60 protein-coding genes and 3 pseudogenes (2 of these 63 cut by a window edge) are annotated in these 115,343 nt (G+C 45.1%); 22 read left to right on the top strand and 41 right to left on the bottom strand.

Annotated elements, in window-relative coordinates; all coding sequences use genetic code 11:
- The 3 genes in view from KIK04_RS21675 to KIK04_RS21665 are tightly spaced (at most 19 nt apart) and all read right to left on the bottom strand, a layout consistent with a single transcriptional unit that may run on beyond the window.
- A protein-coding gene (locus KIK04_RS21675) for an ABC transporter permease (protein WP_232275723.1) crosses the window boundary here: on the bottom strand, positions 1–233 show its 5' portion. It extends 898 nt beyond the left edge of the window; only the first 233 of its 1,131 coding nucleotides appear in the window; it begins with the start codon at positions 231–233; the stop codon falls past the left edge of the window.
- Entirely contained in the window at positions 230–1,378 is a 1,149-nt protein-coding gene (locus KIK04_RS21670; protein WP_232275721.1) for an ABC transporter permease, read from the bottom strand. The genes KIK04_RS21675 and KIK04_RS21670 overlap by 4 nt, the downstream gene beginning before the upstream one ends.
- Positions 1,379–1,397: 19 nt before the next feature.
- On the bottom strand, positions 1,398–2,360 hold the full coding sequence (locus KIK04_RS21665) for an ABC transporter ATP-binding protein (RefSeq protein ID WP_232275719.1): 963 nt from the start codon (positions 2,358–2,360) through the stop codon (positions 1,398–1,400).
- Between the two features lie 937 nt (positions 2,361–3,297).
- Between KIK04_RS21665 and KIK04_RS21660 the strand changes: the two genes are divergently transcribed.
- On the top strand, positions 3,298–4,698 hold the full coding sequence (locus KIK04_RS21660) for an APC family permease (protein ID WP_232275718.1): 1,401 nt from the start codon (positions 3,298–3,300) through the stop codon (positions 4,696–4,698).
- 94 nt (positions 4,699–4,792) lie between these two features.
- On the opposite strand, the pseudogene KIK04_RS21655 reads toward KIK04_RS21660, so the two are convergent.
- The 12 genes and pseudogenes from KIK04_RS21655 to KIK04_RS21595 all read right to left on the bottom strand — a co-directional run.
- Positions 4,793–5,056: pseudogene (locus KIK04_RS21655) on the bottom strand (peptide chain release factor-like protein); the annotation flags it as partial.
- Positions 5,057–5,696: 640 nt separating this feature from the next.
- Complete coding sequence (locus tag KIK04_RS21650; RefSeq protein WP_232275717.1) at positions 5,697–5,843, bottom strand: hypothetical protein; 147 nt, start codon at positions 5,841–5,843, stop codon at positions 5,697–5,699.
- Complete coding sequence (locus tag KIK04_RS21645) at positions 5,844–6,167, bottom strand: TreTu family toxin (RefSeq protein ID WP_442951190.1); 324 nt, start codon at positions 6,165–6,167, stop codon at positions 5,844–5,846.
- Between the two features lie 239 nt (positions 6,168–6,406).
- A complete protein-coding gene (locus tag KIK04_RS21640) occupies positions 6,407–7,237 on the bottom strand; it encodes a hypothetical protein (protein WP_232275714.1) in 831 nt (276 codons plus the stop codon).
- Between the two features lie 863 nt (positions 7,238–8,100).
- Positions 8,101–8,823, bottom strand: coding sequence for an RHS repeat domain-containing protein (locus KIK04_RS24270; protein ID WP_269670971.1), 723 nt, complete (start codon positions 8,821–8,823; stop codon positions 8,101–8,103).
- 452 nt (positions 8,824–9,275) lie between these two features.
- The gene (locus KIK04_RS21625) at positions 9,276–9,710 is read right to left on the bottom strand and encodes a hypothetical protein (protein ID WP_232275712.1); all 435 of its coding nucleotides are present in this window, start codon (positions 9,708–9,710) and stop codon (positions 9,276–9,278) included.
- A 16-nt stretch (positions 9,711–9,726) separates the two neighbouring features.
- A complete protein-coding gene (locus tag KIK04_RS21620) occupies positions 9,727–15,513 on the bottom strand; it encodes a DUF6531 domain-containing protein (protein WP_232275711.1) in 5,787 nt (1,928 codons plus the stop codon).
- Between the two features lie 76 nt (positions 15,514–15,589).
- Positions 15,590–15,934 (bottom strand): DUF4280 domain-containing protein, encoded by a 345-nt coding sequence (locus KIK04_RS21615; protein WP_232275710.1) that lies wholly within the window; start codon positions 15,932–15,934, stop codon positions 15,590–15,592.
- A 109-nt stretch (positions 15,935–16,043) separates the two neighbouring features.
- A complete protein-coding gene (locus KIK04_RS21610) occupies positions 16,044–16,523 on the bottom strand; it encodes an imm11 family protein (protein ID WP_232275708.1) in 480 nt (159 codons plus the stop codon).
- Positions 16,524–16,808: 285 nt separating this feature from the next.
- Positions 16,809–17,972, bottom strand: a complete 1,164-nt coding sequence (locus KIK04_RS21605; RefSeq protein WP_232275707.1) for a pentapeptide repeat-containing protein — start codon at positions 17,970–17,972, stop codon at positions 16,809–16,811.
- 39 nt (positions 17,973–18,011) lie between these two features.
- Positions 18,012–19,514 (bottom strand): hypothetical protein, encoded by a 1,503-nt coding sequence (locus tag KIK04_RS21600; protein WP_232275705.1) that lies wholly within the window; start codon positions 19,512–19,514, stop codon positions 18,012–18,014.
- Positions 19,515–19,517: 3 nt separating this feature from the next.
- Complete coding sequence (locus KIK04_RS21595) at positions 19,518–20,219, bottom strand: hypothetical protein (RefSeq protein WP_232275704.1); 702 nt, start codon at positions 20,217–20,219, stop codon at positions 19,518–19,520.
- Between the two features lie 364 nt (positions 20,220–20,583).
- Here KIK04_RS21595 and KIK04_RS21590 point away from each other — a divergent pair, with 364 nt between their 5' ends.
- A complete protein-coding gene (locus KIK04_RS21590; RefSeq protein WP_232275702.1) occupies positions 20,584–21,657 on the top strand; it encodes a glycosyltransferase family 4 protein in 1,074 nt (357 codons plus the stop codon).
- Positions 21,658–21,748: 91 nt separating this feature from the next.
- On the opposite strand, the gene KIK04_RS21585 is transcribed toward KIK04_RS21590, so the two are convergent.
- The 3 genes from KIK04_RS21585 to KIK04_RS21575 form a co-directional block, all read right to left on the bottom strand.
- Positions 21,749–22,534, bottom strand: a complete 786-nt coding sequence (locus KIK04_RS21585; RefSeq protein WP_232275700.1) for a YheC/YheD family protein — start codon at positions 22,532–22,534, stop codon at positions 21,749–21,751.
- A 303-nt stretch (positions 22,535–22,837) separates the two neighbouring features.
- Positions 22,838–23,140, bottom strand: coding sequence for a hypothetical protein (locus KIK04_RS21580; protein ID WP_232275699.1), 303 nt, complete (start codon positions 23,138–23,140; stop codon positions 22,838–22,840).
- A gap of 165 nt (positions 23,141–23,305) precedes the next feature.
- On the bottom strand, positions 23,306–24,517 hold the full coding sequence (locus KIK04_RS21575) for a chromate transporter (protein ID WP_232275697.1): 1,212 nt from the start codon (positions 24,515–24,517) through the stop codon (positions 23,306–23,308).
- Positions 24,518–25,000: 483 nt separating this feature from the next.
- Between KIK04_RS21575 and KIK04_RS21570 the strand changes: the two genes are divergently transcribed.
- The 5 genes from KIK04_RS21570 to KIK04_RS21550 all read left to right on the top strand — a co-directional run bounded on the left by KIK04_RS21570 (position 25,001) and on the right by KIK04_RS21550 (position 32,772).
- Entirely contained in the window at positions 25,001–26,413 is a 1,413-nt protein-coding gene (locus tag KIK04_RS21570; protein WP_442951117.1) for a cytochrome ubiquinol oxidase subunit I, read from the top strand.
- Positions 26,397–27,413: a cytochrome d ubiquinol oxidase subunit II gene (gene cydB / locus KIK04_RS21565; protein ID WP_232275695.1), complete on the top strand. Its 1,017-nt coding sequence runs from the start codon at positions 26,397–26,399 to the stop codon at positions 27,411–27,413. The genes KIK04_RS21570 and cydB overlap by 17 nt, the downstream gene beginning before the upstream one ends.
- On the top strand, positions 27,413–29,140 hold the full coding sequence (gene cydD, locus KIK04_RS21560; RefSeq protein ID WP_232275693.1) for a thiol reductant ABC exporter subunit CydD: 1,728 nt from the start codon (positions 27,413–27,415) through the stop codon (positions 29,138–29,140). Before cydB ends, cydD begins: the two co-directional genes overlap by 1 nt.
- Entirely contained in the window at positions 29,137–31,032 is a 1,896-nt protein-coding gene (gene cydC / locus KIK04_RS21555) for a thiol reductant ABC exporter subunit CydC (RefSeq protein ID WP_232275691.1), read from the top strand. The genes cydD and cydC overlap by 4 nt, the downstream gene beginning before the upstream one ends.
- Before the next feature lie 684 nt (positions 31,033–31,716).
- Positions 31,717–32,772, top strand: a complete 1,056-nt coding sequence (locus KIK04_RS21550) for a lytic polysaccharide monooxygenase (RefSeq protein WP_232275689.1) — start codon at positions 31,717–31,719, stop codon at positions 32,770–32,772.
- A gap of 136 nt (positions 32,773–32,908) precedes the next feature.
- Here KIK04_RS21550 and KIK04_RS21545 read toward each other — a convergent pair whose 3' ends face one another.
- The 3 genes from KIK04_RS21545 to KIK04_RS21535 form a co-directional block, all read right to left on the bottom strand.
- Positions 32,909–34,762 (bottom strand): ABC transporter ATP-binding protein, encoded by a 1,854-nt coding sequence (locus KIK04_RS21545; protein WP_232275688.1) that lies wholly within the window; start codon positions 34,760–34,762, stop codon positions 32,909–32,911.
- The gene (locus KIK04_RS21540; protein WP_232275687.1) at positions 34,759–36,492 is read right to left on the bottom strand and encodes an ABC transporter ATP-binding protein; all 1,734 of its coding nucleotides are present in this window, start codon (positions 36,490–36,492) and stop codon (positions 34,759–34,761) included. The genes KIK04_RS21545 and KIK04_RS21540 overlap by 4 nt, the downstream gene beginning before the upstream one ends.
- A gap of 187 nt (positions 36,493–36,679) precedes the next feature.
- Positions 36,680–37,951: a lytic polysaccharide monooxygenase gene (locus KIK04_RS21535; protein ID WP_232275686.1), complete on the bottom strand. Its 1,272-nt coding sequence runs from the start codon at positions 37,949–37,951 to the stop codon at positions 36,680–36,682.
- 554 nt (positions 37,952–38,505) lie between these two features.
- Between KIK04_RS21535 and KIK04_RS24265 the strand changes: the two genes are divergently transcribed.
- Positions 38,506–43,134, top strand: coding sequence for a S8 family serine peptidase (locus KIK04_RS24265; RefSeq protein WP_269670970.1), 4,629 nt, complete (start codon positions 38,506–38,508; stop codon positions 43,132–43,134).
- A gap of 155 nt (positions 43,135–43,289) precedes the next feature.
- On the opposite strand, the gene KIK04_RS21515 is transcribed toward KIK04_RS24265, so the two are convergent.
- The 4 genes from KIK04_RS21515 to KIK04_RS21500 all read right to left on the bottom strand — a co-directional run bounded on the left by KIK04_RS21515 (position 43,290) and on the right by KIK04_RS21500 (position 47,762).
- Positions 43,290–43,514, bottom strand: coding sequence for a cold-inducible protein YdjO-related protein (locus KIK04_RS21515; protein WP_232275684.1), 225 nt, complete (start codon positions 43,512–43,514; stop codon positions 43,290–43,292).
- A 125-nt stretch (positions 43,515–43,639) separates the two neighbouring features.
- Positions 43,640–45,361: an alkaline phosphatase family protein gene (locus tag KIK04_RS21510; protein WP_232275683.1), complete on the bottom strand. Its 1,722-nt coding sequence runs from the start codon at positions 45,359–45,361 to the stop codon at positions 43,640–43,642.
- A gap of 163 nt (positions 45,362–45,524) precedes the next feature.
- Entirely contained in the window at positions 45,525–46,775 is a 1,251-nt protein-coding gene (locus tag KIK04_RS21505) for a glycosyltransferase family 2 protein (protein ID WP_232275681.1), read from the bottom strand.
- Positions 46,776–46,820: 45 nt separating this feature from the next.
- Positions 46,821–47,762: a GDP-L-fucose synthase family protein gene (locus KIK04_RS21500; protein ID WP_232275679.1), complete on the bottom strand. Its 942-nt coding sequence runs from the start codon at positions 47,760–47,762 to the stop codon at positions 46,821–46,823.
- 294 nt (positions 47,763–48,056) lie between these two features.
- Between KIK04_RS21500 and KIK04_RS24490 the strand changes: the two are divergent.
- From KIK04_RS24490 to KIK04_RS21485, 4 genes and pseudogenes are all read left to right on the top strand, one after another.
- Positions 48,057–50,900, top strand: a pseudogene (locus KIK04_RS24490) (DUF7507 domain-containing protein); the annotation flags it as partial.
- 69 nt (positions 50,901–50,969) lie between these two features.
- Complete coding sequence (locus KIK04_RS24485; protein ID WP_442951189.1) at positions 50,970–53,210, top strand: DUF7507 domain-containing protein; 2,241 nt, start codon at positions 50,970–50,972, stop codon at positions 53,208–53,210.
- Between the two features lie 381 nt (positions 53,211–53,591).
- Positions 53,592–54,257, top strand: a complete 666-nt coding sequence (locus KIK04_RS21490; protein ID WP_232275676.1) for an FkbM family methyltransferase — start codon at positions 53,592–53,594, stop codon at positions 54,255–54,257.
- Between the two features lie 15 nt (positions 54,258–54,272).
- On the top strand, positions 54,273–54,752 hold the full coding sequence (locus tag KIK04_RS21485) for a hypothetical protein (protein WP_232275675.1): 480 nt from the start codon (positions 54,273–54,275) through the stop codon (positions 54,750–54,752).
- Positions 54,753–54,870: 118 nt separating this feature from the next.
- Here the strand turns inward: KIK04_RS21485 and KIK04_RS21480 are convergent, their stop codons facing one another.
- Positions 54,871–55,689 (bottom strand): stalk domain-containing protein, encoded by an 819-nt coding sequence (locus KIK04_RS21480; protein ID WP_232275673.1) that lies wholly within the window; start codon positions 55,687–55,689, stop codon positions 54,871–54,873.
- Positions 55,690–56,280: 591 nt separating this feature from the next.
- On the opposite strand from KIK04_RS21480, the gene KIK04_RS21475 reads away from it, so the two are divergent.
- A complete protein-coding gene (locus tag KIK04_RS21475; RefSeq protein WP_232275672.1) occupies positions 56,281–57,282 on the top strand; it encodes a hypothetical protein in 1,002 nt (333 codons plus the stop codon).
- Positions 57,283–57,367: 85 nt separating this feature from the next.
- Here the strand turns inward: KIK04_RS21475 and KIK04_RS21470 are convergent, their stop codons facing one another.
- Genes KIK04_RS21470 through KIK04_RS21460 form a run of 3 tightly spaced genes read right to left on the bottom strand, consistent with a single transcriptional unit; the run spans position 57,368 to position 60,810 of the window.
- On the bottom strand, positions 57,368–58,303 hold the full coding sequence (locus KIK04_RS21470) for a bile acid:sodium symporter family protein (protein ID WP_232275670.1): 936 nt from the start codon (positions 58,301–58,303) through the stop codon (positions 57,368–57,370).
- Between the two features lie 24 nt (positions 58,304–58,327).
- Positions 58,328–60,133, bottom strand: coding sequence for a sensor histidine kinase (locus tag KIK04_RS21465; RefSeq protein ID WP_232275669.1), 1,806 nt, complete (start codon positions 60,131–60,133; stop codon positions 58,328–58,330).
- The gene (locus tag KIK04_RS21460; RefSeq protein WP_232275667.1) at positions 60,130–60,810 is read right to left on the bottom strand and encodes a response regulator transcription factor; all 681 of its coding nucleotides are present in this window, start codon (positions 60,808–60,810) and stop codon (positions 60,130–60,132) included. Before KIK04_RS21460 ends, KIK04_RS21465 begins: the two co-directional genes overlap by 4 nt.
- Before the next feature lie 111 nt (positions 60,811–60,921).
- Between KIK04_RS21460 and KIK04_RS21455 the strand changes: the two genes are divergently transcribed.
- Positions 60,922–62,118: a DUF418 domain-containing protein gene (locus KIK04_RS21455; protein WP_232275666.1), complete on the top strand. Its 1,197-nt coding sequence runs from the start codon at positions 60,922–60,924 to the stop codon at positions 62,116–62,118.
- 462 nt (positions 62,119–62,580) lie between these two features.
- Here KIK04_RS21455 and infC read toward each other — a convergent pair whose 3' ends face one another.
- On the bottom strand, positions 62,581–63,054 hold the full coding sequence (infC, locus tag KIK04_RS21450; protein ID WP_232275664.1) for a translation initiation factor IF-3: 474 nt from the start codon (positions 63,052–63,054) through the stop codon (positions 62,581–62,583).
- A gap of 63 nt (positions 63,055–63,117) precedes the next feature.
- Here infC and KIK04_RS21445 point away from each other — a divergent pair, with 63 nt between their 5' ends.
- Positions 63,118–63,438 (top strand): hypothetical protein, encoded by a 321-nt coding sequence (locus KIK04_RS21445; protein ID WP_232275663.1) that lies wholly within the window; start codon positions 63,118–63,120, stop codon positions 63,436–63,438.
- Between the two features lie 365 nt (positions 63,439–63,803).
- Here KIK04_RS21445 and KIK04_RS21440 read toward each other — a convergent pair whose 3' ends face one another.
- Positions 63,804–65,105: an isochorismatase family protein gene (locus KIK04_RS21440; protein WP_232275662.1), complete on the bottom strand. Its 1,302-nt coding sequence runs from the start codon at positions 65,103–65,105 to the stop codon at positions 63,804–63,806.
- A gap of 402 nt (positions 65,106–65,507) precedes the next feature.
- Here KIK04_RS21440 and KIK04_RS21435 point away from each other — a divergent pair, with 402 nt between their 5' ends.
- The 3 genes from KIK04_RS21435 to KIK04_RS21425 all read left to right on the top strand — a co-directional run bounded on the left by KIK04_RS21435 (position 65,508) and on the right by KIK04_RS21425 (position 72,657).
- Positions 65,508–70,178 (top strand): S8 family serine peptidase, encoded by a 4,671-nt coding sequence (locus tag KIK04_RS21435; RefSeq protein ID WP_232275660.1) that lies wholly within the window; start codon positions 65,508–65,510, stop codon positions 70,176–70,178.
- Positions 70,179–70,568: 390 nt separating this feature from the next.
- Positions 70,569–71,033 (top strand): hypothetical protein, encoded by a 465-nt coding sequence (locus KIK04_RS21430; protein ID WP_232275658.1) that lies wholly within the window; start codon positions 70,569–70,571, stop codon positions 71,031–71,033.
- 217 nt (positions 71,034–71,250) lie between these two features.
- Positions 71,251–72,657, top strand: a complete 1,407-nt coding sequence (locus tag KIK04_RS21425; RefSeq protein ID WP_232275656.1) for an amino acid permease — start codon at positions 71,251–71,253, stop codon at positions 72,655–72,657.
- Positions 72,658–72,839: 182 nt separating this feature from the next.
- Here the strand turns inward: KIK04_RS21425 and KIK04_RS21420 are convergent, their stop codons facing one another.
- From KIK04_RS21420 to hppD, 6 genes and pseudogenes are all read right to left on the bottom strand, one after another.
- Positions 72,840–74,021: an acetyl-CoA C-acetyltransferase gene (locus KIK04_RS21420; RefSeq protein WP_232275654.1), complete on the bottom strand. Its 1,182-nt coding sequence runs from the start codon at positions 74,019–74,021 to the stop codon at positions 72,840–72,842.
- Positions 74,022–74,463: 442 nt separating this feature from the next.
- On the bottom strand, positions 74,464–75,570 hold the full coding sequence (gene hisC, locus KIK04_RS21415) for a histidinol-phosphate transaminase (RefSeq protein WP_232275653.1): 1,107 nt from the start codon (positions 75,568–75,570) through the stop codon (positions 74,464–74,466).
- 75 nt (positions 75,571–75,645) lie between these two features.
- Positions 75,646–76,308: a 3-oxoacid CoA-transferase subunit B gene (locus KIK04_RS21410; protein ID WP_232275651.1), complete on the bottom strand. Its 663-nt coding sequence runs from the start codon at positions 76,306–76,308 to the stop codon at positions 75,646–75,648.
- A 220-nt stretch (positions 76,309–76,528) separates the two neighbouring features.
- Positions 76,529–77,215 (bottom strand): annotated as a pseudogene (locus KIK04_RS21405) (CoA transferase subunit A); the annotation flags it as partial.
- Between the two features lie 29 nt (positions 77,216–77,244).
- Complete coding sequence (locus KIK04_RS21400; protein ID WP_232275649.1) at positions 77,245–78,426, bottom strand: homogentisate 1,2-dioxygenase; 1,182 nt, start codon at positions 78,424–78,426, stop codon at positions 77,245–77,247.
- 93 nt (positions 78,427–78,519) lie between these two features.
- On the bottom strand, positions 78,520–79,632 hold the full coding sequence (hppD, locus tag KIK04_RS21395; RefSeq protein WP_232275648.1) for a 4-hydroxyphenylpyruvate dioxygenase: 1,113 nt from the start codon (positions 79,630–79,632) through the stop codon (positions 78,520–78,522).
- A gap of 324 nt (positions 79,633–79,956) precedes the next feature.
- On the opposite strand from hppD, the gene KIK04_RS21390 reads away from it, so the two are divergent.
- Positions 79,957–80,259 carry a YerC/YecD family TrpR-related protein gene (locus KIK04_RS21390; protein WP_232275647.1) on the top strand — a complete coding sequence of 101 codons (303 nt, stop codon included), beginning with the start codon at positions 79,957–79,959 and terminating at the stop codon, positions 80,257–80,259.
- 112 nt (positions 80,260–80,371) lie between these two features.
- On the opposite strand, the gene KIK04_RS21385 is transcribed toward KIK04_RS21390, so the two are convergent.
- Positions 80,372–81,577, bottom strand: a complete 1,206-nt coding sequence (locus KIK04_RS21385; protein WP_232275645.1) for a bacillibactin exporter BcbE — start codon at positions 81,575–81,577, stop codon at positions 80,372–80,374.
- Between the two features lie 211 nt (positions 81,578–81,788).
- On the opposite strand from KIK04_RS21385, the gene KIK04_RS21380 reads away from it, so the two are divergent.
- From KIK04_RS21380 to KIK04_RS21370, 3 genes are all read left to right on the top strand, one after another.
- A complete protein-coding gene (locus KIK04_RS21380; protein ID WP_232275643.1) occupies positions 81,789–82,439 on the top strand; it encodes a metal-dependent hydrolase in 651 nt (216 codons plus the stop codon).
- Between the two features lie 228 nt (positions 82,440–82,667).
- Positions 82,668–83,000, top strand: a complete 333-nt coding sequence (locus tag KIK04_RS21375) for a BLB8/JUQZ-1 family protein (protein WP_232275642.1) — start codon at positions 82,668–82,670, stop codon at positions 82,998–83,000.
- A 483-nt stretch (positions 83,001–83,483) separates the two neighbouring features.
- On the top strand, positions 83,484–83,813 hold the full coding sequence (locus KIK04_RS21370; protein WP_232275641.1) for a BLB8/JUQZ-1 family protein: 330 nt from the start codon (positions 83,484–83,486) through the stop codon (positions 83,811–83,813).
- Positions 83,814–83,870: 57 nt separating this feature from the next.
- On the opposite strand, the gene KIK04_RS21365 is transcribed toward KIK04_RS21370, so the two are convergent.
- The 3 genes from KIK04_RS21365 to KIK04_RS21355 all read right to left on the bottom strand — a co-directional run.
- Positions 83,871–86,243: a type IA DNA topoisomerase gene (locus KIK04_RS21365; RefSeq protein WP_232275639.1), complete on the bottom strand. Its 2,373-nt coding sequence runs from the start codon at positions 86,241–86,243 to the stop codon at positions 83,871–83,873.
- Between the two features lie 249 nt (positions 86,244–86,492).
- Positions 86,493–102,134: a non-ribosomal peptide synthetase gene (locus KIK04_RS21360; protein ID WP_269671037.1), complete on the bottom strand. Its 15,642-nt coding sequence runs from the start codon at positions 102,132–102,134 to the stop codon at positions 86,493–86,495.
- Positions 102,135–102,235: 101 nt separating this feature from the next.
- Positions 102,236–115,343 carry the 3' portion of a non-ribosomal peptide synthetase gene (locus KIK04_RS21355; RefSeq protein ID WP_232275635.1) on the bottom strand. Its footprint extends 2,222 nt past the window's final position, so 13,108 of the gene's 15,330 nt are visible here — the last part of the coding sequence; its start codon lies beyond the right edge, outside the window; it ends in the stop codon at positions 102,236–102,238.

Below are 115,343 nucleotides of genomic sequence, written 5' to 3'. Positions count from 1 at the left end.
TTGACATCATCATTGCTCGTCAAATTAATAACCTTGTACTGCCCCTTCAACTGTTCTATAAAATCTTGAGTGAACATGGTCTTGTCTTCATCTATGATCCCAATTTTATATTGAACTTCCTGAGATGTTGCTACAATCAAAAAAACAGTCAATAAAATCGGTATCACAAAAATAAACAACAAACTCCAACCCTTCTGGAAAACACGTCTAATACAATTAAAAAATATTGTCATTCTACCGTCCTCCTCGAAGCAGCCAGGCTTACAAACACAAGTCCGACACAAATTAATATCATTAATCCAATATGAATAAGTGCCTGTTCCACTTGATTCCCATATATGATATTGAAAAGAGCAGTCTTAGCGTAATAGCTTGGTGATAGATAGGCAACTGATCCAAAGTCCACGATTACAAAGCCGCCAACAATGAAAGTCCCCCCCAGCGTTATAAAACTGGATATTGATTGTGCCTTTTGAATGTCACGTGTAATAATAACCAGCATCAACCCAAGTAGTGTAACGAGTATGGAAAATATAAACAGAGTAAGAAGTACAACTATAATATGGTTTCCCCAATCCACACCATATACGTACTTTGTAAACAAGAATAAGATGACCCCTTGGAAAAAGGTCACCAATGATAAACCAAGTACTTTGCCAATATACTGTTCGTACGGTTTCACAGCAGACAAGCGCATTCGCTTACCTAAAGTGCCCAAATAGTCTTGAGACGCCATAAAAATACCGTATTCTTGCCCGTATAATAATAGCATCAGTATCATCGCTATGCTGTAATACCCCATCGCAGTCGTCGCTTGCAAACTTGAACTTGCTAAGGATTGTTCTTTGACATTCTCTTCATTATTCTTCTGCGGCTCGGAACTCATCGCATCGACTTCCGTTTGTCCTGTTATGTTGTAGATAACGCTAGACGTATTCATCAAATTGGTTAGACTACTTACAATGTTCTTAACAACCAGCGTAGGAACACCGTAATCTGTTGATAAGTAGACATTGACGACATGGGGGAGAACTCTATCGTCAGAGAAATTATCAGGAATATAAATAAAGGCATCTGCTTCATCCTTATTAATAAGAGCTTTGCCATCATCTAATGACGTAACCGGCTTTAGTTCCGCAAGCTGAGTAACATCATTTGAATGTAAAGCAGCATCAAAAATAGCGCCATACCTGCCTGAATCAAGGTTTGCATAAGCTATTGTGACCTTTCCCAAAGACTTTTGTATATCATATGTACTACCGAATACCGAACCCAAAATGAAAATGATGATAGCATAAGTAAGCAAATTAATTAAAATTTCTTTTGGATTCATGATCATCCGTTTAACCGCATAGAACATCTCGAACAAAATATTCATTGCATATCCTCTTTTCCGATTAATCACGCAACTTTTTACCTGTTAATTGGAGGAAAACAGTTTCCAAATTCGGTTTGTATACTTCCATATATTTCATATTAAAGTGTTGCTTGATTAATTGTTCTAATATAAGAGGAATACATCTGTCATCTTTGTCTAGTTTAATTTCTAATATCTCTTCGTTAACACTAAAGGACAACACTCCATCAAAGGACTCGATTACTTTGACAGCTTCCGCTGCATTAGCAGTGAATTCCAATCTTAGGCACTGTTCGTGGATATGGTCTGCGATTAATTCGTCAATTGTCCCAAGTGCAATTAACTGGCCAAAATCCATGATAGCGACGCGGTCACAGATTGCTTCAATCTCTTCCATATAGTGAGTCGTGTAAATGACTGTCGTGCCTTCTTTATTCATTTCACGGATAGATTCCAAGATATGATTGCGTGATTGCGGATCAACCCCAACCGTTGGTTCGTCCATAAATAGAACACGTGGTTTATGCACAATCGCACAAGCAATATTGAGCCTTCGCTTCATGCCGCCTGAAAAGGTGTTTACTATCGATTTCCTTCTGTCCCACAGTCCCGTAAACTCCAATGCCTGCTTAACCATCTGTCCTAACTCATTTCCTCGCAGACCATACAATCTGCCCCAATAAGTGACATTATCTATCGCATTTAACGTTTCAAATAGAGCAATTTCCTGAGGAACGTAACCAATGTTACGTTTAATTTCTGTTGCATGTGTTGAAAAGTCTTTGCCGAGTATCTTCACTGAGCCACTGTTTAAACGTAAAAGTCCTAATATCGTATTCATCAACGTAGACTTCCCAGCCCCATTAGGGCCTAGTAACCCAAATATCTCACCTTCACGTATGCTCAGATTAACCCCTTTCAACGCATCAAAATCGTTGTATTTTTTGACCACGTCTGAAACTTCGATTATCGTACGCACATCCTCCATAATACAGGTCGTCATGTTCTACCCCCACATTAATAAATAGTAAATGCTAGAAGATTCGAATGAATTCCATCATTAATGATCGACTTAATCAAGCTCCACATTGTGTAACTCAATCTACAAAAAAAATAGCGACCTATATCCATTTATATATAGGTCGCTTGCTCTTATTTATTTGTGCCTAATTACTCATGTATAATTTTCGACATTTTTCACAAAAACATAGCTTCGCCCTCTCGTCCAGCCATATTTCTCACCGCACTACTCAAGCTACTTGTTATGTCTCCTTATGACCAATAACGTGCCGAAACAGCGATTATTGCCAGTCAGGTTTTGTTATATTCATCTTCATCTTTATCAATACCATTGATAGCATTAATACGTCATAAAACGACATATATCACGATCAAATGATACTCCCGTTAATAAACTTTGTCAATAGTTGTCATAATATAGGACAGTGTCAAGTTGTTCGGGTTTTTCCATGCTAGATATTGTTTAGATATTAGAATGATTGAATTTGTTTCTTACTGTAGTCTTTAACACACTTCATGCATACGCGATAATACATCTATGGTTACTTTAGTCCTAGATGGACGAAATCCCTACCTTACTTGTCTTACTTGCCTTACGATCCAACCATCCCCAGTCTTTTACGCCACTCGGTATTTATTCCTGTTGCTTAATACATCATGACTCATAACGCTCGAGACGTGCCTTTACTGTACTTCTTTCTTTCAGCCCTCGTTTATCTACCCGATTTCTCCCTTCACTGAGCGGCCCTCTCTATATGTTATATTTTACAAAAATTAAAACTTTCATAACTATTTTACAGCATCTGAATAATAGTTTGAAACTGTAAATATAATATGCTACAGTTCTTTTAGTTACTGACAAATATTCTCGATGTTAATGTAATTAATTTCTAAAATCTTTCCTAAAAGGAGGAAACAGCATGAATTCCAGCAATGGGGAATTAAAACGAACATTGAATTTCTTTAGTGTATTTATACTAGGACTCGGATTACTGGTACCTACTTCCGCTTTTTTTGTTTTTGGAATAGCTTCCCAAATTACCAATGGCCATGTTCCGGCGGTATATGTATTTGCTACAGTAGCCATTTTATTCACGGTGCTAAGCTATGCCAAGATGAGCAAAGTGTATCCTAAGGCAGGTTCAGCCTACACCTATGTTCAGCAAACGTTCCATCCGAATATAGGATTTTTGGTCGGATGGGGCGCCTTAATGGATTATTTATTTCTTCCCCTTACATACGTACTGTCCGTCACCATTTATTTAGCGCCTTTATTTCCTTCTGTACCGTTATGGATATGGGTTGTTACCATTATGACGATCATAACCCTCTCGAATTTATTTAATGTGAAAATTGCCGTTTCTTTTACGACTCTGCTGATCATCATTCAGCTCATCACAATAGTGCTGTTCGTTATACTATTGATTCATTATCAGAGCGTTCAAGGACAGGAGCAGCTAATTTCCTTGCATTCTTTTTACTCCTCATCGCTCAATGCCCCAATGCTACTGTCCGGAGCTGTCATTGTGGCTTACACCTTCATCGGTTTTGATGCCGTAAGCACACTTGCTGAGGAGACGCATAACCCGACGAAAACCATTCCAAAAGTCATGCTGTCCTTGGCGCTTTTTATCGGAATTACGTACGTGATACTCACTTACTTTATGCAAACGGCATTTCCTGACGTCACCATATTCTCCAATCCTGACGGAGTAGCCTTCGAGATTGCCCAAACGATTGGCGGAATGTTGTTCTCTTCGTTCTTTCTTGGCGTCGTCATTGCCAGCTGTTTAGTCGGCGGTGTCTCCGCCCAAATGGGCATTTCACGCTTGCTATTTGCGATGGGGAGAGACCGGGTGCTACCGAACAAGGTTTTCGGTTATCTGCATCCGAAAACGGGTATCCCTGTCTTCAATATTGTGCTTACCGGAGTGTTCGGGGGTCTACTCTCACTGTACTTGACACTGGATCAAGTGGCCTCGATCATCAGTTTCGGAGCATACATTGCATTTACATTTGTAAATTTATGTGTAATAAGACATTACTATTTCAAACAAAGGAACCATTCCGTTAAAGGAGTCCTTCAATATGTCCTTCTGCCGTTGCTCGGTATTATCTTCATTGCGCTTATGTGGTACAACATCAGTCATATCGCTTTAGTTCTGGGAGCCGTATGGAACAGTCTCGGCTTTGTCATACTGCTGTTTTTGACCAAAGGTTTTCGTAAGCCTGCGCCTTCTCTTGCAATGAATGATACCGATAACTCGGGCAAGGTCATTGTTCCGCTTCCGCTCGAAGAAAGGATAGGACGCAACTTCTAGAAACAATATATTTTACATAATAAAGGAACGGGAAAACTACGTCCCCGCTCCTCATATGCTCTTTTACAATTCATCACATTACCTATTCAAGCCATTAATCATTATTGCTAGCAATAACAATGCGCAAATATTTATGGATAAATGCATCCAAATCGCCGTCCATTACGGCACCGACGTTACCTGTCTCTACTGAAGTACGATGATCCTTGACCATGCTGTATGGATGGAACGTATAGGAACGAATCTAACTGCCCCAGGCGATATCCGATTGTTCACCACGAATCGATGCTAACTGGCGCTGCTGCTCTTCTAATTTACGCTCATAAAGTTTAGAACACAATCTCGTCATAGCTTGTTCCAAAAAGCGCGAAGTATTATCCTCTTTAGGTTTAAATAAATGGAAAATAAGGTTAACCAGAGTAATCTGGCTAACCTTAAAAAATTTAATAATTTATAAAATGGAATTATTTATAACCCAATTATTAATTAAATCAAAAAAGAGTTACCACTCTATCTCTTTCCACTCAAAAGAATAAGCTAACACATCAATACATGAATCATGAGCGCACAATATCTAGAATTTCCAAGTTATTCGGTCCAACAGTTAACGGAATAACTCTTCTAGGCATATTAAATATCTCACCACGTTGCTTCAACGGTTATAGCTAAAAAGTTAAATCTTCATCTATATTGAACTCGAGTTGAAATCGAAAAAAAAAGAGTGTCAAAAAGCTCACTGACTTTTTCGACACTCTCAATGAGGAATTACTTTTCTTATTTAACAACACTCCAGTTTAGCTGATTTTTAATCAGCTAATTAAGCACTTTCTCTAATCTCTGTACAGTCTTACTTACTTCATTCTTTCTATGGCATCCCACAGAAAGATATTAAAGTCAGTCATTAACTCTAAATAATCATCAAAAATATAATTCGTCTCCGTTGTTTCTATATCCAATATTTCAATATAGATTCTACCAGATCGAAAAACTGTTATTCTTTACAATTTATTGCTGCTCAAAAAATCCGTTCTTGTTGATGCTTCTGAATACTCATCCTCACCACTTACTAATTCATCAATTTTAATACCCATGCTCTCTATTTTTTCTTTATTTTCTACTATCCAATTTAAGAAGTACTTTTCCATTTAATCTTTAACTCCTATCATTTTAACATTTTCTTCCTTAGGGAAACTTTGTATAGGAGGTAATCCTTTTTTCTCTAGCAGTTTAGAATAAAGTGAGTTAGGTCCAGGTATAGTAGCCCACTCATCTTTCGTTTGTCGTAATGATGAACTTGGTACATCAAACTCTACATAAACGGAGCCTTTTGACGCTTGTTTATAAAATGCATCATACGAAGCTGAATGTGCAACATATGTTCGAGCGGCTGTAAATGGCTTTTGTACGTATCCTGTTTCTATAGTCTTATCATACTCGCCTGGTGACATCCATCTTCCTACACGACTAATTTCTGACTTATCCTTACCATTAGAAGGCCCACATGAATCCTTACTAAGTTCAAATGGATCGATCCATGTTATCGTGCAGCTCGAGCTGATGTATCTGCCCTAAAAATAGAAAAAGGTAGAGAAATTTTCTTCTCTACCTCGAACATAGTTACATAAAATCATATAAATAAGCTGTCGCATTTCATATAACAATCCGTCATATCTTCCATTTAACTTATTCAAAAATGTAAACAGTGATTTTATTCAGGCAACATATAAATGACATCTAGCGGATCTTTGCCTTCAAAAAATTCATCATATAGCTTTCTTACTTCCATTGAATCTAGATCCGCTTTCCCTAAGACCTGATCCAACTTTTCCAAAATGCTTACTTCTTTTAATGATAACATTTTTTCTGCAACAAGAGTATCCTTTGTGTTAAGTAAGCCCCTAGGCCAGCAGTCCTCATATACTCCTCTATAGTCATCATACAAAAAAGTGATTTCACTTATTCCTGCATATTTCCTAACTAGTGGATGTACTAGCAGTAAAAATTGTGCTATTATTCCGGTCCTCCACCTTATAGAGTACGCTTTTCGCGCTTCGATCAGCAACCCCGATAATTCCTCTGGAATATTCCCCAAATCATTCAAATTGATTTGGGCAAGTATCAAAATTGCATATTCCCGCTGTAAATTTTCCGCTAACTTTGTAAACACCTCATTTTTACTTATTCCTGTACGAATAAAACCTACTAAACAAATCGAAATGTTTTCAACGCTAGAAGCGTTTTCACGCACACACCAAATATATTGTTCAAAAATTCCCTGCCAATAATGTTCATCAAATGTGTAATCAATATAACAACACTCAACAATAGTTTCTATTAACGTGGCTTTGTCGTACTTATCCTCAATACGAGGCAATATTCCTCTAAGAAGTTCAACAAATTCTTCTCCATAGTAGTCTGATAAATTAGAATTATTCCGTAGCATTTTTAATAGAGCAAAAAAAGTCTGATTTTCTTCCGTACCGTTTTCTTGTGTTAAATATTTAAAGAACTCATTCATATACTCGATTTTTTTATCCATGGAACACTACTTCCCTTTTATCATTTATTCTCATTTATTTACATATTGTCTCTCGCATAAAGCTTCTTTTCATCATTCATCAAGAGTACCTCGCCTGTTAATGGATATCTTAAATATTATATCTAAACGAACAAAAAGGTCTGCTTTAAAACCTCTAGTAGTCAATTATTCATATCTACTTCCAGTGAATATAATATCGGTCATAAACTCCATGTCTATACACTTCTAAAGAGTAACTATATCTAATAGATTTGGATCACTAGATCTCATTACATCTATCCTCAAATTATTTTAATTAAGTGCATTTATGTTAATTCATTAATCCCCTTTTGATGTAATTCTTATTAAATGGTTATATTTCAAATTAAAAAGACTGTATCGTAGATTTTCAAGGACATCTAACATCCTCTTATACTGCTTGTATAGCGTATGGCGTATGCTTAGTTCTGACTACTACACTATTTCGCTTCTGGTAGCTCCCCGAATAAACCCAAAACACATTGGGTATATATCATAGCTTCCACGCTATTTATAAGTCTCTTATTTACAGCAAGGGCATGCAAACAACTTCTCAAGCTACACCAGTGCGTGCCATTTGGCTCTATTTTATCATTGAAGCTACCTTCTAATAGGGTCGTATTAATTGTCATATTGATTCAAAACAGCACCAGTAAAAATTACAAAAATAGCTCCACTTAATAAAAAATGTAACTTTTTGCTATCGCACATGGTTTTAAGTTACATTTGACTGGATATGTTGCCTCAGCGTGCATAATCTATAAAAATCATAACCTAACAAAATTAGCATGCCCACCACTCATTTCGGTGTAACAATTCTACATTCGTTTTCTCGATTTCCCCGTTTATTGCCCCCATTTTGGAAATGCAGTTGTAGGCTGATTATTTCGATTGAAAAAGACCTGACCAGAACGCGATACTCCATGATCTAAAGTACCACGTTGAATCATATTTAGCTGATTTCTGTGACTATGGAACTTTGTCGCTGCAGGAGGTAATCGAGGTGCTCCACTCCTATCGGTAGCAGCAACACCAGTAGTAGGATCAATCCCATGTGTTGCTCGATCATATTGGGATTGCATTGTTGCTTGAGTTCCATGTATTCCCAATAAATGTGCGCCCGGAATTGAATTTGCCATGTCTTGCAGTATACGATGAGCATTTCCCTCTGCTAAATTTTGTAATCTATTAGCACGTTCATTTGATGAGAGATGTGAATATGTTTGCCTTAAAGCAGATGCTCTAGAACCACATTCTCTGCTAAGCCCAAATGGATCAACCCATATTAATGCATCATTTACATACCCGTATAGGCACATTCCTCCTGCTAACCTTATCGGGTCTTGCTGAGTATAAACTCCTTCGTGAGGTGGATAGTAGCGGAATCGGTTATAATATAGACCTGTTTCCTCATCCTCGTACTGCCCCTCATACTGAAACGGACATGCGCTTCGCTTGCCTTTCAGCTCTAAACTACGCACATTCCCGTAAATATCCAGCTCACATGACCATACATGGTTCCCTAATTCATCAGTCATTCCAACGGGAGTACCTATATGATCCGTCAAAATGCTGTAGTTTCCGTCTGCTATAATCTTAGCCGCTGGATGGAACGTCCCATCCTCAATTATCTATGTTGTCAGAAAAGTCTACTAGTCCCGGTGCCACTTTGCTCCGTAGCACTTTTAAACAGTGGATTCGTAGCCTTCCACTCATACAGGACAATTAAAATACTATTCAAACGCTCTAATACTTTCAACTAGTTTGGGGCTCACATTAAACTTTTGTTTAACATTCTACGTCTATATTCTTAAATATAGTCTTTGCTAATGTAAGTGAAAAATTGTTAAAACAAAATAGGCTTACTCTCCTCAAATTACAAGTTAGAATAAGCCCATAGTGATTAATTCTCAAACTATTAAATTTGGGATGGATATTTTCTAAATGTGTAGTAGACTTAGAGCAATTGATTTAGCTGATAAACCGTCATTAATAAGTTATTAAAAACTTATTTAGTTAATTAAAACTCATATAAAAATTCATACTTGTTTATTGCTTTATTAAAAGTAACAGTAATTTTAGGCATTTCAAAATCAAATGACTTAGAAGCCCATTCAATTATAGCAACAACTAGACCTTCTTCCTGAAAATCACATGGTGCTATATTTATAGAATGTATTACTATCATTGTATCTTCCTTATATTTTGACTTTTCAATAATTTCCCTACTGACTTTTTTCAATCCTTCAATCAAATAAACAATATCTCCCTCAAAAATGGCATCTTCACTCTGTTCTCGCTGCTTTTTAAAAACCAATTTCAATCCATCGCACACTTCTAATAATTCATCTTCCTGTACATTAGAGTTAGTTACTGATGTATACTCTGCAATTATTTTTATGTAGATACCCCATGTAGACTTAAATACCCTGTAAGTATGTTCGACAACATTCAAAAATCATCATCCTTCTCTACTTAAATTTTAGATACTTCATTACGGACTTGTCAAAGAAGTTCTCTTTACCGAAGTTTGTTCCCCTAGTGATATAATCATATCCGTGGTCAGGAGCCCCATCCGTTAATTTACTGTATCGATTCAACCAATCATTAACTGCATCATCTGAGCCTAATCCGTCCACATCGAAGAATTTAAATTTAGCAAGATCTTTTTCTGCAATTGAAAATTCAATCATTTTTAAACCTGCATCGGGAGCTCTCTTAGTCTTTATCTCTAAATAATTATGAGCACTAGTTTTATTATCCCAAGCATAGACACCTTCACCAAGATGAGCCTTATGTGGTTCTGTTGGCCAAGGTTCTCCACCATTTCTAAACCTAGCCTCATCGATAGAGTTTTGTATTGTATAAAATGATCGACTACCATCTTGCCCAGTTCCACAACTATTTTTATTTAGTCCGAACGGATCAACCCATACATTTGGATCATTAACATACCCATACAGACGCATTCCACCAGACAACCTTATCGGGTCCTGTTGAGTGTACATGCCCTCTTTTGGTGAATAGTATCGAAATCTGTTGTAGTAAAGTCCTGTTTCTTCATCCTCATATTGCCCCTGATAGCGGAACGGACATGCACAGCGCTTACTTTTAATCTCAAAACTCTGTGACTTCCCGTAAATATCCAGCTCATTAGACCATACAATATTTCCTTGTTCATCAAACATCTCTACAGGGGTACCAAGATAATCCGTCAAGATGCTGAACGTACCATCTGCTGTCATCTTAGCGACCGGCTGGAATGTTCCAGCCTTAAATACCCATGTAATCAAATTATCAAGATAATCTGCAAGACTTTGCTGGCGCCGTTCTAGATCATCTATTATTATAGTATCAATCTTGTCTTCACTACTATGCTCCATTAAACTATCGGCTGGCTGATCCGTGACTTTCCACTCATGCAGGACATTATTCCCATCCCACATATAACAGTTTATCACACCCGCAAAATGCTTCTCAATTCGTCTACCAATACTATCATACTTAAACGTAACCTCTTGGCCATCCGGACGCACAACCTTACTCATCATGCCGTTACCAAAATACTCATAACGCCAGTACGTACCGTTAGGCTCTACTTTTTCTATCAGATTGCCTTCTCCATCGTAGTCGTAGCTCGATCCTTCAAATTTAAGAAGGCGACCGCCTGCCCCATATTCTCGATCTGTGCGATGACCGCTGCTGTACAGATTTCCGACCTCGTCAGCCATCCGGAATACGCGGCTGAAATGATCAGATGCTCCGATCAAATTTCCGAAGTCATCGTGCAAGTACTGTGTCTTTTTGCCCGTTAACTCGTTCAACACCGACTTTAAGCGTTTGTTCACATCCCACTCATATCGTCTCTTACGAGTTTCACGTCCACCTGCTGACACACGATGCTGCTCTGGACGCCCTGCCGTATCATATTGCCATTCACTAATAACACCACCAGGAAGCAATCTTTCGATTTCCTGCCCTAGTGCATTGTACTTCATCTGCGCAGTCCAAGGTGTCATAGCTCTAGCTGATGATTCAGCTCCTACTTCTGAGGAAGAGCCTTTTCCGCCAAGCTGCTCCGCCTGCATAAGACTAACTTGTCCCATCAAGTCGCGCTCCATGGTAAGATAAGCGCCTAAGCTACTCTGCATCTCCGTCCGGTTGCCCAGCTTGTCATAGCTGTTAGCTATCCAGTAATTATCACGCCACTCTTTCACAACACGTCCAGATTGGTCGTACTCAAACTTTAACATTGCAAATGGATTCGCCGTTTCGATCAGTTCTCCAATTGGGCTATACCCAAACGTCTCCACCAAACCATCGCTGTATTCCGTCTTCGTGACACGACCCATTACATCGTAGGTATAGTCCGTCCATCTTCCATCCGGACGTTCCACCTTATTTACCAAGCCACTTGGACTCCGCAAATAGTTCCGCTCGATGCCATCAAACCCTATTTCCCGCACCACTCGCCCATGAGCATCGCGATCCAGCTTATAACGCTCACCGCGTTCATTGACCACTTCGGTTAATTCTTCCTCGTTATTGTAAACAAGCTCAACACGTCTACCTTTTCGCTCGCTCCACAATAGTTTCCCGAGTGGAGAGTAGCCAAATGTCGCACGGTTCTGTTTATCCTCAGCCAAGACCACATCGTCATACGCATCATATCGCAGCTTCAGCACATTGCCGTCTGGCATTTTAGCCCGCACGACGCGACCCAAAGCATCGTAGACAAAACTTTGCTTCGCTCCAAGCGGATTTGTCGCCTGTAAGCATTCTCCGCGATGGTTGTACGACCACTTGCCGCTTGTCCCATCAGGTAGCGTCACCTGAATCAGGTTGTATTGCTCATCATATTCAAGCTTCGTCATCGCTCCGAGCGGATTACGTACTTCACTGATGCGATGCCGCTCATCGTAGGCAAAGTACGTCGCCGTCTGATCTGCTCCGATCGAACCCTTCATCCGGCCCAGTTTGTCATACTGCCACTTCCGGCTACCGCCCATTGGGTCTGTGACTTGCATCAAACGTCCGTCTTCACTGTAAACAAAATGCCAAGCATTGCCGTCCGGCTGGATTTCACTTACCAGATGTCCCTGCTCATCGTAACCAAACTGCGTCACGCGACCTTCCTCATCAGTCGTTGCCAACAGATCAGACGTATCACTGTATACGCTAGTTACGCTGTGCCCTTCAGGATTCGTAACCTTTGTACATAAGAAGTCAGGATTATAATAGTACACCGATGTGTGACCTAAGCTATTCGTCACTTCGTTATAACTGTCAAAATAAGCGATGCGCCCTTCGAGCAGCCCATCATCCCCCCACGTGTGCACACAACGCGCACCCGTAGTTGGACCATCATACCGCCAATGGAAGCTGTAGCCGTTCCGATCCGTCTTCTTCGTCATAAGATGACGGTCATACTCCATAGTCGATGTCTGCCCAAGCGCATCCGTCACCGCGCTCAAATCGCCAGCCTCATTGTAAGCATACGAAACCAGTACCTCACGCTGCTCGCTTAACGCATTACTAGGATTCATACGATATACAAATGTAACTACCGTGATCCGTCCAGCCTGATCTGTGCTTACTTCAAATACACGACCCACACTGTCCGTAACCTGCTGCAAAAATCCACTGCGATCATAGCTCAGTTCGATTCGATGCTCAAGTTCCGTCTCTATACGTACAAGAAGATACCATTTATCAGCTACATGTACTGTAGGCAGCTCATCTTCATTCGCCAGAGATTGGAATTGTGGCTGAACCTGATTTTTCTCTTGAATAGAACCCTTGTGTTGAGCGCCAACTGCCGATTGGCTTCTTGCCAAGTCAGCTTTATTGTCCGCTTCCGCACGCTCCTTCTCTGACCCCGACACAGCCTCAAAATGATACGTCAACCGACTCTCCTGATCGTACAACGAATAACTCCCCGCCATACGACGCAGCGTCAACCGCTCCGCGCGGTTAAACGTCTCCACCTTCCCACGGTGCAGCAGCTCGAACGCAACCGAACGCCCGTCACCAAGCAGCACCCCGATGCCGTCCTCCATCACCACAAGACGCATATCAAAGCTGTGATGCACGCCATGCCCCAGCCATCCGCGATGTCCACTATCGCTAATCCATCTGCGACTCCACGCCAGAGGCAGCGGGCCTGGAAACTCAAAATCAGTCGCCTCACTCATCATACGCCCTGTAATAAGGTCAACCGGCTCGAATCCCCACTTACAGAACTTATCGCTCAGCCCTTTTGTCCCTTTCGTCTTCTTCAAGACACGATGGTTAAGAGCTTTCATTGAGCGCTGCACACCTTTATTCTTAGCAGCTGCCGTAAGCAACGCCTGCGTCTTCGCCGCCATCTGCTCCTGCATCTTGCCCAGCTTCTCTGCAACCTGCTTCTGGATGTCAACAGCAGGGCCGTCCGCCTTCTTGGCAGCGGTCAACACCTTGTCCATTTGGCTTTTACCCAATTGGATCACTTTGTCGCCGCCCTGCTTCATGACCGCCTTACCAATTTTATTCGCGGCCTTTCCAGCCAGCTTCGCAGCACCAAACGCGTCGCCCACACCAGGCACCATACTAATCAACGACATTCCCGCGCCTACCAAATCACCACGCGCCACACTAATACCTGCGTTCACAACGTCAAACACCGCGCCAACAACAGGGATCATCCCGAGTATATCAAGGCCCGTTTGGATTTTATCCCAGAAGCCCTCATTTTCCTTATCAATCTTCGCTTGCTCCGCTTCCGGATTCGACATCTGTGGAAACGACTGCCGCTCACTACCTTCAGCTATAATTTGCTTGCCGACCGCATCCGTATTGTCATTTAAAATAATGCTGCCGCCCTTGCCGATCACGATGATCTCCTGTTCAGCCTCAACCTGGAACTTCTTCAACTCACTAAACTCTAGCAACTCCTGATTCATCCACACAATATCTTTATCACTGTGCATTTCAATTCCAGTATCATCATTAATGGACAAATAAAGTGTCCCTTCCGCAGCCGTAAACGAAATATCCTGCGTGCCTAACGTGAAATCCTTACCATAACTGGTCGTAAACGACTTCACCGTCGAATCCGCCATCTTCTTATCCGCTTTTTGCGCGGCTTCCCCACTACTCGACATCGGCGTGCGCACCGAATTGATCAGCATCGCATCGTCTTCCTCATGACTCGGAAAAAACAACTTAATACGCGATCCGACCTGCGGCATCGTGTGCAGCAAGTGACTAAACGGTGCTGAGTACGGGAACCACACCGCTTCGCCAACATCCTGCTCGGCATCGATATCCAGATGCACCTTTGCTCGATTTGGCATGACACCAATTACTTTACCTTCAACAGCCAATCCGACTAAATACGGATTAAACTTCTGATTTTGCCGAACCCCCTCAGGAATGGCGCATAAATATTCAAACTCGAACAGCCCTCTCACCAATTCACCTTGCAGCCCCATAACCGTATACGACTGCCCTTGAATCTCCACTTGATCGCCTAAATCCAACAGTTGATCAAGCGAAACGACACAGCGCGTAAAGGCTTGCTCATCCCAACTTTCACGCGGTGTCTGAATTCCCGTTAAAAAAGACTCCAGCTTGCGCCCGATCTGATACGCCTTTCCTTCCGGCAGCTTGATTCGACGATGGCCAGACGGTGCACCTATCCACACACACAGCTTATGCTGCGACACATCCGGTGTAAGCATCGCACCCGCATGTGAGGCGACACGTTGCAAAAACTCCCAATCCGTCTCCTCATATTGCAACAGTAGCCTGCCAAGTGATACCGAAACATCAAACGCATCTGCTCGATACAATTGCTTGGGATAAGCTCCCAGCACCTCGTCAATGACTTCATGGTACGACATGCTAATTTGCTGGAATGATCGACACTTTTGCTCGCTATCCATCTGATACGTGTGCGAAATGACCGTCATTTCCACTATGTCATTCCCTTGCACCTCATGCAGCTCAAGCTGATGCATTTGCCCTAAAAATAAAGGATAGTCGGCGTCGCCATTGCTGCCATGTATCCAGAGCCCGATTTCGTCCTTATGGCTTGCCCGATGGATAACATTCCTACCGTCTTTTTCCGTCAAGATACCACGAATAAATAGCTTTGCATGCTCACCCGGATGGCGGGCAATCTTGATACGCTCTATACGTAAACGGCCATACGGCCACTTCAAGAACAAATCTTGCAGCGTTAGACCGCTAATCGTCCTTTTCCTATCATTCGACATCGAAGTCCCTCCTCACCAGACTTACTCATCAGACTTCATTCACTCGCCTTCACTCATAAGTCTCACAATCAAGACCTTACTTCTGTCCGTCGTCTTCGACATAAATAATGCCGTTTGCATGATGCACACACGTTACATAAGAACAGCTCAACAGAGCAGGCTTGCCGTCAACGAGCAGATCTGGCTTTCCGTTCACCCACTCCATATGTACTTCTGGCTCACAAGGCTCACCACGCGCATCACATACGCCAAACGTTAAAATGTTTTCACCCGCTTTGCTGTCCCCAACATTCATCAGCGGCTGCTCTTTTACATACATGCCGTGACATGTTGGCAAATTCAACATATTCGGATGACTTCCACATGCGCAGCGCAGCATCGCCCCACGCACCACATAGCTAAATTCCGGTGCTCCACTCATATCGATTCCCTCCCAAGTTGAAGACACAGTCATTTGAATTGTCAGCATTTAATTAGAAATAGTCCTAGCTCTTCCACGAGAAATCCCCAATGGATAGTTATGAGCCGATCTAGTCGGTGTCAACGTCTACCGGAATGAAATGCATTCCCGTGAAAGACCGCCGCAAACAGCTCTCAGCTACATCCAAATGGACGATGCATTGCTCCCCTGCGCAGAACAACCGCTCACGCCGAAGCTTGCCAGCACGAAGGACGATATGACTCCACTTACCCATCGGATCACGCTGACTTTTTTCAGATAGCACATCTCGCTCTGGCGGCACCACATACCAGTACAACTCTTGCCGCTTCGCCTGCCTCGCTGTCAAGACGACTGATTTCCATTGCAGTTCGGCATCATGCAGTTCTAACAACTTCTTTAACCGATCCGACACGAGTCGATAAGGCTTGTCAATCCAGTCGAGATAGACAGGCTCCTGATCTTCCCTGACATACAAATTGAATTGCTCCTGCAAGTTTGTATCACTTGACTCCTGCAAAATAAGGGCATCTAACGTTCGCTTGTCCTGCTGCAATATAAAATACGACACGCTTATCCCTCCTTTGAGGCTTTCACGCAGCTTTGCTTCATACCTCACACTTCCCACACTCATACTCTTAGCACTCTTCACTCTGCACATTTCACACTTCCCGCACTTCATACTCTTAGCACTCTGCACACTTCACACTTCATACTCTTAGCACTCTGCACACTTCACGCTTCATACTCCCAGCACTCTACACATTTCACTCTTCATACCCTCAGCGCTCTTCATACTTTTCGCATTCTTTACGATCATCTTTGTTTCACAAAAGGACCTTTTCCAAAGGTCCTCTTACCGTTCGATTTCCACAGGAATTCCATTCCCACCCTCTTCCATCCAAATCACCCTGCGTTGTTGCTCCTCACTTAGCGTCCACTTGTGCGCATCCTGCTTCATCAGCTTCGCACCAGTCAGATTTGCCCCCCGGAAGTCAGCTCCTTGGAAATCAGCGTACAGCAAGCTTGCACCTTGTAAATTCGCACCTGTAAAATCAACCCGTTGAAAACCGAGTACCATACCCTCGTGAAAAAAAGGCTCCCCGCCAATAGCTTCATTGAACTGTGCCCCACTTAGATCCGAACCACTAAAATTCGCATCGTACAGCAAACTTTGACTAAAATTCACACCACCCAGCCTGCCGTGGCTAAAGTCCGTACCGATGCATACGCTTCCACGCAAATTCGAACCACTTAAACGACTCCCGACACAATGGCTGTACCGCAAGTCAATCCCTTCATACTGGCCCTCACTCAAATCTAATCCGCGCAAATCACTGCACATATAGGCAGCAGGCAGCTTCTGTTCTAGCCAGCTTTTACATGCAGCCACATCTTTTTCAAGACGATCTTCCATCCACACCTGCTCACTATAATCTTTGTACTCTCCTGTGCGAATACGCAGCACATCTGCTCGCTTCACCGCCTGAAACTCTGGCAGTGCAATAAGCTGTGGCACAGCGACACGTATCCATTCCTGTACATACTGATGAATGATCGCTACGTGCTGAATCACAATGCTATCCCGTTCTGTTTCCGATAACGTTCTAAGCAACGGCGTCTGTGTCAGCTCTTGTTTAAAGGATTGTACGAACGGATACAGCCATGGCATTTCATACATATGCATACATTCCGCAGCATCTAAGTACCATCTATCATCATAAGCTTCGATGCTATACATGAATTTCTCTTGCAGCAGCCATGAACGCAAGAATGAAACATGAATATACGCAATCGGCGCTTTGTGACCAAGCGCTTGCTGTTCCATGACGCGCTTACAGAAGATGCGAAACGCGCCAACCAATTCCTCCGTATGGCTCATCATCCGACTGCGCCAATAAGCATCCACTTGCTGCAACAACGCAGCTCGAAGTGATGCCATATGCAGCTCCCGCTCATTGTCCTCGCCTTCTGGAGCAGCTGGAACTTCTTTCAGCTCTGATAATTCTGACTCTTGCATAAGCCGTCTCCCCTCCAGACCACTCACCGTAGCTTCTCACTAGTTGTTCCGAACTTGCTTTCCTTTCAAGCTCACATCTTCCTCGATAAGCAGCGAGCTGCCTTTGCACGTCATCTCGATTTTTTCACTTGCGGTGATCACAATATTTTTCGATTGAATCATCACATTTTCCGTCGCTTTGACCTTAATGTCCTTGCTGCTCGATATCATAATGCCATCGGCATCACTAAGCACGATCGACACGCCATTTCCGGAAATCGTAATTTGATCCGGTGCGAGCACGATCATTTTCCCGTTCTTCGTTTTGAGCGTCTTAATTTCGGGGTCCTGCATCGGATCACTGCCTCCACCGCCAGATCCCCCGGAACCTCCCGATCCACCTGAACCGCCACTCCCACTACTGCTCCCAGCTCCACCGCCAGAACTACCACTTGCTGCGCCACCACCCGCAGCCTTCGGCACGGAACTCGTCGCAAACGCATCCTTTTCCTTATGCGTCGGGAAATAAATGCGCACATCATCGCCCTGCTCCGGCATGAAATACCAGCCCGCATTATCAGCCGACGCGTAGATCGTTGAAAATGGGAACCAACAAGCTGTTCCCGCGTCTTGTTCGGGGTCCATTTCTAAATGGGCTTTAATCTGATCCTTGCTGACCCCAATGACTTTACCCTGAATCGAAGCACCAACAATAATCTTGTTGTATTGTTTCGATTTAGCTAACCCTGATTTCGATGCAAGCGTGTAGCGCCGTTTTAACAACGCCTTTTCTATAAAGATGTGGACTTCACTTACAACGAGTGTCCGCCCGTTGAATTCCACCTCATGCCCGACATCAAGCACTTGCGGCGATTCCACTTCATAACACACAAAATCATGCTCAGCCACATTCGGAATGCGGCTCCGTACCGCCTGCTGGTACAAGTCCATTCGTTTATGAACGCGATAATTATGAGCAACAAGCTTGCCTTTGCTACCGAGCTGCGGTACTCCGACATAACAAAGCAACCGCTCATCGATCGCGGCAGGGACGATTCCCGTATGAAAATGGGACGCCAAGCGCTTGAGCAGCTGCCAGTCTGTTTCTTGATACTGTAAAATGACATGCGGGAGCGTTGCGCCATTTGAAGCGTAGTCAATCAAATCCGAGCTTGGGTACCCGCCTACGATTTGTTTCATCAAATCTTGATAGGCTAAGCCGATCTGCTGGAATGACCGCTCCTTAGGCTGCGTATCCCATTTATACGTATGAGATACCGCTTCTGCTGTAATCGCATATACACCGTTGACCATTTGGACTTGTACGTCCAACACCATTCCGTGGAACAACGTCACTTGCTCCCCGTCTGCATTCGTTTCCATGACACAAATCGACGTCTGGGCATGCGCCATATGCACGTAACTGTCTTTGCGACTCTCCGGCACAATGCCTGAGAAGGTTAGCCTAACATGTTCATTCATTCGCTTCGTGATGGATAGGCTGTGCAGCCGCTCTAGCTCGAACGGTGTAATCTGAATATGCATAATCGTTACTTGTTCCATCGTCTACCTCACCTCTCCATCCTCATGGTTGAGCATACGTAGTGATGCCATAATTCCGTGCGCAATCGGACGCCAACGTTTCATGTGCTTTTCCATACAATTGACACTAAAAAATAACCCCTTCTCTTCCCATTCCATAAAAAAAGTGAGGTTATAAATGTTTCCATCCATGGCAGGAGTCACAAATTCGTAATATCCGACTTGCTTGCTCTCAGCTTCATTGTGTTGTTGCTGCTCTTTTGCCTCTCTTTCAGAAGCCTCTATGTGCGACTCTCCGATTGGAAATACGCCATCCGTTAGCCAAGTCGCATTCGGCTGCATCCGTTTTAGCATGTTGAGCATCTCTGTGTGAAACAATTGCATTTCATCGTTAAACATCTTATGTTCAGTCGGATTTACGTTCACATTGATCGACAACGTATCATCTGTATAAATCATTGAAGGTCGTTGCTCAGCAGGATATTTAATCGCTACAAACGACTCTGGCATCTCTTCAAAAGTCGAAGGTACACGAATGCTTAATTGACCAGGGATGACTTCTAATGCTGTAAAATCAATCACTTCATCTAAAAGAGTTAGTTGACCTGCTTGAACAGCTGCCACCACTTGAGGAATGGACAGCATTTCTTCCAATCGCTGTTCCTTTTCCTGCTGATCCTGCTCACGAATCATTCGCAAAAACTGTTCATCTACGTTGTTTACCATGTCTCCACCTCTCCACTTTTTAACTTCCAATAAACAGTAGAACCCTTAATTTGCCAACCTCATACTAATGTATCGGGTGCATTGTACACAAAATGAAGATTTACCAACCTAATTGATGGAAAATATTTTGGGTGATTCAACCAGAATATACCGAGGTGTGAGATGCGATTTCGATGAGAGGGCATAATCAATATGAAGCAATAAGGGGAGATGTGCAGTAGCTAAAAATAGCTTGGGAACAACGAGCGGACCATGATCAAATACATAAAAGATGTGCGCGAAACCTATCACAATTTTCGTACACTCTTAAGACTGGTGCATATAGTAGAAAGAGAGATAGGATGCGATTTGGGAGGGAAGATAGATGCACATACTCATGGTAGCACCAGAGCAAATCCCCGTTCCGGGAAACGGATCTGTCGAAATATGTATGCTATCCATCGCCAAGCAACTTGCACTAGCGCATAAAGTTACGATTGTCAGCCGGCAAAAGGTAGGTTTGCCGAAAATAAGTAAGCAAGGAAACTTAACAATCGTTCGCGTGCCTTCAGGAAGCTCGCAAACGTATATTGCTGCTGTGCTGCGATATTTAAAAGGCAAAAGCTTTGACTTTATACAAGTGGACAATCGTCCCCACTATATGGCGAAAATCAAAAATGCTTTCCCCCGCACTCCGGTTTCGTTATTTCTACATTCTCTTACGTTTGTACCACTTACCAAAACAGTGGCAGCTAGTATTGCGAAAGCGAATCTCATTATTGCAAATAGCGACTCCTTGAAAAGAAATTTGTCACGTCGATTTTCAAATCAAGCTACCAAAATAAGAAGAGTTCATTTAGGCGTAGACACACATCGATTTAATCCAACAACTCGCGATGCTAACAATCCGGTATTCAACGTTCTGTTCGCTGGCCGCGTCATCCCTCGCAAAGGTGTTGATGTGCTCATTAAAGCGATCGGTATCGTGAGTCGGCACGTGCCAAATGTGAAGCTGACTGTCGCTGGCGGCGGAAAAGCACCTTATATAAACCAACTTAAAGCACTAGCAAAAACCAACAATGTAAACATTTCTTTCACCGGAAGAATTGCTCATGCCAAGATGGATCAGATTTATCGCACGGCAGATTGTTTCGTTTGTCCTTCGCAGCTGCACGAGGCATTTGGACTTGTTAATGTGGAAGCGATGGCTTCCGGATTACCTGTCGTTGCTTCCAATATTGGCGGTATCGGTGAAATCGTGAAGCACGCTTCTAATGGCTATCTCGTTGATGATTACAGCAACCCTGAAGCACACGCAACGTTCATTGTAAACATCGCTCAGAACAAACAGTTCGCTGCAAGCTTCGCCAAACAGGCAAGACACGATGCAGTCTCACGCTTCAGCTGGAACCAAACAGCAACCAAGCTTATGGAGATATATAAATCCCAACGTGCTTGATGATTCTCCTACTTACAAGCTTCTCACTTGCATCTTTCATCAGATACGAAAGAAGAAGCCCTCATATAGAAGTGGGCTTCTTCTTTCGTATCTATCCTTTTTTCTTTACATATCTTCCATTTTCACGCGCATATCGGATGACAGTTCGATACATACTTTTATCTGCCAATTGGTTGAATATAAATGGATCAGGTGCTGTATTCACTTCCAGTACCCATGGATGCAACTCGGAATCAAGGCCAACATCAATTCCAATCTCGCGGAACCCAGGGTAGGTCTGCTGGTAATGCTTGGCGATATTCACACCGAACTGCCGAAGAAACTCCACATACTGCTCTTGCCTTGTCCCCTGAATATAAGGCTCTAGCAATACCTCTATCGGCAAAGGCTTCCCCTCACTATGAAAGTTGGTCACAATCTTCTTTGGATGGCCTAATCTGCCGATAATACCTGTCGTTTGCCAGTCAGGGTGTTGCGGTGTCCGCTGTACCATAATTCTTAGATCAAAGGAACGCCCGTGCAGCTTCAATAATTTAATTCCTTTCTGCACGATATATTCCCGCTTCAATTTCGATGCCGTTAACGCATTAAAAAAGTCATCATAGCTAGCAAACGAGCGTGGACTTTTGCCTATCTGAAAATGGAAAGTGTTCTTACCCGCGTCTTGTTTAATATGCGCGCGGATTACACCATTCCCTGCTGTGCCATGAACCGGTTTCACATACACCATATTGTACTTGTTTAACATGGCCAGAAGTGAAGAATAGCTAAACAATTGCGTTTCTGGAACAAAAATACGAAGCTCTTTGCTTTTCACTAGCACCTTCGTCTTTGTCCACTTGCTCCGAATGGCACGAACCCCTTTGCTCGCTATCATTTTTACATTCCCGCCTCCTGCCTCGTTATATGAACATTTACATTCCTGATAATGTATTCACATGATGAGGTGGACAGCAACGGTAGTCGACTACTTCGCTATTTTAAGGCGAATCACCGCCGTCCAAGCTTCGTTTATGGTTGCACCTCACGCCCTCAAACCCTATAAATCATATGGCTTTATGCCAATCCATGTACCGCATTACTATAAATATAGGGAGCAGCCTCGCCAAGCTACTCTCGCTCTCAATCCAAAAAAAGAAACACCTTAAATGACGCTTCAAGGTGTTTCTAACTGTTTGTACTAGCAACCAGCGGCTACAAATGAAAAGTCTCGATCTTGTGCGGTTCCATCACTTGCTCCTGTTTTGACCCGGAAACGATCGTTCTGTATAAATACGAGTACGGCATTATCTCTCGTATCTCCACCTAGCCCTCCCAAGAAAAACACTTGTGTTGCCGATACGCCTGGCGGAGAACCGAATGGAGGAGTAAAAAACACGTCATAAAGTCCTGTCCCTACTTTTGAAACTCTGAAACCTTTTCCTGAAACAACGGAGCCATTAGCTGATACAGACCCAGCAACTACACGAACTTGGTAACCCATACTTACAATCCCCTCCTCATAATAGAAGCAACTAGATGAGCTGCACACCGTGTGCGCAACTTACTTCCATATCATATGCACCGCAATCAAGAAGGGGACGGGCTAAGTAAGAGGAACAAATGCATAAAACTTCAAAACCTATTTCCTATCAATGACTCGCTGTCTTTAAAAGAGAAGCACTCCGGCACCGGCACCTACAAGCACCACGATCCACGCAGGAATGTTCCAATACATGAGCAGTACGAACAACAACATACCGAGTACAAAATGTTCAGGAGACACAATTGCCGTTGTCCAGAGTGGATCATAGAATGCGGCTATCAAGATTCCGACAACAGCAGCATTTATACCCCTCAGTGCGCCTTGCAAATGACGATTGCTACGCCATGCTCCCCAAAAAGGAAGGGCCCCTACTATGAGTAAAAAAGAAGGTAAAAAAATAGCAATAATCAAAATAAGCGCACCTAGTACCCCTTTCATCATCGCACCTAGATAGGCAGCAAACGTAAATAAGGGCCCTGGCACAGCTTGAGTGATCCCGTAGCCAGCCAAGAAGTGCTCTTTACTTATTAACCCCGTCGGCACGACGGCTTGTTCAAGCAACGGAAGTACGACATGGCCTCCCCCAAATACGAGCGAACCCGCCCGATAAAAATGATCGAACAATGATATCCAATCGTTTTCTACACCCTGACTCCACAGCGGCAAGCCAAGCAATAGTCCAAAAAAGAGAACCAAACAACATCCTGCCAACCTACGATTAATGGGCACCACCATTTGTGGCACCTGCTGAATGTCTTCATGGCGATACATCCACCATCCAACAATACCCGCAACAACGATTAGCAGCACTTGGGTAACCATGGATGGCCATAGCAAGGCGGCAGATGCAGCTGCTACTGCGATTGTGATTCGATTTCGATCAGGGGTCAATTTGTGCCCCATACTTATAATCGCTTGCGCAACGATAGCGACGGCCACAATTTTAAGGCCGCTAATCCAACCAACATGGCTCACATCCATTTCTTTCATGAAAAAAGCAAACACGATGAGCGCAATAACAGATGGCAGCGTGAATCCAAGCCAAGCAACTAATCCGCCAAGCAGCCCCGCGCGCATGATCCCGATCCCGATCCCGACTTGGCTGCTCGCCGGACCAGGTAGAAACTGACACAGCGCAATTAAATCTGCATAGCTTTGCTCATCCATCCATTTTCGGCGCCGAATATATTCGTTATGAAAATACCCCAGATGGGCAATTGGGCCGCCAAATGAGGTTAGCCCCAGCTTCGTGGAAACGGCTAGTACCTCAAACAAGCGGCGGAATCGATTTTTTGGTACGGATTGCTTTAACGTGTTGCTCATTTCTACACTCATTCCATTCACCTCTATGTATTCAGTTCTATACACCTATAGATTTCGATCATTATACCCTTTATTTGTTATCGGAGGATAAAATACACCATCTTTTTCAAGTGTAAACGGATACATGCACTACCATTTTATTCATTTCAAACTTTCGACAATGTTACGTCATAAAATGTTCAATTAACCCCCCCATTTGAGCCATTGAATTATGATTATTGTCATGTACAATGTGGGTATAAGGAGGATATAAGGGTTGAAACTTACATGTGAATGTGAATTCATGAACAAATTATGTCATTCTCCACATTTGAATGTGAATTGTTTATCAATCTTTTCCTAAGTTTCATTACACATGGTTTGCTCCAGCCGTCTAACTACGGTTGTGAAATTCATAACAAACATTACCATTGTCAGCAATCAACAAGAAAAAAAGACTTATGCATCATTCCGTTTGCTGTGATCAGAGAGTCTAAACCGGATGGAGGTATTTTTATGGAGTTGGATCCGATTTTGCTAGCACGCATTCAATTTGCGTCTACGACAATTTTTCACTATCTGTTTGTACCGATGACGATTGGCTTGGCCTTTCTACTTGCGATTTTAGAAACATTGTACGTTGTCAAAAAACAGGAAGTGTATAAAAAGGCCGTTAAATTTTGGAGCAAACTGTTCCTCATTAACTTTGCGGTCGGTGTTGTAACCGGTATTTTGCAAGAGTTCCAGTTCGGGATGAACTGGTCCAATTATTCCCGCTTTGTCGGTGATGTATTCGGTCCCTCACTCGCACTTGAAGGTCTATTAGCCTTCTTTATGGAATCTACGTTTATCGGATTATGGGTATTTGGTTGGGATCGCTTATCTAAGCGTGCTCACCTTGTGTGTATTTGGCTCGTCTCACTCGGAACCGTTCTATCGAGCTTCTGGATTTTGACAGCTAACGCCTTTATGCACGCACCAGTCGGTTACGTGTTCCAAAATGGACGCGCTGAAATGAACGACTTCTTTGCTATTATTTCGAACCCGCAGCTGTGGCTGCAATTCCCACATACGCTGTTCGCTGCTTTTGCAACTGGCGCGTTCTTTATGGCTGGGGTAAGTGCATGGAAAATTTTAAGACGTCATCAAGTCGATGTGTTCAAAAAATCGTTCCAAGTTTCGATTTCAGTAGCGATGGTTGCAGCGATGCTCGTAGCCTTGGTTGGACACTCGCAAGCGCAACATTTACTTAATTCACAGCCGATGAAAATGGCTGCTGCTGAAGCACTCTGGAATACGAGTGAAGACCCAGCTCCGTTTACGGTGTTTGCGAACATAGATACAGAGAAAAAAGAAAATTCCCATGAAATTAAAATTCCTTACATGCTGAGCTTCTTGTCTTATAGCAAATTTAGTGGCAGCGTGGAAGGTATGAATCAAATTCAGGAAAAATACGAAAAAATATATGGACCAGGCGATTATATCCCTTCGGTTAAGACAACATTTTGGAGTTTCCGAATTATGGTCATCAGCGGAAGCATACTATGCTTACTCGGAATGGTCGGCTTCTATCTTTCCCGTAAACGGAAGCTAGAGCAAAGCCCTTGGTTCCTGAAGCTAATGGTTCCTGCTATCGCTCTCCCCTTCCTTGCGAATTCATTTGGTTGGATGATGACGGAAATGGGACGCCAGCCTTGGGTCGTCTTCGGTGTTATGCGTACCGAGGATGCGATTTCACCAACGGTTACTTCAATGGAGTTATTGATATCACTTATCTTATTTGTCAGTCTGTATGCCGTGCTCGCGGTCGTTGACGCTTACCTATTTATGAAGGTTATTCGTAAAGATGATGATCTCGACAACCACGTAGAGCCGTATATGTCCGATCCGTTTGATAAGGAGGAACACCAACATGCTATCGTTAAATGAGATATGGTTCATCGCAATAGCCGTTCTGTTTATCGGCTTCTTCATACTCGAAGGCTTTGATTTCGGCGTTGGCATCGTCTCCCGTTCGCTTGGGCGCACGGATAAAGAACGCCGCGTGTTAATTAATACAATTGGCCCATTTTGGCATGCTAACCAAGTATGGTTGATTACGGCAGGTGGCGCGATGTTCGCTGCCTTCCCAGATTGGTACGCCACTATGTTTAGTGGCTTCTACCTACCTTTCGTACTCTTGCTGCTGGCGCTGATCGCCAGAGGCGTAGCTTTTGAGTTTCGTTCCCAAGTCGAGAACGGCACGTGGAAAAAAGTGTGGGATGCTGCAATCTTTTGGGGCAGCATCCTCCCGCCTTTCTTGCTCGGCGTCACATTCGCGAATTCGATTCGCGGAGTGCAGATCGATAGTCAGAAAGAACTTATCGGCAGCGTGTTCGAACTGTTGAACGTTTACTCGCTGTTAGGCGGAGTTGTCGTTGTACTCCTCTGCATCTTACATGGTCTCGTCTTTATTACGATCCGTACAAGAGGCGGTATACAAGATCGGGCTAGAGATGTCGCACGCAAGATCGTACCGGCCGTTGCCGCTGTTCTGATTCTGTTCGTAGTGCTAACGTATATGAACACTGATATTTATGTGGTACATGGGAAGCAATGGCTTGCCCTGCCATTGTTAACGGGGGCAGCACTCGTATTCGGATGGTTGCTTATTCGTAAGCAACGTGATATTTGGACATTTGTGATGACGACTAGTATGATTACGTTAACCTTTGCGAGCATATTTATTGGTTTGTTCCCGCGCTTGATGGTAAGTTCCATCGACCCCGCGTACAGCTTAACGATATTTAATGCAGCATCCGGTGCGTATTCTTTACGCTTGATGACATATATGTCATTCACGATAATTCCGTTTATTATTGGCTATCAAATTTGGTGTTACTTTGTATTCCGCAAACCAATTAATGAAAATGACCATTTGGAGCACTGATGAAAAAAAACAATCGAATGCCTAATTACAATGGAATACGACCGCTCTTTCTTACGTTAGGCTGCATCTCTGTGCTGCAAAGTATTTGTATTTTGCTGCAAGCGACGCTGTTGGCTTATTTGATCGCTGACTTGTTTCAAGGTGTGCCTGTCGAGCAGCTTTATCCGAACATGGCTTATTTTTTCCTTGCTTTTGTTGGACGTAGCAGCCTGACTCTTTTGCGGCAAAAAGTGGCTTATCGCTTTGCTGAACGAACAGGTTCAGCGACGAGAAAGCAGCTGCTGGATAAATTGTTTGCACTCGGACCGAGATTTGCTCGGTCCGAAGGCACAGGCAAGCTCGTCACGCTGGCACTGGAAGGCATTTCACAGCTGCGTACGTTTTTGGAGCTGTACTTACCTAAGATGGTTAGCACCATGATTTTACCGTTGGTCATCTTGGTATACGTGTTTGTGCAAGATATCCCTTCAGGCATTACCTTGATGCTTACGGTTCCAATCATCATCGTATTTATGATTTTGTTAGGACTTGCTGCGAAGAAGCAGATGGATAACCAATGGAGCTCGTATCGCATTTTGTCCAATCATTTTGTCGATACTTTGCGTGGGTTGGAAACGTTAAAATTCCTCGGACAAAGCCGCCGTCATGAGGCGTCAATTGCGCACGTCAGTGATCAGTATCGCACGGCTACCGTCCGTACCTTGCGAGTGGCGTTTCTGTCCAGTTTTGCACTCGATTTTTTCACCAGTCTCGCGGTTGCCTTTGTGGCTGTAGGACTTGGTATCCGTCTTGTTGACGGAACCTTGTCCTTCCATACCGCTCTAACCGTGCTCATTCTTGCACCGGAATATTTCCTGCCTATTCGAGAGGTCGGTTCCGACTACCATGCAACTTTGAACGGAAAGACAGCCGGCGAACATATTCAATCCATTATTGATTACGATTCAAATAACAATTCGACACATGTAAAGCCTCAGTCTTGGGGTGCAGACAGCACGTTGACCCTGACTGACATCGACGTTCGCCATGGCACAGATGCCAAGCCGTCGTTAGACCGAATTTCGCTTAATGTGCATGGCACGATGAAAATCGGCATTGTCGGAGCTAGTGGCGCCGGGAAATCGACGCTGATCGATATTTTAGGCGGTTTCTTGCATCCGTCGAGTGGTCACATCCGTTGGAATGATACAGACATGAACTCGCTTATTACAGAGAGCTGGCATAAGCAAACAACGTATATCCCGCAACAGCCGTATCTGTTCACGGATACATTGGCGGCCAACATTCGCTTCTATGAACCGAATGCCAGTATGGAAGAAGTCGAACAAGCAGCAGCGGCAGCTGGGCTGAAAGCGGTCGCCGACGCCCTCCCCAACCGTTATGAAGAAACGATTGGCAATGGTGGTCGTATGCTAAGTGGTGGTCAAGAGCAGCGTGTTGCGCTTGCTCGTGCTTTTTTAGGAAACCGCCCTATTCTACTGTTAGATGAGCCGACTGCTCATTTAGATATCGAAACGGAATATGAGTTAAAAGAGCCGATGGCGCGACTGTTTGCAGGAAAGCTTGTCTTTTTCGCTACTCATCGCTTGCATTGGATGCAGGATATGGACCAAATTATAGTCCTTGACCAAGGGCAGATCGCTGAAGTCGGCACCCATCGAGAGCTTGTTCTCCGCAAAGGGGTTTATTACGAACTCATTCGATCGCAGATGGAGGGGATTCGATGAAGAAGGAAACATACGCTGGTAGCGAAGGCTGGGTGCGGCCCTACTTGCGTAAACATAAGTGGCGCTTGGCACTGGCCGTCTTTCTCGGTATTCTCGGTGTAATGGCGGCTGTTATGCTGATGTTTATTTCTGGCTACCTGATTTCAAAAGCAGCCCTACGCCCGCAAAACATCATGCTACTCATGCTTCCGATCGTAACGGTGAGAGCGCTTAGTCTTGGACAGGCGCTATTTCGTTACTTGGAGCGCCTAGTCGGCCATGACATCGTCCTGCGCATTTTGTCTACGATGCGTGTTCGCCTGTACAACATTTTAGAACCACAAGCGTTGTTCGTACGCTCTCGCTTTCGGACTGGCGACATGCTCGGCATGCTGTCCGATGATATTGAGCATTTACAGGATGTGTACTTGCGTACCGTATTTCCTGCTATCGTCTCGCTAACGGTTTACGGACTGTTTATTGTCGTGTTGGGCATGTTTGACTGGACATTCGCCCTATTGATGGCGTTGTACGTAGCGGTAATCATATTCGCTTTGCCGCTTATCTCTTTACGCATTAATCATCAGAAGCATTTGCGGCTCAAGCGTGGGCGCAACCGCTTGTATCAGAAGCTTACGGATGCCGTGCTTGGCATTAACGACTGGCTCGTAAGCGGTAGGAAAGCTGAATTTATTGAGAGCTATGAGGCAAGCGAACAAGAACTTACTCGTACGGAGCGTGAGGTGCATCAGTGGGCACGCTGGCGGGAGTGGATCATTCAATGTGTAATCGGTGTCGTCATCGTGTCGATGATTGTATGGGCGGGACATCAATCCGCATCAGGCCAGATTGCTGCAACGCTGATTGCGGCCTTCGTCCTAATGATTTTACCGATTATGAATGCATTCATCCCGATGTCCGATGCGATTGAGCGAATTCCTAAGTACCAAGATTCATTGGCACGAATTCGAGATGTTGAGCACCATTTGGACATTATGGTCCCTGCTGAGACTCAATCTCAAGTCGCTGCTTCCGATAGGCAGCCCGTTAAGCGGGTCAAACAAGCACATCTTAAGATTGAACACGTGCGCTATCGCTATGCTACAACTGCTACAGATACAGCTGCTGCAGCTGCTGCAACTTCTGCTGCTGTTGAAACCGTTGAAACCGTATTAGCTAGCTCAACTGAATCAACAGCAACCGCTGAAGCTGAAGTTAGCGACTGGGTGTTGGACGACATATCCTTGGATATTCCCCAAGGTAAAAAAATCGCCATTATCGGGCGCAGTGGCGCTGGAAAATCAACGCTACTCAAGCTGATTCAAGGCGCGCTCCAGCCCGATCATGGCGCTGTTACTGTAAACGGAACAGCCGTTCATTTATTAGGCGACGACGTATCTGACGTGGTGTCCGTGCTCAATCAGAGCCCTCACCTGTTCGATACGACTGTTGCCAACAACATTCGTCTAAGTAAAAAGCATGCTTCTGACGAAGAAGTACGCGAAGCTGCTCGCAAAGCACAGCTGCATACGCTAATTGAGTCATTGCCGCAAGGCTATAACACTTCAACCCATGAAATGGGGCAGCGATTTTCTGGCGGCGAGCGACAGCGAATTGCGTTGGCACGCATTCTGCTGCAAGACGCCCCGATCGTCATTCTCGATGAGCCGACGATTGGACTTGATTCGCGAACCGAAAATGCGCTGCTAGCAACGGTATTTGAGGCGCTTGAACATAAAACGCTTCTGTGGATCACTCACCACCTAGCGGGTGTCGAGCATATGGACGAAGTTATTTTTATCGAGCATGGGCAAATTGCGATGTCAGGCAGCCACGCGCATTTGCTGCAACATTCGGAACGATATCGCCAATTGTATGCCCTCGACATGCCTGCTTCGTTACTAGAAGCTTAATATTTAATATCGTGTCGAACTAACAAGCCACCGCATAAACGCCGGTGGCTTGTTTTGTTAGGTCTGACCTATGCTCTGAGTTTAGGTTCTGACCTACGCTTAAATCGTCTGGCCCGCCCCAGCTTGTGTTTCCTACTTAGTTCTGATCTTAGCTCTGATCACTGCTCCGACGAATGCTCTTACCTCAGCTCTGATCTCTACTTTGACCAATACGATTACCTCAACTCTGATCTCCACTTCTCTTCGGCTTGCTGAATTAATTTTAGCGACACCGTGACAACTCCCCAATCTTTTCGTAAACACCTAGAATATATTGTGGTGAAATGACATAAAGGAGGTCAAACAAAATGAGCCAATGTTATCCACAGGTAAGCCCTTACGGTGGTGGTTGTTCCAAAGGTATAGGTTTCATTCTCGTTCTATTTATACTTCTGGTTATCATCATTTGTGGGTGTCGCGCTTACTAATATCAGAACCCGTTAACTTTCATCTCGCATAGCCACACCCCGCATCACTATTCGTAGTGGTGCCGGGTGTTTTTTTCGGTCGCTAACGAAGCTGTAAATTTGGTTCGATTGTACTAATCTCAAATACATAAGCGATAAATATGAATAAGAAGTGAAGGAGGTGATCGTACACGCTTGGCTTGATTCATCATAACGAACATAACAAGGAGGAATAATAATGGAATCGCAACGGATGTGGAACACATTCTCGATCAACGTTTCATCGTTGCTTGCCGCATGCTTCATGACATTGCTTACGCTTACCTGTTGGGCGATGTTTACTGAAAGCGCTTCAGCTCATGGCTATATTGAATCCCCAGCAAGCCGCTCGCTACAATGCAAGCAAGGCAGCAATACGAACTGTGGTCGCGTCGTATTTGATCCGCATAGTGTAGAGGGGCGTGGATCGTTCCCGCAATCTGGGCCAGCCGACGGTAAAATTGCCGGCGGTGGCGTATTTTCGGAGCTTGATGAGCAGTCCCTTGATCGCTGGTCCAAAGTCACGATTAACGGCGGCACAAATACGTTTAAGTGGCACCTAACTGCTGCACACGCCACACGTGAATGGAAATATTATATTACAAAAGCAGGATGGGACCCAAATCAACCTCTCACCCGCGCAACTCTTGATCTCGAGCCGTTCTGCTACATTAATGATGGTGGCAAAAGGCCTTCCAATTCGGTGTCCCATTCATGCAACGTGCCTACAGATCGCAGCGGTTATCACCTCATCCTAGGCGTGTGGGAAATCGCGGACACCGCCAATGCGTTCTACCAAGTCATTGACGTGAACCTTGTCAATGGATCAGGCGGGCAAGCGCCGACCATTCCTCAACAACTCGTGTCCAGATCACAAACGACAACAAGCATCGGACTCGCTTGGGCTGCCTCTACATCGTCTATTGGCTTAAAAGGCTATGAAATCTATCGAGATGGTCGGGTTGTTGGCACAACAAACCAAACTTCATATTCAGATACCATGCTAACTCCGAATACAGCTTATACGTACACCGTTCGTGCGATTGATGGAGCAGGAAATAAATCATCTTCCTCCGCGCCGATTACCGTGAAGACAATAGCTGGTGAGGGCGGTGGCAATGTCCCAGCCTGGAATGCCAATACCACCTATGTTCAAGGCAAACGGGTTCAATATAACGGTCTTGTGTACGAAGCGCGCTGGTGGACGCGTGGAGACACCCCTGGACGTTCCGATGTATGGAAAGTCGTAAGATAATGCAATGTGTGCAGGCGATCCTTGTGTCATGCTTAAATGACGCTGTGCTCGCCTGTTCTTCATTTGTCCCACTTCACATCTATCGCAAAAATAAATGAAGAGACCCTCAACAATAACTCGAGGGTCCCCTTGTGTACTAACTGCTCATTTTACTTGCCTCTGCAAATTGACTGTTATACAGGTCGGCATACATGCCACCTTTCGCTAACAACTGCTCATGACTTCCCTGCTCAACCACATTACCACTGTTCATCACCACAATAAGGTCGGCATCACGAATGGTAGACAAACGATGAGCAATAATAAAGCTCGTTCTTCCCTTCATCAATTCCTTCATCGCCCGTTGAATATGAATTTCGGTCCGCGTATCAATATTACTTGTCGCTTCATCTAATACCAAAATGGACGGATCCGTCAAAATCGCGCGAGCTATCGTTAATAGCTGCTTCTGCCCTTGCGACAAATTGGTTACATTCTCATTCAAGATCGTGTCGTATCCATCTGGAAGCTTCCTTATAAAAGGATCAGCATATGCCTGCTTAGCTGCTTGGAAAATATCTGCATCCGTAGCATCTGTACGCCCATAAGCGATGTTTTCCCGAATCGTCCCATTAAACAGCCACGTATCTTGCAATACCATGCCGAACATACGCCGCAGATCTACCCGATTCATTTTCGAAATATCTCGGCCATCTATCGTAATCTGCCCACCGTTAACTTCATAAAAACGCATCAGCAAATTGATTAATGTTGTCTTTCCTGAACCCGTAGGTCCAACGATAGCTACTTTTTGCCCTTCTTTGACATCAATACTCATATCGGTCATTAACAACTTATCTTCCGTATAGCCGAACTGTACATGTTGAAAGCGTACCTCGCCCTTCGGCTGATGAATCGGCTGCGCAGTTACTTCCTCCTGAACTTCCTCTTCTTCGTCCAAAAGTTCAAACACACGTGCTGCCGACGCGATTGTAGATTGTATCGTGCTTGAAATATGAGCTAATTGCAAAATAGGCTGCGCAAATTGTTGCGTATATTGAATAAACGCCTGCACATCACCGATCTCGATCGCTCTTTTCAGTACAAATATGCCTCCGACGACACAAATAAACACATACGCAAGCTTGTTTATAATGGACATCAAGGGCTCTATGATGCCCGATACGAACTCGGACTTCCACACCGAATGGTACAGTTTCTCATTACATTTCTCAAATTTGGAGATCGTATGCTGCTCTTGTCCAAATCCTTTTACAATGTTATGACCGTTATACATTTCCTCGACATGGCTATTCAATTCACCGAGCGACTCCTGCCGCTTTGTAAAATGGTCTTGTGCACGCGTCGCCACTTTCGCGGCCGCATAAAAACTAAGCGGCAACGTTAAAAATACGATCAAAGTTAAAAGAGGACTAATATAGAGCATCATCGAGACTACACCAATGAGTGTAATCAATGCAGTTAACAATTGGGTAAGGCTATGGGATAAGCTATTACTTATATTGTCGACATCATTGACAATTCTACTAAGTAGATCACCGTTAGGTCGCGAATCAAAATATTTAACAGGCAGTCGAGATAATTTTTCGCTCGCTTGTTTACGCAACTGGTAGACGACTTTTTGCGCTACACCCGCAACTAAGTACTGCTCCAAATAACTGAATAATGCACTCAAAGTATAAATACCAGCTAGCACGAGCAAAATACGGAAAATAGCTTCAAAATCAATGGCTGCGCCTGCAACTCCATCCATCTTCGCCTTCACGCCATTGAACAAAATAGTTGTTGCATCACCGAGTATTTTCGGGCCGACAATCGTAAACAAAGCACTTACAATTGCGGCAAAGACGATCACAAGAAGTTGGGCTTTAAACGGTTTAAAATATGTAAGTAGCCTGATTAATGTTTGTTTCGTATTTATCGGCTTCGACTGTTGCGGGTCAGTTTCATCTATTTGCTTCGTTTGATCGGTCTGTTCTACGGAATTCATGCGCTCTCCTCCTCTGACAATTGCGAGGAAACAATTTCTTGATAAACGTTACAAGTTTTCATAAGTTCTTTATGAGTCCCTTCCCCTACAAGCTCTCCTTGCTCCAGCACGAGTATCCGATCGGCATCTTTCACGGTACTCACTCGCTGTGCAACGATTAGTACGGTAGCTTGTGTCGTATCTTGTCTAAGGGCAGCTCGTAATTTGGCATCTGTCTGATAATCTAAGGCTGAGAAGCTATCATCGAATAAGTATATAAGGGGCTGTCTAACTAGAGCTCTGGCAATCGAAATACGCTGCTTTTGTCCTCCCGACACGTTCACGCCACCCTGCGCGATCACAGAGCTGAAACCGTCCTTCATCTCTTTCACAAAATCAGTTGCTTGCGCGATTGACGCTGCGCGTTCCACTTCTTCATCTGTTGCTGACGGCTTGCCAAATCGTATATTTTCCGCAACCGATCCTGAGAAAAGAACTGCTTTTTGTGGCACGAGTCCAAGCATTTGTCGAAGCTGCTGAAAAGGTAATTCCTTTACGTCAACCCCGTCAATGCGAATGCTCCCGCTTTCGATTTCGTAAAATCGAGGTATGAGGTTGATGAGTGTCGTTTTCCCTGAACCTGTACTTCCAATGATGGCAACGGTTTCGCCTGGCTTCGCTTGAAAGGAGATTCGAGACAAGGAAGGCTTCTCAGCACCTTCGTAACGAAACGTTACGTCTGTAAACGAGATATGGCCATTTGCTATGGTCGGTTGCTTGACTATAGTCGGCTCTGTATGTTCGAATTCGGATGTCGTGTTTAACAGTTGTAATATACGTTTGGCAGATACTTGCGCTTGTGGGAACATGATAAACACGATGGATACACTAATTAGCGAGAACATAATTTGCATGGCATACTCTAAGAAGGCAATGAGATCACCAACCTGCATATGTCCTGCGTCAACACGAAAACTACCAAAACCAATGATGGCAACACTTGCAAAATTTGAAACAATTAAAATAAGAGGCATCATTATAGCTAAATATTGATTAACTTTTATCGAAACGTTCGTTAAGTTGGTGTTAACTTCATCAAACTTGTAATTCTCATGTTCGGAGCGGTTCAAGGAACGAATAACACGGATGCCGTTCAGCCTTTCTCCAACCGTTAAATTGAGCTGATCCATATGATTTTGAATCATGTCATAAAGTGGAAGTATTTTTTTGAAGAAGAATATCGTCCCTACCACTAAGATAGGTACCATACCGACGATAACCCAAGATAATTGGACATCTGTCGACAATGCCAAAATGACACCGCCAATACACATAAATGGAGCGGTAACAATTGTCCGCATCATCATCGTGATCATTTCTTGCACCTGCGTAATATCATTCGTCGTGCGGGTAATAAGGGAGGCTGTTCCAACACGATCAAATTCGTGCAACGAAAAGTGTTCAACGTGGGAAAATACTTTGCTGCGTATATCCTTTCCGAATTTGCTCGTAACTTTGGCAGACATATAGTTAGCTGTGATCGCGCACGCAACTCCTATCACACTTACGAATAACATGAACCCACCAATCCGCAATATATATGCGGTATTTCCATCTACAATCCCGTTATTAACGATATCAGCTAGCAATTTCGGAAGATACAGGTCTGCCATTACTTCTAAAAATAGTAATACGAGTACGATAGCTATCGGTACTTTATAAGGTCGCAGAAACCTAAGTAGTTGCAGCATCTTTCCACACCTTTCACCTAATTGGACTGAACGTTCAGTTTAATTATTATTATACTTAATCTTTTTACGCATGCAACTTGTACGTGAAAAATAGCTTATCTTGTAATATGATGTAAAATAATAAGGACCACTCAAAATTAGATTTGAATGGTCCCTAGAAGTTCATTTGTTAGATGTTATATTACTCCTACTTCACAACTTTCCACACATCAGCTTTACCAGGCTCTTCGCCTTGTGTCCACCAGCGTGCTTCATAGTTGACGCCTTGATGAGCAACTTTATTACCACCTACATATGCTTTGCTGCTCTTCCAATCTAGTACAACGCTACTTAACAGCTTCCAAGCATCGGAGCTATCTGGACGGTTATTTTGTGTCCAATGCAATGCCTCATACTCAAGTCCATTAAATTGAACTTTATTTCCTGCAACATAGACCTTGTTCCCATCCCAAGTCGTTGTGCCAGTGCCACCGTTGCCGTTGCCACCGTTGTTACCACCACCATTGTTGCCACCGTTGTTACCGCCATTATTATCAGCTAAAGTCGTAACCGTAATCGGTGCGGAAGCTTGCGACTTCAGGCCAGTGGAATCCACTGCTTTTACAGTGTACGTATACGCCGTGCTTGCTTTCAAACCAGTATCCTTAAATGTAGTGTGATTAGCTGAACCACAGAGGATGCCATCACGATACAATTCGTACAAGCTTGCTGACCCTACAGCATTCCAGTTGATTTCAGCACTAGTAGACGTCAACGCTTTACCTGTCACATTGCTAGGAGCAACTGGTGGCAATGGTACGTTGGAACCGTCACTAACGAGATTCACGTCAATAACTTGATAGAACGCCATTGGCGTATCTGCGATTTCCCATACACCCAAAATCAAATGATAGCCAGTACGATCCGCTGGCACCATGCAATCGTGCGATACTTTTTGATTCGGCTTTTTGCCACCATCATTATAGTAACAGAAAGGTTCTGCTTCCAAATCCGCACGCGTCAGCGCCTTGTTCGGATTCCAATCCTTTTTCGTTATGTAATATTTCCACTCTCTTGTTGCGTGCTGAGCAGTAAGATGCCATTTAAACGTATTTTTACCTGTTTGCAACGTTACTTTTTGCCAGCGGTCTGCTGTTTGCTCATAAAGCTCTTTAAAAATACCGCCACCTGTAATTTCGCCATCCTTAGGTCCACCCTTAGGGAATTGGCCAAGCGCTTCAATGCTTTGCGGTTCGTATTGAACAGCGCCGCATTTCACGTTAATAGCCTGCTTACACATTACAGCACGGCTGTTTGGCGATTCAATAAAACCGTGCGCGGATGCCTTCTCGGCAAATCCTAGCGAGCTAATTCCTAACAAGACGAGCATACCGCATGTGATAAGCAGCGGCGAAACCTTTACCTTAGTCAACATGCTTTTCAAAACATGTTGTGTGTTAAACGAATTAAAATTATTCAAATCATTAACCTCCTAGTCAATTCAACGCTATTTGCGATTATTTAGATGATCATGTAATTATGGCTTAAACTCTGATCATCAATGTTATGTAAACTTCAATCGCCTCCTTACAAATGTGATTATATTACAAAAAAGGTGGATTTGATTTAGTTCGATATCACTATATTTATGTCACCTTATCATTATTTTTTTGCTGCTACTTTGACATTGTCACGTTTCCAGTCATATTTTCATATTTTCATAGGCAGTTCGGATTATTTTTCATTCATCGTGCACATCGTAACGAAAAATTAAATTTTTCTTATTTTTCCGAACTGAAAATAGGTATTTGTGCCCATGCAAATTTTTACCTTTTATATGTAATATATAGGGTGCTTATCCCTTGGTTTTTAATGGTTTGTAAGCAAATGAAAGGGGTGGTTGTTTTCCGGTTACTTTCAATGTTGCAACGCTAACTCAGCTCTTATTCAACGGTACGATTTCACACGATTGTCTGCATCATGTTGAGCGCTCTCTCGTTTTTCCGAAATTCATTTGGACAAGGAGGCCACAACTTGAAAAAGCACTCTTACCGCAAACTTTTAGCCAGCTTACTTAGTACGACTTTGGTGGCTAGTCTCATCTTCCCTGCTCTTTCGTCTGCCGAAGCGACACCTGCTTCCGATCAACGTAGTCCACTCGCCGATACGAGGACGACACCTCTCTTTGGACAACATTCTGACCACCGTTCTCTCTACTTAACGTCCTTGCTGGACACTAACCAGCCCCTTAATTTTGTGCCACTCTCAAGTGGAACTGACCTGATTACCGTCATTGTTGAACTGCACCATGAACCCGTAAAAGTGATGGAATCCAAAGCCAAACAGAGTAAAATCGCGGTGCCTGACAATTATGCTGCACAGTTCGCCCTAGAACAAACGACATTTAAAGACGCGCTTAAAGAGCGACTGAACTTGCAAGTCCAGCATGAATTTACACAAGTACTTAATGGCTTCTCATTGAAAATAGCAGCCAATCAAGTCCAGAAACTGCTTGATCTGCCTGGTGTTAAAGCCATACATCCAAATGAAGAGTTTAAAACACTTCCAATTGAAGCGCCTGCTGAAGAAGCCGATACGATTACCCCCTTCATGGATAAGAGCTCGAAACATATCGGTGCACAATCCTATTGGAACAGTGGATTTAAAGGCAAAGGCATTCGTATCGGAGTAATCGACACGGGCGTAGATTACAATCATCCGAGCTTAAAAGGTGCGTACAAGGGCGGCAAAGATTTTATTGACTTTGATGATGATCCCTTTGAAACAAAGCCTGACCCAAAACAGCCGCGTGCTGAAACCGACCATGGCACACATGTTGCGGGCACGATTGTAGGGCGAGGCGACCCTAACAACCCGAATAGCCCGACTGGCTGGGTACAAGGGGTTGCACCCGAAGCTGATTTATATGCATACCGCGTACTTGGCCCTTTTGGCAGCGGTACAACCGAAAGTGTTATTTTAGGAATTGAGCAATCCGTTAAGGATGATCTGGACATTATTAACCTGTCATTAGGTTCATCCTTGAACTTCCGCTACTCACCAACGTCTAAAGCCGTGAACAATGCGGTGTTAGCCGGAGTTACGACCGTCGTTGCCAACGGAAATGCAGGACCGCGCGAAGCGTCCGTAGGAAGTCCTGGTAACGCAGACTTAGCTATCTCTGTCGGTGCCTCTACCTCACCAACGGATGTGGATGTGTTTCGTGGGGCTAAAGCCTCAACTTTATACCCAATAAAATTTCGGAATTCTTCCGATTTGGCCAAAAGCAAACCGTTGCAGGTCATTTTCGCCCAAAATGGTAGTGTGAAGGACTATGAAGGCAAAAATGTAAAAGGCAAGCTCGTGCTCGTATCCCGTGGCGCTATAGACTACAACGATCTAGCTAAAAACGCCACCGCAGCGGGTGCGGCAGCACTGCTTGTACACAATAATGACCCTGGGGATTTTCGAGGTCATTTAGCGAGTAATGGAAATTCCGTGCCGACGTACAGTATTTCCTTACAAGCCGGCCAACAGTTGAAAAAGGAGTTAGATGCAGGCCTGGCTTCGCTAACATTTGAAACGCACAAAGAAGCCGACCAACTCGCAAGATTCAGCTCACGCGGCCCTGCATTACCCGACTATCAAATTAAGCCTGACATTGTTGCACCTGGGGTAGCCATTCGTTCGTCTGTCCCTGCTTGGGACAATAACTACAAAAATGCTTATGCAGAATTCGGCGGGACTAGTATGGCCGCACCTCACATTGCTGGAGCTGCAGCGCTCGTACTGAACAAAGCTTTAGCTGAGCATAATTTCCTTTCACCGGATGAAATTAAATCGTTGCTGATGAATACAGCTAAACCACTTGAAAGTCGACAAGGCAAGGTGCTTTCTATTACCGACCAAGGTGCTGGCCGAATCGATTTGACAAAAGCTAGCGAAAGCCCTGCTACCGCTTATGCTCATTCTGTCACAACCGCAACGTATGGCCAGCAAGCGGAAGATTATTATTCGGGAAGTGTCTCATTTGGGCATGTCGATGCTGGGGCAACGATTACGAAGCACGTTATCTTGCAAGACCTTGCTGGAGAAAGTCAGGAATACACCGTGGAAGCCACTTCATTACATCATTCCTCCATCGTGCCAAAGCCTAATAAATCTCATTATACGGTGCGGGCTGATGAAGATGTCGAGATAAAACTATCCCTACATGTCCCTAAAGACGCGGCGGATGGCGTGTACGAAGGATTCATTACGCTAACCGATGAATATAGCGGCGATTCCATCCAACTGCCATACACCGCTTATGTGGGCGACAAGTACGCACTTGCTCCGATCAAACAATTGCGTTTTTCTCCGTCTATTTTCTCGCCTAACGGGGATGGAGAGAATGATTCTTCAAGTATCTCGTTTACAGCGTACTCAAAAGTGAATGGTTTTTCACTTTCTGTACAGAACGCCGTGTATGGCGATTTAGGCCATATCTACCATAATCCAAATCCAACATTGCCGGACACTTACCAAGTTAACAATTGGAAAGGCACAGCCACGAAGGATAACAATCAAGTTGAACTTCCAGACGGACAACATGAAGTCGTTCCTGTGCTACATCGCAATAATGTGAAGCTGTTTGACGAAAGCAGAAAAGTGATTATTGATCGTCAAGCTCCACAGTATGTGCTAGATGCACCAAGCGCTAGAAACCATCCACAAGACCCGACAAAAGCAATCATTTCAGGTAAAATCCAATCCGATCTTTTGTTGGATATTTACAAAAATTTCCCTAAGAACTTTTTTATTGGTGCTAATGTGATCGTGAAGATCAACGGCAAAAATGAAAGATACAACGGCACCATACAAGAAAACGGACAGTTCTCGATCGTCGTACCTCGTGTCGTAGACAACAATGAATATGCACTGTTCGTGTATGACTACGCAGGGAACGGCATCATCAAACCGGCCCAACTATTAAAATACGATAGCTCGCTGACTGCCTCCGAGCATGCAGCAATCGAAGTCGAGCAAGCTAATCTGCTTCCTAATACAGTTGGCCCGATTGCATTGAACACAGAAGTCTACTCTGGTTCTAGAGCTGCCGTTGATGTCAAATACTCAGTCACAGACGCGGTATACGCCGCTAAATTTACCGTAACGCACGACGCTAGATTGACACTTGCGAGTATCGAGCCAAGCGTCCAGCTCGCTGTTTACGGTCCGTCACCTACTAGACATCCAGATGTTATTTTAGCTGGCGGTAAAAAACAATTCACCTATGACATTAACTTTACAAAAGGCGGTTTTAAAGGAGCAGGCTCTTTAGCTCAGCTCACTTTCCAAACATCAAATGAAGGTACGTACCCCATTGAGCTGACACAAGTACAGCTGCTGAATGAGGCCAAAAAACCGCTGCCAATTAAGACGTTGGGCCCTGCAAATGTAACTGTTAAGCGCACGTACACGCCTAGACCTGATCGCCGCTCTGATTCAGGCGGGAGTTCATCAAGAGCTACGACTACGTCAACAACTTCACCTACAACGGTGCTGAAAGTCCGGACTGGGAATTTGACTGAAGTGAAGGAGTCTGGCAAGACGAACGCGAAGCTGGCGGTTGACTACAACGTATTGAATGCACAGTTGAAAAATAAAGATGTGAAACAAGCGCAACTTGATGTGTCTGACGTTAAATTCAATAAATACAATCAAGTTGAAATTCGTGTGGGAAGCGCGATAACAAAGTTATTGACGCAATCGAATAAAGATTTATTGCTTAGCGGCGATGGCTTCGAAATCGTAATCCCGATCGCAGCTCTCCCTGAATTAATCGGAGCGGACGGTCTCACGCTTACGCTATCTCTTACAGATAAGGACAGCAAACTCAGCTCAGCTGACATTCAGCAAAGCGCAGCAGCGCTCACGATTCGTGCAGCGAAGTCATTAAAAGAGCCGCTTAAAACACCGCTGCTCGTTGCCCTGAAAGTGCAAGCTGATGCAAGGGATGCGTTAAAGGTCGGTGCTTACACGCAAGCTCAAGCTCTAGCCCAACCACAAGCTACTGCAACACCTGCTACTACAGCAACTAAAGTTGCCGACAAAGCAACAGGTGTATGGACCTACCTCGAAGCAGGAACGAAAGCAAAAGATAGCTATTTACGTTTCAAAGCGTATCAGTACGGTACTTACACGTTAGCGAAATACAGCAAGACGTTCTCGGATATTTCGTCGCACTGGGCAAAAGCAGAAATTGAAGTCATCGCAGCCCATCATTTGCTGAAAGGTAAACACCAAGAAAGTACGTTTTACCCGAATGATAAGTTGACGCAAGCGGAGTTTGCAGCACTGCTTGATCGCTTGCTCGGTACAGGTGTAACGTGGGAACAGCGTAGTAAAGACAGAGGTGCTCACGATGCGATTACACGTGAACAAGTCGTTGTCAAACTGGGTGAAGCATTGAAGGCTGATTTCACCAAAGTGAGCCGCAGCGTGAATTTTAGTGATAAAGACAGCATTTCAACTGCATCGCAAAGCGCTGTCGCTTATGCGGTGAGCAGTGGCTTTATCCGCGGAACACATGACAACAAGTTCAACCCGCAAGGCATATTAAGCCGTGCCGAAGCAGCCGTTCTCTTGTATCGTGTGCTGCAATCGTTACAGCAAAAATAGTGCTTAACTAACCGCGTACAACAAATTAACGGCCGTGTTCATCGGTATCATACCAATGAAACGGCCGTTAATTGATCGTAATCTCATGTATTCTTTGATAGTCAAATGACACTAGGCTATAGCGAATATTCGCATATTGCCTATGTACAGACATGTTAAAACTCTGACTTAGGCTTGCGTGGTTGAGGCTTCACTTTATTTTGCACAGCTGGCAAGTGTTTCATGCTTCTCAGCATTGGACCTTTACACATTGGGCAGTTGCTTTGCTCTTCACCTACAAACTCATCTCTGATCCAAACTTTACAGTCAGCATTTTTGCATTTTAAAATTTTCGTAAGTAACAATTTCGGTGGTGTGTCATGACTAGCTGCCAAATTCATTACATCCCTTTCATCAAAACAATCATAAGCAGTAACGACTAATATACCATTTAACTTTATCCGAAGTCAAAAGATTTGATTCAGAAACAACAACTATATTTTTTGAATGGAAAAAAAAGAGTGTTTTAGCTCACTCGGCTGCATAGCCTTACAATCCACTCTTTTAAATCGACTAACCTCCAATGTAGCGGTTTGGTGTCCGTACCTACGACAATGATAGGAACGTGGGAGTCCTGCTTATGCAACGAACCGTGTCCTCCACCATTCACATGTGTCGGTGATCCTTCCCCGACGAATTCATAGCCAGGCTTGGCAGTTACGACCAGAAAAGAACCGTCGTGGGAATGTAAGGCACTGTACAGTCGCGCGAGCGCATCCGGATAGTTACCGTAATGAATTTGTCGCATATGCTGTACGTCGTTATTTTGCCCATGCCCCCTTTGACCTTTTTCGTGATTAGCTTCTCTTCCATCAACACGAATATCCAATAGTCCGGTATTTCCCTCTAAGCTCCATCGCTGCCCGTAGCTGTCCTTGTAAGGACCGTTTGGACGAAAGATTAGCCGTTTGCTGACCGACGTAGCTGCTGACAGGCCAGCTTTTTCAGTTGACTTCAATCCTGACTCACCCGCTACAACATGAACATGCTCACCTTCCTTCCACGCAATCACATCAATACGCCCTTCCCGCTGCATATGACGAGCTAATTGCGCGAGTGGAAGCTGCTGCTGCTTATTCACAGCATAAATATACGCCATCCGTTCATTTACCGCGGCTACAATTTGACTGTCTGTATGGATCAGTTTCCCTGGACTGACAATGTGGTAAGGCTTTACGACATCCCGTACATCAATAAGCGCTTTCTTGCGGTCTTTGTCGATATGAGTCTGACCGGAGTCACCTAGTACAATCCAGATGTGCTGCTGCATAGCTTCATCCCATGAGCGAAACGCGGACAGCATGCTTTGCAACTGGCGGTCGGCTTTTTCGATGCCTTCCAACGCTTGAGGCCCATCCTTATGTACCCGATGATCGTTATCTGGAAAATAGACGACCGCTAAATCAGGATTGTGCCCTTGCTTACGCAGATGCAACCACTCCTCTGTCGAAAACCGATCATTCAGCCCATAGCTTTGCCACGGCTTGGCATTACGTCCATTTGCGGGATTCATTTGCGATAATGAAGCTAAAGATAGCCATTTCGGAGCGAGTGTCGTCCAGCTGTCGGCTATGCCTGTCGTGCCTGCCACCGCTTTAGGTAAATACAGCTTATGCGCTTTATTACCACGATACACTAAGGCGTTGATTGAGGCCGAAGTTTTTCCAGACGCATGAAGTTGCTCATGGATCGTCTGCACTTGTTTGTTTAAATGAGTGTTATTTAAATGGAAAATACCGTCCTCAAGTACTTGCTTTAAACCTTGCTTCACACTCTCCCCTAGTCCTGTTCCATAATTAATAACGCGGTTCTCTCGTTGGCTGTACCAAATTAAACCTGGAATATGGTGCGAATTCGGATTTTTTCCTGTGAAAAGGGTACTATCTACGGTTACCGACATCGTTGGAAATGCACTAACTGCCTGCGGGACATAGTAACCTTTTTTAATCATATACGCCAGTGCTGGAGCACGGCCTTGGTTGATTGCCTCTTGCAGCGGCTTGTCCATCAAAGAATCAATAATAAGCAGTACGACTTTGTTCGTCCTGCTAAGATTTGAAATCGTGCTGCTATTGATGCGTGGCTTTGATTGAGATTGCTGTGTATAAGAGCAGCCTGAAACATTTGCGAACAATACCGTTACTAACATAATAACTACGAGATACACCGTAAATGCCCATCTTGTCATCCCTTTGTTGCCTCCACTGTTTACGTTCGTTGTGTTAGTATGTGGCGGTGAAGTTGAAATCATGCAAAAGACGTGAACGATTCGTCCATGACTTCCGCGGTACGGTGCTCATGGTTCTGTTCACGTCTTGTACAGTCTGCATGCGCAAACATGCTAGGTTTTTTTAATAATGTGGCGTCACTTTTCTATGCTGTTGCAGCCATTTGTCGATGCCGAACGGATGAATCGTGAATGCATCGTAAAAGGCAGCTTCCCGCGCAGAAAGTGGAACAAAATGAGATAGCTGGAGACTCGGTTCTAAAAAAGTGTTGTCTCTGATTGAGAGATCCGACGTGCTGCTGGGGGACGAAGAAACGTGGATTTCAAGTGAGATGGTCGGCTTGTCGCTTACAATTGGTAAACTTACAATCGGTATTACAAGCTCAAACTTCCCTTGGGGGATCGTAAAGGAAGAGACATGGTCGCCGCTTAACACAACGTGACATGTTCTTGCTTCCGCATCATTATGACCATGTATGGCAAAGGCATGTAGTGGGTTCTCTTGATCATGTTGAATGTGAAAATACCACCTATCAGGTACCGGGCAATTAGCCTTTACGTTAGCATATTGTATAGCAGGAGATGTACCAAATATGTCATCCTTTTTTAAATGATGTACTAAGCCAACAGCTCCTTGTTCACGATGAAACATGACATAATAATGAATCCAAGTATTTGATATGGCTCCGTAAAACGCCTTCGACGTTCTAAAAATTTCAGTTATTCCTACTGTTCCAAATTGCGTGTGTCCCTTTGCTTCCTGATGAATCCGATGATTTGCCCAGAGCTCATTGATGTAACCGATTAAATGCTGTTTACCGATTCGTATCCATAAATTATAGTCCATGCAAAAATCGTACGATTCATCAATGCCGCCAACATCAATGAGCGTCTGCTTACGTAAAAATGCAGCGGGTTGGCAAATCGAACAAATCTCAAACATCGTACGTAAATCATAAGGTTGAACGTCAAAGGAGTGCACGAAGGCATTACGCTCATTAATGACGTTGGCGTTGCCGTATACCATGCTCCAATGAGGGTGGGTGTGCAACGCGTGAACGGCCTTGCGAACAGCTCCAGGAAGATACGTATCGTCAGAGTTGAGCCAGCCAATGATGTCACCTTTGGCCATGGCAATCCCTTTATTAATCGCATGGGATTGCCCGCGATCACGTTCAGATACATACGTAAAACGCCGATCTTTTTGTCGATAGTACTCCAGTATGCTTATTGTATCATCTGTAGATCCACCATCTATGACGATACACTCCAAATTCGGATAATCCTGATTCAAAATGCTGTCGAGCGTGTACCGGATAAATTGGGCTTGATTGTATGAAGGCGTGATAATACTCACTAACGGATAGCGACTCATAAAATAGCTCCCTCCATCAACTTTTTACGTATTAAGCGCTAACGATTATGATGTAGAGCGATGGTTCGTATACCATGAAATGGTCTGTTCCAGTCCTGTTAGCAGCGAAGTCCTAGCCTTAAATTGAAATCGTGTTTCTGCCATCGATGTATCGAGGCAACGTCGCGGCTGACCATCTGGCATATCTGTATTCCATGTTATGATACCTGTATATCCTGTGAGCACTTTGATCCATTCAGCTAGATCACGAATACGGATTTCTTGTCCCGTTCCAATATTGACCGGCTCAGCGCCCTCATAGTGTAAGGACGCTAATACAATCGCCTCGGCCGCATCCTCAACATACAGGAACTCTCGCGTCGCATTTCCTGTTCCCCATAATGTAACTTCTGCGTCACCTCGTTCTCTCGCCTCGATACATTTGCGAATTATCGCAGGAATCACATGTGAAGACTGCAAGTCAAAGTTATCACCGGGCCCATACATATTAACAGGCAATAAATAAATCCCATTTAGCCCATACTGCTGCCTGTAAGCTTGCGCTTGAACGAGCATCATTTTTTTCGCGAGCCCGTAAGGTGCATTGGACTCCTCTGGATAACCATTCCATAGATCCGTTTCTTTGAACGGAATGGAGGCGTGTTTCGGATAGGAACAAATCGTACCGATCGCTACAAATTTTTCGATATGATGCAATCGCGACTGCTCCAGCAGTTGTGTTCCCATCATCAGATTATCGTACAAAAAAGACCCTGGATTTCGTAGATTTGCCCCGATCCCACCTACTACTGCTGCTAAATGAATCACCATTTCCGGTTTCCATGCATGAAACATGGCTATAATGTCAGCTTCTTTGCGCAGATCAAATTGTGTGCTTCGCGGGACATAGACTTTCGTACAACCATGCTGCTTTAGTAGGTGTACCACTTGTTGGCCTAGAAAGCCCGCACCGCCTGTAACAACGATACGCATACTGGCTATGTCCATCCAGACACCTGCTTTCCTCCATTTCTATCTACTATAGTTTATGAGAAATAGCTCAGTTGTTCACGGCAGTAGTTCAACCACGATACTCAACACCGTACAAATATTTTATCGCACGCAGCGAATTACCGAATGATGTTGATCATCTACAATTTGATATTTGAAATTAAGTCCAATATTGAGATCTTAAACAAGCTTCAACGATAACGCCTATGCATATTATGGAATCAGCTAAACTCATGTAGAGTGCTGGAATATGTGATCACTTGCGATCGTACATCAACTGTACATACATGAATGAGAGGAGCGAAGATAAAGATGCCCGCAACGATAACGGGAACCGTATTTAATGACTTGAATCATAATGGGCAATTTGACGCTGGAGAACCCGGAATACCGAATGTCTTTGTTGTTTTATTTAGTAACGCGGGTGGAACTTGCTCGTCTACGCAAACGGATGCCAACGGTAATTATAGTTTTTCTATTGCGGTTGCAGGTACGTATACGGTTTATGAGCCTGTAGCTAACCCAGGAGCCACTTGCCCACCTACAACTTTTACACAACCTAGTGGATTTACGATGTCAAATGGCCCGCGGAAACTAACCATAACCGTAACCGCAGCACAGGTGAGTGGAAATGCCACTATTGCGAATCAAAATTTCAGTCATGACACGGTCAACAATCCGCTATTCTGTAGTACAACAATGATTCAATTTTCCGGTAGACCTTCATCTTGGTTTAACATTAACCTTGTAACAGGTACAGCCATTCTCCAAGGTACGGTTAATCCACCTCTAGACATAAATGCTATCGGATACAATACATTGGATAATTACATTTATGGATATGATCAGACTACTAACCATATCATTCGTGCAGATAGCAGCGGAAATGTGACCACTTTATCCCCGCTGCCACCTGGATTACCTGCGGATATTTATAATGTAGGCACTTTTGATTTGAACGGATTTTTGTATATTTTCGTAAATAATGGAACAAGATTTTATGTGGTGGATCTACGGCCAAATTCTGCAACTTTTTTGAAACTCGTTAATCCTGCAAATGGATTTCAAGAGCAGACCAGTAATTTTGGTATTGCCTTAAGCAGAGCAGCAAATATTAGTGATTGGGTATATCGAAAAGCGGATGGAAATTTATACGGGGTTGCACCTACAGGCCCTGTACAGAGAATCGTCCCTACAACGGGAGCGGTCAGCAACATAACGACAACCCCACTTGTTACGAGTACCTCCTTTGGTGCAATGTCAATCGATTCCACCGACACCATATACGCCATTTCTAATAACAATGGAGTCATTTATAGATATACGGTTGTTGGTAATAACGCAACCGTGTCACCATTCTCCACAACGGTCACCACTTCATTTAATGATGCAACGATGTGCCAACTGGCAACAGTAAATGTAGACTTTGGTGATGCGCCTGATACGGCTGCTGGAAATGGACCGAACAATTATTCGACCTTACTCGCTAACAATGGACCCCGACACCAGCTAACCAATCGACTGTTTCTAGGAACTCAAGTTACGGCCGAAGCAGATGCTTTTCAAAATCCTACTGCTACAGGCGATGATATTTCAAAAGGTATTCAAGATGATGGCTTAATCGTACCTCTTCCAACTATTCCGATCGATGCAACCAGTTATTCGTTAAATGTAACAGTAACCAACAATACAGGAATTGCTGCCAATTTATATGGATGGGTTGATTTTAATGATGATGGCATATTCCAAGCCAATGAAGCCTCACCTGTTCAGATTGTACCTTCACAAGCTGGAACGCAAACGGTTCCGATCACATTTTCGGTTCCTTCAGGTGTAACGTTATCTTCAGGTCAGACCTTTGTAAGACTAAGACTCACAACGAATAATCTTGTCAATCAAAATACGATTCCAACTGCAGAAGATACGAGAAGTTTAGGACCGGCATCAGATGGAGAAGTCGAAGATTACATTGTACAAATTGCTGCGCCAGCGGTGCTCACGCTGACCAAATCAGCATCTTCGCCCACAGCGTTTCCGGGAGACGTTGTGCTGTATACGTTCACCGTAACGAATCCAGGTAGTGTTACCTTGACGAACGTGCGCATTGAAGACTCATTGCTTGGATTGATCGATACATTATCCAGCTTGGATCCAGGGGCTACTATCAGTCTGAATGTTCAATTTATCATCCCGCCGGGCACGCCTGCTGGAACCGTCATTAGCAATACAGCAACCGCTACCTCCGATCAGACGGCTCCTATTATCGATACCACCCAAGTTACGGTGCTGGCGAGCTTCAGTCTGGCCGTTACGAAAACGGCGAACCAAATTGCTGTCGCGCCCGGCGATTCGCTTACCTATACAATTACGGTAACCAATACATCTAACGCTCCAGTCACGAATGTAACGGTAACAGACGCGTTAATCGGTTTTTCCCAAGTCATTCCTTCGTTGAACGCCGGACAATCTCAAACGTTCTTGGTGCCTTTCACGGTGCCTCCTGGAACAGCTGCCGGAACCGTGTTCACGAACGAAACGGTCGCCACTTCCAACGAGACTGCTCCTGCATCCGATACGGCGACCATCATCGTTACGCCGATTCCGAACGTATTTATTTTCAAAAACGTCAATCCGCAGATCGCCGCGCCAGGAGATACGGTGACCTACACGATTACAGTCTCAAATCCGGGTAATCAGACGCTAACGAACGTGAGAATTGTCGATCCGACGCTGAACATCGATCAGACGTTTGATGCGTTGAACCCCGGAGACTCGATTATTATCACGCAGCCGTTCATCGTTCCTTTAACCGCGATGCAAGGTGACACCCTCGTGAACGTATCAACCGTGACGACGAATCAGACTGGGCCGGGGCAATCCAATGCGGTTGTGACAGTCATTAGCGCACCGGATATTTCGGTAACAAAATCGGTCTCACCTACACAGGCAGCTATTGGTGACACCGTTACCTATACGTTTATCGTGACGAACACAGGTAATACGCCCTTGTCGAACGTGCTGCTATCCGACTCACTGCTCGGACTTAGTCAATCGATTGGCACGCTTGCCGCAGGAGAATCCCAAACCGTTAATTTCCCGTTCGTCGTTCCGAGCACAAGCGCCAATCCTTTCGTCAATACCGTGACTGCAACGGGCATTTCCGGTACGCAGATAGTACAGGACAGCGACTCTGCTTCCCTTGTATTGTTGCTTCCCAGCTTTACCGTAACCAAATCCGTTGATCAAGCGCAAGCCAATCCGGGAGATACGGTATTTTTCACGATTACGGTCATCAACACCGGTGGCGTCACATTGACCAATGTCGTTATCTCCGATCCAGTGCTGTCGTTCCTTAACACGATTCCATCGCTCGCGCCAGGTGCAAGCGTGATCGAAACGATCCCGTTCATCATTCCGGACGATGCGGTGGCTGGCTCGAGCTTTAGCAACGTCGTTACCGTGACCCCAACAGAAACCGGGCCACAGCAAGGAACGACAACGGTAACGGTGAACGACGTTCCCGCGATCACACTGACCAAGACGCCAGATCGGGACAATGCGCTACCGGGAGACACGATCACATATACCATTACAGTCACTAACACGGGTAATATTCCATTGACGAACGTTATTGTCAGCGACGTGCTGCTCGGTCTAAGCGTCACTATCCCTGCGCTGGCAATCGGCCAATCGCAAAGCTTCACACCTACGTTCACCGTCCCTGCGGGAACGCCTATCGGTACCGTCATCACGAACGTTAGCACTGTCGTTTCCGACCAGACCACATCAGTGGAAGCAACGGCTAAAGTTCTAATCAATCCATTGCCGCCGGAATTGACGGTCGTGAAGACGCCAGACCGCGTAACTGCCGCTCCAGGTGATACGGTTACGTACACGATCACGGTGACCAATCCGGGTACCGTCATATTGACCAACGTCGTATTGAGCGACGATACACTCGGCATCTCTCAATCGATCGATACACTTAATCCGGGAGAAAGCCAGCCGTTCACGTTTTCTTTCATCATTCCTACTGGCACACCGAACGGTTCCGTTATTACGAATGTAGCGGTGGCCATATCGGATCAAACCAATCCCGAACAAGGCACTGCATCAGTAACGGTTGACCCGAGCCCAAGCTTGCAAGTGACCAAAACGCTCAATCCAACGCAAGCCGTACCGGGCCAAACGGTAACGGCAACAATCTTAGTACAAAATACGGGCAACGTCGATTTAACGAATGTCGTCATCACGGATCCGACGCTGAATTTCCGCTCTGTCATTCCGTCCTTAGCTGCCGGATCAATGATTTCCATTCCGATTCTTTTTGTGATACCTAACGTACCAGCAGGAACCGTATTGACCAATACCGCTACTGCATCTTCCGATCAAACAGTTCCGACATCTGCAACGGCATCGCTTACCGTGCTGCCAATGATCCAAGAATTAAGCTTGCTTAAACAGGTCAGTCCATCCGTTGCATCACCTGGCGACACCGTTACGTTTACGTTCGAAATTCGTAATACATCGAACGCGCCACTTACCAATTTACGATTCATAGACGATTTACTCGGTATCGATAAGACAGTTGACTTTATTCCAGCAGGGCTCTTCATAACGCTGTCTCGTACGTTTACGATACCTGCTAACACGCGTGGTGGAACCGTAATTGTGAATACGGCGGTAGTAAGCTCCGCTGAGACCGCACCGGTTACCGCAACGGCTCAAGTCACGGTGCCTGCCAATCCAAGTCTTACAATCAGCAAGACGGTCTTTCCACCTGTCGCATTCCCTGGGGAAATCGTATTTTTCCGCGCGGAAGGTATCAATACTGGCAATGTACCGCTAGTGAATCTTCGCTACTCTGACCCGCTGCTCGGTATAAGCGGGACCATCGTGTCACAGGATGTCGGAGTTGTCTTATCGCTAATCATTCCGTTTACCGTGCCACCTACCGCGATTCCTGGAGAAAAGATAGTCAATACGGCACTGGTTGATTCAGCTCAGACCGGATCACTAAGCACGTCGGCATCCGTCAATGTCGCAGCCCTTCCAATTACCATCACGAAAAAAGCAGAGGCCAAACAAATATTCGTCGGTGATACGGTCAGATTCACGATCACAGTAGCCAATACGAGCAACATTGCAGCTAACAATGTCGTACTCAACGATTTATTACAGCAGGGCACGACATTCGTGCCACATAGCGTAAAGATTGACGACCACCGCGTTCCGGACGCTAATCCGGAGAATGGTATTCCGCTTGGAATTGTAGCTCCCGGCCAGTCGATTCAAGTTTCGTTCAAAGTGAAGCAAACGTTTTTGCCGCCTAGTGGAAAATTGCTTAATCGAGCTTCTATTAGCTTCCAGCTAGCTAATTTGCCCCAAAGGTTTACATTAAACTCCAACATCGTGGCCATAATCGTGGAAGAGCATCAAGAGTAAATGGTAGAAGGAGGAAACTATGTGGGTAGCCTCCTCCCTTTTACAATAGTGTGCATATAGGTCCGCATATGTCGATTTCAAAAGGTAAATAAAAGGTTAAGTCAGGTGAATACAGACTGTTCAGACGATTCAGAATGATTAAGATGATTTGCCCTTTCGCTTCCCAGTCGGGAGTTGGAAGGGCATTTTTTTGTCTTCATGTTATGAGCAACAAACAAGTTGTTCACGGCAACCGTTTCATTTCGATGTACAATAACGTGCAACACCGTGTACAGTAACGTGCAATACCGTATAAACAATTTGCTAATTTGTCCAAGACATCCATTTTTGTAGATCATATATTAAATTGCTAACTAGATATGAAAGGGAGGGTGTAACAGCATGTCGCTAGTTACCGATAAACCTATGCGTATTCAGTTGATGCAACAGCATGACATCAGCTTCGTGCTAGATGTGGGTGCCAACATCGGTCAATACGCGCTGGGGCTGCGCAATTACGGTTATGAAGGCATGATCGTCTCCTTCGAACCGTTGGAGAACGAATTCAAACAGCTGCACAGCACGGCTCAAGCAGATGAAAAATGGGTCTGCTATAACACTGCGCTTGGCAACGCAGATACAATTACAGAATTGAATGTAGCTGGAAATTCTTACAGCAGCTCCGTTCTACCTATGTTAAAGCTGCACGTGGACCATGCACCTGAGTCAGCCTATATCGGTACACAAAAAGCGCATATGTGTCGCTTGGACACTTTGCGCGATCAATTGCTCGGTAATTGGCATTCTATTTATATGAAGGTAGATGTCCAAGGTTACGAGCTAGAGGTCATTAAAGGCGCACTTCGTACCCTACCGATGATTAAGTTTATCGAATTGGAGCTGTCGCTTCACCCCCTATATCAAGGCCAGCCACTGTTTCTAGAGATGCGAGACTATATGCATTCGCTTGGGTATGAATTTATTTATTCAGAAGAAGGATTCAAAAGCTCTGATTCGTCTGAAATTTTACAAATTGACGGCATATTCGTACAACGCCAACTTTCATAAAAGGAGGCTAGCCTGTTGCGAATCATCCAACTGTTGTGTGCAGCTATGTTGTTACCCGATACTGAATTTGTAAAAACGATATCTGTTCAACTAAGAAATAGAGAGCCGTACGAGGATGAAATGACGCACTACTTAAGTAGCTTGTCATCTGGTGTGTCACGTATCGATTATATCGTCGATATTGTACTAAGCATGGAGAGCAGAGTCGTATATGATAGCCCGTATGTACACGGGGAAGAACCAACCGTAGCGAATATTTTTCGGAATACGATCACCTACTTCCCTGAACAACTGGTACACACGTTATTTCGAGAGCTGCTGTGCCGCGAACCCGAGCAAGAGGAATTCATCTTATACGAACACGCGGTAGCAAACGGGTTAAGTCCGGTCGAGATGTTCGCGTATATGGTACAAAGCGCAGAGTGTAAATCTTTGCTCGAATCCGGTCACAGCAATCCTGTGGCCGAACGATTGAAGCTCTATTACGTCGGGTAATAGAATGAGGCGTCATCGCAATCGAAACAGCAGAACTCCCGAGCGATTTACCGCTCGGGAGTTTAAAGAGAAGACTACGCCCGACGATTATCGTGACCAGCTTCTCCATTGCATCTGCTTAGTTTACATATACTTCAGACAGTTCATAATTTGTACCACCATTCTTCGTTACACAAAACTCGAAGTATGCATGAACGCCACTGAATGCATGCCAATCTTTAGGATAATACTTATAGGAGAAGCTTTGGCGGAATTGATCTTTTTTGCCAACATAACTAACTTCCACTTGCTCTAGCGTGGCCGCTTTCAACCCTTTTGCATATTCAGCCACTTTTTCCTTTGTATTAGCAGCAACGACTTCGTCTACTTTCTTTTTGAACTTGTCTTTAAAATGCTGACGTCCGTAACGAATTGGGGAGTCCGAATACTTATCGGCTGCAATCTGATCGATATATTCATCGAACTTCTTCGTATTGCCTGTCTCCAGCGCCTCACCGTATATTTTAATAAGTGTTACGGCATGCTCACGCATTTTTTTCGTCGTCTCTTCTTTACTTTCCAACTTAATAATTCCGCTCGTTGCTGGAAGTTCTACAGGTTTCACAGCAGCTCCACCTGTTGTTGCGGAAGCTTTACCCGTATTAATCGTAATCTTCTGCGCAGCATTATCCCATTTAATGTCCGCGCCTACTGCTTCAGCTACTGACCTTGCAGGTAAATAGTTAGTACCTTTATATACAATTGGTGATAGCTTCCCACCATTAGGATTCTGAGGCGTCCACGCCTTGCCATCTACCTCGAATTTAATATCATGATTGAGAACCGCTGTAATTTTCTCGATACCTGTTGAAGCAAATGCCGCAACCGTTCCCGAAATTAAACCTACCGATACGAGTGATGCAACGAACACTGATTTTTTCATTTTGACTATTTTCATAGATGTTTGACTCCCCTATTGTAAAGTTTAAATGCCGTGCCGTTTCTATTATTTTTATATCTAAACATACATATTGTGCGATAACTCACGCCTCATTTCAAGTATTTTCCTTATTTTTGATCCTTTTGTCCTAGTCCTTTGTTCATCTCTACTGGAAATCTTGTTTCTTTTTCCGTGCGAATAGAAATAAATCAAATAAAAATGTAAGCGCTTCACCTCATTGGCACAGTAGTTGAACAATTCATTAAAATTCAACTTAATATGCAACCTCGCTTAATGTAAGAACAATATCTAAATATAAAACAAAATTCGACAACATTTTTTCACAAATTAGTACAATTATTAATAAAAAGGCTAATAACTCCGTTGAACTTTGCCGATAATAGATAAAACTTGTCGAGAACGCCATCTAGCCCTCTAGTAAGTGATACTTCGAATTAGAATCTTTGCAGCCTACATTCGAGGTGATCTCGCGTAGAGACAGATGTTATTAATTAAAGCGATTCCATTCCATGTAGACGATGAAAGGCGGTGAGAAGCACACAAATACGCTGGAATTATTATTACTGAAAATGAAATGGAGGCGAATTTATGTATTCGCGGCTTCCTTCGTGGAGCAATAAAATGATGCATGTAAAATGGTTTACGGATGATAAAGACTGGAATCCGATGCCCATTGCTTATGTGATTACCCCCGCGTTTTTATTTTGGCTAGCTTTTACCTCTGTCCTCTTGCTGTTATTGGCCTATTACAATGAATCGATACGAAATATTCGTGTAGTTAATCGCATGCAGCTTTATCTCGATCCGTGCAAGCGCTTTAACCCGCTAATATTACGCGTGGGCCTTGGCATAGGGTTATCGCTACAGCTAAGCACAGGTACTTACTTAGCACCAGATCTCGTATCAAATGAGCGCTGGATATATATTGTACTTATCATCGCAATTATAGGATTACTACACCGCAAGACACTAATCATAAGTGCAATTGCCCTTACCATTTTGTATACACACACACTAATCTTTAACGGCGTGTTTCATGCGCTCGATTACATGTTCTACATTGGAATCATCTATTATTTATTCGTCATTCATAGCAAATGGAGCCGGACAGCATCCGCCGCGCTATACATTTGGACAGGCCTATCGCTTGCTTGGTTGGCCATTGAGAAAATGACACTCGCTAAGCTCGCCTGCTCGCTTATGCACGAGTATGGGCTGCCTTCACTGGGCTTTACGGTTGAGGACTTCGTGCTCATTAGCGCCTTCATCGAAATCGGGCTCGCCTGGGCGTTTATGGTCGGGATGATGAATCGTTTTGCCGCCTTTATGCTGACAAGTATCTTTTTGGTCACTACTACGGTGTTTGGGTTCAAAGAAATTGTCGGTCATATGGTCGTACATACGTTGCTCATTATGTTCATTATTGAAGGCACGGACAACACCAAGATGATGTTTCAGTTCCATCGCTCTCTAATGCTGCGTTGTACGTTCGTAGTCGTCAACTTTTGGTTCTTACTGTTTACGTTAATGCTGTTGTACGTGTGGATGGGTAGCCCAGGCAATATACTCTCATCCCCCATGTCATCATAGTTGTTCATCCATATAAAAAAAGCATAGACCTGCCTGCTATGGCACGGTCTATGCTTGTCTATTTTCACGACACGAATAATGCACACTATTTCGCTTTGTTCGCCATCCGGCTATAAATCGTGGCTACGATCGGCCCCGAAATGTTATGCCACACGCTAAAGATCGCACTTGGTACGGCTGCCAAGGGTGAAAAATGAGCGTTCGCGATCGCAGCTCCAAGCCCCGAATTTTGCATACCAACCTCAATTGAAATCGCTTTGCGACTTGCGATATCCAATTTGAACAGTTTGGCAAACAAATAACCGAGCAGCAACCCAAGACCGTTATGTACAATGACGACCGCAAAAATAAGCAGTCCTGTTTCAGCGATCTTCTGCTGGCTGCCAGCTACTACAGCGGCCACAATCATCACGATAGCAACAGTAGATACTAAAGGCAGCGCCTTAACGCCGGCTTCCGCTGGCTTTCGCAGCAAGCTTTTAAATATGAATCCTAGTACGATAGGAATAATGACGATTTGTAAAATAGACCAGAGCAGCGATGAAGCCTCAATCGGCACCCATTCACTCGCAAATAGCAAGATCAGCGCTGGCGTTACAATTGGTGCCAGCAACGTTGTGATGGAGGTGACGGTGACGGACAGCGGCACATCGCCTTTTGCCAAGTACGTCATCACATTGGAAGCTGTTCCGCCCGGGCAGCAGCCGACCAAAATGACACCGACCGCGATTTCTGGCGGAAGTTGGAGCCCTTTTGCCAAGCCGAATGCAAGTAAGGGCATAATTAGAAACTGCCCGAATACCCCGATCGCAACCGCCATCGGTCTGCGAAACACTTCTTGAAAATCACCTGGAGAAACCGTTAGCCCCATCCCAAACATGATGATGCCTAGTAGTGGTGTAATGTATGCTCCCAACCACTTGAACGATTCTGGAAAAAGAAACGCAAGACTAGCAAATAGTAAAACCCAAATTGCAAATGTTTTTCCCACAAGCTGACTGATTCGCTCCAATGTATTCATCTCCCAATTTAAGTTTATCCACCATTATAGGCTAGACGGGAAAAAATTGCTAGATTGTTTGAGCGTAAAATAAAAAGCGACACCTTGCTCGGTATTCTTAACATCGTAGCTGCTCTGGTGCAGCTCCAAAATATGCTTCGCGATCGCGAGCCCTAGTCCCGTTCCACCAAATTTCCGATTCCGTGATTGGTCTCCTCGATAGAAACGATCCCATATCCATTCGAGCTGATCATGTGGAATCCGATCGCCCTTGTTCTCTATCGCAATCCGAATGCTGCGATCTTGCTCTGGTTGACTATGCGTTTCCTCTACACCCAACGTTATAGCAAGCATGCTTCCCGTATCCGCATGTCGAATCGCGTTCACTAATACATTCATCAGCACTTGTTCGACACGTGTCCGATCAGCGTGCACACAAGCATCTTCGAGCCCATGTACGACGATCGATAATTGTTTGTCCTGCAAATGATTCATCAGCTTATCGACGATATTCGCGACCAGCTCCCGCAACGGGAACGAGCTATAATTCAATCGTATGGAACGAGACTCTAGCTTGGCTAGTTCGAGCATATCGTGGACCAACGTCTCCATTCGGTTCGTTTCATCCAAGATGACCTCGACATATCGTGCTCGCTTATGCTCGGCTACATGATCTTGCAAACCTTCAGCGAAGCCCTTCACAATACTTAACGGCGTCTTTAGTTCATGCGACGCATTGGCGATAAACTCCTTTTGCAGCTGCTCAATTTGCAGCTTACGCTCCATATCAGCCACGAGCTGTTCATTTGCTAGCTTTAATTCATTTAGCGAACGCTGTAAATTGTATGAAAGGCTGTTCAAGCTTGCAGCAAGACTACCTAATTCATCATTGCGTTCAATATGCGACACAGCGGTGAAATCCAGCTTCGCCATCCGCAGTGCAACACGATTCATTTCAATAATGGGCTGGGTTACAATTTTGGAAAATAACAGCGAAAGCAACACAATCAAGACCATACCACCTATGCCAATGTACGCATAAAATAGCTTTAGCGCATTAAACAGCTCCCCTACTTCTTGCAACGACGATAAAGCGAATATTAAGGTATCTAGCTGTCCGCCCTTCATTACCGGTTCAATCAGAATGACATTGCGAAGCCCGCTCCATGTATCCATCCATTCTGCTTCCACTCTTTCACCTTGCCGTAATGTAGCTAAAGAGGACTCGGACAGCGGAAACCAGTGATCAACGGCATCTACCAATATGCCTTCCCGTATCGTAGCCGTCTGATCATCAGGAAACTCTATATTCATGACTGTACCGGAAATAGGATGCAGCAAAGGCACATCAGACTCGTCTATGTAGGAGGTGAAAAATTGAGTTTCATTCTTTTGAATATGATACGGGTCAAATCCTTTTTCATAACCCTCCAAAATATAGTCGCCGCGCACCGTAATATAATCGCCTTTTTTAATCTTAGCTTTGATCACCTCAATTTGATTGTAGAACGAAAACAGCGGAATTCTTTCCATGCTTCCTTGCTCCGTTTGGAGATCAATACGAAAAGGACTCTTGTAAATAATGTCGCCATTTGGCTTAATAAAGGCAACTTGGGTTTGGTTGTTTTTAACAAATTGAGCACTCTCATTGTAAACACGTCCCTCATCCCATTGCTCCTCCACATATTGTTGTGTAAAGTTAGAAAAGTTGTTTTTTAAGCTATTTATTTTCTGCTTCTCATAAAAACCTTCAAACAAAAACAACTGCGCTGCTGTAAGCAGGATGTAAAAGCCGACCAATAATGCCGATGTTAACGTAAACCAGCGTAACGTAATTCCACGCTTTCTCATGGAAGAACCTCAAGCTTGTAACCAATTCCTTTTATCGTATGAATATGCTTTGCTTCTTCGCCTAGTTTCGCCCTTACCTTTTTAATATGCGTGTCCACAACTCGTAAATCACCCTCATAGTCGAACCCCCACACATGATCGAGCAGCGTTTCACGTGCCAAGACAAGTCCTCTATTTTTGACCATATAATAGAGCAATTCATATTCTTTCGGAGCTAAATCAATCTGAATGCCGCCCATTTCAACACGATGAGCTTGCTTATTCATGACCACGTTACCGAACGAGATCATATGGTGCTCCATGCCTACTGTACCTTCCACCCGTTTCATCAGCATGTTTGCACGCGCCACAAGTACTTTCGGGCTGAATGGCTTTGTTACATAATCATCTGCCCCAAGTTCAAACCCCATTAGCTTATCGTCATCGTCGCTTTTTGCCGTTACCATAATGATCGGTACAGCTGATTTTTTCCGAATCATCCGGCATACACTCCACCCATCCCATTTGGGCATTAAAATATCAAGAATGACTAAATCAATAGACAGTGTGGTAAACCGTTCGATCGCTTCTTCCCCATCACTTGCTTCGTATACGGTCCAATTTTCTTGTTCAAAATAGTCCGTCATAATTTCTCGAATTCGGCTTTCATCTTCAACTAGCAACACGGAATAGCTCATCCTGTTCACTCCTCTGTGTCTTTGATGTGTACATCTTCGTGTGCTTTGAACACACAAATGACATTTTACAAATATATCCTTGAATTATATACATAAATGGAGTGTGAGACCATGGATTCTGAACGTTTGCACCTATTAGATGGAATTCGAGGGTTTGCACTGTTAGGCATTTTACTCGTGCATATGCCCGCATTTCAGTACAGTTTCAATTTTGAGCCTGATGAAAAAATGCCATGGTTGGAGCAGCTATCGCTCCACTTTGTGCACATTTTTGCGGATAGCAGCTTTTTGCCGCTGTTTGCCTTTATGTTCGGTGCTAGTGTTATTTTATTGAAGCGGAGTCTTGAAAAAAAAGGATTGAATACCAAAATCGTATTTGTACGCCGCTTTTTGTTTTTAGCAGGTCTTGGTGCTATTCATGGAGTTGTACTCTGGGAAGGCGATATCTTATTGCCATACAGTGTTGCCGCTTTTCTCGTACTTGTCTTGTTCTTACATTGTAAACCGCTAACTTGCCTACTATGGGGAATCGGACTTTGGCTCGGCCCCGTACTCGTGTCTCTTGTCTTACGGCCGCTTGGCTGGATAACGTCTTCATACGTAAATGTGATGGATTTGTTATATTTAGTTATATTACCTTCTCCAGCCGAGTGGTTGCTAGAGTTGATATACAATTGGGCGGATGCGCTGCCTATGTTCTTAATTGGCATGTACATTTTTCAGACGAAACTATTTACGCACGCCGTTGAACAGCAACAGCGCAATCGTTATTTGGCTATTTTTTGCTTAGCTATTGGACTACCACTCAAAGCTTTATCGCATGTCGCCTATCTTCCCTTAGGGGATGATTTACTATCGATAAGTAACATTCTCGTTACGCTTGGTTATTTGTTCGGCATTGTGTACGCGTATACGACATCAATAGGCAGGAAATGGTTCAGGCCCTTCGAATTTGTCGGTAAAATGTCATTGACGAATTACTTAACACATACGATTGTGTTCACGCTAATTTTTATTCCAGCTGGTCATTTATTTGCCGGGGTAGGAATTGTTCAAGAGATCGGGATGTTCTGGGGAACGGTTGTGGCCTTCATCACGATTGGGTTGCAGGCTTTGTTTAGCGCGTGGTGGCTCAGCAAGTTCTCCTATGGACCTGTCGAGTGGATATGGCGCCTATGGACGTATTGGAAATGGTCTCCTATTTCCAAATCTGACTTCGCTCACGATGTCAAGCATGCGGATCATCGCAAGCCTACTGCGCTTACTCAGCATTCTGAGCGGAAACATAAAAAAAGCAGTGCTCTCTGAGCCCTGTGCTTATGCCTACCTAGGCTGTCGAGGAAGCAAAGTTAGTTCTTAACGGTTGCCATAGTGGCTATATCGCCAGATTTACCTCGTTTTGATTTCTAACGGTTATGGGTGAGCTTATTGCTCCCATTTCATTCAAAATTCAGCTGTTTTCATCGTAATAAGCGCCCTCATAACCGTTACATTTGGAATTGTTTCATATTCGCTGAAATAACAACTGTGGCGACCGTTAGGAGAGGAGGCACAGTTGCACTTATTTTAACATTCGAGCACGAATGGCTGAAAATAAATGCACTATTGCAGGCATTTCATATTTTTCATACCCTCCCTGCGCTAAACTAATTTCACTCGTAGCAACGCAGAAAGTTCCCCTTTGTACAAAAGGGGAACTCTCTCAACAAAAGAGTGCTATGCGCCTGCTCTTTATCTGTTCATATGCTGTTAGCCTTACTTAGCCACGCGTTACAACGGATTCACTTGCACGGCTGCTTGCTTGCCGCTTACTTGAATGCCAGACTGCTTACGTCCAACGGCTGCTAGATCACGGAGTAATTCCTCAAGCAGCTGCTTCGCTTTTTCCCCTTCCTTGCCTGAAACACGCACGACAAGTTGAACAGAGTCACCCGATTTAAGGATACGCTCGATTTGCTGCTTTTTCGTCTCATAATCATGTTCCTCGATATGTGGCGTTAAGCGAATTTCTTTCACTTTCCCCGGCTGCTCGCGCTTGCGAGCTTGCTGCGCTTCCTGCTTGGCCTTACTTGCACCGACAAGTTTGCACGGTGGCGGGCTGCTCATCATCGACGTGCAAACGAGGTCTACTTTGAGCTGCTTGGCCATCGCAAGTGCCTCAGCCGTAGAGACTATTCCTAAATCTTCACCGTCCACTCCGGTTAGATGTATTTCTGCTGCTTTAATCTTTTCATTTATAATCATTGAGGACACCCCTAAAAATTCGTTATAATGAACTCATATTACCTGCTGTAAGGAGAATTTTCAATGAATTCAAAGGAACTAGAAGAGCAAATTATTCGCAATTACGAACGAGATGAAAGTATGATGATACTTGTGTTTGCTCAATGGTGTGTCAATCACGGCCTTGATCCGGCTGATGTGTATCATAAGGCTTACCCGAAGCAAGCTGCTAATCATGCGTTGCAGCAAGCGATTGAGCTAACGGTTCCGAAGCAAGAAGCGGGTGAAATTCCCGATGAAACATTGCTAGGTGTGCTTGGTTTATTCGGTAACGACGAACTCGCTTTCGTCGTAACTGAACTTATGGATGCACGCAAGCTGCGTAATAAGACGAGCGAAGCGTAGTATAGCATAGAAGCTTAGTGTAACGTAGAAGCGTAGCGTAACGTAGAAGCGTAGCGTAACGTAGAAGCGTAGCGTAACGTAGAAGCGTAGCGTAACGTAGAAGCGTAGCGTAACGTAGAAGCGTAGCGTAACGTAGAAGCGTAGCGTAACGTAGAAGCGTAGCGTAACGTAGAAGCGTAGCGTAACGTAGAAGCGTAGCGTAACGTAGAAGCAAGGAAGTAAAGCGGTAAAGAAGCGTGTACGTAGTGTGTACGCAATACAATAAAGCAGTAATATAGTAATTCAACAAGACAGAAGAAGCCGTCAAACCCACGGTTAACGTGGAACTGACGGCTTCTTCATTGTTCTGTTTCAATTCACAACCGTTAAGGCTTAATTGGTGGCAATATTTCTACCGCTTGCACCAATTTACGCGCTACAGCATCTTTCAACTTCTTCTTATTCCATTTGGATTGATCACGCTGATCAAACGGGTATACATTTTCCCACAGTTCATAGCTCATCATTTTGTACGTCATGGGAATAACCCCTTGATCATACAGCGCTTGTTGGGTCTTATGCACATTCGCATCAGGCGACAGCAGCGCGTCTTCTAGCACATACACGTCAAAGTCCTCTTCGCGCAAATCGAGTGCCAAACGTTGCAGTTCTTCAGCAGTCATCACCCCCGATAACGCCACAATTTGTATTCCGTCCGCTTTGAGCTTCTTTTTCAGACCTGCTATTTGGTCCAACTCACTCCCCGTTTTCGTATATTCGCTTCTATTCAACGGGTATTCATGATTAGCAGGTGTTTGCTTAGCCAAGTTATGATCATTGACCATGTAGAACCGGCTAATACCGTAGATGTCCAAAGCAAGATACATTTGTTGCATCCGCGCAATGATCGCTGCTTTATTTTTAGGCTGGGCTGCATCAACCCGCGCTTGCTGATAGTTCACAACGATCGTGCCAATATCACCCGGCTTACGATACTTCACCACCTCATCCAGCGGCTTCACGCTCGGCTGCTGTTGAGGCTTAAGCTCCGCATCGGCAGCGAGCGATTTCTGCAAATAATCAAACGTAATCAACTTTACGCCCGCCTGCTCCAGACGTTTCAAAGCCGGTGCCACATTAGCCTCGGTTGAAAATACCGTGTCCTTGAGAAGGTACACATCCAGTCCCATTTCAACCAAACCTAAAGCCGTTTGCGCCACACACACATCTGTTTCCGCTCCTGCCAGCACAACTTGCTCGATGCCCGAGTCGCGGATCTGTTTAGCAAAATCTGCGTGGGCAACAGAATTAAAATACATTTTCACATATTCCGGTATTCCTTTAGCAGCATCCTTCAACGCTTTCGGCAAGCCAAATTCCCCTTCTTTCGATGCTTCATACGTAATCCACATCGGCAGTTTTTGCGCCTTCGCTAACTTAATAAAAGCCTCGCCGCGTGCAGCGATTGCCTGCTTATCCGGATTTGCTGCTCGATTCCACCAGTACTGCTGAAAATCAATGAGTAGAAATCCGATTTCATCGTTATCGTCGCGGTCTTTTTTCTGATGATCGCCATGTGTAGCCGCAGATGGCGCAGCATAGCTAGTTCCCATGAATGTGCTACCTAACAAGCTCATCACCACGAGCATACTTAACAACAGCCTTACCTTTAATTTGAACCCTTGCACATAAATCCCCTCCCATTCAAATGATATCGTGTGCCGATCCACATCATGTCTTCTCTTTCACAACACCTCCATTTCATCTTCATCCAATGTTGAACAATCGTTCCCTACTAAGTTTACATGGATTTGAGGTTTAAGCGCCGTCAAAATATTTGTGCAACAGAGCTACATTTTTTTGCGAAATATGCTAAAAAATCTCCCTCTTTTTCCGACATGAAAATAGGCATATATGCTTATACCCGCGCTCCCCATTCAGAAGTAAAATAGGTATGTGTACGACCTTGGTATTAATTGGTTATCTCGACATGTATCAGAAAGGAGGTTTACACGTTTTTTATCGGCGTACACCAGACATTGCGTTGCACGTGCTCTAGCCATAACATCCATAAATAAGGAGGCTACAGCTTGAGAACTCCAACATTCCGAAAATCACTCGCTCTATTATTAAGCACCACCTTAATGGTCAGCCTACTCTTCCCTGCACTCGCTTCTGCCGAACCAGCGGTCTCAGTCGTATCCCTTCCCCTTTCCGAGGCCAAATTCAAACTACACAACCCACTTCAACCCTTAAACCAGCTTCCGTCACACGCACCTAAAAACTATGTTCCTACTTCAGACAGTAACGACTTCGTAACGGTTATCGTTGAACTACAGCGCGAACCTGTCAAAGTGTTCGAGGCGCAAGCTAAAGCTGAAACGAGTACCAAACATAAAGGCAAGGTACAGCAAAATCGAGCTGCGGAAATCACCAGCTATGTCGAGCAAGTACGGGTCGAACACAAAAGCTTCAAGGAAGCGCTAAGCAATCAAATCCATGCGCAAATTGAGCGAGAATATTCGCAAGTGTTTAACGGTTTTGCTATTAAAATTCGTGGGAACCAGATCGATAAGTTACTTCAGATAGCAGGCGTCAAGGCGGTATACCCCAATGAGCAGTACCAAGCATTGCCGGCCACACCATCTGATGTGGTGACTCCATTCATGGACGAAAGCTCTAAGCATATAGGAGCAGAAGAGTTGTGGAAGCTAGGCTTTAAAGGAAAAGGCATCCGTGTCGGCGTGCTGGATACAGGTGTAGATTATAATCACCCGAGCTTAAAAGGGGCCTATCGAGGCGGATATGACTTTGTCGATAAGGACGCTGACCCGATGGAAACGCGGCCAAATCCGGCCCAGCCTCCCGGTTACGAAACGAATCACGGCACTCATGTAGCCGGTACGATCGTGGGACGGGGTGATCCCACTCAATCAGACAGTCCTACAGGCTGGGTGCGCGGTGTCGCGCCAGAAGCTGACTTGTACGCGTATCGTGTACTCGGGCCCTTCGGCAGCGGATGGACGACCGATATTATAGCCGCTATTGAGCAGTCCGTAATCGACGAGCTAGACGTAATTAACTTATCACTCGGCTCAAATTCAAACTTCGAGTACTACCCTACTTCCATTGCGGTAAACAACGCGTCTCTAGCAGGCGTCACCGTTGTCGTAGCGAACGGCAACTCAGGCCCCGACGAATTTACGGTCGGCAGCCCAGGTACGGCGGAGCTAGCAATCTCAGTTGGGGCCTCGACTCCACCTTTGCAAACCCCCGTATTCAAGGCCAAAGGTTTAAGCAATATTTACGCCAGTATTTTCTCCTACTCCCCACCACTTGGAAAAGGCAAACAGTTGGAAGTCGTGTATGCAGGCTTAGGGACGACAAAAGATTTTGAAGGCAAAGACGTAAAAGGAAAGCTGGCGCTTATTTCACGCGGGCAATTCAGCTTTAGAGAAAAAGCAAATAACGCCACCACGGCAGGTGCCGCTGCTGTCATTATTCATAACAATGTTAACGGTGAGATAAACGGCACTTTAGGTGGACCAGGCACTTATGCGCCTACATACGGCATATCGCTGGATGCTGGTGAACAATTGAAAAAAGAGCTGCAAAAAGGTACCCTCTCCATCACATTTGACTCAGTTAAAGAAAAAGATCGGATTGCAGACTTTAGTTCACGCGGCCCCTCTTTGCCTCACTACAACATTAAGCCTGATATCGCCGCACCTGGCGTCGCAATTCGCTCTGCTGTACCTGCATGGGACAACGATTATAAAAATGCTTACGCTGACCTACAAGGGACGAGCATGGCGGCCCCGCATGTGGCTGGTGCCGCAGCTTTAATTATTAATCAGGCAGAGGCGAAGGGCCTCTACTTCCAACCCGAAGAAATCAAAGCACTGCTTATGAACAAAGCCAAGCCGATTAAAAATCGTGCCGGCAAATATTATTCCATTGCCGAGCAAGGTGCTGGACGCATCCATTTGGCAGATACCACCTTTGCAGACACGCTTGCGCTCGTGCCGTCTGTCACTTCGGCCACTTATGGCCGCAAGTTGACTAATTATGAAACGGGTAGCCTTTCTTTCGGTCATGTGCTAGCAGGTAGTAAAGTGACAAGAGAGATTACACTCGTGAACGTTGGCAACGAAGCCCGTGGATTTGCTGCGGAGATTCAGTTTATTTCTCCCCAAGGCGGCATCAAGCTGCACACGGATGAATACGACTATCGCTTGGAAGCAGGAGACGAGAAAACCGTACGCGTGGAGCTAAACGTTCCGAAGGGAACGAAAAACGGGGTTTATGATGGATTTATACGATTTGACGACGTATTTGCCGAATCCCTTGTCATTCCTTTTAGCCTCTATGTTGGCGACGAGTACACGATTGCTCCTGTTGCAGACTTTCAGGTGTACCCGAATATTTTTTCTCCGAATGGTGATGGAGTTGGTGACACAGCAGACATTTCCTTTCAACTCAAAAAACGAATCAACGATCTGAGCATCTCTGTCCAGCATGCAGTCTACGGGGAGCTGGGTGCGCTGTATGATGAACCTAAGCCGCATGAGCCAGACACTTATACGATCCGAGATTGGAACGGTACTGTTAAAAAAAATGGCACGACCACGCAGCTTCTAGATGGAAAGTATAATGTGGTTGCCTTGTCACGGAATACGAAGGAGAAGTTTAAAGATGGTGAGGCGAGCGTAATTGTAGATCGCCAAGCTCCTACCTACACTTTAGACACTCCGCACGTTAGAATTCATCCCGAAGATCGGTCAAAAGTGATTATTTCAGGTACGATCGATTCCGATTTATTACTCGATTTATTTCAAGGTTACCCGATACGACGGTACGTTGGCACTGCTGTAATCGTCAATTTCGAGGGCGAGTCCCGACAATTCGACGGTATCATTGATGATGCTGGTCGCTTCACGATTGAAGCTCCGCGCAAAGTGGAACAGAACAAATATGCCTTGTACGTATTTGATTCTGTAGGTAACGGCACCACGAAGCCCGCGCAAGTGTTCATTCATGATCCATCAAAAGTACAGGTCGGACCTGTTGCATTGAAAAAAGAGGTGAAGACAGGCGATCCCTTTGGGGTAAACGTCCAATTTTCTGTAGCTGATGCGGTGTACTCTGCGAAGTTCAGCTTAACGTATGATGCAAAATTGACGTTAGCTAAAGTGGAGCCCAGCGTTCAGCTAGCTGTGTATCAGCAGCAATTCGATTCTGGAAAGCCACTCCTTACCCACGCGGTAGAAACAGACTTAGCGAACGGCAAAAAGCGGCTGGACTACAAGATTAGCCTGACCAAAAGCGCTTACAAAGGCGAAGGCTCGCTTGCCCAGTTCACTTTTACCAGTGCATCAGAAGGCGCGTATACCTTTGACGTATCACAAGTGGAAATAAAAGATGACGCTCAGCTTGCTGTACCCATCACGAATTGGGATGCGGCCACGGTTACGGTGAAGAAACCTGACGCACCAAATCCGAAGCCAAATCCAGACCCAGATCCGAAACCCAAACCGAATCCAGGCCCGGACCCCAACCCTAAACCACGTCCTGACCCAGGATCTGGCTCTGGCGGCTCTGGTGGCTCTGGAGGATCAGGCTCGTCGGGGTCTTCAAGTCCTGCTCCAAGCACTTCACCAACGAGCCCTACCGGCATAAAAAGCACTGCCGGGACGTTAACGGAATCCAAGCAAGACGGCAAGACGACGGCTAAGCTAGCTGTAGACGCTGCGGCGTTAAGCAAGCAGCTTAGCAACAAAGACGCCAAACAAGCACAATTGGACGTCACATCCGTTAAATTCAATACGTATAGTCACGTTGAAGTCCGTCTAGATAAAGTCCTTGCTAAGCAGCTTGAGCAATCACAAAGAGACTTGCTTATTATCGGCGAGTCGTTTGAAATCCTCGTGCCAAGCGCAGCTATTGCAGAATTACGCGGCCTTGATGGCATCTTGTTTACATTGTCGGTGACCGACATCAAGAAGCAGCAAGACAAAAAAGAAAGCCTGAACCGCGATACCGTTACGCAACAGAACGTAGCTTTACAGCAGCGTTCACCTGCCCTATCGATTCGCGGAGCAAAACAAAATATCGTCACCCCGCTGCAAATTGCACTCAAGCTGGATAGCACGAAGCATGATTCCGCTAAAGTCGGAGTCTATTCCGAATCTCCATCCGCAAAGTGGGTGTATCATGCAGCAGGGCATCACGCCAAAGCTGGCTTCATTAGCTTCAAATCGAATCAATGGGGCGCTTACACATTAGCCGTGCAAAGCACCACGTTTAAGGACATTGCTTCGCACTGGGCGAAAAAAGAAATCGAGGTCATCGCCGCCCATCAATTATTGAACGGTAAGCATCACGCAGACATGTTCCATCCGAACGACCAACTGACCGTCGCGGAGTTTGCCGCACTGCTCGATCGTTTACTCGGCACAGGTGTCACTTGGGAGCAGCGCAGCACAGAAGCTGGTGCAGCACAGGCGATAACGCGTGAGCAAGTCGTCGTTCAATTGGCTACAGCATTGAAAGCAGACTTATCCAAAGCTCATTTAGCGTTGAATTTTAAGGATAAGGACTCTATAGCAGCTGCGTCACAAGCTGCCGTCGCGTACGCTGTAAACAGCGGCTTCGTTAAAGGCACGCACAACTACACGTTCAATCCACAGGGCGCCTTAACCCGTGCTGAGGCTGCCGTCATTCTGTACCGTGTGCTGCAATCGTTGCAAGCTGCCAAGTAACAGTAACAATTAGAGTTACAGTCAGAGTTAGAGTAACATTTACTGTAACGTAACGCTGCGTTATACCTGATACAGGATACACATTCGCTGGTATATTCTTCAGATCGAATCATTGCTGCCTATCCTTATCAGCCAAAAGGCAACACTGCGCCATTGCGAGCGCAGTGTTGCCTGCTTTATTCCGACCCCATACAAGCAAGGAATACGACTTCTCCTTCATTTCATACGCTGAACATACTCTCAACTTCTGCAACACACATCTGGCACCTCTTAATCAGCATGAAAATTAATTTTTCTTAATATAATGAATTGTTTATTTACAGTTTATCTATTATTTATTAGACTGTAAAAGAACCATATTATAGCATTAATACAATTTGGAGGGATTTTATGAAAAAGATAAAGTTTTTCACAGTCTCTACAACCGTTGTTGTTTCGCTTTTAGGTCAACCAGTCTCCGCTTTTGTCGGCGGGAATTTGATGAAGCCTGACACTGAACAATCTCACACCTTTCGATGTATTCCCGATTCATTCCACGGTAAAATTACGAACTGTGAGAAAGATGGCGATATTAATTACTTTAAATGGACAAACAGTACGCAAAATGGCCAGTTTTTTTACGTCAATTTCGACACGTATGAAAATCGGAGTCTGAATTATCAGATTCATTCGATTGGTATCGGCGGGTTAAGCTCTTCGGTTCATCGCATTACGAAAAATATCGGACAAGAGGTGTGGGCGGTCTATCTCCCAGCTGGTGAAACGTTAAGTGTTAAAATCGGTCCTGAAAACGCTTCAAAATACGATCCGAATGTGAAGTATATCGTTAATTTAAGTAAAGCACCTTGGTTCTAAAAGGGAGCTAATTGGGCCTATGCCTACGCGATCAGCTCACCACCTCCCTGGGGGCTGGTTGACCCAATGTTTTATACGGCGAATATACGGCTAACTGTCATTGCCCGCTTCTTATGCGCATATGCATCTTGTACGGTGTAGGCCCACAAATGGAAATGCCAGAATGTAAGCGTTGTCAATATTAATGGGAAATAAGCCGTTTTAGGGAGGATAACAGATGGATAATCAACAGAACCGCCACGAGCTTCATCGCGGGTTGAACCAGCGGCATATTACGCTAATGTCTTTAGGCGCCGCCATTGGTGTCGGCTTGTTTCTCGGCTCGGCTTCGGCCATTAAGCTTGCTGGGCCAGGAATTATTTTGGCCTACGCTCTTGGCGGGCTGGCTATTTATTTTATTATGCGGGCGCTCGGTGAAATGGCGGTTCATCAACCTGTAGCGGGATCGTTCAGCCGCTATGCGCGCAATTATTTAGGACCTGTGGCTGGCTATTTAACAGGGTGGAACTATTGGTTTCTGTGGGTCGTCACGTGTATGGCAGAAATCACTGCCGTTGGTGTATATATGGAGTACTGGTATCCCGATATTCCACGGTGGTTGTGGGCCTTGTTCGCACTTCTTCTTATGAGCGCTATCAACTTGCTAGCCGTAAAAGCGTTTGGTGAGTTGGAGTTCTGGTTCGCGCTCATCAAAATCGTAGCCATTATCCTGATGATTTTGACGGGCTTAGCGATTATTTTGTTCGGAGTTGCGAATAATGGCGTTGCTGTTGGAATTAGCAACTTGTGGGAGCACGGTGGATTTTTCCCGAACGGATTTGAAGGTGTGCTCCTATCTTTACAAATGGTCATGTTTGCCTACCTTGGTGTTGAAATGATCGGGGTGACCGCTGGCGAAGTCAAGAACCCAAGAACAGCTATTACACGAGCAATTAATAGTGTGTTTTGGCGAATTCTTATTTTTTATGTGGGAGCTTTATTCGTAATGCTCTCGATTTATCCTTGGAACGAGCTTGGTGTTAAAGGAAGTCCTTTTGTAATGACTTTCGAAAAAATCGGTATTCCTAGTGCAGCGGGAATTATTAATTTTGTCGTCCTGACCGCGGCGCTGTCTTCGTGCAATAGCGGCATCTTTAGCACAGGACGCATGCTGTTTAACTTGGCCGAACAGCGGGAGGCCTCGCCTAAGTTCGTGCGGCTCAGCAGAGCGGGTGTGCCGAGCATTGCCATTCTCGCCTCTGCCGCAGCTTTGCTCGTCGGCGTCGTCCTTAACTACATCGTACCAGAGCAAGCATTTGCTTGGGTAACAAGTATATCAACCTTTGGCGCCATCTGGACATGGTCCATCATTTTGCTATCCCAAATCCAATTTCGCAAACGTCTATCTATCGAAGAGCGAAGCCAACTGACAAGTAAAATGCCATGGGCACCTTACAGCTCATACGCTACACTTGCCTTTTTAATCGGCGTTGTCGTCATCATGGCCATTAGTCCGGTAACCCGCATCGCTTTATATGTCGGCACCGCGTGGCTCTTCTTGTTATTACTCACGTACTATGGAAGAGGGTTCCATAAGCAATCGAAAAACGATGCGCAATCTGTTTCGAAATCTAGCTTACACTAACGCAAGCAAGCACACAGCAAGTTGGCCTACAGCAGGCAAGCGTAAAGCCAAGGCTACCTTAGAACTGATCCCGTTAATGTGACACATGATGGGGGCCGTTCCGTTTATGGTGGTAGCTTTGGCTTTATTTTTATGATCGTCAATGGTTTAGTTTAGGTTTAGGTTTAGATTAGGCTAAAATCTTACACACGTTCCACAATAACTGCCACACCGTGTCCTCCACCGACGCAGAGCGTTGCTAAGCCTGTTGCTGCCTGTCGGCGCTTCATTTCGTGCAGCAAGGTCACGAGAATTCGCGCACCACTCGCGCCAATCGGATGCCCAAGCGCAATTGCGCCACCGTTAACATTGACAATGTCCGGATTCAATGCCAATTCACGTATGACAGCAATCGATTGCGCTGCAAAAGCCTCATTCACTTCGGCCAGCTCAATATCTTGTATGGACATGCCCGCCTTTTGCAGCGCAGCCTGTGAAGCAGATACTGGGCCGATGCCCATTATAGTCGGATCGACACCCGTTGAGGCGTAAGCTCGAATACGCGCCAGCACCGTAAGGCCGAGTTCCTTTGCTTTACGCGCCGTGCATACGACAATCGCCGCCGCACCGTCATTAATACCAGACGCGTTGCCTGCTGTTACCGTGCCCCCTGGTTGAAATGCGGGCTTCAACTTCGCAAGTGCGTCCATCGTTAGACCTCGACGCGGGTACTCATCACTGTCAATCGTAATCGTGTTCCCTTTCTTGTCTTGATAAACGACATGCACCAACTCATCCGCAAAACGCTGCTGATCCACTGCTTGTTCAGCCCGCTGCTGACTCATTAATGCAAACGCATCCTGTTGCTCACGCGTAATCTGATACTTTTCAGCCATATTTTCTGCTGTCATTCCCATATGAATATTATTCATTGCACACGTAAGCCCATCTTTCGTAATACTGTCTACCATTTCCCCATTCCCTAAGCGATATCCAGTGCGACCTTGTTGCAGCAAATAAGGAGCTTGTGACATATTTTCCATGCCGCCTGCGACTATTAGCTCCGCGTCGCCCGCCTTTATGGCTTGAGCCGCTAAAATGACTGCTTTCAGTCCAGAACCGCAAATTTTATTAATCGTCATAGCTGGCACATCGTAACTTACCCCTGCCCGTAGTGCAGCTTGACGAGCAGTTCCTTGTCCAAGCCCTGCTTGTAATACGTGCCCCATCATGACTTCCTCAACCTCTTTAGGTGACACACCAGCGCGCGCTAGCGACTCTTTAATGACCAGAGCTGCCAAATCAACAGCCGGCACCCGACTTAATCCACCCATAAACGAGCCAATAGGCGTGCGAACTGCACTCGCTATAACTACATCTGTCATGACGCACCTCATTTACGTTTAAGTTCAAGCTTCATGTATATATCAACAGCATCAGCAGAAAAATGTTCTTCCAGCGTGGACAAATACTTAGACATTGTCTACACAAAAGTGGACATCAAACCTAAAAGTAGCTCCGGCCGAGACCATTGCGTGATTCATCTATATACGCGACTCAGTTTCCGCAAGAGCACTACATCTTGTGTTACTAAAAATGTGAGCGCGTGTATCTGCTCTGAGAAAATGTGTCTCCTATTTGAAAGACAATTCCCCCCGATATGTCCATTCCAAAAAGACAACTAATGAAGGCAGCTGTTTTTCAGTCATTCAGTCATTCAGTCATTCAGTCATTCAGTCATTCAGTCATTCAGTCATTCAGTCATTCAGTCATTCAGTCATTCAGTCATTCAGTCATTCAATTATCAAGCCATGCTAACGCTTACGGCTAGCCCCAAATGTCTTGCAATGCATGAATGAATTGTTCATTTTCTTGCTCCGTTCCTATCGACACTCGAATCGTGTCTGCATATCCAAGTAAATTGCCAGAACGAACGATAACACCATGCGCCAATAGCGCTTGAAATAGATCATGCCCTTGCCTACCCTCACCGAGCTTTACCATTAAAAAGTTTGCTTGCGACGGATAACAGGCTAAGCCTAACTTTGCTAGTTCAGCCTGCAAAAAAGTTCTACCCGCTTCATTCCGCTGCGCACATTGTACTGCGAATGATTCATCCTCAAGCGAGGCAACTGCTGCTGCCTGCGCCAAACGATTCGTATTAAAGGGCTCTTTGACTTTAATGAGCGCTTGCACAATCGTAGGATGCATGACACCATAGCCGATCCGCAGCGCTGCCAGACCATAAATTTTAGAAAATGTGCGTAAAATGATCAGATTAGAATGCTTGGCTAGCAGCGGAATCGTGTGCAGATAAGTCTTATCGGTTACGTATTCATAGTAAGCTTCATCAATGACAACGAGTATATGTGAAGGCACTTGTTCGATAAATGACAGCAATTCCTGCGCTGCAACGATCGTTCCGGTCGGATTGTTAGGGTTACAAATAAAGATCATTTTTGTCGCTGAGGTGATCCTGCTTAACATACTAGCCAAATCATGTACACCATTCGTAAGCGGTACGGTAATTGGTACCCCACCTTCAATCTGTACATTCGTTTCGTAACGCGGGAATGTGACGTCCGCCATAATAGCTTCATCGCCAGCAGATATATAACTGCGAGTCAGGAGGCGGATAATTTCGTCAGATCCATTGCCGACAATAATAGATTCTTTAGAAACACCTAGCTTTGCTCCCAGTTTCTCAACTAAGTCAGGCGCTGTTCCCTCTGGATACAGTGACGCTTTCCCTACTTCGCGAATCATAGCTTGCGTTGCTAAGTCTGAGCAGCCGTACGGATTTTCGTTCGACGCTAGCTTTGCGATTCGCTCTAGGCCAAGCTCTCTTTTTACTTCTTCAATCGGCTTTCCAGGCACGTACACGCCCAAATGCTCGATTTCTTTACGCGTTGGAATGTTGTGCGTGATGTGCATTTAGAGCCCTCCTACCTCTCATTTCCCCTACTACTAGATCCTATCTATTCGATACTTCTGAGTGCTTGCGCGTTGTCATACCGAAGGGCCCATGTGAATAAGCTCTTTGCTAAGGATGAACGAAGCTTCTGTCTGTCGCTTCACATCTTCCACGCTAATTCCGTGCAGCGTTTCAACCAGTACCATGCCTTCATCCGTAAAATCAAATACGGCCAAATCAGTAATTAAGCGGTGTACAACGCGACAGCCTGTAAGTGGAAGGGTACATTGCCGTTTAATTTTAGACTCGCCATGTTTGTTTACATGCTCCATAATGACGACGATGCGTTTAGCCCCGCTTACGAGATCCATCGCACCGCCCATCCCTTTGACCATTTTTCCAGGTATCATCCAGTTAGCCAAGTCGCCATGCTCGGAAACTTCCATTCCACCTAAAATGGCTAGATCAATATGACCGCCACGAATCATGGCGAACGATTCGGCACTATCAAAATAAGAGGCGCCGCATACAGCCGTAACGGTTTCTTTGCCGGCATTAATGTTATCGGCATCCTCGGTACCTGCAACCGGATAAGGACCGATGCCAAGCAAGCCATTTTCCGATTGCAGCAGCACATTGAATTGCGATGGAATTTCGCCAGCGATCAGGGTCGGCATCCCGATTCCCAAATTGACGTTCATGCCATCCTTAATTTCTTGTACTGCTCGTTTCACGATGAGCCTACGTACATCTTTCATCTTAATCCCCCCGTTCCGCGGAAGTTGATACAGAGCTAGATCCCGTACGATGTGCACTCGTGTGTTCATTCAAGGCAGTTGTGGCCGTTGTGGCCGTTGTGGCCGTTGCCGCAGTCTTGGTAGTTTCGATAGTTTCGATAGTTTCGATAGTTTCGGTAGTTGAGGCAACGGAGAGAATGCCTTCTGATTCCAACGTATGCGCTGTCGTGGCAGCAGGCACTACGGTGCGCCGCTCAATGCGCTTCTCATATGTCCCAACGAGCACGCGCTGCACATAAATACTCGGCGTATGAATGGCATTCGCGTCGAGTTCCCCAACCTCTACCAGTTCCTCCACTTCGGCAATCGTTATTTTTCCAGCAGCAGCAGCTAAAGGATTAAAATTACGCGCCGTGTACCGATATATTAAATTGCCAAGTTTGTCAGCCTTCCATGCTTTCACTAACGCAAAGTCACCGACGATCGCTTCTTCCAGCACGTAAGTTCGGCCATGAAATTGCTTATGCTCTTTACCTTCCGCAACGACCGTACCGACACCTGTCGCCGTATAAAAAGCAGGGATTCCCGCCCCACCTGCTCGAATTCTTTCCGCTAACGTGCCTTGCGGAACAAGCTCAACTTCCAGCTCTCCACTCAAAAATTGCTGCTCAAAAATTTTGTTCTCCCCTACATACGAGGAAATCATCTTTTTAATTTGACGATTCGCCAGCAGCAATCCGAGCCCCCAATCATCGACACCGCAATTATTGCTTACGATGGTCAAATCTTTCACTCCGCGATCACGCAGCGCTAATATAGCTTGTTCAGGGATTCCGCATAAGCCGAATCCCCCAACAATGAGCGTTGCCCCATCCTGAATATCTGCGATTGCTGCTTCAAAAGCAGCTCCCACTTTCCCGTTCACCATGGCATGTTCGCTCCCTTTTCTCCATTTTGCTACACGGTTGAATTTGGCTGCTGTGAGGGAATGCACCAACTGTACATATACCGTTCGTCTTCATATAAGAGCGCCTGCTTCACCACACGCAGCGGACGAAACGTATCGATCATAACGGCCAGCTCTAACGTCTCTTTTTTACCAATACTATCTTCAACCTTGCCTGGATGCGGCCCGTGTGGAATACCTGATGGATGCAGCGTAATCGAGCCTTCCTTCACACCTTTGCGGCTCATAAAATTGCCTCTGACATAATAAAGCACTTCATCGCTGTCTACATTGCTATGATAATAGGGTGCCGGAATGGCCTCTGGATGGTAGTCGTACATACGAGGAACGAAGGAGCAAATAACAAAGTTGTTGCCCTCAAACGTTTGATGAATCGGCGGCGGCATATGAATGCGGCCTGTAATCGGTTCAAAATCACGAATATTAAAAATCCATGGATACAAATACCCGTCCCAACCGACAACGTCGAGCGGATGATGGTTAAATAGATGATTGTGCAAATAGCCTCGCGATTTCGTTCTAACGGTGAACTCCCCCTGCTCCACCCGCGTATCGAGCTGCTCAGGGCCGCGGAAATCGCGTTCGCAGAACGGGCTATGTTCAAGCAGCTGGCCGTATGCGTTGCGGTAACGTTTAGGTGTCGTAATCCAGCTATTCGTCTCCACGACAAGCAGCTTAGACGCCCCTTCATCCGGCAACACACGATAAATCGTTCCGATGGGTAGCATAATGTAGTCACCTGCCTCGTAACGAAGCGTGCCGTACATCGTTTCCACCGTGCCTGTTCCATCATGCACGAACAACAGCTCATCTCCGTCGCCATTGCGATAGTAGTAATCCATCTTCTCCGTTACATTTGCAATCGCAATTAATACATCTTCATTGCCTAACATGTAGCGTCTGCCCGCTACTGCATCACCCGTTTCCGTACATTCGCTAGTGAGCAGATGACGATGACGAAGCGCCCCGTCCTCTTCGTATTCGATTTCGAACTTCGCGTGAAGCTCTGCTCGACTGACAGCCGTTGGCGGATTGTGATGGTATAAAATAGATTGAATGCCTGAGAACCCTTTCGTCCCCATTACTTGTTCACGAAACAACGTTCCGTCTTCCTTGCGAAACGCGGTATGTCGTTTGGCTGGAATGTTCCCTAACTGACGATAGTACGCCACAGCAATGGCCTCCTTTCGATTTGTGCAATCGTCCCCCGATTCACAAACCTATTCGACTACCTCTTTACTAGCACCTTGCTTCAATCTATCATTCTACAAATTGCCACGCCGTTCCTGCTCGCGCTCAATCGACTCAAATAACGCCTTAAAATTACCTTCCCCAAAGCCGATCGCGCCCTTACGCTGAATAATTTCAAAAAACAAAGTCGGTCTATCCACAAGCGGTTTCGTAAAAATTTGCAGCAAATAGCCCTCGTCATCACGATCGACTAAAATTTTTAGCTCCTTGAGCTTATCTATATCTTCATCAATGCGACCGACTCGTTCGGTCAACATGTCATAGTACGAATCTGGTGTATTCAAAAATTCGACCCCGTTTGCTCGCAGCTGCTTAACGGTCGCAACAATATCATTGGTGAGCAGCGCCAAGTGCTGCACACCTGCTCCATTATAATATTCAAGATATTCTTGAATTTGTGATTTGCGCTTAGCCGTAGCCGGCTCGTTAATCGGGAACTTAATCCGTCCTCCATTGTACATCACCTTGGACATCAAAGCGGAATATTCTGTACTTATATCTTCATCATCAAAATGAATCATTTGCTTAAAGCCCATTACATTTTCATAGTATGCAACCCATTCTTCCATATGCTCTACATTACCGACAACATGATCAACCCCGACAAGTCCAGCTGTCGGGCAAGACGTCACCGAGTCAATGGCTTGATACCCTGGTAAAAATAAACCGCTGTAAGCGTCACGCTCAATTAGCGTGTGAATCGTATCCCCGTACGTGCCAATAATCGCTTTTGTCACGGTACCATGCTCATCTGAGTAAACGGCCGGAGCCATAATACCAATTCCTCCACGGGACAGCGCATCATTGTAAGCCTTCTCAACGTTATCCACACGTAAAGCGACATCTTTCACACCGTCGCCGTGCTTTTTCGTAAACTCGGCAATCGGATGATGATCGGATAAAGAGCCGGTAATGACGAAGCGAATTTTGTTCTGCTCTAACATGTAAGATACTTGCTCACGGTTGCCTGTCTCTAGGCCCGCATAAGCAACCGGACGAAATCCGAATGCTGACGCGTAATAATGAGCAGCTTGCTTCGCATTTCCAACATATAATTCAATGTAATCAATATCTTGAATAGGAAACACTTCTTGCACCGTTTGGTCGGTCACCGCTTCTTTTTTCATCTGACATCCTCCATTTCGCTTCTTCTTCCATGGTCAACGATGTCAGTATAGAACGTATTCCAATAAATAGCAAAAACATGCATGGACGCGAACTTGCGCGCTTGCAAACGCTCTCAAACGCGCCTTTGCTTAGCTGCGCTGAAGCGTGTGCGCGACTAACAAACGATGTGAAGACCGGTAGAAAGTTGCGGAAATGTGTGAAAAAATGTGAAAAGTGAATTTTTTCAAATAAAATAGCAGGATTTGTTCCAATCGTGTCAAACAAAGAATGAAACAAACATCTTCGTCAGTTTACATTTCTTCCGTCTGGAGTTGATAACGAGCATGGTTTTGAAAAAGGTAGATGATGCTAACATGGAGCAATTGTTCGATGTGATGTTAATGCTGGAAAATAAAGAAGAATGCTACGCATTTTTCGAGGATTTAACGACAACGAAAGAAATTCAAACGTTATCGCAGCGGCTGCAAGTTGCCAAAATGCTACTACATGGTAGTACTTATTTGGAAATTGAAGTGACAACTGGCGCAAGTACAGCCATTATTTCGCGTATTAAACGTAGTCTTCAGCACGGTAACGGCAGTTATAAACTCATGCTGGAAAGACTCGCAGCTCGCACACAATCATGATCTTCTATACGATACAATAAGGCTGCGCTAAAGTCACATCCGACTTTTATGCGATCAGCCTTATCGCGTTGCTCCTTACGATCGTAAGATCGTACAGCTCATATTGCTTCACCTATTGTTCTGTGCTGCGGCTCGTCCTAATCGCAAACAGTGCCAATGCACACGCCGTCGCGCTTACAGCGGCCATCGTATAAAATAACGGCTTATTGGAAGGGCTCATTAACAATGACGCCACAGGAGGACCCGCGGCCACACCAGCAAAGCGCATGCTGCTATAGAGGGAGCTAATCGTGCCTCGTTGCTCTTTTTCGATCCCCTCTGTAATGAAGCTATCCAAGCAAGGCAATGATGCACCCAGTCCTAATCCTGCCACGCTCATCCAGGCAATGAGACTGACCACAGACCGCGAAAACAGACAACCTACAATTGCGCTCGCTGCTAGGAAGCAGCCGCTTACCATAATCCATTTCATGAGCGGCTTTTTTTCTCCAATGCACTTCCCTGTGATGTAGGAGGCCGTACATAGCACGGCCAAAGGGATGGCCAAAATACAGCCCTTTACTATACCTTTGTAATGGTGCGTTTCTTCTAACGTTTCAGATAAGTAGAACAGTAGTCCAAACAAGACAAACATCGCCATACCGCCAATTGCAAACAGTGCCGACAGCCAGCGTCCATTTTGTTTCAACAACTGCCACGTTGAGTGTAGAAACTGACGCAGTGGCTGCGGCTTCTTCTCCGTTTTTTTAGGCTGCTTCACTAAACATATTACAAGCACGATGGAGATGAGGCACATGACAGGAATCGTCCAAAAGGGTACGTACCACGCGATCAGCACGAGTGCTGATCCGAGTATCGGGCTTAATACTTTACCGAACGTATTCGCCGTTTCTACAATGCCTAGGCCGGCGCTAACGTCCTCCTCGCTCTTGAACATATCTCCTACGAGCGGAAGCACAATGGGCATAGCCCCTGCCGCTCCAATCCCTTGCAATACTCGTCCGCCTAATATGACGGAGTACGAATTGTCCAGCCATACAGCGGCTGCACCGCATACCGCTCCACCAATTCCCGCAATGATTAGACTCGGGATGATGACCACTTTGCGCCCTAGCCGATCTGACAAATATCCCGCCGCAGGGATGAGTAAGATGGCCATGACGGAATATACCGTAATTAACATACTGGATTGAAAATCACTAACTTTAAGCTGTCTGCGAATTTCCGGCAACACAGGAATGAGCATCGAGTTCCCGAGCGTCATAATTAGCGGAATCGAGGCTAGCGCTAACAAATCAAGTCGCTTATTGTGTTGCAAGTGATTACCTCCATTGGTTCCCCTCGGGTTTGCTCACCATTTTTACACATTCATCCTCCAAGTAAAATGCTCCAATTCAATTACATTTATGCAGCAAAGGAACAATTTCATAGGCGTGGGTTGTCAGCCTACAGCATATGCATGTATAATCAAAACGCAAACATATGTTTGTCTATTCATTCTAGTCCTACATAAAGGTGGAACCGTAAACATGAAAGGAACGACACATCTCGCGATCGGTGCCGCAATTGGCGTTGCTGCAACAGCATATTACCCTTTTTCGTTAAAGAGTGCTGCCTTGTACGTCACCATCGCTTCCTTCTCTGCACTTAGCGCAGATCTAGACGGCCCAAGCATCCTAAGCAGCAAACTTGGCAAAATTTCAAAGCTGCTGCGTGAGTTTATTTTGTGGATTGGCGTCTTGCTGTCTGCAGGTGTCACGATTTTGTATGTTGTGTATGGTCAGGCTTATCCGGAGTTCACAACGATAGCGCTGCTTGTCTGCCTATTAGGCTTTGTGACCAAGGAAGGAAATATTCGCAACGTGCTTGTAAGCTTAATCGGCTGCGCTATGATTTACGCCGGGTTAGCAACCATGCTAACGTGGCTAATCGGCTTTGGCATCTTTATCGCGATTGCTCCGTGGATGAAGCATCGCGGCATGACCCACACGGTGTGGGCCCTGTTATTTTGGGGCGCAATTGGATGGGGCTTGGAGCAGCACTTGCAAGTAGAAGGCATCGCATTTGTAGCAACGGCGGGCTATTTTTCGCATTTGCTGGCAGATAGTCTAACGCCACGTGGGGTTAAATGGTTTTACCCGATTTCTAAGAAGAAGGTTAGGATTCCTTTATCGCGATAAGCTTGTCGAATTACGCGATTACCAATTTCACACCCATTAACATTTAAAATCCCCCACTATTTAGAGGGGGATTTTTATGCTTCCCTCTACTCTTTTACAATGGAACAAAATACATTAAATAATAATATTTCTATATTAAACTATATATAATTTCACAATTGATATTTTTAGTAGATTATGATAGTATTCGCCTTGAATAATAAACCATTTATTAGGAGGTTGTTGGATGTGAAGAAGGCGATAATAGCGTTGCTCTCATCTGCTCTTGTACTCGGAACAATGGGAGGAAATGCATCAGCTGCGGAAGTGAATCCCACCGTTCACACGAGCAAGGAACAAATAAAGCCACTCGTGATCAATACGCATGTAAGTCTTAAAAAGGGAGAGTCTAAGTACTTACCTGTGATTTCTGCCCGTTACAGCATCAAAAGTGGATATTACGTCGTATCCCTTTCTTATCTTGGAAAAATCACAGGTCTGAGCCGAGGAATTGCCCAAGTTTACGGATATGACCGTCGTGGAATACACTCACATACTTATAACATCACAGTCTCCTTCTGATACTTTCTGTTCATTAACATTCATTAACTCTCCTTAGATACAGCTACAACAATCAGTTCACCACACACAAAGTATAACCCAATTGTACACAGAAAGACTGTATTCTTTCGTAGATTGACTACTTTAGAGTACAGTCTTTATTACTTGCACCTCATAACTATTCGCTCGATGGATCCATGCAATTTTGTATTTCTCCATTCATGTATTTCATCTCTCACCATTATCAACTGCCCCAAATCACGATGCACCCAGACGAGCCAACCCTTGATCGTTTCCGGCCCTCAATCTCATAACAAAATACCAAATTAAAATACCCTACTACTGAATAGGATATTTTGATTTGGTATCTACTTTTAAATAATTTAAATCTCTAATTTTTCTACATTAAACTATATTTTATTTTAATTTTAATATTTGATCATCTAAGTATAATATGCTAATATCTACCTGTATTAGATTCCATTTAATAGGAGGTTTTTAACTTTGAAAAAGTTTACAACAATGCTGCTCACATCCGCTCTTGTGCTTGGCATTATGGGAGGTACTGCATCAGCAGCTGAAGTAAGACCACAGTCTGATACGATCCAAGAGCAAGTAGAATCGTCATTTGTACAGACTCGCAATGTACTTTTGAGACAAGGACAGTCCACTATCTTGTCAGGTTCTACTCGGTATAAAGTAGCGAATGGACACAATAACGTATCACTTGGTGGTTTTGGCTTGCTCAAAGGATTAAAATCGGGAAATGCTACAGTCTATGGATATAATAGAAGCGGGAAATTAAACTTTATCTTTTACATTCGCGTACTTTAATTGTGTGATAACGAAATAATAGGAGATTCTACCGCGGTAGAATCTCCTATTATTCGTTTATTCACGTACGATTTTTAACTGTCCTGAATCACGATGCGCCCAGACGAGTCGGCCCTTAACCGTTTCCGTTCCTTGTTTGAACTGCAAACGTTTTGTCTCCCCTTTTTCCAGCAACTCACGCAGCATCGTTTCCGAAATAGTCTTGCCGACGGACAAGTTATTTTTCCAGACAACGAACTTACAGCCTTGCTTGTAATGCGAGCAACCGTAACCTTTACGGCCCGCAATTACCGTCCCGCCACAGCCTGCACGTGGGCAAGACCCATATGACGAAGCACTCTTGGCCATGCCACCATTTGACTCGTTCGCGTTCACAGCTTGTCTGCTTGCTGAGACAGCTTGCTGTGAAGCCACACGAGGCGAAGGTGCGGCAGCACCGTTGCGGCCAGCTCTACTTCCGTCAGCAGACGTAGGCGGCACATTCGTCTTACTTCTGCTGCCCACTTTGCTCGCACTCTTTCCTTTTCCCTTGCCCGAGCGCCCTCCGTTATTGTCAGCTTGCATTTCAGCCAATACATGCGAGGCAATAGGCACTTGCTGGACGACACTTTGAATAACGTGCAGCGTAAACTTACGCACCGCATCCATAAACGTAGCGTCGGACGCTTCTCCCCGCGCAATTTGCGACAGCCTGCGCTCCCATTGCCCCGTCATTTCCGGCGAAGTTAACAAGTTAACTCCCGCTCCTCGAATCAGTTCAATCGCTGTACTGCCTTTTGTCGTTAACGCAATGCTCTTGCTGTTCATAACGACATAGCCTACATGCTTTAACCGCTCAATAATGGAAGCACGCGTCGCAGGCGTGCCTAATCCAGAGTCTTTCATCGCCTCACGAACTTCCTCGTGCTCGATTTGCTTACCTGCACTTTCCATCGCCTTCAACAAAGTACCCTCTGTATAAGGCTTTGGCGGCTGCGTTTGCTTCTCTTTAGCGCTGCTTGACGCGCAATGTACCCCCAGCGAGGCATCCAAGTGAAACGGCGTGCTTCGCTCTTCCTCAGCACCCTTCTTCTCGTCTTCCTCGGCATCCGCTTTGCTGCGTGGCTTTGCGCTCTCCTTTTTTTGGTCGGCATAAATCACCTTCCAGCCTAAAGAAACCAATTGCTTCACCGTACTCTTAAACGGCTCCTGCTCCACTTCCGTCAATACCGTATGCACCTTATATTGCGCAGCCGGATAAAAGTGCGCCAAAAATCGCCGCACAATCAGATCGTATACTTTTTGCTCATCTGGAGCCAAGCTCTTAGCAACACGATGCGTAGGCAAAATTGCGTGATGATCCTCTACCTTTGTCGGATTGCACACAGCCCGATTGTGCGTATGCACCAATCGCTTATCCGCCTGCTCCACAAACGTTGCATAAGCTGTCGACCGAAGCTGGTCAAGCGCCTTGTGCATCTCGGGGATATTTTGCTCGGTTACATAATTGGATGTCGTACGCGGATAGCTGATTACTTTATGTTTCTCGTATAAGACTTGCGCCACATCCAACGTCTTTTTCGCTGAAAAGCCGAATTTCGCATTTGCCTCCCGCTGCAACAAGGTCAAATCATATAGCTTAAAAGGATATTCCTTCGTATCTTTTACATCGTAACGAACGACTTGACCTCGTTTGCCGTTCACTTTTGTAGCAATCGCTTGAGCTTTAGCCGCATCTGTTAGCTTTTCTTTTTCACCTTGCCACAATCCTCGATAATCCGTTTCCTGCTGCTTAAAATGGGCCTCAACCTCGTAGTAGGTTGCCGATTGGAAAGCTTCGATTTCCTTTTTCCGATCATACAGCAGCGCGAGCACAGGGGTCTGCACCCGCCCTACCGAGATAAGTACGTTATGTTTCGTCGTAAAAGCACGCGAGCCGTTCATTCCGATCAGCCAATCCGCTTCACTTCGTGCCCGCGCCGCTTTCGTTAAGTTGTCATAATCGGAGCCTGCTTTTAATTCGGCAAACCCTCTTCGAATCGTCTCCGACGTTAAATCCGAAATCCACAGCCGCTTGACGGGATGTTTAAGCTTTAAATGTCGTTGAATGAGAGAGAAAATGTACTGGCCTTCTCTCCCGGCATCGCAGGCGTTGATAAGCATGTTGCAGCGCTTAGCTAGTTCTGCAATGACTTTTAGTTGATCACGCGTCTTCGGATTGGGTACTAATTTAAAGGCATCCGGTATGATAGGCAGATCTTGAATGTTCCACTTTTTATATTTCTTATCGTAGGCGTCTGGCTCGGCCAAGCTGATGAGATGCCCGATTGCCCATGTAATGATATACGTGTCGCCTTCTAGATACGTTCGATTGTTTTTCGCTTTAGGTTCTATGGCGGCGGCGATATTTCGCCCCATATCAGGCTTTTCCGCTATGACCAATACTTTCATATGAGTAGAGTCAACTCTCCTTTATCCTTATTACATAAGGGGCCTCTAAATACTATAAAAGGAATTTTTGCAGATGTCCAATGAGGGAGTGTTGAACGCCTATTAAAATGAATGTGGAAAAAACGTTTCGCGGGCTTCGGTGAGAATAAAGAAAATATTTTAAAAACGCCTCGTGTACGCTATGAGTGAGACTTTTAATCAGAAAGAAAGGAGATTCTACTTGCTCGAATCCCCTTTCATGTCAATTCTTTAACGCATGGCCAACCTGTTGCTAACAATCTGCTTAATGACATGTCGGATCACTTTACTATTTTCCTCGATATACCCCGTGTCAAGCACATCGACATGTTCTCCAATTATCAAGTGCTCCGCGTAGCTGCCACACGTTGCATCTTTCCACATCAACGAATTTCCAATTGCAACTTTATCTTGCTCTGGATTATCAATCGTTGCAAATCCGTGGATATTGGCCTGAATTGTCCCTTCATTAACAAGTTGATTCCAGTATGTTGCATAAGCCAACGCCTTGCCTTTATATTTCTCGGCTAATTGCTGTACATTTGCATCCTTACCAAACACTTTTTCAATAAAGAACGTTTCATCAGCTTCATACGCTTCATCCACTGCGACAGCAGCATGTCGCTTCTGAGAATCAATCATAAAGACGTCTGAAACAGCAAGCCCTCTCTTTTGTATTGCCTTAGCGACCTCATACGTCAGATTTCCGCCTGCCGAGTAACCCATAAGTACATAAGGTGCTTCGTTCTGTATGCTCAAAATGAAATCCACATACTTTTCCAACATTTCATCATAGTTGTCGTGGTGCTCAATAAAATCTGCTGCATAGACAACGCATTCGCTCTCAAGTAGTCTGGCAAGCTCTGAGAACGCTATCCCGTAGCCGTAAATTGGAGGGAAGCAGAACACATTAATCGCTCCCGATTGATTTAGCTTCACAAATGGATTGCTGCCTGTCCGCTTCATCATTAATTCAGCAACAGCTTGTGCCATCGCTTCGACCGTTGGTGCTTCAAAGACGATGCGGTACGGAATTTCAATACCGAAATCTTTTTGAATTTTTACAGTCAACTCAATCGCTTTGATCGAATGTCCACCAAGGTCAAAGAAATCTTCTTTAACGCCAATGTTCGGATTACTAAGCACTTCCTGCCATATGAGCAGCAAGCGACCTTCTAACTGTGTTCGTGGTGCAACATATTGCTCACTGGACAGCATGCTTTCCTCTGGGGAAGGCAGCGCCCGACGGTCAATTTTCCCGTTCGGAGTAAGCGGCATCCGTGCCAACTGTACGAAGAAAGAAGGAATCATATAGCTTGGCAGTGACTCTGACAAGTCACCTCTTAGCTCACCTATGCTAAGCTCTTGATCGGCAACGAAGTATGCACAGAGCGACTTCTGGCCATTATGGCCTTCAATCGCAAGAACAATAGTTTCTTTCACCGACGATACATTTAACAATTGGGCTTCAATCTCACCAATTTCGATCCGATATCCACGAATTTTAACTTGATGATCGATACGACCTAAGTATTCAATCGTTCCATCCGGCAACCATTTGGCTAGATCGCCTGTCCGATAGCATCGTTCACCTGAGCGGAACGGATCAGCAACAAATTTCTCTTCTGTAAGGTCAGCTCTACCTGCATAGCCTCTACCTACGTTGTCTCCCGATATATACAGTTCTCCTGGCACACCTACAGGCTGGAGCGCGCCAGTATCCGATAAAATATAGATTGCAGTATTGGAAATAGGTGCTCCAATGCTAGGGACACCAGCCTCTGCATCCTCTGGCCCTATCGTCAACGTTGTCACAACATGCGTTTCTGAAGGTCCGTAATGATTGTGCAAATAGACTTGATTGCGTCGCAAGAAGCTCGCTAATCTTTCTGGCACAACTAGCTGCTCTCCTGCGGTCACAATATGCTTGACGCACGTCGGAAACCGCTCTGCCAGCCCCTCTTCTGTAAACAAAAACTTCGTTACCGCCGTAGGAAACATTACAACATCTATCTGCCAGCGTTCGATAAAGGTAAGTAAATAGTTAATATCTCGCTTTGCTTCCTCTTCTATGATGTATAAGCACCCACCCGCGGCTAGCGTTGAGAACAACTCTAGATAGCACATATCAAAGCTGCTCGTGAAATATTGCAGCACATGTTTATCGTACGGCAAATTCGTACTCGTGTACTGATAGTGCAGCAAATTGACCATATTGCGATGCTCCAAAACAACACCCTTTGGATTGCCTGTTGTACCCGACGTGTAAATCATATACAGGGCATCTGTCGCTGCTCCGCGAGAAACAACATTCAATCCCACATCATCCAATTGCTGATGTAAGTCTATCATCTCTACATCTGAGAAATCAGCTTGCACACGTTCCATATGAACAGCTTCTGTCATAAGTAATCGAATGCCGCTATTCTCCATCATGTATTGAATCCGTCCAAATGGATACTGCGGATCAATCGGAACAAAGCATCCACCTGTCTTCAAAATAGCCATCATCCCAGCTATCATATCCGGTGAGCGATCCGCCATCAAACCAACCACGCTACCTGGCTTCACGCCACGAGACAATAGCTCATGTGCTAGCTGATTAGCCCGTTCATTCAACTGCCGGTAGGTCCATTGCTTATTCTCCCCTACGACTGCCACAAGGTCTGGCGTACGCACTGTCTGCTCCTCAATCATGAGGTGAATCATGCTCTCTCGTGGATATTCCGTTGCCGTCGCGTTGAAGCGCTCCAGTACTTGCACCTTATCTTCAGCAGTAGCCAATTCCAATTCGCCGATGCGAATATTCGGGTTTTGTACAATTTGCTCAATAAGGTGAACGATATACCCTTGAATACGTTCCATATCGGATTGGCTGTAGACCAATCCGTTATACGAATAGCGGAAGTAAAGCTCTTCATCAGGGACGACCATCAAAGTCAGATCATAGCTCGTCTGTGCAATGGTATCGACCAGGTCAATTGTAAAGCTGAACTCATCCTCCTTGCTCATCTCTTCAATTCGCTTGCCCATCGGATAGTTCTCAAAGACGATAATATGGTCAACTAAATTCTGCTTATGCTCAGCAAGTGATTGAATTTCATAGAGCGGATACGTATCGTACGCGCTGGAGTCCAACGCCTGCTGCTGAATCTTAGTTACCAACTCTACAAAAGTTTCGCTTTCTTCACTCCGAATACGAACGGGGATGGTGTTTATAAAAAGACCAATCATACTCTCAACACCCGGAATAGTTGATGGTCTACCTGAGACAACACTTCCGAAAACAGTATCCTGATTTCCGTTATATTTCTGTAAATAAATTCCCCAAATCGTTTGAAACAACGTATTAATTGTCGTTCGCTGCTGCTTCGCCAAGCGATTCATCTGCTCCGTTAGCTCTTTACTTAGCTCAGATGAAAACGCTGCTGTCTGATACGCATTAGCCTTATTCTGCTTCGATGCATTCATTTTTGGCAGCGCATATTGCTGCTCGTAACCCGCAATATATTGACGCCAATAGGTAGAAGCCGCTTCGTAATCTTGCTGTTCCAGCCATTCAATATAACGACTATAAGGCGTTACCGGAGGAAGTTCCGGCTTTCTTTCGTTCAGGAGATCAAAATAGCTTCCAAATGCTTCTTTGGCTACAAGTGACATACACCAACCGTCCATCAAAATGTGATGGAAGTTCCAAATAAAGCGGTAAGCCTCCTCACCCGTTCGCAAAATGGATACACGTATTAATTCATCTTGAGCCAAGTCATCAAAGCCTCTTGCTTTGTCTGCTTGCTCAAAATCCAATAAATACGCCGCAAGCTCGCTCTTCTCCAACCCGCGAATATCTTCCTCGTAAAGTCCAACCGCACGGTTCCGAAATACCACTTGTAATGGCTGGCCACGCCATGCACTATGGAAATTAGTTCTAAATATATCATGTCTTTCTGACAGCAGCGCTACACTCTTCTTGAACAATTCAACATCGAAGCTTCCATTTAAGTCATAAATGGTTTGTTCGATATAGGCACCTGAGTTCGGAACTTTGAGGCTATGAGACAGCATGCCGTGTTGCATTGGCGTTAATGCATATACGTTCTCAATCTCACCAATATGCGCTGTCCGCTTGACGAGCTCCTCTAAATCGTCCATTGTCATTCCTTTTAACAAAACATCGCTAGGCGTCAATTCAGAACGCTCTTTGCTTACACAATGTTGAATGATGCTTTGCAGGCTTGTCTTAAACAAATTAGCAAAGTGTTCTATACTTTCCTTCCGGTATTCTTTGACACTATAGCTAACGGACATCGATAAGGTACCAGCTGTAACTCCGCCGTTTATGTGCAATACACTATCCCGAACAGCATGCTCACTCCTATCTAAACCGCTGGAATACGAGGAGACTTGAATAGCTGTCTTTTCTAAGTCTTGTACGTCTTGTACGTCTTGTACGTCTTCTGCGTCTTGTACGTCTTCTACGTCTTGTACGCCTTTTACCTCTTGTACATCTTGTACATCTTGTACCTCTTGATCGAATTGTCCCAAGTAGTTGAAGCTAATTTCCGGCTGTACATTAAATATGGACTTGTGTGCTGAACCTATCGTATCCACGCCCTCGAACAAATATCGAGATAAGCCATACCCCATTCCCATTTGCGGAATTTGTCGTAAGCCTTCCTTCACTTGCTTAATCCGTCTCGATAAGTCTTGACCTTTGTGCATTTCCAACACGGCAGGGAAATGACTTGTAAACAAACCTATCGTCCGTGTAGTGTCGAGATCTGGTAACATCGATTCTCGACCGTGACTTTCCAACTTCACCAGCACGCGCTCAATCCCTGTCCACTCATGGACTGCAGTTCCTAGCGCCGATAGCAGCAGATCATTCACTTTCGTATTGTAAGCACGGTGGACTTGCTTCAACAGCTGTTCCGTCTCCTGTTGCGTCCATTGCACCGTAACCGTATCACTATCGCTTACAAGCGAATGCTCGACTGAATAGTCTTTCGGCAATGGCGTGTACGTTTCTGCTTCAATTTGCTGCCAATACGACTGCTCACGCACCATCGTTTCGCTATTTGCGTATTCCGCCTGCTGTTCTGTCCACAACTGGAAGGAATCCGTTTTGCGCGGTAGCTGAATGGCTTTCCCTTCATCCGCTTGCTCGTAGCCGGCCGCAATATCTTCTAACAAGATACGCCACGATATTCCATCGACTACAAGGTGGTGGATCACGATGAGCAAATGGTCTCCTTCGGCACACCGGAACAATCCGAGCTTCATTAACGGGCCTTCACTTAAATGGATACTTCTTTGAATAGCTGTTGCCTGCGCTTCAATCGCAGCTGCGACATTCGCTTCATTTTTCAAGTCAAAAACTTCCAAACTGTAGAGTTCGCCTTCGTCATTGCCGCGATTCCAAGCCTCTACTCCGCTTGCAGTCGAACGAAACACCATCCGTAGCGCGTCGTGATGCTCGACAATTTTCGTGAAAGCAGCACGTATGGCCGTTTCGTCAAATCCGCCTTCCCGATACAACATCTTCGATTGGTTGTAATGATGCGCATCGGTCATTTGTTGCTCAAAGAACCTGTGCATGATTGGAGTGAGCTTCACGACTCCTGTGATTTCTCCTTGTTCAGAAATGTGACCGATCGGCTGCACGTACTGACTCAAATCAGACAAAACAGGATGCTGGAACATCTCTTTCATTTCCAACTTATATCCCGCTTGGAACAACCTTGACGCAACTTGAATCGATTTAATGGAATCCCCGCCGAGATCAAAGAAGCTGTCATGAACGCCGATGGTGGAAGCACCTAACACATCCTTCCAAATGCTCACGAGCGTACGTTCCACCTCTGTACGTGGCGCGACGTACTCCACACCGGATTGGCTGCCTCCTACTGGGGCTGGCAACGCTTTTCGATCCAACTTACCGTTCGATGTAAGCGGCATTTTGTCTAGCTGTACAAAATACGAAGGAACCATGTACAACGGCAGTGCCTGTACAAGTTCACCTCTCAGCTCGCTAACGGTCAACTCGCGTTCTGCTACAAAGTAGGCACACAGCTGTTGAGATCCGGATTCGTCCGCTCTCGTGATTACAGCCGCTTCTTTCACAGACGCAACTTTCGCCAATTGAGCTTCAACTTCACCAAGCTCAATCCGGTAGCCACGAATTTTCACCTGATCATCAGCCCGACCAACAAACTCCACATTTCCATCCGGCAGCCAACGGGCCAAATCCCCTGTGCGATACATCCGCTGTCCAAGTACAAACGGGTTGGCTACAAATTTCTCTGCGGTCAGCTCTGGACGATTCACATAGCCTCTCGCCACCCCTTTACCGGCAATATACAGCTCGCCGACGACACCGATCGGTTGCAAATGGCACTGCTCGTCCAAAATATATACTTGCGTATTAGGGATGGGCTTCCCTAACGATACTTTTACTTCTGATTCGCAGCAGCTCACAAGCGCATCCACCGTGGTCTCTGTCGGACCGTAGTGGTTGTACAGCGAATAACCTTGCTGTACAATCTTATCTTTCAACCGATCTTCAAGTCGTTCACCCCCGCAAATGACGACCTCTAAGCTGTCGATCCGCTCACGATCAGCCAGCAGCTCTTGCATCAACATCGGAGACGTGTCGAGCAAGTTGATTTGATGTTCATTCAAATAGCCCGCCACAAAGGATGGCTCTAACAGCTTGTCCTTTGTAATTCCGTGCAGTGTAGCACCATGAAGCAGCGTACTAAAGATTTGCTCAACACTAGGATCAAACGTGAATTCCGCCGTCAGCAATACGTGCGGATTGAGCGAATGAATGTATTGGTTGTAATACCAGCTCACCGTATTCACAGCACTCCGATGCTCAATCGCTACCCCTTTCGGCTGACCCGTAGTGCCTGACGTATAGAGCACATAGACCAAATGGTCTGGTCCAGCAAGCGGCGTCAAATTCGAACGGTCTGCATCGTAAGAGGCGTCATCCTCCAGCAACACCTGTTTCCCAGCAAATCCAGTAGCAAATCCAGCAGCAACTCGCTCCTGTAAATGTCGTTGCAGCACAATGACTTGTGCGGCCGAATCCTCCAAAATATAATGAACCCGCTCAGCCGGATATTCAGGATCGATTGGCACATATGCGCCACCAGCTTTTAAGATGCCGAAAATACCGATTAGCATCTCAAGTGAACGCCCCACCATCACACCGACAAGCTGATCAGGTTGCACGCCATTTGCCCGCAACGTACGGGCAAGCTGATTCGCTTTGTCATTTAATTCACGATACGTCATCTGCTCGGTGCCAAACACCACAGCCACTTGATCCGGTGTACGCTCCACCTGCTCCTCGAACAGCTGATAAATCGTTTGCTCCGTTATATCATCCGTTGTCGTACTATTGAACGTTTCCAAGAGCATTGTTCGCTCTTGCACAGTGACCAGCTCAATCGCAGACAGCGTCGCCTGCGGATTACCAATAATAACATCGACCAGCTGCGTAAGATGCTCGGCCATCCGCTCAATCGTCGTTGGCTTATACAGAGCTGTACTGTACTCGATACTGCATATAAGCTCTGCCGCACCCTCCGTCACTTCTAGCGAAAGGTCAAATTTTGCGACCGTGTTGTCACTTGGGTAAGGCTTAAATTGCAACCCTGCAATGCTTATTTCCTGGTCATCCATGTTTTGCAAGGAGAACATCGTATCAAACAGGGCATTGCGGCTCATATCTTTTTTGAGTTTAAGCTTGTCAACCAATTGTTCGAATGGATAATCTTGATGTTCAAATGCCTTAATCGTTCTTTCTTTGACATCATGCAAATAGTTGACGAACGTCTGTTCAGCTACTGGATAGTTACGCAACGCCAACGTATTGACAAACATGCCAATCATCGGCTCTAAATCAGCATGCGCTCTACCCGCGATTGGCGTACCCACTATGACGTCTTCTTGACCTGTATATTTATGCAGAAACGTTGTGTAAACGGCTAGAAGCACCATATATAAGGTTGTGCCCGTTTGCTCCGCAATGCGCTTTAAGCCTTCGTAACTTGTTGTCCCAATAGTAAAATCAAATGTACGTCCCTCAAAGCTTTGCACAGCTGGCCTTACAAAATCGGTTGGCATTTCAAGTACAGGCAGCTCTCCCTTGAAGACATCCAGCCAATCTGATGCTTGTTGTTTAAACTGGTCACCGTGCATACCTGCCTGCTGCCATGCCGCATAATCCTTATACTGAATACGAAGTGGTAATAACTCTTCACCGACATAAAGCTGAACAAACTCCTGAATCAAAATGTTCATCGAGACGCCGTCCGATATGATATGATGCATATCGTACATTAAAAGATGTTCATTTGGTTGCAATTCAATTAATCCAACGCGAAGTAAAGGCGCTTGCTTCAAATCAAATGCACGCACAAAATCACGTACCTGCTCATCTACTGCTTCAGCGCTCGCTTGCACAATCTCCACCGCAAATTCAACATCACCGTCATCATAAACACACTGCACAGGTTCTCCCTTAACAACTTCGAATCCAGTCCGCAATGTTTCATGACGAGATATTAGTTGGCGGAATGCTGCTTCCAGCCTTTTCGGATCTAAGGACCCTTCTACTAACAAGACACCCGGCATATTATAGCTGAGTTCTCCACCTTGCAGATTACTTAAAATGTACATCCGTTTCTGCGTCGATGACAGCTGATAATATTCACTTTTGCTAGTAAGCGGAATAGACAAGTATTCACTTTGCTCTTCCTCAACAATCAGCTGTGCCAACTGCTCAACCGTTGGATACTTAAAAATGTGTCGAATCTGCACTTTCTTTTTCAGTTCCTTGTGTATTTTGGCCGTAAGCGTGGTTGCTCGTAAAGAGTGTCCTCCTAAATCAAAGAAGTTAGCTTTAACTCCGATGTTTGCAACACCGAGCACTTCCTGCCAAATACTTACCAATTGAGCCTCGATTTCCGTTCGCGGAGCCACGTATTCCGTGCCTGACTGCATACCCCCTTGTGGAGCCGGCAGCGCCCTGCGATCCACTTTTCCATTTGTCGTTAGCGGCATCTTCTCTAGCTGGACGAAATACGACGGAATCATATATTCCGGCAATTCACGTGCCATGCTACCTTTCAGATCATTCAGCGATAGTTCCTGCTCGGCTACAAAATACGCACACAGCTGTTTATCACCGTTGTCTGTCTCCCAGACAATTACTGTTCCTTCCTGAACCGATTTCACTTTTAACAACTGCGCTTCCACATCCCCAAGCTCAATCCGGAAGCCACGTATTTTTACTTGATCGTCCATCCGTCCCAAATATTCAATCGTGCCGTCTGGCAGCCAGCGCGCCAGATCCCCGGTTCTGTACATTCTCTCCCCTGATGCAAAAGGATTGTCCACGAACTTCTCTGCCGTCAGATCGGGGCTATTCAAATAACCGCGAGCCAAACCGTTCCCAGCAATACACAGCTCTCCCGGTACTCCGACTGGCTGTAGTCCATTCACGCCACTAACGATGTAAATCGTGGTATGGCTTACAGGGCGACCTATCGGTATCGTCGTTGCCGCTTCGTCCACTTCATTTATATTGTAGTAGGTCGCATAGACCGTGCTTTCCGTCGGTCCGTACATATTTTTCAATATATGAGGGCCTAAATAGGCTAGCGCTTTTCTCACATGACTGATCGAAGCACGCTCTCCTCCGAACAAAATAGCGCGCATATGACGCATGCAATCGATATGCATATCTACGAGTACGTTAAAAAATGCTGTCGTAATAAACATGACCGAAATCTGTTCTCGATCAATTAATGCTGCCAACTCTCCTAAATCAAGCATCGTCTCTTTAGGAACTAACACGAGCTTAGCGCCATTTAATAATGCACCGAAAATATCAAATACGGAACCGTCGAAGGAGTAGCTCGCTAATTGCAACATGTTGTCTTGCTCATTAATATCCACATAGTTCGTCGCTTTGACAATCGGTACAACGTTGCGATGTGTCGTTAAATTCCCTTTAGGTTTACCCGTCGTTCCCGAAGTGTAAATCACATAAGCCAGATTGCTCGAGTTGTTCGTTGTATCAGCAAGATCCAGATTCGAACCGTCTTCGTTGTAAGATTGCTCATCATCCAGTAAGACGAATGTGCGCTCAACCGCCAAATGTACCTCTACTGGCACCCGGTCTTTCAAATGATGCTGCACGACCAATACGCGCGCTCCTGAATCCTCAATCATGTAACGAATACGCTCTTCAGGAAATTGTGGATCGATCGGCACATACGCTCCACCCGCTTTTAATATCGCCATAATGCCGACGATCATATCTAGCGAACGATCCGTCATTAACCCTACCAGACTATCAGCCTGCACACCTTTGGTTCGTAATGTCCTCGCCAGTCGGTTCGCACGTTCATTAAGTTCAACGTATGTTAACTGCTCATCTCCAAATACGACTGCCACCGCATTCGGATCGCGCATAACCTGTTCTTCAAATAACTGTTGAATCGTTTGATCCTGCGGAAAGTCCGTTTCATTTGCGTTGAACACTTGTAAAATATGCTCTTTCTCGTCTGCCGTTGCCAGTTCCAGCTCTTCCACACTGACGTCCGGATTATGAACAATTTGCTCCAAAATGTGCAGTAAATGTCCTTGCATGCGATCAATCGTGATCGGGTCAAACACCAGCCTATTGTATCCAAAGCACACGTTGATCGCTTCACCAGGCATAACCGTCAAGTTAAGGTCATAGCTCGTATGCTCGGCCATATCTACATTTTCAATGGTGAAGCTTTCTGGTTGATCGCTGCCTAGCTCTTCCACCTGTTGTTCCACCGGATAATTTTCAAATACTAACAAATGATTGATCAAATCCTGCTTTAAATCGCTCAACGCCTGAATTTCGTATAGTGGATACGTGTCGTAGGCATTAGCTGCCAGCGCATGCTCCTGAACTCTTTGGATCACATCGGTAACACTGTCCCCTGCTTCACTACGTATGCGCACAGGGATGGTGTTGATAAACAGCCCGATCATGTTCTCCACACCGGTAATTTCAGACGGTCTTCCCGATACGACGCTTCCGAAGACGACATCATTGCTCTGATTATATTTTTGCAGCACAATACCCCAAGCAGTCTGCATCAGAGTATTGTTCGTCACTTGAACCTGTTTAGCAAGCCGATTCAATTTCTCGGTCAAGTTCTTGCCAAGCGTACAAGTAAGCTCTTCCGATTCATAACCATTTACATAGCTTGTCGTCTTCTTAGGCAGCATCGTCTGCTGATCCGTTCCTGACACGTAGTCGCTCCAAAAGCGAGTTGCTGCCTCCCTATCTTGCTGCTCGATCCACTTAATATATTCGCTGTAAGGCGTTACCGTCGTAAGCTCTGGCACGCTTTGATTCAGGAATTCAAAGTAAGTACCGAATGCTTCTTTGATGACGAGTGATAAGCACCAGCCGTCCATCAAGATGTGATGGAAGCTCCATATAAAATGGTATTCCTCTTCAGCTATACGCAAGATCGATATACGCATCAACGCATCTTGAGCAAGATGGAATCCTTTTGCCTTGTCTTCACTCGTATACGTAGAAATATATGTTTCTCGCAGTTCCTCATCCAGCCCACGTATATCTTCAAAATGGAAATCCAATTCCTTTTTCCGATACACAATTTGAACAGGACTATCTTGCCAACCATTTATAAAATTAGTTCTGAAAATTTGATGTCTTTCTATTAATGAATTTAAGCTTTTCGTAAACGGATCAACATAAAAGATCCCTTTAAGATCAAATACAGCTTGCTCAAAATAGGCTGCTGAACCGGGCTCTAGCAAGCTATGGAACCACATTCCTGTCTGCATCGGCGCCAAGGCATAAACGTCCTCGATTTCGCCAACTTGGCGATTTTCCTCGACTAGCCATTCTAGCTCCTCAATGGTCATGCCCTTAAGTAAGACGTCGCTTGGCGTCAATTCGGCATGCTGTTTCGTCACACAGTGTGCAATAATTTCAAGCAAGCTCGCTCGTAATAATTCAGCAAAATGCGCCATCGTTTCATGTCGATACTCTTTTCGGCTATAAGTAATCGTCAGTAGCAACGATCCTGCACCAATGATTCCATTTATATCTAACGTATACGTTTTAGCCATTTGCTCACTAACTTCTTCTCCACTTGAAAAAGGGGAAAGCTGGAGCGCACTATTTTGGAGGTCTTGATCAAACTGACCTAAATAGTTAAAGCTAATCTCCGGTTCGCCCCCAAAAGCTGCGCTCTTTTGAAGACCCGACAAATATTTTAAAATACCATAGCCGATTCCCTTTTGCGGAATTTGCCGTAAACGTTCCTTTACCTGTTTGATTCGGCGGGACACGTCTATGTTTGAGTCCAAATCCAACACGACAGGATATTGGGTTGTAAACCAGCCCACTGTTCGTGAAATATCGATATCTGGAACAACGGGCTCTCTACCATGGCCTTCTAAATTGACCATTACCCGCTCCATACCCGTCCAAGTATGAACGGCCATGCCTAATGCCGTCAGCAATAAGTCATTGACTTCCGTATTGTAGGCCCAATTAGCTTGTTTCAGTAATTGTTCCGTTTCCTGTTCAGTTAGTTGAACCGTCAGTGTATCGCAATCCAGCAGCAGCGACTTCTTGTGTGGATTGGCTTCGTCCTGCTCTACATCTTTAGGTAGCTGCATATGATCCGTGTGGCTCGTATGTTGCTCCCAATACGCCCGTTCTAGCTGAAGTGCTTCGTTATCACGCTTTGCAAAATGAGACAATTGCTCCGCCCATCTTTGGAACGAGTCTGTTTTTTGCGGAAGGAGAATCTCTTGCCCCTGTGCCGCTTGCTCATAGCCTGTCGCGAAATCCTCAAACAAAACTCGCCACGACACACCGTCTATCACCAAGTGGTGAACTACGATTAAGAGATGGTCGCCAGTTGCACACTGAAATAAGCCTATTTTAATGAGTGGGCCTTCGCCTATGTTAAAACTGTTATGCATGTTACTCACGCTTGCTTCTATTGCTGTAGCTAGACTTGATTCTGCTACTTCTTTAAAGTTGAACATGTTCAGGCTGTACAGATCCCCTTCATCGATAGCACGATTCCAAGCTTCGAATCGCATTTCGTTCGGGGCTGCGCGGAACACCATCCGCAACGCATCGTGATGCTCCACCAATTTATGCATGACTTTGTGAAGCACCGCTTCGTCGAAGCCCTGCTCCTGATATAACATAACCGCCTGATTAAAATAATGCGGGGCAGGACTATTTTGCTCAAAAAACCACTGCTGAATCGGTGTCAATTCAACTGCACCACTCACTTCCCCTTGGTCCGCAATTCGACCAATCGGCTGTAAATGACTGCTCAATTCTGCGACAGTTGGGAAGTTGAACAACTTTTTCATATCGACTTTATATCCGGCTTGATACAACCTCGAAGATACTTGAATCGATTTAATAGAGTCTCCGCCAAGATCGAAGAAATTATCAAATATCCCGATATTCGGGGTTCCTAAGACCGTTTTCCAAATGGAAAGTAGCGTTTCTTCTGTTGCTGTGCGCGGTGCTACATACTCGGCCCCAGATCGAACGTTCTCTTCTGGCGCAGGTAGCGCCCTTCGATTTACTTTTCCGTTCATCGTAAGTGGCATATGCTCTAGCTGCACGAAATAGGACGGTATCATAAAGCTAGGTAGCTCTTTTAATAATGCATGTCGTATTTCACCTGTGCTTAATCGTGTAGGAGCCACAAAGTATGCACAAAGCACCTTCTGCCCTGTGCTATCTTCACGCGCCACCACAGCCGCTTCTTGAATGATATCTAGCGAAGCTATTCGCGATTCCACTTCAGCAAGCTCAATGCGGTAGCCACGTATTTTCACTTGCTCATCCATACGGCCCTGGTATTCAAGAACTCCATCTGCCCGCCACCGCACGATATCTCCTGTCCGATAGCAGCGTTCGCCAGCTTGAAATGGATTCTCGATAAACTTTTGCGCCGTAAGCTCTGAATCGTTTAAGTATCCCCGTGCTACACCATCGCCACCTACTAGAAGTTCACCCCAGACTCCTATTGGTTGCAATCTCATCTGAGTGTCCACCACGTAAGCTGTGGAATTAGCGATCGGACGTCCAATAGGTACAGCTTCTGTCTGCTCACTACGAATCTCGAATGTAGTAGAAAACGTTGTATTTTCTGTTGGGCCATACCCGTTAATGATACGTAATGAAGGATTGTCTTGTAATACTTGATTAATGTGCGGGACGGATACGACGTCGCCTCCGATCAGCAACGTCTCAACACCATTAAATAGCTGCCTATCCTGTTGTGACAATTGATTAAATAGTGGCGATGTCAGCCACATCAAATTAATTTTATATTTTCGAATTGCGTCTTTAAACAACGGCGCATTCAAAATCACGTCACTCGGCACCATATACAGCTGCCCACCGTTTAGCAGAGCTCCCCAAAATTCAAATGTGGAAGCATCAAATCCGACGCTACCTGTCTGCAATATACGTGTGTGCTCGTTATACTCGACAAAATTCGTATTTTTCACCAATCGAACCACATTGCGTTGCTCAACCATAACCCCTTTAGGCTTGCCAGTCGTGCCCGAGGTGTACATGATGTAAGCCCGATGATCTGGCTTCGCTATGCATGCCAAGTTCGTACTGTCTTCGTTATATACTTGCGTATCATATAAATCTATGAACTTACCAGAAAAGGATACCCGATCCCGTATCTCCTTGTTATGGTGCAGCACCAGATTTGCTCCAGAGTTCTCCAAAATGTAGTTAATACGATCTTCTGGATAATCAGGATCAATCGGTACATACGCGCCACCGGCTTTCAAAATCCCGACAATTCCAATTAGCATTTCTACAGAACGATCGGTTACAATGCCGATTAAATCGTCCGCTTGTACGCCTTCAGACCTTAATGTACGAGCAAGCTGATTGGCTTTTGCGTTTAATTCGCCATATGTAAGCTGCTTATGTTCAAAGACCACGGCTAATTGGTCTGGTGTGTGTGCTGCCTGTTCCTCGAACAACTGAGCAATCGACTTATCGTGAGGATAATCCGTTTCCGTATGGTTAAATTCCACTACGATTTTCGTTTTCTCATCCTCTGATAAAAGATCTATTTCGTCAATTTCAAGCTCAACCTGATACAGCATGATAGAGAAAATATGGTGTAAATGGCTCACAAACTGAGCAATATAAGCCTCGTCGTAACGAAGTTCGTTATACATTACTTTTAATTGCAGGGAACTATTTTCTAAGTCAAACCGAAAAATAACATCCGAAGCGACATTGTGATTAAAATCATCGGCATGAATTTCTTTTAAGGCCACGATCGTGTTCATTATTGGAGCGCCACTAGCATCATATTGAATATTTAAGTGTTCGATGAAGTTCCATATCGAGTGACTTTGATGTTCAATACTTTCGCTCACAGATGCTTTCAATTGCTGTAATAATGATTTAAATGTACTAGCATGATTAACCGTATTTTTTAAAATTAACAGATTACTTGCGTTTAGCGCTGGAATTCCTAAAATCATATTTTCTTCACGTGTATATTTATATAACAACGACTCTACACCTGCTAACAAAATCATAAAAACAGCTAACTGGGACCCGCCAGCAATAGCTGTAACTCGTTGGTAGGTTGAAGATGGAAACGTACTGTGAAAAGTGTGAACACGATTGGTATACTGCTGCAAATGATTTGTTTTTGTATAAGGAAGGAAAATGAATTGATCTTCTGTATCAAACTTATCGTGCCAAAAAGCTTTCTCTTTTTCAAAAACAGCTTCCGAATTCAAAGTAATCCACTCCTCAATGTCGGTGTAATGAACGTGATCAGCTTAGATTTGATAAGATGAAGATAAGGAGTGTGCTATTCAGTAAATGAATAGCACACTCTCGTGACAGAACCTTACAATCAGAACGCAAAATCGATGGATTCAACTACCGCAGCATGATCTTTGGTTGTATTTTTCATTTCAATTTCTCCCAGTTTCATAGATGGCGTATCTACGATAAGGGATAAAATGTGCGCCAGGTCATTCGACAACTGCTCCATTTTTGATTGGTTAAACAATTTGGTGCAGTATTCAAATGTACCTTTCATGCCCCCTGTGTCCATACTCATTGACAATGTCAAGTCAAACTTAGCGGTGACATCAGCTTGGACATATGGAATAAAGGATAAGGATTCGATATCAAGTTCTTTGTTCTCTGTATTTTGCATCACAAACATCGTGTCAAACAATGGATTACGGCGTGGGTCCCGTTTAATGTTCAGCTTGTCCACCAGTTCTTCAAACAAATAGTCTTGATGTTCGAACGCTTCCAGTGTTCTTTCATTTAGTTCTTGTAAATACGCACCGAATGATTTTTCTTGTGCTGGGTAATTCCGTAATGCCAACGTGTTAACAAACATCCCGATAAGCGGCTCCAGTTCATCAGATACGCGTCCCGCAACCGAAGTTCCTACAATAATATCCTCTTGTCCACTATGCTTGGAGAGTAAGATCGTATATGCAGCTAATAGCAACATATACATCGTGCTTCCGCTATTTACCGCCAGCTGGTTTAAGCGTTCCGTCAAGCTATTCGCAATCTCAAATTCGAAGTGCGCGCCTTCAAAGCTACGCACAGCCGGCCTCGGATACACAAGTGGCAAATTCAATACTGGAAGTTCTCCCGCGAATTGCTCCAACCAATACTGTTCTTGCTGCTGGTAGCGTTCACTAAGCATTTCTTGCTGCTGCCAAGCGGCGTAATCCTTGTATTGAATACGAAGGGGAGCTATTTCTTCACCCTCATATAGCTGCGTAAACTCCTGAATTACAATTCCCATGGACACGCCGTCGGAAATAATATGATGCATATCGAACAACAACACATGACGTTCCGGTTCGATTTCAAGCAAGCCGACGCGAAGAAGCGGTGCTTGTTCAAGGTTAAATGTTCGCACGAAGTTGTGAATCCGCTGATCGATTTCTGCTTGCGGAGTCTGCTCTGTCTGGGCTGATGTTCCGATCTGTGCATATTCAACGAAAAAGTCTACTTCACGGTATATACGCTGCATCGGTTCTCCGTTTACAAACTCAAATCCGGTTCGCAGCGTCTCATGACGGGAAATGAGCTTCCGGAACGCTTCTTCAAGCCTTGCGCGGTCTAACGCGCCTTCGATTGTCAATACCGCCGACATATTGTAAGTGAGCTCGCCACCGTCATGGTGACTCAAAATGTATAGTCTCTTCTGTGCGGATGATACCGGGTAATATGCTCTTTCCCCAACAATCGGAATACTTAAATACGTATTTTGCTCTCTGTCCACGATCAAGTGTGCCATTTGTTCGATCGTTGGATAGAGGAATACTTCGCGTATCTGCACAGTTTTGTTCATTTCTTTATGAATCTTAGCTACCAACGTCGTGGCACGTAACGAATGGCCTCCAATTTCAAAGAAGTTGTCTCTGACCCCAACGTCGGAAATACTCAGTACTTCCTTCCATAATTGAGCCAACTGCTCCTCCTCTTGCGTCCGCGGTGCGACATATTCAGTTCCGGTCTGCACGCTTCCCTCCGGTGCAGGCAGCGCCTTATAGTCAATTTTCCCGTTCGCCGTAAGTGGCAGCTGCTCCAACTGTACGAAGTAGGACGGGATCATATAGATTGGCAATGCTTGTGCTAATACCGCTCTCAGTTCACCTATATGAAGCTGCTCTTCTGCGACAAAGTATGCACAGAGCTCGTTCTCCCCGTTTGCTTCCGCTCTAGCTACGACGACCGTTTCGTTTATGGTCGCGACTTTTGCTAGCTGCGCTTCCACTTCGCCTAGCTCAATCCGATAACCACGGATTTTAACTTGATCGTCAATCCGACCGACAAACTCGATGTTTCCATCCGGCAGCCATTTTGCCAAATCGCCTGTGCGATACATCCGCGCTCCTGCTGCAAACGGATGGTCGACGAACTTCTCTGCCGTCAGCTCCGGAAGATTCAAATATCCTCTTGCCAGTCCGTCACCCGCAATGTACAACTCTCCGACGATGCCAACAGGCTGTAGGTGCCGCTGACTGTCTAAAATATATACATTCGCATTTGGAATCGGCTTGCCTAGCGATACCTTCGTATCTGCTTCACACAAACTTGCGAGCGCATCAATCGTCGCTTCCGTAGGGCCGTAATGGTTGTACAGCGTATATCCTTTTTGTACAAGCTTGTCCTTCAATCGATCTTCCAGTCGCTCTCCTCCGCAAATGAGGATGTTTAAGCTGTCCAGCTTGTCATCATCTGCTAAGAGCTCCTGCATGAGTAATGGGGATGTGTCTAGGATGTTTATGTGATACTGGGTCACATATTCTGCCACAAATCGCTTATCTAGCAGCGATTCTTTTCGTAGACAATGAAGTGTAGCTCCGTGAAGTAACGTAGAGAATATTTGTTCCACACTCGGATCAAACGTATATTCTGCCGTCAACAATAGATGAGGATTGATCGTTTTCACATATTTTTCGTAATACCAATGGATCGTATTGATGGCACTTTTGTGCTCAATCATAACGCCTTTCGGCTGACCTGTCGTACCTGACGTATAGAGTACATAGACCAAATGCTCTGGTCCAGCAAGCGGCTCCAAGTTCGAAGCGTCTTCATGGTACGCTTGCGCATCATCCAACAGCACGAGCTTACCTGTGTAATAAGCATGTGGAGTACGCTCCTGTAAATGGCGTTGCAGCACAACTACCTTCGCTGCTGAATCCTCCAGCATGTAGCGGATACGCTCCACAGGGAACGCTGGATCAATCGGCACATAAGCGGCTCCCGCTTTCAATATACCGAAGATGCCTACGATCATCTCTAAAGATCTTTCCACTAGAATGCCAACTAGTTGGTCTGCCGCCACACCTTCTGCTCTTAACGTTCGTGCAAGCTGGTTCGCTCGCTCGTTAAGCTCTCGGTACGTCAGTTGCTGACTATCAAACCTAACCGCAACCTGATTCGGCGTACGCTCCACCTGCTCTTCGAACAATTGAGAGATGGACTTATCCCGTGGATAATCAGCTGTTGTCGTGTTGAATGCCTCCAATATTTGCTGCTGCTCAGCTCTTGTTATCATCTCTATAGACGAAATTGTCGTCTGTGGATCGTTCACAATGACATCGAGCAGTTGAATAAGGTGCGCTGACAACCGCTCTATCGTTTCGCGTTTGTACAGTGCGGTACTATACTCGATGCTACATGTAATTGCCTCGGCTTCCTCGAATGCTTCCAATGTCAGGTCAACTTTAGATACCGTGTTGATACTTGGAACCGACTTGAGACTCAATCCCTCGATGTTAATTTCCTGCTGCTCTGTGTTTTGCAGAGCAAACATCGTATCAAACAGGGCATTACGGCTCATGTCCCTTTTCAGGTGAAGCTTCTCAATCAATTCTTCAAGCGGATAGTCTTGATTTTCGAATGCTTTGATCGAACTTTCTTTGACTTCCTGCAAATAGTTGAAGAAGGTCTTTTCCGCTGTTGGATAATGACGCAACGCCAACGTATTTACAAACATACCGATCATAGGCTCCAAATCCGCATGCGCTCTGCCTGCAATTGGCGTACCCACAATGATATCTTCCTGACCTGTATATTTAGACAGCAACGTCGTATAAGCTGCTAATAACACCATATACAACGTAGTTCCTGTCTGTTCCGCAAGCTGCTTCAAGCGATCACTAACTGATTTCCCTAGTGCAAAATCATAAGTTGCTCCCTCAAAACTTTGCACAGCTGGTCTCGCAAAATCGGTTGGCATATGAAGCACAGGCAGTTCTCCGCTAAAGGCATCTAACCAATGTACAGACTGCTCAGTAATCGATTCGCTGTTTATGCCTGCTTGCTGCCACGCCGCATAATCCTTGTATTGAATACGAAGCGGATGCAACTCTTCGCCTCCATAAAGCTGAACAAACTCTTGGATCAAAATGTTCATCGAAACGCCGTCTGAAATCAGGTGATGCATATCAAACAACAGTACATATCGATCCTGTTCCTGCTCAACTAACTCTACCCGTAGTAACGGTGCTTGCGTCAAATCAAACGGACGTACAAAGTCGCGGACCAGTTCATCCTTGTCTTTACCACTCGCTGATTGAACCTGTACGGCAAATTTGATCTCACGGTCATGGCGAATTCGTTGTACTGGTTCACCGTTCACAAATTCAAATCCGGTTCGCAGCGTCTCATGACGCGAAATAAGCTTCCGGAATGAGTCTTCAAAGCGTACCCGATCAAGCTTGCCTTCAAGGATCATAACACCCGGCATATTGTAGCTTAAATCTCCACCTTCAAGCTGACTTAAAATATATAGCCGCTTTTGTGCGGAAGATACCGGATAGTACGCTCGTTCTGCTACGGCAGGAATAGTAGTGTACACCGCTTGCGCCTTGCTTGTAATTAAGACCGCCATTTGCTCAATAGTTGGATGCTGGAATACATCTCTAAGCGGTACCTGCTTGTTCATTTCCTTATGAATCTTAGTTACCAACGTCGTAGCACGTAACGAATGGCCGCCAATTTCAAAGAAGTTGTCAAGCACACTTACCTCTGGAATGCCAAGCACATCTTGCCATATTTCCGCCAGCTTCTGCTCCACTGGTGTCCGCGGTGCTTGGAATGCCGTTCCAGTCTGGATTAGGCCCTCTGGTGCTGGTAAAGCCTTACGGTCAAGCTTTCCATTCGGTGTCAACGGCATCCGCTCCAGCGACACAAAGTACGTTGGAAGCATATAACTCGGCAGTTGTTGAGACATCACCGTTCTCAATTCACTCGAAGGTAACAACTTATCAGATACGAAGTAGGCGCATAACACTTTGGCTCCTGTTTCATCATCTCGAGTAACGACAACTGCCTCTTGCACACCTTCTACTTGCAGCAAGTGAGCCTCCACTTCGCCGAGCTCGATACGGTATCCGCGTATTTTCACCTGATCGTCAATCCGTCCTAAATATTCAAGGCTGCCATCAGGCAACCATCTCGCTAAATCCCCCGTACGGTATATGCGCTCGCCTGCTACAAATGGATCCGCCTCGAATTTCTCTTCAGTTAAATCTGGACGATTTAAATATCCAATAGCGGTACCTACTCCACTGATGCATAGCTCGCCTGGTACACCGATCGGCTGTAACTGATAGTACTTACCATGCTGACTATGTTTACTATGTCGATTTAAAATGTACACGCGTTTATTCGCGATTGGCTTACCGATCGGGACGCTAGACCCTTCGTTACCAGAGCACTGATGATACGTCGCACATACCGTTCCTTCGGTTGGCCCATATGTGTTATATACATCCGCGCCACGCAAGTTAGAATAATATTCCTTCCGCAGCACATCTCCACCGGAAAGAAACAGCCTTACCGGATGGACATCCCCTAACCATTGATTCAATTCATTTAATAACAATGGCGAACAAGTGACGACCGTTATTTGCTGTGCTCTAATTTGTTCAGACAAGATTTGCGCATTCATCACGTCATCCTTGCTTAGGATAACAATGCTGGCCCCAGTCATTAGAGCTGGATACAGCTCCTCGATTGACGTATCGAACGATATCGAAGCCTGCTGCAAAATCCGATCCGTAGCCTGAATGTTAAACGTCTCCACAAAATGATGAACGTAGCTCCACACATTCTGATGCGAGACTAAAACACCCTTAGGATTACCCGTCGTGCCTGATGTATAGATTACGTAAATCAAATCTTTAGGCTCATGAATAAGCTCTAAATTTGAACCGTCCTCTTCATAGGCGTGAACCTCATCAAGCAAGAGTACCGTGCCCTCATAATGGACACGCTCTTGTAAATGATGCTGTGTCAGCAGCAACTGCGTGCCCGAGTCATTCAGCATATAGCTGATTCGCTCCTCCGGATAATCCGGATCGATTGGCACATAGGCGCCGCCCGCTTTTAAAATCGCCATGATGCCAACAATGACCTCACAAGAACGCTCTGCCATCAGACCTACAAGCTGATTCGCTTGCACTCCCTTGGATCTTAACGTTCGCGCTAGGCGATTCGCACGCTCGTTCAACTCCCGATAAGTCATCAGCTTATCATCAAATCTAATCGCAACCTGATCCGGGGTGCGCTCTACCTGCTCTTCGAACTGTTGAGGTATCGTCTTCTCCTGCGGATAGTCTGCTGCCGTTGCATTGAAAATGTCCAAAATTTGCTCTTGTTCTTCAGTTGAAGCCAATTCCAATTGCTCCACCTTGATTTGTGGATTGTGTATGATTTGCTTCAGCACATGAATAAGATGATTTTGAATGCGTACGACCGTTTCTAGATCGTATACGTGTGCATTGTACCCGAATATAATGGATATCGTTTCCCCGGGCATCACGGTCAAATCAAAGTCATAGTTGGTCTGCTCAGTTACTTCAATATTGGCTATCGAAAAGCTTGCTTTACTACCACTTCCCAGCTGCTCCAACCGCTCTCCCACTGGGTAATTTTCGAATACCATAATATGATTAATCAAATCTTGCTTCTGCTCGCTCTGCGCCTGAATTTCGTAAAGTGGATACGTATCGTAGGCGTTAGATGCCAGTGCTTGCTCCTGAATCTTTTTCATCACGTCAGCAAAACTTTCGCCTGATTCGCTCTGAATACGTACTGGAATCGTGTTGATGAACAAGCCGATAATTTGTTCCACGTCTGCAATTTCAGACGGTCTTCCAGACACCACACTGCCGAAGACAACATCATCGTTGTGATTATATTTTTGGAGCACCATACCCCAAGCAGTCTGCATCAACGTATTAATGGTTACTTGGTACTGCTTTGCAACCCGATTCATACCCTCACTCAGTGACTTATCAAGTGGGCAAGTTAGTTGCTCAGCTGCATAGCCATCTACTTTGTTTGTCGTGATCTTAGGTAGCAGCGTCTGTTGTTCGTATCCCGCTAAATAATTGTTCCAATAGCGACCAGCTTCTTCTTGATCTTGGCGTTCCAGCCATTCGATAAATTGACTGTAAGGCGTAGCCGTCGGCAGCTCTTGCTTTCGTTGTTCCAACATACTAAAGTAGTTTCCGAAAGCTTCTTTCGTGACGATCGACAAGCACCAGCCGTCCATTAAAATATGATGGAAACTCCATACAAAATGGTAGGTTTCTGGTTGCACAAGTAAGATGGTGATGCGCATCAGCGAATCGTGAGTCAACTTAAATCCTCTAGCTTTATCTTCTTTAATAAGATTAGAAATGTAGGCTTCGCGCTGCTCCTCTGGCATTCCACTTATATCTTCAAAATGGAACTCAACATCCTTTTTCCGATACACAATTTGAACAGGAGTATCTTTCCACCCACTATAAAAATTCGTTCTGAAAATTTGATGTCTAGCTGCTAGCCCATTCAAGCTTTGGGCGAATAGCTCTACATTGAAGCTTCCCTGTAAATCAAATGTCGCCTGCTCAAAATAAGCGGCCGAATTCGGCTCCATTAAGCTGTGGAACAACATACCTGTCTGCATCGGTGTCAATCCATAGACATCCTCAATTTCGCCTACATGTTCATTAGCCGCTACAAGCGACTCCAGCTCCTCAATGGTAACTTCTTTCATTAAAACGTCACTTGGCGTTAGCTCTACCTTTTCTTTCGCAACACAATGAGAAATGATTTCCAAAAGGCTCGTTCTTAATAACTCAGCTAGTTGGGCCATCGTGTCGTTGTAATATTGCTTGCAACTGTAACTAATGGTCAGCTTCAAAGATCCTCCGGAGATACCGCCATTTACATCCAGTGCATACTTCTTCTCCATCAGGCCGCTAATATCTTCTCCACGCGAATAAGAAGATAATTGAAGCGCACTATTTTGCAGATCTTGATCAAATTGACCTAAATAGTTAAAACTGATCTCTGGCTTACATTTAAATGTAGGGCTCTCTTGCAGGCCGGACAAATATTTTAATATCCCGTAGCCAATCCCTTTTTGCGGGATTTGACGTAAGCCTTCTTTTGTACTTTTGATTCGATGCGACACTTCTTTATTTGCACCGATTTCGAGCACGACTGGGTACTGACTCGTAAACCATCCAACCGTACGTGTAATATCGACATCGGAGAGGATTGCTTCTCTTCCGTGACCTTCGAGATTAATCATAACCCGCTCCATACCTGTCCAAGTATGAATCGCCATGCCTAATGCCGTCAGCAGCAAGTCATTCACTTCCGTGTTGTAGGCCCGATTTGCTTGTTTCAGCAATTGCTCCGTTTCTTGCTCGGTCCATTGCACCGTCATCATCTGACTATCACTAAGCAGCGACTTTGCATGTGCGCCACTTTCGTCCGGCTGCATATCCTTTGGCAATAGTGAATGAGTTGATGGATCGATGAACTGCTTCTGCCAGTAGGCCTGCTCACGTTCGATCACTGATGTTTGACTAATGGCATACTGGGACAATTGTTCCGACCATGCTTGGAACGAATCCGTTTTTTGCGGAAGACGAATGTCTTGTCCCTGCACAGCTTGCTCGTAGCCTGACGAAATATCTTCAAACAAAATCCGCCAAGAAACCCCGTCGATGACCAAATGATGAATCGCAATTAGCAAATGATCGCCTTCAGCACATTGAAACAACCCTAGCTTGATCAGAGGCCCTGCTTCTAAATGAATGCTGCTTTGAATGCTAGTGGCTCTAGCTGCTATGGCTTCGTCCCGTTCAGAATCAGGCACTTCTTTAACATTGATCACTTGCAAGCTATATAGATCGCCTTCATCGACGCCTCGATTCCACGCTTCGTAACCCACTTCGTTCGGCTGTGTACGGAACACCATTCGCAAAGCATCGTGATGTTCAACCAATTTTTTCATCACTTTGTGCAGTAACGCCTCATCAAAACCTTGCTCACGGTATAACATGACCGACTGGTTAAAATGATGCGGCTCAGGTGATTGTTGCTCAAAAAACCATTGCTGAATGGGGGAAAGTTTCACCAATCCGGTCACTTCACCTTGGTCAGCAATTCTACCAACTGGCTGCAAATGATGGCTTAACTCGGCCACCGTCGGGTACTGGAATAAATGTTTCATTTCCAGTTTGTAACCTTCTTGGAACAATCTCGAGCAAACTTGGATCGATTTAATCGAGTCTCCACCAAGATCGAAGAAATTGTCCTGAATACCAATTTTCTTTGCACCTAATACCATTTCCCAAATGGAAATGAGCGTTTGTTCAGCCCCTGTACGCGGTGCTTCGTACTCAACTCCGGTGTGGACACTTGTCTCGTCTGGTGCAGGCAGCGCCCTACGATTGACTTTTCCATTCGGCGTGAGCGGCAGTTGCTCTAATTGTACAAAATAGGACGGAATCATATAGTTCGGTAAATGTTGCGACATTGCGCTTCGGAGTTCATTCACGTTAATCGGCTGCTCTGCTACAACATACGCACACATATATTTCTGGCCGTTATCATTTTGGCGTGCAATGACAGCCGCCTCTTGAATGAGCGCAACATTGAGAAGCTGGGCCTCCACTTCGGAAAGCTCAATGCGGTATCCGCGAATTTTAACTTGCTCGTCGATACGTCCTTTATATTCAAGCGTTCCATCCGCACGCCAGCGTACGATGTCCCCTGTCCGGTAGCAGCGCTCGCCTGCACGGAAAGGACTGTCTATAAACTTTTCCGCTGTCAGTTCTGGCCTATTTAAGTACCCTCGGCCGACACCGTCACCGCCAACGATTAACTCGCCCCATGTTCCGATTGGTTGAAGACGCATCCTTTTATCCACCACATACCCCGTGGAGTTATGGATAGGACGGCCAATTGGCACAGCGCCCTCCTGCTGCCCTTGAATCAAATGAGAGGTCGAGAAAGTTGTATTTTCCGTTGGGCCGTATCCGTTAATCATGTTTAATGCCGGAGTTTGCTGTAGCACGCGATTCACATGCGCCACAGATAATACGTCGCCTCCGATAATCAAGCTCTTTACTCCCTCAAACAGCTTGCTGTCTTGCTGCGTGAGTTGGTTAAACAATGGAGCTGTCATCCACATCGTGTTTATTTCGTACTTCTGAATGGCCTGCCGCAGCTGTTTCTGATCCATGATAACGTCATTGGACACCACATGTACCCGTCCACCGTTCAGCAGCGCTCCCCATATTTCAAATGTTAAAGCGTCAAATACTACAGATCCTGTCTGCAAAATGCGTGTTTCTTCATTTAACTCAACATAATTTGTGTTTTTAACTAAACGAACAACGCTACGATGCTCAATCATTACCCCTTTTGGCTGGCCTGTTGTGCCTGATGTATAAATAACATACGCCAAGTTGTTATAAGCGGCTGGCTCATCAAGTTGCGGCTCTAGCTCGATATAAGGCTGTGCATCGCTCAAATTGATGATTTTACCCGAAAATGCAAGCTGTGACCCGCGTCGATCATTTTGAACGACTAACAATCGGGCGTTTGAATCCTCCAGCATATAATTGATGCGATCTTCCGGATAGTCTGGATCAATCGGCACGTAAGCTCCGCCAGCTTTCAAAATCCCGATCATCCCGATGATCAGCTCCAACGATCGATCAGCAAAGATTCCGACCAACTCATCGGTCTGTACTCCCTCAGCTCTTAACGCCCGTGCAAGCTGATTCGCTCGCTCGTTCAACTCCTGGTACGTTAGCTGCTTGTCATCATGGACTACCGCTATTTGATCTGGTGTACGTTCTACCTGCTCTGTGAATAACTGATTAATAGTCTTGTTTTGTGGGTAATCTGTTGAAGTATCGTTAAATAATCCAAGCAGCACTTTTTCTTGTGGTGTGATGATATCAATAGATGAAAGCGTTGTGTGAGGATGATCTACGATAGCCGTAATTAACTGACTAAAGTGCTCAGCCATTCTAAGCACACTTTCTTGTTTATACAATGAGGTGGCGTACTCGAAGCTGCATACTATGATGTCCTCCGTCTCGATCGCGGATAAGGTTAAATCGAATTTGGATATCGTATGTTTGATCGGATACGGTTCAGCCTGTACACCATCCATCCCAAGCTCTTGTCGCTCCGTATTTTGCAGGACGAACATCGTATCAAACAGTGGATTTCGGCTGGTGTCCCGCTTTACGTCTAACTTTTCTACCAGTTCTTCAAAAGGAAAATCTTGACGCTCATACGCTTTAAGCGCTTTTTCTTTTACATCCTGTACATATTCAGAGAACGACTTCTCAGCCGAAGGATAATTACGTAGAGCTAGCGTATTAACGAACATACCGATCAGCTGTCCTACATCTTCATGTCCACGGCCCGCAATCGGAGTTCCGACAACGATATCTTCTTGACCTGAATATTTATGAAGCAATGTCGTATAAGCCGCTAATAGTACCATGTATAGGGTTGAGCCTGTATCCGCCGCGATCTGTCTTAATGCATTGCTATGATGTGTGTCGATCGTAAATTCAAGCGTGTCGCCCTCAAAGCTTTGCATGGCAGGTCTCACATAGTCAGTCGGCATGTCCAGCACTGGAATTTCATCTTTATATACGTCCAGCCAGTACTGTTCCTGCTGTCGCATTGATTCGCTGGAAACTTCCGCTTGTTGCCACACCGCGTAATCCTTGTATTGAATACGCAATGGAGGCAAAGCCATGCTCTTGTATAGCTGTGTAAATTCCTGCATCAAAATACTAATGGATACCCCGTCAGAAATAATATGGTGCATATCAAACAACAATAAGTGACGTTCAGATTCAAGCTTGAGCAGTCCTACCCGTATAAGTGGTGCCTGTTTAAGCTCGAACGCACGTGCAAACTGTTGGATCAGTTCGTCAACTTGATCCGCATGCCCTGTTACATGTTCCAATTTGAATCCAACCGTAGCATGCACTCGCTGAATCGGTTCGCCATTCACAACGTCAAAGCTTGTCCGCAGTGTCTCATGACGCTCAATTAGCTCGCAGAACGTCGCTTCGACTCGCTCTGGTTCTAGCGCGCCTGTCAGAAGCATAACGCCATGCATGTTGTAACTGAGTTGACCACTAGAGATTTGACTTAGCATATACAACCGTTTTTGTGCTGAGGACACAGGGTAATACTCTCTGGCTCCCACAATAGGAATGGCTGCATACGTTGTCTGATCCATTCCATCCATGTATTGTGCCAGCTGTTCAACTGTCGGTAACAAAAAGATGTCTCGCAGTTGCACAGTTTTGAACATCTGCTTCTGAATTTTAGATACCAGCATCGTGGCACGTAATGAATGCCCACCAATTTCAAAGAAGTTGTCTGACACCCCAATATTCGATATTCCTAATAGTTCTTGCCATATTTGGGCCAACTGTATTTCCGCTGGTGTTCGAGGGGCTACATACTCGACGCCCGTTTGTAAGCTTCCCTCTGGTAAAGGCAATGCTCTGCGATCAACCTTCCCATTTGGAGTAAAAGGCATCTGCTCCAACTGTACGAAGTAGGACGGGATCATATATGCTGGAAGTTCATGTGACAGCGCACCTCTTAAATCTCCTACAGTCAGTTGCTTATCTGCTACGTAGTATGCATATAACAGATTCTGTCCAGCTGCGTCTTCTCTCGCAATTACGATTGCTTCTTTGATAGAATCCATATTCAATAGCTGCGTTTCTACCTCGCCTAATTCAATCCGGTAACCACGAATTTTCACTTGATGATCGATCCGGCCTAAAAATTCAATGCTTCCATCGGCTAGCCATTTAGCCAAATCTCCTGTGCGGTAACATCTCTCGGTTTGCTTGAACGGATCAGCAACGAATTTTTCTGAAGTTAAATCATCTCTATTTATGTAGCCCCGGCCCACATTATCTCCTGAAATGTACAGCTCTCCTGGTACCCCGATAGGCTGCATTAAGCCACTTTCGGATAACATATAAACGGCTGTATTGGAAATCGGCTTACCGATCGTAGGTACTCCGGCCTCTGCTTCATCAGGTGAAATAGTCAACGTAGTGACCACGTGAGTCTCGGATGGGCCATAGTGATTATGCAGCCACACTTGGTTACGGCGTAGGAATTCT

It is taken from the genome of Paenibacillus sp. 481 (assembly GCF_021223605.1).
Classification (GTDB): domain Bacteria; phylum Bacillota; class Bacilli; order Paenibacillales; family Paenibacillaceae; genus Paenibacillus_B.
This window is presented reverse-complemented; position numbering and strand designations above follow the sequence as displayed.

Bases quoted from the DNA above. Each gene is read 5' to 3' on its own strand.
- infC (WP_232275664.1), bottom strand. From the start codon at position 63,054: ATGATTATAAATGAAAAGATTAAAGCAGCAGAAATACATCTAACCGGA.
- cydB (WP_232275695.1), top strand. From the start codon at position 26,397: ATGCTATCGTTAAATGAGATATGGTTCATCGCAATAGCCGTTCTGTTT.
- KIK04_RS21490 (WP_232275676.1), top strand. From the start codon at position 53,592: ATGTCGCTAGTTACCGATAAACCTATGCGTATTCAGTTGATGCAACAG.
- KIK04_RS21650 (WP_232275717.1), bottom strand. From the start codon at position 5,843: ATGGAAAAGTACTTCTTAAATTGGATAGTAGAAAATAAAGAAAAAATA.
- KIK04_RS21480 (WP_232275673.1), bottom strand. From the start codon at position 55,689: ATGAAAATAGTCAAAATGAAAAAATCAGTGTTCGTTGCATCACTCGTA.
- KIK04_RS21545 (WP_232275688.1), bottom strand. From the start codon at position 34,762: ATGAATTCCGTAGAACAGACCGATCAAACGAAGCAAATAGATGAAACT.
- KIK04_RS21575 (WP_232275697.1), bottom strand. From the start codon at position 24,517: ATGAGTGTAGAAATGAGCAACACGTTAAAGCAATCCGTACCAAAAAAT.
- KIK04_RS21660 (WP_232275718.1), top strand. From the start codon at position 3,298: ATGAATTCCAGCAATGGGGAATTAAAACGAACATTGAATTTCTTTAGT.
- cydC (WP_232275691.1), top strand. From the start codon at position 29,137: ATGAAGAAGGAAACATACGCTGGTAGCGAAGGCTGGGTGCGGCCCTAC.
- cydD (WP_232275693.1), top strand. From the start codon at position 27,413: ATGAAAAAAAACAATCGAATGCCTAATTACAATGGAATACGACCGCTC.
- KIK04_RS21460 (WP_232275667.1), bottom strand. From the start codon at position 60,810: ATGAGCTATTCCGTGTTGCTAGTTGAAGATGAAAGCCGAATTCGAGAA.
- KIK04_RS21550 (WP_232275689.1), top strand. From the start codon at position 31,717: ATGGAATCGCAACGGATGTGGAACACATTCTCGATCAACGTTTCATCG.
- KIK04_RS21580 (WP_232275699.1), bottom strand. From the start codon at position 23,140: ATGGGTTACCAAGTTCGTGTAGTTGCTGGGTCTGTATCAGCTAATGGC.
- KIK04_RS21475 (WP_232275672.1), top strand. From the start codon at position 56,281: ATGTATTCGCGGCTTCCTTCGTGGAGCAATAAAATGATGCATGTAAAA.
- KIK04_RS21380 (WP_232275643.1), top strand. From the start codon at position 81,789: ATGAAAGGAACGACACATCTCGCGATCGGTGCCGCAATTGGCGTTGCT.
- KIK04_RS21390 (WP_232275647.1), top strand. From the start codon at position 79,957: ATGGTTTTGAAAAAGGTAGATGATGCTAACATGGAGCAATTGTTCGAT.
- KIK04_RS21425 (WP_232275656.1), top strand. From the start codon at position 71,251: ATGGATAATCAACAGAACCGCCACGAGCTTCATCGCGGGTTGAACCAG.
- KIK04_RS21640 (WP_232275714.1), bottom strand. From the start codon at position 7,237: ATGGATAAAAAAATCGAGTATATGAATGAGTTCTTTAAATATTTAACA.
- KIK04_RS21410 (WP_232275651.1), bottom strand. From the start codon at position 76,308: ATGAAAGATGTACGTAGGCTCATCGTGAAACGAGCAGTACAAGAAATT.
- KIK04_RS21605 (WP_232275707.1), bottom strand. From the start codon at position 17,972: ATGCAAGAGTCAGAATTATCAGAGCTGAAAGAAGTTCCAGCTGCTCCA.
- KIK04_RS21500 (WP_232275679.1), bottom strand. From the start codon at position 47,762: ATGGACATAGCCAGTATGCGTATCGTTGTTACAGGCGGTGCGGGCTTT.
- KIK04_RS21665 (WP_232275719.1), bottom strand. From the start codon at position 2,360: ATGACGACCTGTATTATGGAGGATGTGCGTACGATAATCGAAGTTTCA.
- KIK04_RS21365 (WP_232275639.1), bottom strand. From the start codon at position 86,243: ATGAAAGTATTGGTCATAGCGGAAAAGCCTGATATGGGGCGAAATATC.
- KIK04_RS21420 (WP_232275654.1), bottom strand. From the start codon at position 74,021: ATGACAGATGTAGTTATAGCGAGTGCAGTTCGCACGCCTATTGGCTCG.
- KIK04_RS21670 (WP_232275721.1), bottom strand. From the start codon at position 1,378: ATGAATATTTTGTTCGAGATGTTCTATGCGGTTAAACGGATGATCATG.
- KIK04_RS21615 (WP_232275710.1), bottom strand. From the start codon at position 15,934: ATGAGTGGAGCACCGGAATTTAGCTATGTGGTGCGTGGGGCGATGCTG.
- KIK04_RS21595 (WP_232275704.1), bottom strand. From the start codon at position 20,219: ATGGTAAACAACGTAGATGAACAGTTTTTGCGAATGATTCGTGAGCAG.
- KIK04_RS21540 (WP_232275687.1), bottom strand. From the start codon at position 36,492: ATGCTGCAACTACTTAGGTTTCTGCGACCTTATAAAGTACCGATAGCT.
- KIK04_RS21585 (WP_232275700.1), bottom strand. From the start codon at position 22,534: ATGATAGCGAGCAAAGGGGTTCGTGCCATTCGGAGCAAGTGGACAAAG.
- KIK04_RS21445 (WP_232275663.1), top strand. From the start codon at position 63,118: ATGAATTCAAAGGAACTAGAAGAGCAAATTATTCGCAATTACGAACGA.
- hppD (WP_232275648.1), bottom strand. From the start codon at position 79,632: ATGAAAAAAGAAGCGGTGACCGACCAAACGGTGCAAGAAGTGTTTCCT.
- KIK04_RS21570 (WP_442951117.1), top strand. From the start codon at position 25,001: ATGGAGTTGGATCCGATTTTGCTAGCACGCATTCAATTTGCGTCTACG.
- KIK04_RS21505 (WP_232275681.1), bottom strand. From the start codon at position 46,775: ATGAGTCGCTATCCGTTAGTGAGTATTATCACGCCTTCATACAATCAA.
- KIK04_RS21470 (WP_232275670.1), bottom strand. From the start codon at position 58,303: ATGAATACATTGGAGCGAATCAGTCAGCTTGTGGGAAAAACATTTGCA.
- KIK04_RS21600 (WP_232275705.1), bottom strand. From the start codon at position 19,514: ATGGAACAAGTAACGATTATGCATATTCAGATTACACCGTTCGAGCTA.
- KIK04_RS21510 (WP_232275683.1), bottom strand. From the start codon at position 45,361: ATGACAAGATGGGCATTTACGGTGTATCTCGTAGTTATTATGTTAGTA.
- KIK04_RS21515 (WP_232275684.1), bottom strand. From the start codon at position 43,514: ATGAATTTGGCAGCTAGTCATGACACACCACCGAAATTGTTACTTACG.
- KIK04_RS21590 (WP_232275702.1), top strand. From the start codon at position 20,584: ATGCACATACTCATGGTAGCACCAGAGCAAATCCCCGTTCCGGGAAAC.
- hisC (WP_232275653.1), bottom strand. From the start codon at position 75,570: ATGCACATCACGCACAACATTCCAACGCGTAAAGAAATCGAGCATTTG.
- KIK04_RS21455 (WP_232275666.1), top strand. From the start codon at position 60,922: ATGGATTCTGAACGTTTGCACCTATTAGATGGAATTCGAGGGTTTGCA.
- KIK04_RS21430 (WP_232275658.1), top strand. From the start codon at position 70,569: ATGAAAAAGATAAAGTTTTTCACAGTCTCTACAACCGTTGTTGTTTCG.
- KIK04_RS21620 (WP_232275711.1), bottom strand. From the start codon at position 15,513: ATGTCGAATGATAGGAAAAGGACGATTAGCGGTCTAACGCTGCAAGAT.
- KIK04_RS21465 (WP_232275669.1), bottom strand. From the start codon at position 60,133: ATGAGAAAGCGTGGAATTACGTTACGCTGGTTTACGTTAACATCGGCA.